At 60.9% G+C, this 115,343-nt stretch carries 97 protein-coding genes, 2 tRNA genes and 3 pseudogenes (1 of these 102 running past the window's edge); 47 read left to right on the top strand and 55 right to left on the bottom strand.

What is annotated here, in order from left to right; genetic code table 11:
- The 5 genes from cbiB to BW940_RS12230 all read right to left on the bottom strand — a co-directional run.
- Positions 1–726 carry the 5' portion of an adenosylcobinamide-phosphate synthase CbiB gene (gene cbiB, locus BW940_RS12250; protein ID WP_076609501.1) on the bottom strand. It extends 210 nt beyond the left edge of the window, so the window shows 726 of its 936 coding nt (coding positions 1–726); it begins with the start codon at positions 724–726; the stop codon falls past the left edge of the window.
- Between the two features lie 61 nt (positions 727–787).
- Positions 788–1,426 carry an HAD family hydrolase gene (locus BW940_RS12245; RefSeq protein WP_076609500.1) on the bottom strand — a complete coding sequence of 213 codons (639 nt, stop codon included), beginning with the start codon at positions 1,424–1,426 and terminating at the stop codon, positions 788–790.
- Between the two features lie 186 nt (positions 1,427–1,612).
- Positions 1,613–2,224, bottom strand: coding sequence for a translation initiation factor IF-2 subunit beta (locus BW940_RS12240; RefSeq protein WP_076609499.1), 612 nt, complete (start codon positions 2,222–2,224; stop codon positions 1,613–1,615).
- A gap of 89 nt (positions 2,225–2,313) precedes the next feature.
- Positions 2,314–2,700, bottom strand: a complete 387-nt coding sequence (locus BW940_RS12235; RefSeq protein ID WP_076609498.1) for a DUF5789 family protein — start codon at positions 2,698–2,700, stop codon at positions 2,314–2,316.
- Positions 2,701–2,763: 63 nt separating this feature from the next.
- A complete protein-coding gene (locus BW940_RS12230) occupies positions 2,764–3,219 on the bottom strand; it encodes a ferritin-like domain-containing protein (RefSeq protein WP_076609497.1) in 456 nt (151 codons plus the stop codon).
- A gap of 122 nt (positions 3,220–3,341) precedes the next feature.
- Here BW940_RS12230 and BW940_RS12225 point away from each other — a divergent pair, with 122 nt between their 5' ends.
- The 8 genes from BW940_RS12225 (at position 3,342) to leuD (ending at position 11,906) form a co-directional block, all read left to right on the top strand.
- Entirely contained in the window at positions 3,342–3,935 is a 594-nt protein-coding gene (locus tag BW940_RS12225) for a winged helix-turn-helix transcriptional regulator (RefSeq protein WP_076609496.1), read from the top strand.
- A 403-nt stretch (positions 3,936–4,338) separates the two neighbouring features.
- Complete coding sequence (locus BW940_RS12220) at positions 4,339–5,580, top strand: LeuA family protein (RefSeq protein ID WP_394329402.1); 1,242 nt, start codon at positions 4,339–4,341, stop codon at positions 5,578–5,580.
- 338 nt (positions 5,581–5,918) lie between these two features.
- Positions 5,919–7,736 carry a biosynthetic-type acetolactate synthase large subunit gene (gene ilvB, locus BW940_RS12215; RefSeq protein ID WP_076609495.1) on the top strand — a complete coding sequence of 606 codons (1,818 nt, stop codon included), beginning with the start codon at positions 5,919–5,921 and terminating at the stop codon, positions 7,734–7,736.
- Positions 7,737–7,836: 100 nt separating this feature from the next.
- A complete protein-coding gene (ilvN, locus tag BW940_RS12210) occupies positions 7,837–8,508 on the top strand; it encodes an acetolactate synthase small subunit (protein ID WP_076609494.1) in 672 nt (223 codons plus the stop codon).
- Positions 8,501–9,553, top strand: a complete 1,053-nt coding sequence (gene ilvC, locus BW940_RS12205; protein ID WP_076609493.1) for a ketol-acid reductoisomerase — start codon at positions 8,501–8,503, stop codon at positions 9,551–9,553. The genes ilvN and ilvC overlap by 8 nt, the downstream gene beginning before the upstream one ends.
- A gap of 12 nt (positions 9,554–9,565) precedes the next feature.
- Positions 9,566–9,850: a hypothetical protein gene (locus tag BW940_RS12200; RefSeq protein WP_076609492.1), complete on the top strand. Its 285-nt coding sequence runs from the start codon at positions 9,566–9,568 to the stop codon at positions 9,848–9,850.
- A complete protein-coding gene (leuC, locus tag BW940_RS12195) occupies positions 9,847–11,268 on the top strand; it encodes a 3-isopropylmalate dehydratase large subunit (RefSeq protein WP_076609491.1) in 1,422 nt (473 codons plus the stop codon). The genes BW940_RS12200 and leuC overlap by 4 nt, the downstream gene beginning before the upstream one ends.
- On the top strand, positions 11,265–11,906 hold the full coding sequence (leuD, locus tag BW940_RS12190; protein ID WP_076609490.1) for a 3-isopropylmalate dehydratase small subunit: 642 nt from the start codon (positions 11,265–11,267) through the stop codon (positions 11,904–11,906). Before leuC ends, leuD begins: the two co-directional genes overlap by 4 nt.
- Before the next feature lie 75 nt (positions 11,907–11,981).
- Here the strand turns inward: leuD and BW940_RS12185 are convergent, their stop codons facing one another.
- Complete coding sequence (locus BW940_RS12185; RefSeq protein WP_076609489.1) at positions 11,982–13,349, bottom strand: permease; 1,368 nt, start codon at positions 13,347–13,349, stop codon at positions 11,982–11,984.
- A gap of 17 nt (positions 13,350–13,366) precedes the next feature.
- A complete protein-coding gene (locus BW940_RS12180) occupies positions 13,367–13,705 on the bottom strand; it encodes an SHOCT domain-containing protein (RefSeq protein ID WP_076609488.1) in 339 nt (112 codons plus the stop codon).
- Positions 13,706–13,925: 220 nt separating this feature from the next.
- Here BW940_RS12180 and BW940_RS12175 point away from each other — a divergent pair, with 220 nt between their 5' ends.
- The 4 genes from BW940_RS12175 (at position 13,926) to BW940_RS12160 (ending at position 18,762) form a co-directional block, all read left to right on the top strand.
- Positions 13,926–14,840: a DMT family transporter gene (locus BW940_RS12175; RefSeq protein WP_076609487.1), complete on the top strand. Its 915-nt coding sequence runs from the start codon at positions 13,926–13,928 to the stop codon at positions 14,838–14,840.
- Between the two features lie 144 nt (positions 14,841–14,984).
- A complete protein-coding gene (locus BW940_RS12170; RefSeq protein WP_076609486.1) occupies positions 14,985–16,472 on the top strand; it encodes an HTTM domain-containing protein in 1,488 nt (495 codons plus the stop codon).
- 107 nt (positions 16,473–16,579) lie between these two features.
- Complete coding sequence (locus BW940_RS12165) at positions 16,580–17,560, top strand: isocitrate/isopropylmalate dehydrogenase family protein (protein ID WP_076609485.1); 981 nt, start codon at positions 16,580–16,582, stop codon at positions 17,558–17,560.
- Between the two features lie 116 nt (positions 17,561–17,676).
- Positions 17,677–18,762 carry an alpha/beta fold hydrolase gene (locus tag BW940_RS12160; protein ID WP_076609484.1) on the top strand — a complete coding sequence of 362 codons (1,086 nt, stop codon included), beginning with the start codon at positions 17,677–17,679 and terminating at the stop codon, positions 18,760–18,762.
- A gap of 10 nt (positions 18,763–18,772) precedes the next feature.
- Here BW940_RS12160 and BW940_RS12155 read toward each other — a convergent pair whose 3' ends face one another.
- The 3 genes from BW940_RS12155 to BW940_RS12145 form a co-directional block, all read right to left on the bottom strand.
- Positions 18,773–20,677, bottom strand: coding sequence for a polysaccharide deacetylase family protein (locus BW940_RS12155; protein ID WP_076609483.1), 1,905 nt, complete (start codon positions 20,675–20,677; stop codon positions 18,773–18,775).
- A 173-nt stretch (positions 20,678–20,850) separates the two neighbouring features.
- Positions 20,851–21,663: a diphthine synthase gene (dph5, locus tag BW940_RS12150; RefSeq protein WP_076609482.1), complete on the bottom strand. Its 813-nt coding sequence runs from the start codon at positions 21,661–21,663 to the stop codon at positions 20,851–20,853.
- A 55-nt stretch (positions 21,664–21,718) separates the two neighbouring features.
- Positions 21,719–22,168, bottom strand: coding sequence for a Rieske (2Fe-2S) protein (locus tag BW940_RS12145; RefSeq protein WP_076609481.1), 450 nt, complete (start codon positions 22,166–22,168; stop codon positions 21,719–21,721).
- A gap of 119 nt (positions 22,169–22,287) precedes the next feature.
- On the opposite strand from BW940_RS12145, the gene BW940_RS12140 reads away from it, so the two are divergent.
- Both BW940_RS12140 and BW940_RS12135 read left to right on the top strand, forming a co-directional pair.
- Positions 22,288–23,268 (top strand): class I SAM-dependent methyltransferase, encoded by a 981-nt coding sequence (locus tag BW940_RS12140; RefSeq protein ID WP_076609480.1) that lies wholly within the window; start codon positions 22,288–22,290, stop codon positions 23,266–23,268.
- 107 nt (positions 23,269–23,375) lie between these two features.
- Positions 23,376–23,449, top strand: a tRNA-Thr gene (locus tag BW940_RS12135).
- Between the two features lie 199 nt (positions 23,450–23,648).
- Here the strand turns inward: BW940_RS12135 and BW940_RS12130 are convergent.
- On the bottom strand, positions 23,649–24,956 hold the full coding sequence (locus BW940_RS12130; protein WP_076609479.1) for a cytochrome P450: 1,308 nt from the start codon (positions 24,954–24,956) through the stop codon (positions 23,649–23,651).
- A gap of 220 nt (positions 24,957–25,176) precedes the next feature.
- Here BW940_RS12130 and BW940_RS12125 point away from each other — a divergent pair.
- Positions 25,177–26,592 (top strand): annotated as a pseudogene (locus tag BW940_RS12125) (FAD-dependent oxidoreductase).
- Between the two features lie 16 nt (positions 26,593–26,608).
- On the opposite strand, the gene BW940_RS12120 reads toward BW940_RS12125, so the two are convergent.
- From BW940_RS12120 to BW940_RS12110, 3 genes are read right to left on the bottom strand one after another with little or no spacing between them, the layout of a single operon-like run.
- The gene (locus BW940_RS12120) at positions 26,609–27,313 is read right to left on the bottom strand and encodes an energy-coupling factor transporter transmembrane component T family protein (protein ID WP_076609478.1); all 705 of its coding nucleotides are present in this window, start codon (positions 27,311–27,313) and stop codon (positions 26,609–26,611) included.
- A 15-nt stretch (positions 27,314–27,328) separates the two neighbouring features.
- Entirely contained in the window at positions 27,329–28,033 is a 705-nt protein-coding gene (locus BW940_RS12115; protein ID WP_076609477.1) for an energy-coupling factor ABC transporter ATP-binding protein, read from the bottom strand.
- A gap of 28 nt (positions 28,034–28,061) precedes the next feature.
- The gene (locus BW940_RS12110) at positions 28,062–28,649 is read right to left on the bottom strand and encodes a biotin transporter BioY (RefSeq protein WP_076609476.1); all 588 of its coding nucleotides are present in this window, start codon (positions 28,647–28,649) and stop codon (positions 28,062–28,064) included.
- Positions 28,650–29,093: 444 nt separating this feature from the next.
- Here BW940_RS12110 and BW940_RS12105 point away from each other — a divergent pair, with 444 nt between their 5' ends.
- Positions 29,094–32,831 carry a DUF7282 domain-containing protein gene (locus BW940_RS12105; RefSeq protein WP_076609475.1) on the top strand — a complete coding sequence of 1,246 codons (3,738 nt, stop codon included), beginning with the start codon at positions 29,094–29,096 and terminating at the stop codon, positions 32,829–32,831.
- Positions 32,832–32,930: 99 nt separating this feature from the next.
- On the opposite strand, the gene BW940_RS12100 is transcribed toward BW940_RS12105, so the two are convergent.
- From BW940_RS12100 to BW940_RS12070, 7 genes are all read right to left on the bottom strand, one after another.
- Positions 32,931–33,221 (bottom strand): DUF7545 family protein, encoded by a 291-nt coding sequence (locus BW940_RS12100; protein WP_076609474.1) that lies wholly within the window; start codon positions 33,219–33,221, stop codon positions 32,931–32,933.
- A 535-nt stretch (positions 33,222–33,756) separates the two neighbouring features.
- The gene (locus BW940_RS12095) at positions 33,757–34,221 is read right to left on the bottom strand and encodes a DUF5799 family protein (RefSeq protein ID WP_076609473.1); all 465 of its coding nucleotides are present in this window, start codon (positions 34,219–34,221) and stop codon (positions 33,757–33,759) included.
- A gap of 90 nt (positions 34,222–34,311) precedes the next feature.
- On the bottom strand, positions 34,312–34,851 hold the full coding sequence (locus tag BW940_RS12090; protein ID WP_394329401.1) for a gamma carbonic anhydrase family protein: 540 nt from the start codon (positions 34,849–34,851) through the stop codon (positions 34,312–34,314).
- 197 nt (positions 34,852–35,048) lie between these two features.
- The gene (locus BW940_RS12085; RefSeq protein ID WP_076609472.1) at positions 35,049–35,321 is read right to left on the bottom strand and encodes a DUF3006 domain-containing protein; all 273 of its coding nucleotides are present in this window, start codon (positions 35,319–35,321) and stop codon (positions 35,049–35,051) included.
- Positions 35,318–36,397: a ComEC/Rec2 family competence protein gene (locus tag BW940_RS12080; RefSeq protein ID WP_076609568.1), complete on the bottom strand. Its 1,080-nt coding sequence runs from the start codon at positions 36,395–36,397 to the stop codon at positions 35,318–35,320. The genes BW940_RS12085 and BW940_RS12080 overlap by 4 nt, the downstream gene beginning before the upstream one ends.
- 71 nt (positions 36,398–36,468) lie before the next feature.
- Positions 36,469–36,864: an OsmC family protein gene (locus BW940_RS12075; protein ID WP_076609567.1), complete on the bottom strand. Its 396-nt coding sequence runs from the start codon at positions 36,862–36,864 to the stop codon at positions 36,469–36,471.
- Positions 36,865–36,981: 117 nt separating this feature from the next.
- Positions 36,982–37,704, bottom strand: a complete 723-nt coding sequence (locus BW940_RS12070) for a metal-dependent hydrolase (RefSeq protein WP_076609471.1) — start codon at positions 37,702–37,704, stop codon at positions 36,982–36,984.
- Between the two features lie 169 nt (positions 37,705–37,873).
- On the opposite strand from BW940_RS12070, the gene BW940_RS12065 reads away from it, so the two are divergent.
- The 8 genes from BW940_RS12065 to gcvPB all read left to right on the top strand — a co-directional run bounded on the left by BW940_RS12065 (position 37,874) and on the right by gcvPB (position 48,613).
- Positions 37,874–38,218, top strand: coding sequence for a glutaredoxin family protein (locus BW940_RS12065; protein ID WP_076609566.1), 345 nt, complete (start codon positions 37,874–37,876; stop codon positions 38,216–38,218).
- A gap of 116 nt (positions 38,219–38,334) precedes the next feature.
- Complete coding sequence (locus tag BW940_RS12060; RefSeq protein WP_076609470.1) at positions 38,335–38,916, top strand: DUF7110 family protein; 582 nt, start codon at positions 38,335–38,337, stop codon at positions 38,914–38,916.
- A gap of 454 nt (positions 38,917–39,370) precedes the next feature.
- Complete coding sequence (gene hmgB, locus BW940_RS12055; RefSeq protein ID WP_076609469.1) at positions 39,371–40,708, top strand: hydroxymethylglutaryl-CoA synthase; 1,338 nt, start codon at positions 39,371–39,373, stop codon at positions 40,706–40,708.
- Positions 40,709–40,889: 181 nt separating this feature from the next.
- Positions 40,890–41,675, top strand: a complete 786-nt coding sequence (locus BW940_RS12050; RefSeq protein ID WP_076609468.1) for a sulfite exporter TauE/SafE family protein — start codon at positions 40,890–40,892, stop codon at positions 41,673–41,675.
- 24 nt (positions 41,676–41,699) lie between these two features.
- A complete protein-coding gene (locus tag BW940_RS12045) occupies positions 41,700–44,213 on the top strand; it encodes a heavy metal translocating P-type ATPase (RefSeq protein WP_076609467.1) in 2,514 nt (837 codons plus the stop codon).
- 170 nt (positions 44,214–44,383) lie between these two features.
- On the top strand, positions 44,384–45,643 hold the full coding sequence (locus tag BW940_RS12040) for an AI-2E family transporter (protein WP_076609466.1): 1,260 nt from the start codon (positions 44,384–44,386) through the stop codon (positions 45,641–45,643).
- A gap of 154 nt (positions 45,644–45,797) precedes the next feature.
- Entirely contained in the window at positions 45,798–47,135 is a 1,338-nt protein-coding gene (gcvPA, locus tag BW940_RS12035; protein WP_076609465.1) for an aminomethyl-transferring glycine dehydrogenase subunit GcvPA, read from the top strand.
- Positions 47,132–48,613 (top strand): aminomethyl-transferring glycine dehydrogenase subunit GcvPB, encoded by a 1,482-nt coding sequence (gcvPB, locus tag BW940_RS12030; RefSeq protein ID WP_076609464.1) that lies wholly within the window; start codon positions 47,132–47,134, stop codon positions 48,611–48,613. Before gcvPA ends, gcvPB begins: the two co-directional genes overlap by 4 nt.
- Before the next feature lie 44 nt (positions 48,614–48,657).
- Here gcvPB and BW940_RS12025 read toward each other — a convergent pair whose 3' ends face one another.
- Positions 48,658–50,376 (bottom strand): NAD(+)/NADH kinase, encoded by a 1,719-nt coding sequence (locus BW940_RS12025; RefSeq protein ID WP_076609463.1) that lies wholly within the window; start codon positions 50,374–50,376, stop codon positions 48,658–48,660.
- Positions 50,377–50,516: 140 nt separating this feature from the next.
- Between BW940_RS12025 and BW940_RS12020 the strand changes: the two genes are divergently transcribed.
- Positions 50,517–50,957, top strand: a complete 441-nt coding sequence (locus tag BW940_RS12020) for a CBS domain-containing protein (RefSeq protein WP_076609462.1) — start codon at positions 50,517–50,519, stop codon at positions 50,955–50,957.
- A gap of 84 nt (positions 50,958–51,041) precedes the next feature.
- Here the strand turns inward: BW940_RS12020 and BW940_RS21820 are convergent, their stop codons facing one another.
- Positions 51,042–51,215 (bottom strand): DUF7838 family putative zinc beta-ribbon protein, encoded by a 174-nt coding sequence (locus BW940_RS21820; RefSeq protein ID WP_173834887.1) that lies wholly within the window; start codon positions 51,213–51,215, stop codon positions 51,042–51,044.
- A 147-nt stretch (positions 51,216–51,362) separates the two neighbouring features.
- Between BW940_RS21820 and BW940_RS12015 the strand changes: the two genes are divergently transcribed.
- From BW940_RS12015 to BW940_RS12000, 4 genes are all read left to right on the top strand, one after another.
- Positions 51,363–51,896 (top strand): cob(I)yrinic acid a,c-diamide adenosyltransferase, encoded by a 534-nt coding sequence (locus BW940_RS12015; RefSeq protein ID WP_076609461.1) that lies wholly within the window; start codon positions 51,363–51,365, stop codon positions 51,894–51,896.
- A 288-nt stretch (positions 51,897–52,184) separates the two neighbouring features.
- Positions 52,185–52,424: a DUF7553 family protein gene (locus tag BW940_RS12010; RefSeq protein WP_076609460.1), complete on the top strand. Its 240-nt coding sequence runs from the start codon at positions 52,185–52,187 to the stop codon at positions 52,422–52,424.
- Positions 52,425–52,494: 70 nt separating this feature from the next.
- Positions 52,495–52,569, top strand: a tRNA-Val gene (locus tag BW940_RS12005).
- A gap of 284 nt (positions 52,570–52,853) precedes the next feature.
- Positions 52,854–53,762: an AEC family transporter gene (locus BW940_RS12000; RefSeq protein ID WP_076609459.1), complete on the top strand. Its 909-nt coding sequence runs from the start codon at positions 52,854–52,856 to the stop codon at positions 53,760–53,762.
- Positions 53,763–53,811: 49 nt separating this feature from the next.
- On the opposite strand, the gene BW940_RS11995 is transcribed toward BW940_RS12000, so the two are convergent.
- The 5 genes from BW940_RS11995 to BW940_RS11975 form a co-directional block, all read right to left on the bottom strand.
- Positions 53,812–54,093 carry a hypothetical protein gene (locus tag BW940_RS11995; RefSeq protein ID WP_076609458.1) on the bottom strand — a complete coding sequence of 94 codons (282 nt, stop codon included), beginning with the start codon at positions 54,091–54,093 and terminating at the stop codon, positions 53,812–53,814.
- An 83-nt stretch (positions 54,094–54,176) separates the two neighbouring features.
- Positions 54,177–54,872, bottom strand: coding sequence for a hypothetical protein (locus tag BW940_RS11990; protein ID WP_076609457.1), 696 nt, complete (start codon positions 54,870–54,872; stop codon positions 54,177–54,179).
- Positions 54,873–55,063: 191 nt separating this feature from the next.
- A complete protein-coding gene (locus BW940_RS11985; RefSeq protein ID WP_076609456.1) occupies positions 55,064–55,855 on the bottom strand; it encodes a YihY/virulence factor BrkB family protein in 792 nt (263 codons plus the stop codon).
- Between the two features lie 103 nt (positions 55,856–55,958).
- Positions 55,959–56,738, bottom strand: coding sequence for a CAP domain-containing protein (locus BW940_RS11980; RefSeq protein ID WP_076609455.1), 780 nt, complete (start codon positions 56,736–56,738; stop codon positions 55,959–55,961).
- Between the two features lie 81 nt (positions 56,739–56,819).
- Positions 56,820–57,128: a lycopene cyclase domain-containing protein gene (locus tag BW940_RS11975; protein ID WP_076609454.1), complete on the bottom strand. Its 309-nt coding sequence runs from the start codon at positions 57,126–57,128 to the stop codon at positions 56,820–56,822.
- Between the two features lie 103 nt (positions 57,129–57,231).
- On the opposite strand from BW940_RS11975, the gene BW940_RS11970 reads away from it, so the two are divergent.
- Positions 57,232–58,389: a CBS domain-containing protein gene (locus tag BW940_RS11970; RefSeq protein WP_076609453.1), complete on the top strand. Its 1,158-nt coding sequence runs from the start codon at positions 57,232–57,234 to the stop codon at positions 58,387–58,389.
- Positions 58,390–58,422: 33 nt separating this feature from the next.
- Here the strand turns inward: BW940_RS11970 and BW940_RS11965 are convergent, their stop codons facing one another.
- Together BW940_RS11965 and radB are read right to left on the bottom strand one after the other, a co-directional pair.
- The gene (locus tag BW940_RS11965) at positions 58,423–60,636 is read right to left on the bottom strand and encodes a beta-glucosidase family protein (protein ID WP_076609452.1); all 2,214 of its coding nucleotides are present in this window, start codon (positions 60,634–60,636) and stop codon (positions 58,423–58,425) included.
- A 59-nt stretch (positions 60,637–60,695) separates the two neighbouring features.
- Complete coding sequence (radB, locus tag BW940_RS11960) at positions 60,696–61,403, bottom strand: DNA repair and recombination protein RadB (protein WP_076609451.1); 708 nt, start codon at positions 61,401–61,403, stop codon at positions 60,696–60,698.
- A 124-nt stretch (positions 61,404–61,527) separates the two neighbouring features.
- On the opposite strand from radB, the gene BW940_RS11955 reads away from it, so the two are divergent.
- Complete coding sequence (locus tag BW940_RS11955; RefSeq protein ID WP_076609450.1) at positions 61,528–62,295, top strand: hypothetical protein; 768 nt, start codon at positions 61,528–61,530, stop codon at positions 62,293–62,295.
- A 184-nt stretch (positions 62,296–62,479) separates the two neighbouring features.
- On the opposite strand, the gene BW940_RS11950 is transcribed toward BW940_RS11955, so the two are convergent.
- Positions 62,480–64,378: a PGF-CTERM sorting domain-containing protein gene (locus tag BW940_RS11950; RefSeq protein ID WP_076609449.1), complete on the bottom strand. Its 1,899-nt coding sequence runs from the start codon at positions 64,376–64,378 to the stop codon at positions 62,480–62,482.
- 639 nt (positions 64,379–65,017) lie between these two features.
- On the opposite strand from BW940_RS11950, the gene BW940_RS11945 reads away from it, so the two are divergent.
- Positions 65,018–65,452 carry a toxin transporter gene (locus tag BW940_RS11945; RefSeq protein ID WP_076609448.1) on the top strand — a complete coding sequence of 145 codons (435 nt, stop codon included), beginning with the start codon at positions 65,018–65,020 and terminating at the stop codon, positions 65,450–65,452.
- A gap of 579 nt (positions 65,453–66,031) precedes the next feature.
- On the opposite strand, the gene BW940_RS11940 is transcribed toward BW940_RS11945, so the two are convergent.
- The 3 genes from BW940_RS11940 to BW940_RS11925 all read right to left on the bottom strand — a co-directional run bounded on the left by BW940_RS11940 (position 66,032) and on the right by BW940_RS11925 (position 70,806).
- A complete protein-coding gene (locus BW940_RS11940; protein ID WP_084776762.1) occupies positions 66,032–67,210 on the bottom strand; it encodes a PGF-CTERM sorting domain-containing protein in 1,179 nt (392 codons plus the stop codon).
- A gap of 621 nt (positions 67,211–67,831) precedes the next feature.
- Positions 67,832–69,628, bottom strand: coding sequence for a glutamine--fructose-6-phosphate transaminase (isomerizing) (glmS, locus tag BW940_RS11930; RefSeq protein WP_076609445.1), 1,797 nt, complete (start codon positions 69,626–69,628; stop codon positions 67,832–67,834).
- The gene (locus BW940_RS11925; protein WP_076609444.1) at positions 69,628–70,806 is read right to left on the bottom strand and encodes a sugar phosphate nucleotidyltransferase; all 1,179 of its coding nucleotides are present in this window, start codon (positions 70,804–70,806) and stop codon (positions 69,628–69,630) included. The genes glmS and BW940_RS11925 overlap by 1 nt, the downstream gene beginning before the upstream one ends.
- Before the next feature lie 604 nt (positions 70,807–71,410).
- Here BW940_RS11925 and BW940_RS22455 point away from each other — a divergent pair.
- The gene (locus BW940_RS22455) at positions 71,411–71,581 is read left to right on the top strand and encodes a hypothetical protein (protein ID WP_328586624.1); all 171 of its coding nucleotides are present in this window, start codon (positions 71,411–71,413) and stop codon (positions 71,579–71,581) included.
- 170 nt (positions 71,582–71,751) lie between these two features.
- Here the strand turns inward: BW940_RS22455 and BW940_RS22450 are convergent, their stop codons facing one another.
- Positions 71,752–72,327 (bottom strand): sugar phosphate nucleotidyltransferase, encoded by a 576-nt coding sequence (locus tag BW940_RS22450; protein WP_328586625.1) that lies wholly within the window; start codon positions 72,325–72,327, stop codon positions 71,752–71,754.
- Positions 72,328–72,489: 162 nt separating this feature from the next.
- On the bottom strand, positions 72,490–73,569 hold the full coding sequence (locus BW940_RS11915) for a DUF1616 domain-containing protein (RefSeq protein ID WP_076609442.1): 1,080 nt from the start codon (positions 73,567–73,569) through the stop codon (positions 72,490–72,492).
- A 620-nt stretch (positions 73,570–74,189) separates the two neighbouring features.
- Here BW940_RS11915 and BW940_RS11910 point away from each other — a divergent pair.
- Together BW940_RS11910 and BW940_RS11900 are read left to right on the top strand one after the other, a co-directional pair.
- Positions 74,190–74,876, top strand: coding sequence for a hypothetical protein (locus tag BW940_RS11910; RefSeq protein WP_084776760.1), 687 nt, complete (start codon positions 74,190–74,192; stop codon positions 74,874–74,876).
- A gap of 625 nt (positions 74,877–75,501) precedes the next feature.
- Positions 75,502–76,755: a carboxylate--amine ligase gene (locus tag BW940_RS11900; protein WP_216819665.1), complete on the top strand. Its 1,254-nt coding sequence runs from the start codon at positions 75,502–75,504 to the stop codon at positions 76,753–76,755.
- A 168-nt stretch (positions 76,756–76,923) separates the two neighbouring features.
- Here BW940_RS11900 and BW940_RS11895 read toward each other — a convergent pair whose 3' ends face one another.
- Positions 76,924–78,447: a lipopolysaccharide biosynthesis protein gene (locus BW940_RS11895; RefSeq protein WP_076609438.1), complete on the bottom strand. Its 1,524-nt coding sequence runs from the start codon at positions 78,445–78,447 to the stop codon at positions 76,924–76,926.
- Positions 78,448–79,253: 806 nt separating this feature from the next.
- On the opposite strand from BW940_RS11895, the gene BW940_RS11885 reads away from it, so the two are divergent.
- From BW940_RS11885 to BW940_RS11860, 6 genes are all read left to right on the top strand, one after another.
- Positions 79,254–80,252: a lipid II:glycine glycyltransferase FemX gene (locus BW940_RS11885; protein WP_076609436.1), complete on the top strand. Its 999-nt coding sequence runs from the start codon at positions 79,254–79,256 to the stop codon at positions 80,250–80,252.
- Positions 80,253–80,472: 220 nt separating this feature from the next.
- Positions 80,473–82,089, top strand: a complete 1,617-nt coding sequence (locus BW940_RS11880; RefSeq protein ID WP_076609435.1) for an alkaline phosphatase family protein — start codon at positions 80,473–80,475, stop codon at positions 82,087–82,089.
- A 102-nt stretch (positions 82,090–82,191) separates the two neighbouring features.
- Positions 82,192–83,448: a carboxylate--amine ligase gene (locus BW940_RS11875; RefSeq protein ID WP_143823895.1), complete on the top strand. Its 1,257-nt coding sequence runs from the start codon at positions 82,192–82,194 to the stop codon at positions 83,446–83,448.
- Positions 83,449–83,521: 73 nt separating this feature from the next.
- Positions 83,522–83,731 (top strand): hypothetical protein, encoded by a 210-nt coding sequence (locus tag BW940_RS11870; RefSeq protein ID WP_076609433.1) that lies wholly within the window; start codon positions 83,522–83,524, stop codon positions 83,729–83,731.
- The gene (locus BW940_RS11865; protein ID WP_076609432.1) at positions 83,718–83,909 is read left to right on the top strand and encodes a hypothetical protein; all 192 of its coding nucleotides are present in this window, start codon (positions 83,718–83,720) and stop codon (positions 83,907–83,909) included. The genes BW940_RS11870 and BW940_RS11865 overlap by 14 nt, the downstream gene beginning before the upstream one ends.
- Positions 83,906–84,661: a hypothetical protein gene (locus BW940_RS11860; RefSeq protein ID WP_076609431.1), complete on the top strand. Its 756-nt coding sequence runs from the start codon at positions 83,906–83,908 to the stop codon at positions 84,659–84,661. Before BW940_RS11865 ends, BW940_RS11860 begins: the two co-directional genes overlap by 4 nt.
- A gap of 56 nt (positions 84,662–84,717) precedes the next feature.
- On the opposite strand, the gene BW940_RS11855 is transcribed toward BW940_RS11860, so the two are convergent.
- On the bottom strand, positions 84,718–86,529 hold the full coding sequence (locus BW940_RS11855) for a hypothetical protein (RefSeq protein WP_076609430.1): 1,812 nt from the start codon (positions 86,527–86,529) through the stop codon (positions 84,718–84,720).
- A 382-nt stretch (positions 86,530–86,911) separates the two neighbouring features.
- Positions 86,912–87,916, bottom strand: a complete 1,005-nt coding sequence (locus BW940_RS11850) for a GNAT family N-acetyltransferase (RefSeq protein ID WP_076609429.1) — start codon at positions 87,914–87,916, stop codon at positions 86,912–86,914.
- 867 nt (positions 87,917–88,783) lie between these two features.
- Between BW940_RS11850 and BW940_RS22515 the strand changes: the two genes are divergently transcribed.
- From BW940_RS22515 to BW940_RS21945, 3 genes are all read left to right on the top strand, one after another.
- Positions 88,784–90,073 (top strand): heparin lyase I family protein, encoded by a 1,290-nt coding sequence (locus BW940_RS22515; protein ID WP_076609428.1) that lies wholly within the window; start codon positions 88,784–88,786, stop codon positions 90,071–90,073.
- Positions 90,074–90,504: 431 nt separating this feature from the next.
- A complete protein-coding gene (locus BW940_RS11840; RefSeq protein WP_143823894.1) occupies positions 90,505–91,446 on the top strand; it encodes a hypothetical protein in 942 nt (313 codons plus the stop codon).
- Positions 91,447–91,688: 242 nt separating this feature from the next.
- Positions 91,689–93,503: a hypothetical protein gene (locus BW940_RS21945; protein WP_076609426.1), complete on the top strand. Its 1,815-nt coding sequence runs from the start codon at positions 91,689–91,691 to the stop codon at positions 93,501–93,503.
- Between the two features lie 122 nt (positions 93,504–93,625).
- Here the strand turns inward: BW940_RS21945 and BW940_RS11830 are convergent, their stop codons facing one another.
- From BW940_RS11830 to larC, 8 genes and pseudogenes are all read right to left on the bottom strand, one after another.
- Positions 93,626–94,519, bottom strand: a complete 894-nt coding sequence (locus tag BW940_RS11830; RefSeq protein ID WP_076609425.1) for a polysaccharide deacetylase family protein — start codon at positions 94,517–94,519, stop codon at positions 93,626–93,628.
- Entirely contained in the window at positions 94,516–95,556 is a 1,041-nt protein-coding gene (locus BW940_RS11825) for a DUF354 domain-containing protein (protein ID WP_076609424.1), read from the bottom strand. The genes BW940_RS11830 and BW940_RS11825 overlap by 4 nt, the downstream gene beginning before the upstream one ends.
- Entirely contained in the window at positions 95,549–96,577 is a 1,029-nt protein-coding gene (locus BW940_RS11820; RefSeq protein ID WP_076609423.1) for a glycosyltransferase family 2 protein, read from the bottom strand. Before BW940_RS11820 ends, BW940_RS11825 begins: the two co-directional genes overlap by 8 nt.
- The gene (locus BW940_RS11815) at positions 96,570–97,988 is read right to left on the bottom strand and encodes a nucleotide sugar dehydrogenase (protein WP_076609422.1); all 1,419 of its coding nucleotides are present in this window, start codon (positions 97,986–97,988) and stop codon (positions 96,570–96,572) included. The genes BW940_RS11820 and BW940_RS11815 overlap by 8 nt, the downstream gene beginning before the upstream one ends.
- Entirely contained in the window at positions 97,981–98,964 is a 984-nt protein-coding gene (locus tag BW940_RS11810; RefSeq protein WP_076609421.1) for a Gfo/Idh/MocA family protein, read from the bottom strand. Before BW940_RS11810 ends, BW940_RS11815 begins: the two co-directional genes overlap by 8 nt.
- Entirely contained in the window at positions 98,954–100,027 is a 1,074-nt protein-coding gene (locus BW940_RS11805; protein WP_076609420.1) for a DegT/DnrJ/EryC1/StrS family aminotransferase, read from the bottom strand. The genes BW940_RS11810 and BW940_RS11805 overlap by 11 nt, the downstream gene beginning before the upstream one ends.
- A complete protein-coding gene (locus BW940_RS11800; RefSeq protein WP_076609419.1) occupies positions 100,024–100,617 on the bottom strand; it encodes an acyltransferase in 594 nt (197 codons plus the stop codon). The genes BW940_RS11805 and BW940_RS11800 overlap by 4 nt, the downstream gene beginning before the upstream one ends.
- A 1,456-nt stretch (positions 100,618–102,073) precedes the next feature.
- Positions 102,074–102,278, bottom strand: a pseudogene (gene larC, locus BW940_RS11795) (nickel insertion protein); the annotation flags it as partial.
- Positions 102,279–102,852: 574 nt separating this feature from the next.
- Here larC and BW940_RS11785 point away from each other — a divergent pair.
- Complete coding sequence (locus BW940_RS11785) at positions 102,853–105,081, top strand: CDC48 family AAA ATPase (protein WP_076609417.1); 2,229 nt, start codon at positions 102,853–102,855, stop codon at positions 105,079–105,081.
- Between the two features lie 313 nt (positions 105,082–105,394).
- A complete protein-coding gene (locus tag BW940_RS11780; RefSeq protein WP_076609416.1) occupies positions 105,395–105,685 on the top strand; it encodes a hypothetical protein in 291 nt (96 codons plus the stop codon).
- A gap of 32 nt (positions 105,686–105,717) precedes the next feature.
- On the opposite strand, the gene BW940_RS11775 is transcribed toward BW940_RS11780, so the two are convergent.
- Together BW940_RS11775 and BW940_RS11770 are read right to left on the bottom strand one after the other, a co-directional pair.
- The gene (locus BW940_RS11775) at positions 105,718–106,644 is read right to left on the bottom strand and encodes a DMT family transporter (RefSeq protein ID WP_076609415.1); all 927 of its coding nucleotides are present in this window, start codon (positions 106,642–106,644) and stop codon (positions 105,718–105,720) included.
- Positions 106,645–106,768: 124 nt separating this feature from the next.
- Positions 106,769–107,134: a DUF7344 domain-containing protein gene (locus BW940_RS11770; RefSeq protein ID WP_076609414.1), complete on the bottom strand. Its 366-nt coding sequence runs from the start codon at positions 107,132–107,134 to the stop codon at positions 106,769–106,771.
- Between the two features lie 272 nt (positions 107,135–107,406).
- Here BW940_RS11770 and BW940_RS11765 point away from each other — a divergent pair, with 272 nt between their 5' ends.
- Positions 107,407–108,630: an RNA-guided endonuclease InsQ/TnpB family protein gene (locus tag BW940_RS11765; RefSeq protein WP_076609413.1), complete on the top strand. Its 1,224-nt coding sequence runs from the start codon at positions 107,407–107,409 to the stop codon at positions 108,628–108,630.
- Positions 108,631–108,759: 129 nt separating this feature from the next.
- Here the strand turns inward: BW940_RS11765 and BW940_RS11760 are convergent, their stop codons facing one another.
- The 6 genes and pseudogenes from BW940_RS11760 to BW940_RS11735 form a co-directional block, all read right to left on the bottom strand.
- Positions 108,760–110,085 carry an ABC transporter ATP-binding protein gene (locus BW940_RS11760; protein ID WP_076609412.1) on the bottom strand — a complete coding sequence of 442 codons (1,326 nt, stop codon included), beginning with the start codon at positions 110,083–110,085 and terminating at the stop codon, positions 108,760–108,762.
- A complete protein-coding gene (locus BW940_RS11755; protein ID WP_076609411.1) occupies positions 110,082–111,359 on the bottom strand; it encodes an ABC transporter ATP-binding protein in 1,278 nt (425 codons plus the stop codon). The genes BW940_RS11760 and BW940_RS11755 overlap by 4 nt, the downstream gene beginning before the upstream one ends.
- Positions 111,356–112,351, bottom strand: coding sequence for an ABC transporter permease (locus BW940_RS11750; RefSeq protein WP_076609410.1), 996 nt, complete (start codon positions 112,349–112,351; stop codon positions 111,356–111,358). The genes BW940_RS11755 and BW940_RS11750 overlap by 4 nt, the downstream gene beginning before the upstream one ends.
- The gene (locus tag BW940_RS11745; protein WP_076609409.1) at positions 112,348–113,337 is read right to left on the bottom strand and encodes an ABC transporter permease; all 990 of its coding nucleotides are present in this window, start codon (positions 113,335–113,337) and stop codon (positions 112,348–112,350) included. Before BW940_RS11745 ends, BW940_RS11750 begins: the two co-directional genes overlap by 4 nt.
- 81 nt (positions 113,338–113,418) lie before the next feature.
- Entirely contained in the window at positions 113,419–115,020 is a 1,602-nt protein-coding gene (locus BW940_RS11740) for an ABC transporter substrate-binding protein (RefSeq protein WP_076609408.1), read from the bottom strand.
- Positions 115,021–115,058: 38 nt separating this feature from the next.
- Positions 115,059–115,343, bottom strand: a pseudogene (locus BW940_RS11735) (IS4 family transposase); the annotation flags it as partial.

Raw genomic sequence — 115,343 nt, 5'->3', positions numbered from 1 at the left:
GGGTGGATAGCGTGCCCACTCGCGTGCACGAAGGATAGCACTGGAATCAGCGCCAGCGAGTGCGATTGCGACCGCCGTCACTCGAGCCGGGAGCCACATCACGAGATCGTCGAGGCGGGCACTCGCCGTACCGTGGGGTTTCGACGGGTAGCCGAGCATCGAGTCCAGCGTGTTGACGCCTTTGACCCACGCCGCGGCGGCCGCAGCGGCCGGCAGCGAGACCGGCGCGAGCAGGGCAAACGGGAGGAGCGTCGCGACCAGTCCGTCCGCGAGGTTCTCGCCAGCGCTCTCGACCGCCCCGCTGCGGATCTCTGCGGGCGACAGCGTCGACGTGTCGCGGCCGACGAGTCCCCGAATCTCCTCGCGGGCCGTCTCGAGGTCGTGGTCAGCGGTCGCCGACACGACCGTCTCGGTCAACTCGAGCAGCGAGCGAAGGCTGGTCGTCACGAACAGCACGAGCCCGGCGGCGAGGGCACCGACGAACGGCGAGACGATACTCGTCACAAAAACGAGTCCGCCTGCGGCGGTTGCCGGAACGAGCGGGACGATGAGGGCGATCGCGAAACCCGCCAGTCGCTGGCCGCGCTCGCTGTCGACCCACTTGCGGTCCAGTGGCGCGATAAGCCGGCCCAGCCACGCCACCGGGTGAGCGGCGTTCGGCGGCTCACCAACGAGCCGGTCGAGGGTCAGTGCCAGCCCGATGACGGCGATTGTCGTCAGAAACACCGATTCTCCTCCCCGCTCTTCCGGTCGCTTTCGTTACGCCGTTCGTCGCCCAGCCGCACGGTCATGGTTCGTCCGTCTGCTCGTGGCCCGCTAACCGGGCCGGAATCGACTCGAGTGGGTGGTCTGCGAGCAACAGCGCCGTCCCACCGACGGCTTCGATACCGCCGTCGGTCTGCGGATCGTCGCCGACGTGGACGAGGTCAGCGGTGGCGACGTCGAGTTCGGCCGCGGTGAGTTCGAAAATCTGGGGGGCGGGTTTGCGCCAGCCACAGCCGACGCTCGTGACGATGGCGTCGAAATCGTCGCGGTCGAAGGCGGATCGAACGAGTGTCCGGCCCACCAGTTCGGGCACGCTGCAGTTCGAACAGATCGCGACGGGTCCGTGCTCGCGGGCGGCCTCGACGGCCTCGACGGCACCGGATCTGGTCTCGACCTCGGGGTCGAACGCCGACACGACCGCTCGGCGGGCCGCGTTTCGCTCGTAACTGACGTCGCGACTCGATAGCGCACGCGAGACGTGTGCCGGGAGCGGGACCTCTGCGCCCTCGGGGGCGTCGATATGGAGCTCGGTGTAGGCGTCGCTCCAATCGTCGGGGACGTCGACGTCCCGTTTTTCGAGTTCCGTCGCGACGGCTGCGGCGGGATCGGTCGGTCTGTCGGCGGTCACGAGCGTGTCAAAGAGGTCGAACGAGACTCCCACGTTCGCGTAACTAGTGCAAGTTGACTTTAGCGTATCGAGGCTGGATCGGGATCAGACGGCCCGCAGGCTGGTGACGTCGGCCCGGGTGTCGCCAGCCCGTGGCTCGAGCGGCGCGGTTGGCCTCGAGCGAGGAAGCGAAAGACGAGAGAGACAAAAACGGAGAGAAACGGCGTTCCAAGCGCGTCTTCAGGCAATCCGAGCGAACGCGAGGTTGCCGGAGATGTTCTTGATGTAGATTTCGACGACGTCGCCTTCGTCGGCACCGGGGACAAAGATGGTGTAGTTGCCCTTCTCGGCGACACCGTCGCCCTTGCGGCCGGTGCCGGTGATCTCGACCGTGTAGGTCTTGCCCTCTTCGACGGCGTCGGCCTGCTGTTGTTGCTGGCTGCTCGCCGAGCGCTTGGTGACCGGGCGGAACGCACCACAGGCGTCACAGCGCAGCATCGGCGTGCGGTCCTCGCGCACGAGGCGGGTGTCCGGCAGTCCACACTCCGAACAGAGGACGTACTCGTCGACGTAGGCGTCGATGGCCGCGTTGAAGTCTTTCTCCGAGAACGTCCCGTTGTATCGGCCACGGCCGTCCTCGAGTTTGCCGCTGGTCCCCATCTCGCGCTGAATGAATCGGTGCAGGTGTTCGTCTTCGCGCGAGAGCACGTCGGCGATATCGTCGAGGTTCGTAAACCGCGTGAAGGCACCGTCTTTCTGAGTTTCCGCGTCGGGGATCTGCAGTCGCTGTTCGTCGCCACCGATGTCCGGAACGTCTTCCATCGCTCGGTCGAGACTCGAGTCGTAATCCATACGCGAGAACAGCGGCCGCTGACGTAAATCGGTTCTGCTATGACAGTCGGGGACGGCGCGGTGGCGGGCCGACTGTCGATGACGCGTGGCTACAACGAGTCGCTCCCGCGATCGCTGATCGAACCCTGGCTTTCCTCATCGAGACTGGCGAGGTCACGCTCCGGGTTCGCCTCGGCCGGCGACCCAGCCTGGCCCGTTATTTCGCCGTACACTGCCTCGCGGACTGCCTCGACGCTGTCGAACTGTTCGCCAGCCAACCGATCGAAGACGCTGCCGAGCGACTCCGTCTCGTTCGGCAGGTCGATCGCCTCGTTGCCGTACTCGGTAGCGAGTTCCTCGCTCGTAACCGGGTGCTCGAGGTCGCCCAAATGCCGTTCGACGTCCTCGAGGATCGACTCGGTTGTCTCGGCCCGCTGGGATTGCCGTTGTTCGGCACGATCCTGTACACGGTTGCGACTGGGGCTATCGTCGTTCATGGCCGGGATTACCGTCGGCCGACGGAAGAATGGCCGGCCGGCGAGTTCTGTGGGCCCTTGCGGTCAGTCCTGTGGGAACTGCTTTCTGAAACCGCGGAACTCGGTGTGGTGGGCCTCCTCGTCGGCCAGAATCGTCACGGCAACGTCTTCGGTGACCGGGTCGTTCGCCTCGGCGGCGGCCTCGTGGAGCGATCGATACAGTTCGATCGCGTCGTCTTCGGCCTCGAGCACGCCGTCGATGACCGACTGGACGTCCGTCGTGTCTTCGGGTGGCTGGAGACTCATCTGTGCGGCCTCGAACGCCGCCGATCCCGGCGGGGACTCGTCGAGTTGCTTCAGGCGTTCGCCGAGTATTCGGGCGTGGTCGAGTTCCTCCTGGACGTCTTCCTCGAGACTCGTTTTGACCTCCTCGGCGTGGACGCCGTCGAGGACGATCGCGTTCGTCTGATAGTTCATTATCGTCTCGTGTTCGCTAATGTAGGCCTCCGTCAGGAGGTCGGTAATTTCGTCAGTCGTCATGCGACACTGGGCTACCACGACGACTCCTAAAACGGTATCCTGTGAGTCGTGTGACAGTCACGCCGATCACCCTCGAGAGTCAATACCAGCCCTCTTGGGTATCGCAGCCTAACTATCATTATATGCGCGAACTCGACGACACCGATCTCGAGATCCTCGAGTTACTGCTCGAGAACGCCCGCCGGCCGTACAAGGAACTCGCCGACCACGTCGGGCTGACACCGCCTGCCGTTTCAGACCGGATCTCGCGACTCGAAGACCAGGGGATCATCCAGGGATTCACGATCGACGTCGATCGCGAGCGACTTCGGGGAGACGTGCCTGTACTGGTCGAACTCGAGGCGAGACCGGATGCCGTCGACGACGTGTATGCCGCTGCGGCCGACCTCCCGGGTGTCGACACCATCGCCGAGGGGATGGACGGGCGTGTGATCGTCCACGCCACCCTGCCCGACGCAACCGCTCGCTCGTGGCTCGAATCGGGGCTCGACCTCGAGATGCTGACCGGCTACGACGTCACGCTGCTGGCACGCTCGGATCGCACCGTCGGACTCTCGGCCGAGGAATTCTCGCTCGAGTGTGTGGTCTGTGACAAACAGATCACGGGCGACGGCGTCACCCGAACGGTCGGTGGCGAGGTGAAGACGTTCTGCTGTCCCTCCTGTGAGGCGCGATACGTCGACGAGTACGAAGCCCATCAGGAAGCTCTCGAGTAACGGGATGCCGTCGTGGTCGACGCTGCTGGCAATCCGGACTGCCATGTGAAACGGCAGGGCGAACGCAGCAAAAGTAGATGAATACCGAGTATTGGGCCAGATAAGCGGTCGTTTCGAGATCGCTTGCGGTCGGAAACCGATCGATCTGACCAAACGTCCAGCGACGAGCGCGCGCCAGCGCTCGAGTGGACTCAGAGCGGGGAATCGACCGGTATTTCGGGGTGGCTCGAGCGCCGACGGCGAGCATCCTCAGTTCAGGACTGGTATAATAATAGGAAATAAGGGTTTGTATTAGGTCGTTGGTGTCTTGCGGTTTCCCGTCTTCCACGAGGACTGGTGGCATCCCGTCATATCAACGAGCGCCCATCACAGCGTCAGGTTTATATATGTCGTCCCACCTGGGATTCAGATACAATGTCTTCACAAGACAACCCGTCCTCTGACACCAGTCAGGGGGGTCGAGTTCTTCCAGGGCACGTTAGATTCCACTGACGAAATAGAGTCAGCACGTGTCTTTGATACCACCCTCCGGGATGGTGAACAGTCTCCCGGAACTTCGTTCTCCTACGACGACAAACGGCAGATCGCCTCCGTTCTGGACGATATGGGAACCCACGTCATCGAGGCTGGTTTCCCCGTCAACTCCGACGCGGAGTTCGAAGCCGTTCGTGACATCGCGTCCTCGACACAGTCGACGACCTGCGGATTGGCCCGCGTCGTCGATGCGGACATCGAGGCGGCACTGGATTCCGGCGTCGAGATGGTGCACACGTTCGTCAGCACCAGCGACGTTCAGATCGAGGATTCGATGCACACCACACGGGACGAAGTCGTACAGCGCGCAGTCGACGCAGTCGAGCGTGTCACCGAGACGGGAACGACGTGTATGTTCTCGCCGATGGACGCGACACGGACCGACGAGCAGTTCCTGCTGGACGTGATCGAGGCGGTCACGGAGGCAGGCGTCGACTGGATCAACATTCCCGACACCACTGGCGTCGCAACGCCGACCCGGTTCAAGGCCATGATCGAGAAGATCTGTGCCCACACCGACGCGCGAATCGACGTCCACACACACGACGACTTCGGGCTGGCCACCGCAAACGCACTGGCTGGCATCGAAGCGGGAGCAGATCAGGCACAGGTCTCCGTCAACTCCATCGGCGAGCGAGCCGGTAACGCCGCCTACGAGGAGTTCGTGATGGCCGTCGAGTCGCTCTACCAGACCGATACGGGGATCGACACGACTCGCATCACCGAGCTCTCGGAGATCGTCGAAGAGAAAAGCGGTATGGGAACACCGGGCAACAAGCCGATCGTCGGCGATAATGCCTTCTCCCACGAGAGCGGTATCCACGCCGCTGGCGTCATCGAAAACTCCGATACCTTCGAACCCGGCGTCATGACGCCGGAGATGGTCGGTGCCAAACGACGACTGGTCATGGGCAAACACACCGGGACCCACTCGGTCCGTGAACGCCTGCACGAACGCGGGTTCGATCCGACCAAAGAACAAGTCAAAGCAGTCACTCGCCGCGTCAAAGACTACGGCGCGGAGAAACGACGGGTTACCGTCGACGACTTAGAGCGCTTCGCCAAAGAGGCTGGCGTCGAACGCCAGACAGAGGAGGAGGTGCGCGCCTAAGGGATGGCTGCCCCGTTTGCTACCGTCCGCGAGCCCCTGCTGTGGCGCTCGAGTACGTCCACCCACGAAACTCGCAAGGATTATGTCCCTCGAGAGTCCTACGTGTTCAGTAATGACGGTTCGCGCTCGACTGTCGGTCCGTGCTCGCACGGTCGCCAGCAGCGCGCTCGCTCCGATTCGTATTGTAGGGGCGTCCTCGCCCCACCTCTAGCCTACCGCAGCTCCGATTCCGAACTCGTCGCACCGTTTTCACAGCGACAGCAACTCCAGCAGATGACAGCACACTATACACCCAGCGCCGACCCAACGGATCGCCGTCCTGCGGCGGGAGGCAATCGATGAGCGAACGCGCAGCAAAAGTCACACCAACTGACGCAGACGAACAGGACGACCAGATTACGGACAGCGCAACGCCGGACGCGGCCACCGAGGATGACGCCGACACGGTTTCGGAGACGACACCGACAGCCGTCACCAACGGTGCCCAGTCGGTCGTGCGCGCCCTCGAGAACGCCGGCGTCGAGTACGCCTTCGGCGTGCAAGGCGGCGCGATCATGCCCGTCTACGACGCGCTGTATGACTCTGAGATCACCCACGTGACGATGGCCCACGAACAGGGCGCGGCTCACGCGGCCGACGCCTACGGCATCGTCGCGGGCGAGCCGGGCATCTGTCTAGCGACGTCCGGACCCGGCGCGACCAACCTCGTGACGGGGATCGCCGACGCCGACATGGACTCGGACCCGCTGGTCGCCCTGACGGGCCAGGTGCCGACGGAGTTCGTTGGCAACGACGCCTTCCAGGAGACCGACACAACCGGCGTCACGAAGCCGATCACGAAGGACAACACGTTCTCGAGCGACCCGGACCACGTCGGTACTGACGTCAGCGAGGCGTTCGCACTCGCCAGCGAGGGCCGACCCGGGCCGACGCTGGTCGACCTGCCCAAAGACGTCACCAACGGCGAAACCGACACCGAACCCGACGAGCCGAAAACGCCCGATACCTACCACGTGCAAGAACGGGCCGACTCGGAGATCGTCGCCGCCGCGTCCGACCGACTCGAGAACGCGTCTCGCCCCGTCATGCTCCTTGGCGGCGGCGTGATCAAAGGCGAGGCCAGCGAGGCCTGCCGCGAGTTCGCGATCGAACACGAGATCCCGGTCGTCACGACGATGCCCGGCATCGGGTCGTTCCCCGAGGATCACGAACTCTCGATGGAGATGGCCGGCATGCACGGCACCGGCTTTGCCAACATGGCGATCACCCACTGTGATACGATGTTGGCCATCGGGACGCGATTCGACGACCGCCTGACCGGCGGCATCGAGACGTTCGCGCCCGACGCGGAGATCATCCACGTCGACATCGACCCCGCCGAGATCAGCAAGAACATCTACGCCGACTATCCACTGATCGGTGACGCCGAGACGGTCGTCGGGCAACTCAGCGAGGCCGTCGACGCCTCGCCGGAAGCCAAGAAGTGGCGCGCCCAGTGCCAGCAGTGGAAATCCGACTACTCGATGGCCTACGACGCCCCCGAAGACGAGCCGGTCCGACCGGAGTTCGTCGTCGAGGCCCTCGATGAGGCGACCGCCGACGACACCATCGTCACGACCGGCGTCGGGCAACACCAGATGTGGGCCTGCCAGTACTGGACCTACACCGAGCCCCGAACGTGGGTCTCGAGTCACGGACTCGGGACGATGGGGTATGGCCTGCCCGCAGCGATCGGTGCCCGACTCGCCGCCGACGACGACCAGGACGTCGTCTGTATCGACGGCGACGGCTCGTTCTTGATGACGCTGCAGGGACTCTCGGTCGCCGTGCGCGAGAATCTTGACATCACCGTCGCAGTGCTCAACAACGAGTACATCGGCATGGTTCGACAGTGGCAGGACGCCTTCTTCGAAGGTCGCCACTCCGCGTCGGACTACCACTGGATGCCCGAGTTCGACAAGCTCGCCGAAGCCTTCGGCGCAGCCGGGTTCCGGATCGACGACTACGACGACGTCGCAGAGACGATCGAATCGGCAATCGCCTACGACGGCCCCTCGGTGATCGACGTCCACATCGACCCCGGGGCGAACGTCTACCCGATGGTGCCAAGCGGCGGCGACAACGGACAGTTCGCACTGACGGAGGACCAGCTATGACCGTCGGACGAACACCGTCCGACTGCAACCGAAACACCGAGACGGCAGAGCCGTCTCGAGCTTTGTTTCACTCCGTTCAACAAACTACGAGGTATTTCGCATGAAACGCGGATTAGAAGGCCCACCACCGGAAGAGCGACCGACACCCGCTGGTCGGCGCAACAAGCAAGGCATTCGTATCGATCCCGAAGTCGAGGCGACACACGACCCACGCCGGACGGTCATCTCGGCGCTGGTCAAACACGAACCCGGCGTGCTCTCTGACGTCTCGGGGCTGTTCTCGAGACGGCAGTTCAACATCGAGAGTCTGACCGTCGGGCCGACAAACGACGAGGAGCGTGCCCGAATCACGGTTGTCGTCGAGGAGCCAGATCCCGGCATTGACCAGATCAAAAAGCAGCTGCGAAAGCTGGTGCCGGTGATTTCGGTTCGCGAACTCGAGCCCGACGCGATGCGCCGGGAGCTGGCGCTCGTGAAGGTCTCCGCCGATCGACCGGATCAGGTCGCCGCCGTCGCGGAGATGTACGGCGGCAAGACTGTCGATTCGTGTCCGGAGACGGCGACGATCGAAGTGACGGGTGCCCGCCAGAAGATTGAAGCCGCAGTCGAGACGTTCAGCCAGTTCGGGATCCGGGAAATCTCCCGAACCGGGCTGACGGCACTCGCTCGCGGGACTGACGAGACGGCTGCACCCAGTTCGGCGGCCGTATCCGCCGACGAGGCGAACCGACAGGACGAACACCCTCACACCCAAACAGCAGACGATGACTGACGAATTCACCACCGACATCTACTACGACGATGATGCAGACGTATCGACGCTTGACGACGAGACCGTGGCCGTGCTGGGCTACGGCAGCCAGGGCCACGCCCACGCACAGAACCTCCACGAGAGTGGTGTCGACGTGGTCGTCGGCCTCCGCGAGAGTTCGTCGTCGCGATCGGCCGCCGAAGCCGACGGCCTGACCGTGACGACGCCTGCCGACGCCGTCTCGCAGGCCTCCTACGTCTCCGTGCTCGTTCCCGACACCGTTCAGGCCGATGTCTACGAGAACGCCATCGAACCCAACCTCGAGGCCGGCGACACGCTGCAGTTCGCCCATGGGCTGAACATCCACTACAACCAGATCCAGCCGCCGGAAGATGTCGACGTGACGATGGTCGCCCCGAAAAGCCCGGGCCACCTCGTCCGTCGGAACTACGAGAACGACGAGGGAACGCCCGGTCTGCTGGCAGTCTATCAGGATACCACCGGCGACGCGACGGAGCGAGCGCTCGCATACGCGAAAGCAATTGGCTGTGCCCGCGCCGGCGTCATCGAGACGACGTTCCAGGAGGAAGTCGAATCCGACCTCTTCGGCGAGCAGGCCGTCCTCTGTGGCGGCGTGACCGCACTGGTCAAACACGGCTACGAGGCGCTGGTCGATGCGGGCTACTCGCCCGAGATCGCCTACTTCGAGTGTCTCAACGAGCTCAAGCTGATCGTCGACCTGATGTACGAAGGCGGGAACATGGAGATGTGGAACTCCGTCTCCGACACCGCCGAGTACGGCGGGCTTACTCGCGGCGACCGCATCGTCGACGACCACGTCCGTGAGAACATGGACGAGGTCCTCGAGGAGATTCAAAACGGCGAGTTCACGCGCGAGTGGATCCTCGAGAACCAGGCCGGTCGACCGAGCTACAGCCAGCTTCGCCAGGCCGAACAGGAACACGAAATCGAAGACGTCGGCGCGCGACTGCGCGAGTTATTCGCCTGGGCTGACGACGAAACCGAAGCGGAAACCGAGTCCGCCGAAGTGGCGGCAGACGACTAAGCACACACGACAATGAGCGAAAACGACACACCCGAGACAATGGCCGACGTTGGCCACACCAACCCCTATACCGGGGAGACGGCTGGCCAACTGTTCAGCCGCGGGCCAACTGTCGCGACAGACGGCGGTGAGCCAAGTGAACCGACTGCGACGGATCGGAACGGACGCACCGAGAGCCGAACGATGAAAGACGTCGATCACACGCCGCCGAAACAGGCGGCCGACGCAAACCGTGTCTTCGAGCGCGGCAGCGAACACGAAGACGAAGACGAAGATGCCGTAGAGGACGCAGAATGAGTGAGGGAACACTGTACGACAAGGTCTGGGATCGACACAAAGTCACCACGTTGCCGACTGGACAGGATCAGCTGTTCATCGGGCTGCACCTCATCCACGAGGTCACGAGCCCGCAGGCGTTCGGAATGCTCCGCGAGCGCGACCTCGAGGTCGCCTTCCCGAAGCTGACCCACGCGACGGTCGACCACATCGTGCCGACGGCCGACCAGTCCCGGCCATACAAAGAAGACGCCGCCGAAGAGATGATGGCCGAACTCGAGGAGAACGTCCGCGAGGCGGGCATCGACTTTTCGGACCCAACGTCCGGCGATCAGGGGATCGTCCACGTCATCGGTCCGGAGCAGGGACTCACCCAGCCCGGCAAGACGATCGTCTGTGGCGACTCCCACACCTCGACCCACGGCGCGTTCGGCGCGCTCGCCTTTGGGATTGGAACCTCTCAGATCCGGGACGTGCTCGCGACGGGAACCGTCGCGATGGAGAAACAGAAGGTCCGCAAGATCGAGGTCAACGGCGAACTCGGCGAGGGTGTCGAAGCGAAAGACATCATCCTCGAGATTATCCGTCGACTCGGTACGGAAGGCGGCGTCGGCTACGTCTACGAGTACGCCGGCGAGGCCATCGAGAACCTCGGCATGGAGGGTCGGATGTCGATCTGTAACATGTCGATCGAAGGCGGCGCTCGCGCGGGCTACGTCAACCCCGACGAGACCACCTACGAGTGGCTCGAGGAGACCGACTACTTCCAGGACAATCCCGAGAAGTTCGACGAACTCAAACCGTACTGGGAGTCGATCCGATCGGACGAGGACGCCGAGTACGACGACGTCGTCACCATCGACGCAAACGAACTCGAGCCGGTCGTCACCTGGGGGACCACGCCCGGACAGGGCGTCGGCGTCACCGAGCCGATTCCATCGCCAGCGGAGCTGCCCGAGGCCAAACAGGACACGGCCCGACGCGCTCAGGAGCACATGCGCGTCGAGCCCGGCGAGACGATGGAAGGCTACAACATCGACGTCGCCTTCCTCGGCTCCTGTACGAACGCCCGTCTGCCCGACCTGCGCCGTGCCGCCGAGATTATCGAGGGCCGACAGGTCGACGACGACGTCCGTGCGTTGGTCGTCCCCGGCAGCCAGCGTGTCCAGCACACCGCCGAGGAGGAAGGCCTGAAAGACACCTTCGAGGAGGCCGGCTTCGAGTGGCGCAACGCCGGCTGTTCGATGTGTCTCGGCATGAACGAAGACCAACTCGAGGGCGACGAGGCCAGTGCCTCCTCCTCGAACCGGAACTTCGTCGGTCGACAGGGTAGCAAGGACGGACGAACCGTCCTAATGAACCCGCAGATGGTCGCCGCGGCGGCGGTCACCGGAGAAGTAACTGACGTGCGCGAACTGAAGGAGGTGACCACTGCATGACTGACACCGACGAAGTCGAGATTCCGGAAGTCGATTCCGTCTCCGGATCGGGGATTCCAATCCACGGGAACGACATCGACACCGACCAGATCATCCCCGCGCGATTCATGAAGGTCGTCACCTTCGACGGGTTGGGCGAGTTCGCCTTCTTCGACCTGCGATTCGATGACGACGACAACCAGAAAAACCATCCGATGAACGAGGATCGGTTCCAGGGTTCGTCGGTGATGGTCGTCAACAGCAACTTCGGCTGTGGCTCCTCGCGTGAACACGCTCCGCAGGCGCTGATGCGCTGGGGCATCGACGCGATCATCGGCGAGAGCTTCGCCGAGATTTTCGCGGGCAACTGTCTCGCCCTCGGCATCCCGACCGTGACGGCCGACAGCGAGACGATCCAGGAACTGCAGGCGTGGGTTGACGAGAACCCCGACAAAGAGATCGACATCGATATCGAAGCCGAGGAAGTGACCTACGGCGACGAGACGATCGACGTCACCGTCGACGAGGCCCAGCGGAAAGCCCTCGTCGAGGGTGTCTGGGACACGACGGCGCTGATGAAGTCCAACGCCGGCGAAGTCCGAAAGAAGGCTCAGGAACTGCCGTACGTCGACGACGCGGCGATTCCCGAAGCAGAGTAGGCGTCAATCGCAGTTTTGACCGTCGGTTGCCGTTTTGCCCGTCGCGCTCGAGACGGTCTGTTATCAACATCGCCACTAGAGATACGCTTCCGGAGAGTTCCTGAACTGTTTGCGTGAGTGCTCGCTCTCGAAGTAGTAGATCGACTCGTCGTAGACTGTACAGAAGTCCGTGTCCTTGACCGTGAGTTCGGCCCCGGTCACCGGGTCGTGAACAGTTTGGTCTCCAGGCGCGCCTTTTCTCCCTCGGACAAGGAGGACACCAAAGCCAACTGCGATGAGCAGGAACAGACCGTTCAGGATCGTCACTGGCTCAAAGCCGAAGATGGTGATACCGTCTCGTGCGTCTGTTACGGTTGGATCCGGAACGAGTCCGACCGCTGTGAACAGATAGTATACGATGAACCCGGTCATCGCCATCGAGACAAAGAGGATGATCGACAATCGGGTGCCGATTTTCTTTCCGAAGATTTTGCGATAGATCCGGATCAGTTGCGGCACGATCAGGTCCGCATAAAGGAACGCGATGACGCCTGCGAAGGCAAAGCCCGAACTCCACAGTACGGCAGCCAAGGGGACGTTCCCGATCGATCCGACGAACGTGGCCAGGGAAATGAGTGGACCGAGCACGCTGTTGTACGCAATCTGGGTGACGCCGACGCCGCCACCCTCGAACAAGAGCGTCCAGAACGTCTGTGGAACGGCAGCAGCGACAAGTCCCGCCAAGAGAAAGCCGATCGCGAGTTCCTTCCAGAGCATCTTGAGGTCCTTCAGTGTTTGATTTGCCGCCTCGACCCAGCCGTTCCAGGACGTGATCTTTTCTTTCCATGATGTCGTGTGAACGTCCGGATTCTGCTCGAACAGGTTCTTGCAGCCCTCCGAACAGAAGTAGACGGTTTCGTTCTTGTGAGTGACTGGAATGCCGTTTTCCCTGTTGAGACGCATCTTGCACACTGGATCAGTAACGACTGGCTCTTCGTTTTCGATGAGGCGTTCTCTGGCCTGTCGTGCCTCGTCGTACGGGATCATACTATGGACGAAGATGAGCGCGATCAGGATGAAAATCGGTGCGCCGACCGCTTGTGCGAGGGCGAACTCCCACCCGATGAGTGCCCAGATGACGAACGTGAGCCCGATGACGAAGTTCGTCGAGGCAATCAAAAATGCGACGGTGGGGAGCAGATGGGCTCCCTTTTTGAATAGCGTCTTCGTCGCTGCGATATCTCCGAACGAACAGGACGTCGACGCTGCGCCGAACCCCATCGCATAGAGAATGGACCTCGGACTCGCATCGCCCATGTAGTGGACCATGCCTTCTTTGGAGACGAACGCTTGAATGGCCCCGGAGAGCATAAAGCCCAGTAAGAGCGCCCAGAGGGCCTGCCACAGAAACTCTCCAGCAAGCAGCAGTCCATCACTGACAGTTCGGAGAAGCGATAAAAGCATTCGTCACCCGTGAGTGCTCATTCGTCGAAACGCGTTTCAAGTCGCTGCCGGCGCTTTTCGTACTCTTCGTGTGTCAAGTCTCCGCGAGCGTATGCTCGTCTGAGTTCCTCGACGGCGGTGTCGTCGTCGCTCCCCAGCAATCGGTAGCCACCATAGCCGATCAGGAACAGGAAGAGAAGTGGGAGCAGTGTCATCCACAGCCAGCTACCCGTGCCCATTCCCATCCCGTTTCCCCACGCTCCAGTGTACATTCCACCCATCATCGGCACTGCGGCAACCATCATCACGAGCGGCACCGCGACCAGAGCGAGGATGACGATGAGGACCGTTCGATCGATCGTATCTGAGTCGGTCATATGTGTCCATCTATGCGTGACTGCCTTTCCTGCGTTTCTGTTACGTTCCAAAAGCTCAGGAGCTTTGTAACCTTCAATTCCAAACTGAAATTGGATATCTCGGTGATGACTTCAGTTATGCCTAGCACTATACCGCTCATAGCAGCAGCTATCGACGGGAAGCCGACAGCACCGATATCGAAACCGCCAGCGCTTTCGGAGATTCACCCCAATAGACTGTATGTCTCGTGCCCTCGATGTATCGCTCTTTCTGGTCCTCGCCGTGCTGTGGGGGCTTTCCTTTCCGGCGATTTCGGTCGGCCTCGAGTATCTCCCACCGTTGCTGTTCGCGGCCTTCCGATACGATATCGCAGCCGTCTTGCTGTTAGCGGCGGCTGTCGCGCTGACTGACGACTGGTGGCCCACCGGCGGGAACAATCTAGCTGCAATCGCGGGTGGCGGGCTCTTTCTTGTCGCCGGTAATGGGCTGTTGTTCATCGGCCAGCAGACCGTTCCCAGCGGCGTCGCCGCCATCTTACAGGGGCTGGTCCCAATCATCACGGCCCTATGGGCGATCCTGTTGCTCGGTGAGCGGCTCTCTGCGGTCGGGGCCGTCGGCGCAGCGATCGGCTTTCTCGGTATCGGCCTCGTCGTCCAGCCCGACCCCGGCAATCTGCTGGCAGGTGACACCGTCGCCCGACTGCTCGTCATCGGCCAGGTCGTCAGCGTCGCCCTCGGCGGCGTGGTCGTTCAACGGGCCGGGCCGACGATCGAACGCGTCCCGCTGGTCGGCTGGTCGATGCTCGTCGGTGGACTCGTGTTACATGCCGGCAGCCTGCTGGCCGGTGAGTTCCCGACCGCCGACGCGGTCGCCCCGATGGCGGTTGTCATGCTGGTCTACCTCGGCGTCTTCTCGACGGCGATTGCCTTTTTCATCTACTTCCGAATCCTCGAGCAACACGGCGCGTTCGAGGCAGCACTCGTCGCCTACGTGGTCCCGATCGTCGCGACGGTCGCGGGCGTGTTCCTGCTCGACGAGTCGATCGGTGCGCTGACCATCGCCGGCTTCGGCCTCGTTGCCGTCGGGTTCGTCTTGCTCAAGCGCCACGCGATCGCCGACGCGGTGGGGCTTTCCTCCGGCGTTACCAGCCCCTGAAACTGCTGTCGTCGACAGTCGAGGGCGGGGCAACCGTGCTTGAGTCGCCCAACAGATCTCGTATCCGAATGTGTCGGCATCGAAAGGGAGAAAACACTTATAGGTCCGTTGACAAGCCTGGCTCACTTCGATTTCTGCCCTACTATGACATGCCCTCCCACTGATCGAACATCGGCCCAGCAGCGACGCTCGAGGGGTGTTGCGTCGTTCCGAGCGGCCCTCGAGTCGCGTCTCGGCATCGATCAGCGAGCTCTCGGTGCGTTCCGGATTGCACTCGGTTTGCTCTTGCTCGCCGATCTCGCGATGCTCCGGCTTCCGGGACTGGTCACGTTCTATACCGACGCGGGTGTCTTTCCACGGTCGACGCTTCTGGAGGCGTATCCGACAGTCGGGCAGGTATCGATTCACGCGCTGTCCGGGGCGGCGTGGTTCCAGGCGGTGTTGTTCGCGATCGCCGGCGGATTCGCACTCCTCCTGCTCGTCGGCTATCGAACTCGCCTCGCGACGCTTGGCTCACTCGTCCTCTTCGCGTCGCTGCACGCCCGAAATCCGCATCTGGCCAACGGCGGTGACACGATCCTGCTCAGCTTCCTGCTCTTTGGCCTGTTCCTCCCGCTTGAGGCCCGGTGGTCGCTCGAGGCCCGTCGTCACCCCGACCGTCGCGGTCGCCGCGTGTGCTCGATCGCAACGGCGGCGATCCTGGTGCACTTCGTGGCCATCTACGTGACGAACGCGGTGCTCAAGTTCCAGAGCGAGCCGTGGATGGACGGCACGGCGGTCCAGCAGATCTTTCAGTTGAAACAGTATCTCACGCTGCTCGGACCGGCGCTTTCGGCGTACCCGACGGTGCTCGCCGCGACCAACTGGCTCTGGATCGCCGTGTTGACCGCCAGTGCGCTGTTGCTCGTCGTCACCGGGCAGCGTCGCATCGCGCTCGTGGCGGCGTTCGTCGCGACACACCTCGGGATGGCGGCGACGATGCGGCTGGGCGTGTTCCCGTTCGTCATGATCGCCGGCCTGCTGTTGTTCCTCCCGTCGGGGATCTGGGATCGCCTCGAGCGACTCGGCTCCGCGTTCGGCCTCGAGAAACGATTCGGCGCGCGTTCGGCGATCGGCGGTGACGACGCGCCCGCGAACACGGTGGCGGGAGACGACGCTCCGTCTCGCCTTCGGCGCGGTGGTCGACTCGTTGCCTCCGGACTCGTCGCTTGCCTGTTGGTCTCGAGTCTGCTCTGGCAGGCGGCCGGGATCGGCGTCGTCGACACGCCGGCGATAGACGGCGAACTCGACGACGCGGGCTGGACGTTTTTCGCACCGAACCCGCCGTCGGCACACAGTTGGTACGCCGTCGACGGAATGCTCGAGTCCGGCGAGACGGTCGACGTGGCCAACGCACGCCTCGATCGGCCGCCGACCGCCGCGGAGACGTATCCGAGCACGCTCTGGAAACGCTACGGGATGGACCTGCGCTACGCCGGCGAAACGCAGTATGAATCGGCGGCCGCGTCCCTCTGTGAACGGACTGATCGCGAGGTCGACTCGCTGACCATCTCGCTCGTCGAACAGCCCGTCGGTCCCGACGGCCCGGTCGGCGAGCCGACAGTCCACGAGCGCCTCGAGTACGACTGTTGAGCGCCAGCGACGCCGAGCCGAGCAGTCGCGGATGGCGAGTCGCTTCCGGTTCGGTCAGCGTCGCCCGTATCGATACCCTCTTTTCTCACCCCCAGAGAGATGCAGACATGACTCACGAAATCGCCGTCATCCCTGGCGACGGAATCGGACAGGAAGTCACACCAGCCGCGACCGACGTCCTCGAGGCACTCGATATCGACTTCGAGTTCGTCGAAGCCGACGCGGGCGACGCGGTCAAAGAGGCAACGGGTGAGGCACTGCCCGAGGAAACCTACGAACTAGCGGCGTCGGCCGACGCGACGCTGTTCGGTGCGGCCGGCGAAACGGCAGCCGACGTCATCTTGCCGCTTCGGGACGCGGTCGGGTCGTTCGTCAACATCCGGCCCGCGAAGGCGTATCCCGGTATCGACGCCGTCCGCCCCGAGACGGATCTGGTCTTCCTACGAGAGAACACGGAGGGCGTCTACGCGGGCCACGAGGATCGCCTGACCGAGGACGTCTCGACGCTGACCCGCGTCGTCACCGAATCCGCCTCGAGAGAGCTCGCGGAGTTCGCCTGTGACTACGTCGACACCGACGAACACGACGGCTTCACGATCGTCCACAAGGCAAATGTCATGCGCGAGACTGACGGTCTGTTCCGCGATACCGTCGCCGAGGTTGCCGACGAATACGGCGTCGAGACTGACGAAGTGCTGATGGACGCCTTCGCGACGCACGTCTGTCTCGACCCCGAGCAGTTCGATGTCGTCGTCTGTCCGAACCTCGCGGGCGACGTCCTCTCGGATCTCGCAGCCGGTCTCGTCGGTGGGCTCGGACTCTTACCCAGCGCCAACGTCGGCACTGAGCGCGCGCTGTTCGAACCCGTCCACGGCACCGCACCCGACATCGCCGGCGAGGGTGTCGCGAACCCGGCCGCGGCGATCATCTCCGCCGCGATGCTGGTCGAGTATCTCGGTTACGACGAGGAGGCAGCGGCCATCAACGAGGCCGTCGAGGCGACGCTCGAGGAGGGCCCACGAACGGCGGATCTGGGCGGCGATGCGTCGACCGAAGACGTGACTGCCGCGGTCATCGACCGCCTGTAAGGCACACGTTGTCACGTTCCGAGCAGACCGTCGCCACAATCGTTTTTTGAGCAACTCTGCTCATTCGATCATCAGTTGGCTTACAGTTATAACGGGCCACGTGGTAGCGCCCGCTGATGACTCGAGACGACACCCTCGCTGGCATCCGCTCACGTATTGTCGATACCGACCGACTCGAGACGCACGTCCTCGAGTCGGGTGGCCACAGCGATGGGGCCGACACCGACGGCTCAGTCGTATTCATCCACGGCAACGTCTCCTCCTCGCGGTTTTTCGAGGACGTCATGGCGGACCTGCCAGCCCGGTATCGGGCGATCGCCCCCGACCTGCGAGGGTACGGTAACTCGGAGACGAAAGCCGTCGATGCGACGAACGGACTCGGCGATTTCGAGGGCGACCTCCGGGCACTGCTCGGTGAGCTCGAGCCCGACCCGCCGCTCACGCTCGTCGGCTGGTCGAACGGCGGCGGGGTCGCGATGCGATATACGATCGACAACCCCGAGGCGGTCGACTCGCTCGTCCTCATCAACCCGCTCTCGCCCTATGGCTTCGGCGGGACGAAAGACCTCGAGGGAACGCCCTGTTTCGACGACTACGCCGGCTCCGGCGGCGGCCTCGGCAACGACGAGTTCGTCGCCGGCCTCGCAGACCGCGACCGCAGCGAGGGTGGGGAGTCGTCTCCGCGGAAGATACTGCGGACGTTCTACGTCAATCCGACCCACAATTTCGATCCAGAACGAGAGGAGTCGTATCTGACCGGCATGCTCGATACGGCCACTGGCGACGAGCACTACCCGGGCGACGCGACGCCGAGCGAGAACTGGCCCGGGGTTGCGCCGGGCAACACCGGCGTCAACAACGCCATCTCGCCGAAGTACTGCTCGCTCGAGGCGATCACCGAAATCGATCCCGACCAGAAACCACTGATTACCTGGATCCGCGGCGCGTCGGATCAGATCGTCTCCAACGAGTCGCTGTTCGACGCCGGCACGCTCGGAAAGATGGGTGCGATGCCGGACTGGCCCGGCGAGGACGTCTTCCCACCCCAGCCGATGGTCGATCAGACCCGCACGGTTCTCGAGTCCTACGCCGACGCCGGCGGTGAGTTCGAAGAAGTCGTCTTCGCCAACACCGGCCATACGCCACACCTCGAGGTCCCCGGCGAGTTTCTGGACCGACTCGAGACGGTCCTCGAGGGATGAGCAGGGCCGCTTAGCTGTCGGTGACCTCGAGCGTCCAGTCGCCGGTGGCCTCGATATTAATCCAGACGGCTCCACCCGCGCGGTACGACCGCGAGTTGTCGAACGCGCCGGTCTTGTTGACGATCGACTCTCTGCTGCCGTCCGCACCGTAGCCGTCGACGACAAAGTCGCCATCACCGTCGTGTGTCAGTTCGAGTCTGACGTCGGTGTCGGTCCAGATCGGGCCGACGAAGCCCGATCCCGAGCCGCTTGCCTCGACCGGAAGCGAGTCGAGATCGTCGGCGTGCACTTCCGGCTGGAAGAGGTCGATCGACCACGGGCCGTCCGCGTCGACCTCGAGTCGGTACGTCCCGCTTTCGACCGCGGCGATCGACTCGCCGGCGGTGATCCCGGACGTGGTTACCAGCGAATCGTCGCGACCGTCGCCCATTGGGATCAGGTCGACGGTAAAGTCGCCGTCGCCGTTGTGGGAGAAACTCGCACTGAGAACGCCGTCGTCGAGGCCGATGGTCAGCGATTCGGACGCTCGTGTCCCTTCGAACGCGTGGGACTGACCGGCCTCGAGGATGGTCCCCTCCGGCCGGCCGTCGCTGAATGTCTCGTCACCGTCGTCGTCGCTCTCGAACGTGCCGTCGACGAGGTCCGAGGGCGTGATGACGTCGAGCCCGCGGTGTTCGATGTGATTGAGCAGGTGCTCGAAGTCATTGAGTGACATCCGGTTCGCGTCGGGGTGGACGTCATCGTCCTCGACGATCCGCGGGATTCGAAGCACGGTGAGGACCTGGTACTGGTCGGCGAGGTTGATGTGGCGACGCACGCCGTTGTGGAGCGCGGGCCCCCAGATCAGTGGGATCGTGTGCATCCCCGTCGGTGGCACGCCGGACGTACAGGAGCCAAACAGGAACGCCGACTCGTGGACGTCCCTGATGACCGCGTTGGTCGTTGCGTCCATTCGGTCCTCGGGAATGAACAGGTGGCGTGCGCCGTCTTCGAAGCCCTCGGCCTCGAGTGCGTTGCGGTTGGTCTCGAGGACCTGCCGCTGTCGGCTTTCGGGCATCTCCGGCAGGGCCATCGAATCCTGCGGGTACGAGCAGACGTCCCAGCCGCGGTCCTCGAGGTCACTGAGTTCCGCGAGTCCCATCCGGCCCTGGTCGCCGATCCGATTGGAACTGACCGGAACTGCCCCTTCCCAGCCACGTTCTGCGAGGAGGTCCGCGGCGATATCGTAGTGGGAGTCGTGACCGCCGTAGAACGCCAGGATCGCTTTACCGTTGTCGGCCGCCTCGGTCCGGCGGAAGTCGTCGACGAGCATTTTGGTCGGCTCGTCTTCCGGCCCGACCGCGACGACGTTGATTCGGGTGACGTTCGACAGATCCGGCTCTCCCCGCGGCTTATGTTCGTAGCCGCAGTCGAGCCGGAACCAGCCGTCGAACTCGTCGGGCACCGTTCGAACGGAGCTCAGCGTCGCATCTCGGTCCGGCGCGAGGAACTCGACGACGATCTTGTTTGCGGACTCCGGCTTGACGGCAAGCGATGTATCCCACCCGCGGAGATCGATCCCGTCGGCAAAACGGATCCCCATTCGGGCCTGTCGCCCGTCGCTCTCGATGACTGCCGCCTGCGAGCCGATTCGTGCCTCGTCGGGCGCGGCCGAGAGGTCGCTGTCGCTGGGAAACCACTCGGTGAGGTCTTCGAAATCCGAGAGCAGTTCCCCGTCCGCGATCGCGGGCCACCGTCTCGAGCCGTCGGGAGCGCCGTCCCCACCGTCGCCGTTCTGGGGGCCGTTCCCGTCCGATTCAGCGTCCGCATCCGAGAGGAGATCCGTACAGCCTGCCAGGGCAGCCGATGCCGCCCCGACCGAGGACAACATCCATCGTCGGGACAGGCCATTGCCGGGGTTGCGTTCGTCGTTCATTTGTCGATAGCATGGCCGTGCCACGCCGAGTACTTGTTAATGGAGTCGATAAACACTCTTGCGCTGAAAACCGCTAGTGACGCAGTCGTTCGAAATCGCTTACCCAACCCATAAGAACCGTTTCACGCCCGCTGTGGCGGGTTCGAACTGGACGCGAATAGACGGCCAGCGTCTCACACGACGTCGAGATCGTCCCGATTAGCACCGGCGAGTTCGACCAGCGCGTCGGCCTCGAGCAGGTGACAGTCGCCCGGGATCACGAGCAGATGCAACGGATCGCCGAACTCGCGATCCGCGAGGGCTGCCATCGTGTCGGCTTCAACGAGCGGGTCCGGACTGCCGGCGCGGGCGACGACGACGCCGACCAGGTCTGGGTACTCCTCGGCGAGCAGTTCCGCACCGACGTTGGCGGTCATGTACTCCTCGAGCGTCTCGTCGTCCTCGAGGCGGTTCGTCGCGGCTTCGTTGTCCACTTTGATGTCGAGATAGACGACCGTGTGGAGGCCGTCCTCGCGGTTGTCGTCGATCGTGCGCGTCACACTTTCTGGGAGCCCGTCAGCGCCGTGGGCGTACGGAAACGGCAACGTCGTCGCCTTCCCGAAGCGATAGTTCTGGAGGCCGGTCAGCGCGCTCGTGGCCGTCTGGGCCGTGACGCCGTGGATCACCCGCGTCTCGATGCCCCGATCGTGGGCGCGCAAGCGCAGGTCGACGTGGGTCGTCGAGATCATCGTATCGCCCGCGGTGAGGAAGGCGACGTCCTCGGTTTCGGCGGCTGCGAGGATGTCGTCGGGATGTTGTTCGACGCCCGCGCGGTCTCTGACCTCGATGTCGACGTCGTGGTGGGACTCGAGGTCGTCGACGGTCGTCCCGATCAGTTTGCTGGTGTAGAACTCGGCGTAGGCACGGTCAGCGTTGCGAAGCGCCTCCTGGCCCTCGACGGTGATCGAACGTTCGTCGTAGAGGCCGAGGCCGATGAAGGTGAGCATAGCCACCGCTAGTCAGCAAACCGGTTATAACCTTTCGAGTCGGGCGACGCGGCGATCACAACGAGATGTGTGACGTCGAGTCGGGACCGTCGTCCTCGTCGATCCCGCCCTCGTGGACGAAGGTCAGCTCGTAGTCGGTGAGAAACACGGTGTCGTCGCTGCTGACGGTAATGTTGACCGAGGGAAGCGTCGTCCCGGCAGCATCGCCGTTGTCACAGTGGCCGGAACACACGTCGAACATCGAGCCGTGTCGCGGGCAGATGAGCTGGCCGTCCCGCATCGGCACTCCCTGACCTGTATCGAGCCGCTGGGATTCGTGCGTACAGCGGTTGACCCACGCCTCGACGCCGTCGTCGGCCGCAGGCTGGCTGCTTGTCGAGCCCTGCTCGGTATCGTCGTCGCAGGGGACGAGGATGACCTCCTCCTGCTCGCCGTACTGATTTTGCACCGTGAACAGCCACGAACGCTCCTCGTGGACCGTCTCCACGGTCGTGAGTTCCTGCATAGGATCGCTAGCAGCGCCAGTCTGAAAACAGTTCATCGCAGTCCACGCTCCTCGAGGACGTCGACATACCTGTCACCGCGAAACGTCACCGTTACGGCGGGCGACCGGTTTTTCAGGGTATGGAAGTGCCGTGTGTCCGCGTCGCGCTCGAGGATGGCGAAGCGACGCGTCGCGAACTGGCGGACGCGGACCTGATCGACGACGAGTACGAGCTAACCGTCGAGGACGGGAGTCTCTACGTTCCGGTCACCGACCCCGACGCGGTCGCCGACTCGCTCGAGGTCGCCTCGTTGGCCGTCCCCGAGCGCGAGACGCAGACGACGCCCGCCGACGTGCTGGGATTCGAGCCATCCTACGAGCGACTCGGCAGAGCGGTCTTGCTCGACGAGGACGACGACGAGCGCGCCCGCGAGATCGCCGACGCCGTCCTCGAGTCGGATCTGCCCGTCGATACGGTGTTGAACAAGCAATCGAAAGTCAAAGGCGAGACGCGAGTGCGCGACTGGGACCTGCTCGCCGGCGAGGATACCGAGGTGGTCCACCGCGAATACGGCTGTGAGTTCGCGCTGGATCTCGCCGAAGTCTACTTCTCGCCGCGGCTGGCGACCGAGCGCCACCGGGTCGCTGAGCAAGTGAGCGAGGGTGAACAGGCGATCGACATGTTCGCCGGCGTCGGCCCGTTCGTCATCCCCTTCGCGAAACGCGGCGCGGCGTGTGTCGGCGTCGACGTCAACGAAGACGCGATCGAGTACCTCCGCGAGAACGCCCGGCGAAACGGCGTCGAGGATCGGGTGACGGCGATCTGTGCGGACGTCCGGGAGGTCGCCGCCGAGTACGAGGGCTGGGCCGACCGCCTTGTAATGAACCTCCCCCACAGCGCCGACGAGTTCCTCGAGACCGCCGTTACCCTCGCGAGCGACGACTGCGTGATTCATTACTACGACATTCAACACGAAGACGACCCCTTCGGCCCCGGCGAGCGCGCGATCCGCGCGGCTGCCGAGCCCGAGTACGAGGTCAGCGTCGAAACCCGGCACACGGTCCGTTCGTATGCGCCACACGAGCTGAACGTCTGTCTGGACGTCCGACTCGAGCGATAAGGCCGGAGTGAGTACCGTGGGTGCTCGAGTCACGGAGACTGTTCGCACAACCGAGCCGATTCGCAATCCTTATGACTGGTATCGGTCCTATCAATGAATGCAATCGCGCCGGTGTAGCTCAGACTGGCAGAGCGAATCCTTCGTAAGGATTAGGTCGAGGGTTCAAATCCCTCCACCGGCTTATTTTGCCGCGAACAAATCCGTGAGCGACAAATACGCTTTGGAAGATTTGAACTAGACCACGAGTGAGCATTGCGAGCGAAGTGGGCGTCGTTTACAATCCCCTCCACCGGCTTCTTCTGGCGAACAAACTCGTGAGCCGAAACGCTGTTCTGAAGTGATTCGACGTCAATCGCATCGAGCGTTGCGTGGAATTCAATCTACGCTCGAGTCTCGATCCGTATCGAGATCGGATCGGCAGGCTGGGACGTCATCTGTGGATCCACCTCGAGGTCACCGCTGGCGTCGAGGTGATACTGCTGGCCGATCGCTGCGAGGACGGCTTTCATCTCGAGCCGGGCGAAGTGCCGTCCGATACAGATGCGCGGGCCCGCGCCGAACGGAACGAACGCAGCGCCCTGTTCCCGGGGTGTGACCTGTTCCCAGCGATTCGGATCGAACGCGAGCGGCGTCTCGTAGAACCGTGGGTCGCGGTGCATATTCCACACCGAGAGCAGTACCTGTGCGTCGGCCGGAATCGTGTGTCCACCGATCTCGACCCGGTCGGTTGTGACTCGAGGAATCGCATGCACGGGCGGATAGAGACGGAGCGTCTCGTTGATGATCTGCTCGAGGTATTCGAGGTCCTGTAAGTCGGAGATGGTCGGCTGGCCGTCGATTACGTCGTCGAGTTCGGCATAGAATCGCTCAGCAACGGTGGGATGGGAGCCGATCTGGTGGAGCGCATACGTCATGGCGAGGGCGGTGGTTTCGTGGCCGGCGAACACCATCCCGACGACCTGATCGAGGACCTCTTTCCGGTCGAACGCTGAGTCAGGATCGGCGCGTAACGCGGCCAATGTGGCGAGAAGACTGTCGTCCGTTGGATCGTCACCGTGCTCGGCCAGGAGTGTACGTGCCTGCTCGCGCAGTTCGTCAGCGCCGCGCTGAAACCTGTACCGTGCGGGCGTCGGAACCCAGTCTGGAAGCACCCACGACGTCGGCTTGAACCAGAGGTTGAGCGCGTGGGCGGCCGCGGCCAACTCGTCGACCGCATCGTCGGTCAGCGACTGCCCGAGTACCACCTCGAACAGGTTGTGCAAGGCGATCGCGCGCATTTCGTCGTCGATACGAATCGTGTCACCGGCCTCCCAGCCGTCGATCCGGGCACTGGTGACGCCAGTCATCGTCTCGGCGTACTCGTGGATGCGTGTCGGACTGAAGAAGTCCTCCATCGCGTGGCGCTGGCGTTGCCATTGCTCGCCGTCGACCGAGAGCAGTGCCTCGCCGAAGGCGACCCTGAAGTCATCGAGTTTGGCGAACGTCTCGCGGTCCAGTAACGCTGTCTCGACGTAGTCGGGATGGGCGAGAAAATAGACGTCCGTGCCGAGCAATCGCATTCGAAACACGTCACCGACGGATTCGACGGATTGCTTGACGAAGCCGAACGGATCACTGGCGAAGGCGGTTGTATGGCCGAGAACTGGCATCCCCGGCGGCGTGGGCGGGATCGAGTTCGTCCCTGTCATCTACTGCATCGGTGTATAGCTGTTATCAAATATGTTCGTTTTTGCACACCGGCTGAGACGGTCCGCTGTACCGATGTATAATTCAAATGATAAGATCGTTCACGGTCGCGCCGGCACTGACTGACAGCAGACCGGACGACCGTTTGCGACCGACTGCTCACTGTCCGGCAGCATCACTGGTGGCCAACAGTATACAACCCTGCCGGACACAGGAGTTGGTATGACGGACACCTTCGTCGTCGTCGGTGGCGATGCAGCCGGTATGTCTGCGGCGAGCAAAGCAAAGCGGGACGATCCCGACCTCGAGGTCGTTGTCTTCGAGAAAGGAGAGTGGGTCTCGTATGGAGCCTGCGGGCTGCCCTACTACATCAAAGGCGAGATTCAGTCGCTCGAGGCGCTGGTCTCGGTCACACCCGAGGAGTTTCGGGAGGAACGCGACATCGACCTCCGAACGGGTCACGAAGTGGTCGCGATCGATCCAGACGACCGGACGGTCACCGCCGAATCGGGGTCGGAGACGGTCGTCCAGTCGTACGACCACCTGCTGATCGCAACCGGCGCGGCGGCGGTCGTGCCGGAGATCGACGGCACCGACCGGGAGGGTGTCTACACCCTCGGCTCGATGAGCGACGGGAAGGAACTTCGGGAGTACGTCGCTCGAGCGCGCAGCGAGGAGTCGTTCCAGCAGCCGGATCGCGGGCCAGCCTGTCGGTTCCTCGAGGACTGTACCGGCCCGGTCGGCGTCGTCGGGGGTGGGTACATCGGACTCGAGATGGCCGAAGCGCTGGCGGCGAACGGGTTCGAGGTCAATCTGTTCCAGCGCGGCGACCGCCTGCTGAAAGGCTTTAGCGAGGAGACGAGCGAGCACGTCGCCGACCACCTCCGCGACGAAGATGTCGCGGACCATCTCAATGCGTCGGTCGAGGAACTCGCCGGTGGGGAGGCGGTCGAGGCTGTCGTCACGGCCGACGACCGGGTCGCGGTCGAGATGGTGTTGCTCGGGACGGGGGTTCGACCGCGAACGGGCCTCGCCGAAAATGCCGGCATCGAGATCGGTGAGACGGGCGCGATCGCGACCGATGCCTATCGCGAGACGAGCGCGCCGGACGTCTACGCCGCGGGCGACTGAGCTGAAGCGACACACGTCGTGACGGGCGAGTCGGTGCACGTGCCGCTGGCGCTGACCGCCAACCGCCACGGCCGCGCGGTCGGCCAGACCGTCAGCGGCCGGCCGACCGAAGGCGGCGGCGTCGCGGGGACGGCGGCGGTCAAGGCGTTCGACGTCGAGGCGGCCCGAACCGGGGTTCTCGACCACGACGACGCGCGTGCGGCCGGGTTCGACCCGGTCAGGAAGACGGTGACGGCGAAATCACGCGCAGGCTACTACCCCGACGGGAGCGATATCACGATCACGCTGACCGCCGACCGTGACTCCGGGCGTGTCCTCGGCGGGAGTCTCGTCAGCGAGTACGGCGAAGGGGCCGTCCACCGTAGCCACGCTCTCGTCGGCGCGCTCATGGAGGAAACAACAGTCTTGGAACTCGAGAACTACGACCTCGCGTACGCGCCGCCGTTTAACACGACGTGGGATCCGGTGCTCGTCGCCGCGAAGGTGCTCGGGGGACAGTTGCGGTGAGCCGGTGGCCGGATGGTCAGAGGAACGCCGTGAGCGCGAGCACGACGGCCCCCGCGAGCACGGGGTAATCGGCCCGCGAAAACGCCAGCGCGGGCAGCGTCGGGTTCCAGGCGAAACAGCGTGCCTGCAAAGCGAGTGCGAGTCGATCGGCCCGGTCGAACGCCCGCGAGAGCGCGAGCAGCGAGAGCGTGCTGGCGCGCTCGATGACGCCTCGCTCGTCGCCCAGCCTAGCAGCCATCGCGTCGCGGATCGTCCGGAAATCGGCCTGCAAGACCGGCAGGAACCGGAAGACGAGCGCGACGCCGATGCCGAGGACTTGGCCTGGTTTGCCGGGAACCGTCCGCTGGATCGCGGCTCGAGACGCACGCACTGGCGTCGAACGGACGTACGCCGCACTGACGAGTAAGATGAGCAAGACCCGGTAGCTCGCCCGCCCGGAGTCCCCGGCGTCGGTGAGATCGAACCACGGTGCGCCGAGTGTCAACCCCGCAATCAGCGGCGCGATAGCGAGGATAACGAGTGCGAATCGGTAGGCGTACAGTGCCTCGAGCAGCGCCACGCGAGCGGCGAGCAGGATCAGCCCGGCCACGACGGAGAGGGCGAGTAACGCTTGTGGGCTGGTGTGGGCCAGCGCCGTCGTCGCGAAGCCGATCTGGACGACCAGCTTCGTGCGGGGATCGAGCCGGTGGGCGAGCGTGTCGTCGGGGGCGTAGGTGAGCATCGTCGGTGGTCTCCGTCAGGTGTCGGGGATGCGAACCTCGAGTCCCGAAAGCGCCTCGAGTGCACGTTCGGGCGGGTCGTCGATCACGACCTGGCCGTGTTTCATGGCGACGATGCGGTCGGCGAGGCCGACGACATCCCGGAGATCGTGGGTCGTCAGCAAGATGCCGGTGCCGTCGGCGGCGAGCGACTCGAGGCGCTCGAGAACGGACCGGCGGGCAGGATCGTCGAGCCCAGTAAAGGGTTCGTCGAGCACGAGATGGCTCGGATCCATCGCAAGCGCGCCCGCGATGGCCACGCGGGACTGTTCGCCCCCCGAGAGCGCGTCGATGCGCTCATCGTCGCGACCGGTCATGTTGACGGCCTCGAGGGCGGCCTCGACCCGTCGATCGATCTCCTCACGTGTGAGGCCGAGGTTCTCGGGCCCGAAGGCGACGTCGGCACCGACCGTTGCAGCGACGAACTGGTCGCGTGGGTGTTGAAAGACCATGCCGACGGCCGACCGGGCGGCGATCAGGTCGTCCGCGACGGGCGTGCCGTTGACGAGGACCTCGCCGGAATCGGGCTCGAGGAGGCCATTGCAGTGGCGCAACAGCGTCGTCTTCCCGCTGCCGTTGGCCCCCGCAAAGAGAACGAACTCGCCGTCGTCGATCGAGAGCGAGACGTCCTCGAGGACAAGAACGTCGTCGAACGCGTACGAGACGGAGCGAAACGCAATCATATCGTCGCGGTCATGAAATGTCGGCGGCTCACGACTGGATCGGTGCGATACGGCCGCTTTTGACGATCGCGATCGCCGCGGCGATCTTGAGCAGTTCGCCGGGGATAAACAACAGTGCGCCGATTGAAATCGCTTCCCACATCCCGAGCTCGAGGGCCCAGGCCATGTAGCCGGTGCCCATGCCGTAGATGAGAATCGTTCCGGCGACGAGCGCGACGATGACGACCGGGAGCGAAACGTCGGCGGGATCCCGAAGGTCGGTGTCCCCATGGACCATGAGCCCGATCAGGCCCGCAGCGAGCGGGTACGCCCAGAGGTAGCCGGCCGTGTTACCGACCAGCACGCCGAGTCCCGCACTCATCCCCGAGAAGACGGGTAGCCCGATGGCTCCCGCGGCGAGATAGAGGAGAATCGAGGTCGGTCCCCACACCGGCCCCAGGACGAGGCCGGCGAGGAAGACGAACAGTACCTGTAAGGTGATCGGTACCGGCGAGAGCGGGATCGGGATCGAGACGGGCGCTGCCGCGCCGAGCAGTGCGGCAAGCAGGGCTGCCCGAGCGAACTGACGAACGATCTCGCCATCGACGAGATCCACCGAATTTTGTTCTGTTGCCATACCACTGCCACTCTCGTAAACCTAGTTCAACACTTCGGTTTCCGAGATGGGCGACAGCCGCTCGTCAGTTCACCTCGAGGGAGGGCAAAGCGGCTGTGTCTGGTTCGAAACAGGCTGCTACCTCTCACTCGGCTGGCCACTCGAGTCGGTTGCCCGGTCGAGTCATCGGTGACCGCGGTCTCGACACCGGTCGGCGATCGATCCAGTCGAACTGTCGCGTTCGATGATGATAATATCGTATTATGTCTCGGAGCTAACTGAAACGACCGACGGGGCTTATTGACTCGTTTCACCCGGTGGCGGGAAACCGATGCTACTCGTAAATACCGTAGGCAGTTGGCGCTATCGCGGGGTGTCCCAAAGACGGAAGTTGGCCCCTGATGGGGCCAGAACCGGACGAGAGCGAAGCGAGCGGATCACGACCGCCCGCAGGAGACTCGAGCCATGACCAGACGAGGAGCGGTGGCCGTGGCGCTCGTCGCCGCGTTGCTGGTGACGAGCGTGCTGGCGTTGCCGATACTCGGCGGGGGAAGCGGCGTGCTCGACGGTGAAACTGCAGACGGTGCAACCGGCGAGGCGACAGCCGCCGGCGGCACGCAGACTGCGATCGGTACTGCAAGCGACGCTGACGCTGTCAGCGACCTCGAGTTGGTATCGATGGAGTCGACGGCGGAGTTGGATGCGACCAACAGCGACGCACAGCCATCGTTGTCGGTCCAGCAGAATGATGCTGTCGAGGACGGCGTCGACGAGGGGATCGAACTCGCACAATCACAGGGTGTCGAGGTGAGCCAGGAGCAGCGTGAGGCGGCGCTCGAGGGCGCACGCGAGTCAGTCGCCCAACACCAGCAAGCCGACGTCGAGCAGGTCCAGGAGGCGACGAAGGGGGCTACTCACGGCTCGCTCATGCAAGCCCAGCAGGTCGACGTCGAGCAGGTCCAGTTCGCCGTCAGCGGGGCAACCGACGGCGCACTCGCGCAGTTCCAGACGGTTTCGGCGAGTCAGATGCAGAGTGCGACGTGGGGGGCCGCACACGGCGCAATTGCCCAAGAACAGCGCGTGACCGTCGAGCAGATTCAGGTCGCCGCTCGCGGGGCCGCTGCCGGGGCGGCGAGTGAGGCCGGTGACAAAGACATCACGCACGCGCCGAAGATTCAGGAGGCCGCACAGGGCGCGGCCTACGGCGTGCTCGAGCAGTATCAGCAGATTACGGTTGAACAGCGCCAGCAAGTCACGTTAGAGCACGTCCAAAACGCGGCCGCAGGTTCATCCGCGGGCGCGCTCGAGGGAAGCAGCGAACTCGTCCTCGAGCAAGAACAGCGCGTCGAGGTCGAACAGTACCAGCGGGCGACGATCAAACAGATTCAGAAGGCCGCAACTGGGGCTGCAAAGGGCGCGCTCGTCCAGCAACAGACGGTGACAGTCGAGCAGACACAGGCCGCCGCACGCGGGGCGAGCAAGGGAGCGTTGATACAGGTCCAATCGATCAGTATCGAACAGGTCCAGCGGATCTCGATCACACAGATTCAGGCGGCATCCTTCGGTGCGGCCAAGGGGTCGATAACGCAGAGTCAGGACGCGACTATCGAGCAGATTCAGGCCGCGGCTGACGGGGCGGCCGGTGGCGTACTCGTCCAACAACAGGAGATATCGATCACACAGATCCAGTACGCTGCCGTCGGTGCGTCACAGGGAGCAATTGAGTCGGCGATCCAGCAACAGGTCGTCAACGTCGAACAGATTCAGGCCGCTTCGTTCGGTGCCGGCGAGGGGGCTGTGATCCAGAAACAGGTCATCGACGTCACGCAGGTGCAGGTGCTCGCAGCCGGCAGCGCAAGCGGTGTGCTGGAACAATCTCAGGAGGCGACCGCCGAACAACTTCAGCTTGCCGCCCGCGGGGCTTGTCAGGAGACGGCTCGAGCAGTGCAGTTCCAACAGATCTCGATCACGCAACTACAAACCCTCACGTCGGAGACCGCAGCCGATGCCACGGCCTTCGCGGTCGAGGACGGTGTCGACGGCGACGTCGAGCTCAGTCAGTTCCTCGAGGGCGAACTCACCCAGCGCGTCGAAGCGATCGACGACCTCGAGGGTGAGGCGACGATCACGTTCGCCGAGCAGGAGCGTGACGGCGACAGCGTCGTCGTCGACAGCGTCGAGCTCTCGGAAGGCGGCTTCGTGGCAATCTACGACGGTGAACGCGTCGCCGATCCGGCTGGCGTGCTCGGGTCGTCGGCCTATCTCGAGCCCGGCGCGCACAGTGAGGTCGAGATCGACCTCGAGGAGTCACTCGAGGGCGAGCAGCCCCTCGTGGCGGTGGTTCACCACGATACGAACGACGACGAGACGTTCCAGTACGCGGAGACGGACGGCGCGGAAGATGAACCGTACGTCACCCCCGGCGGTGCGCCGATTCTCGATACGGCGCTCGTGACCGTCGGCGAGATCGACGAGCCCGACGAACCTGAGCCGGAAGCGACACTCTCAGTGAGCGACCAGGAGGGTGACGGCGAGACGCTCGTGGTGGACGAAGCGAGGGCCGATGTCGAGTACACTGTCACGGCTGCAGCCGACGAGACCGGGGCCGAGAGCGATACGTTCGGAGCCGAGGAGACCGTCACCGAACTAGAACTCGCTCTCGAGCCATCGCTCGAGACGTCCACGACTGTCGACGTCGCTATCGTGGGACCAGATGGCGAGGAACTCGCGACCGAGACGATCGAGTATACCCTTGAGGACGAACCCGAGCCGGAAGCGATCCTCGAGGTGAGCGATCAGACGGGCGACGGTGAGACACTGACCGTCGCGGAAGCGAACGCATCGGTCGAGTACGCACTCACCGTCACCGACGAGGACGGCGAGCAGCTCGCCGAAAGTGAGCCGTTCCCAGCCGGCGAAACTACCGAATCCGAGACACTCACTCTCGATCCCCCACTCGAGGACGATGCAACGCTTGAAGTGGCCGTTGTCGACGAGGACGGTGAGCAGCTCGCGATCGACTCGCTCGAGTACACGGTCGACCTCGAACCAGAGCCGTTCGCCGTCGAGTTCGTCACCTGCCAACAGGCCGAGGTGACGGGCTCGTTCGAGGACGGCGAGACGATCATCGCCGCCACCGGGTTCTACGAATCGGGCGGCTTCGGCAACACGATGGGCGAGTACGCGATCACGGTTGGCGAGGACGTCGCCGCGCCGTTCGAGGGGACGATCACCTACGAGCCCGGCGACGAGTTCACCGTCACCGAAACCGACGCCGGCGCGACCGTCACCGTTCCCGAGGGCGACTTCGGCGCTGCGATCACCGGCTTTGCCTCGCCCGATGCGACGCCGGGCGAGATGGATTATCCGAACCCCGACGCCAGCGAGTGTATCGCTGAGGTCCGTCCCGAACTTCCCGAACTCGGCGTCGAGGAGACGACACCGACCGAGGACGGTATCGCGGTCACATTCGGCTACGAGAACCCGAACGACGCGGCGCTGGTTGTCGACAGCGAGTTCGTCGAGGGGACAACTGCGGACGAGCCAGTCGACGAACTCGAGGCCGGGACGAACACGTTCACCGTCGAATGGACGCCCGAAACCGACGACGAACGGCTCGTCTGGGCGGTCGATCTGAGCAGATACGACTACGACGCAGACGCGGTCGAACCCGCCGCGACGGCGACGGCTGGTGAACTCACGCCAAGCGAGCCAGCCGAGTTCGCCGTCTCGATCACGGGCACGAACGCTCCCCTCGAACAGGGAACGCCGCTCGAGGTGGACGTCGATGTCGAAAACGTCGGTGGCGAGGCAGGAACCCAGGACATCGAACTGGCCGTTGGTGACGCCGTCGTCGATACCGTACCGGTTTCGCTCGAGCCCGGCGCGTCGGAAGTGCTGACGCTGACTGCGGATACCGACGCGCTCGAGCCCGGCGACTACCCAGTCAGCGTCTCGAGCGCGGACGAACTCGCCGAGACGGCGGTGACGGTCGAGGGCCCATCCGAAGCGGAACCGGCGGATGAGCCGGTCGACGAGGATCCGTTCGACGAGCCGCCGGAAGACGAACCGGCTGATGATCCGTTCGACGAGGCTCCGTTCGATGATGATCCGTTCGACGAACCAGCGGGTCCCGAGTCACCGTCTCCCGACGGTTCGGGGACGGGCACTGACCCGATGGGGCTGATTGCGGGATCGTCATAGCGCATCGCCGTCGGCGAACAGGCGTCGCTGTGGCTCTCTTATTGCGTTGGTGGGTGTATTCTCGCTGAAAAATCGCTCGAGTCGCGTTCTCTCGCCGTCTCAGTGCTGGTGGCCGGTCGCTTCGCCGTAGGTGACGCCGAAGCGTTCCTCGAACAGGTCCATGACACGGGCTTCCTGGGCCTCGAGGTCCTCGTCTGCGCCCTGTCCGTGGTGGACGAGGTGGTGGGCGCGGCTGGCGAACGACAGCAGCGCGACGTCGGCGATCGTTTCGGCGTCGGTCTGGTCGCCCTCCGCGACGAGGTCGATGAGACCGGACGGAATCGTCACTTCGTCGGTCGTGTCATCGTCGGTGCTGATCGAGACGGTTGTGGTTTCGACGTCATCGCTCATACTCCTACGGTCGGGCAGCGTACCTATAGGTGCTGTGGCTTGCGACTGGTGAATCTACATTTGCATGGAGCGTCCCTTGCGAGCGATACGTGGGTTATCTGTCGTTATCTTAACGTATAGCAATACTTTTTTCGAGCGAGATACTACTCCTAATTGTAGGCCCACACAATAACAGCTGACTGCCTACATCGCCGAACAAAAAAGGCAGCACGCTGGCCGCTGTGACGGCCAGACTTATCGGTCGTTCGGCGAATCGTCAGACGAGGCGGCGATCACGATGGCAATGAGCAGTGAACCGCCCTGTCCCCACAGGCCTGCTCCTGCCATCACGAGTGCCGCACGTACTTTTGGAGGCACATTGTCACCTGCTGCTGACTCTCTTATTTAGACACGCAATTCAGCTGTGCGTGAGTGGTCAATGACCACACGTATTCATATGACCGAATCTATTACAATCTGTCAAGAAAAACCTTATATAATCAGGTACAGTGACTAAATATCACTACAGATCACCGTACTATTTCGAGCTGTACTGTTATTTTTTGGCTGCGGCTTCTCGAACCGACTCCCAGCGCCCGTCCGACTCGAGGTGGGACTGTAACTCCTCGGCGTACTCCTGCGTAAGTCGTTCGGCGGCCCGAAGTTTGTCGGCGTCACCGTCGCCATCGTCGTCGCCGCCCAGTCCAAGTGCGCCTTTGATCGAACCGAAAAGGCCGCCGCTCGAGGAGCCACTCTGTTGGCCGTTGCCCTGTCCGCCCATCGCGCCCATGCCGGTCGGCATGTTGTCGAGTTCGGGGATGATCTGCTCGACGTTATCGGTGTTGGCTACGATCCGTGCGCGGTCGGGATCGTCGGCATGTTCGATCTCGAACTCGGTGGCAGTCATGATCAGGCTCCACTGCTGGTTGGAGAACTCCGAGTCTGCAATCCGCGTCGAAAACGCCTGATCGACGGTCATCCGCGCCCCGACGATCCGATCCGTCCACGGGTTGTCGCTCATGGCACCCGATTAGAGCGGTGGCTGTATCAGCGTTTTCATCGGGTGTCTCGCACGGTTCGGTGGCCGGTCTGGCGGCCGACACGACCCGTGTCACTCGAGTCGGGTGGACGTTTCTGCGTGTTTCCTCGATAGCTCCACGTATCGGTCGGCTGTCGCGCCGAGGTGGGGGTCATCGATCTCGGTTTTCACCTCGGCGGGTGCGCCGGCGACGAGCGTGGACGGCGGGATCTCGGTGTCCTCAGTGACGACGCTACCGGCCGCGACGACTGCGCCCTCGCCGACGTGGGCACCGTCGAGGACCACCGCGTTCATCCCGACCAGCGCGCGCTCGGCGACGGTCGCGTCGTGGACGATGGCGCTGTGACCGACCGTCGTGTACGGCTCGAGGACGGCGTCCTCGTGGAGCACGGCGTTGTCTTGGATGTTTGCGCCTTCGCCGACGACGATCTGGCCGTGATCGCCGCGGAGAGTCGTGTTTGGCCAGACGCTCGCGTCAGCTTCGATGACGACGTCGCCGATCACGACCGCCGCTTCGTCGACGTATGCCGACTCGGCAACCTGTGGCTCCGTTCCGTCGAACGAACGTAACATGCCAGCATCTGTCTCGGGGATCGTCTTGAAGATGCCCATTATCGAATCGGTGTTCCAACACACGTTGGCATCACGGCTATGATCCCATCGAAACAACCACCAGTTGCGGCGGACCCTGACCGAACTAGCAGAGGGCATCCGTCGTTGTGTCATCCCACACATCCGAACCACTGGGTCGATCCCCAACCTCCACCCCTCCTGTTTCGGTCTTCCGCTGTCGACTCCGCAAAGCGTACTTACTCATCGTCGAACCGCTCCGAGAGCCGTTCGAACCGCTCTTGCATCGCTTGCCGCCGATCCTGCGTCTCCGACGATCGGTACGTAAGCTCACGAAGTGTCTCGCCCTCGAGGTCGACGTCGAAGACGGCACCCTCGTGGCGACCCTCCTCGGGCAACCGCTCGACGGCGAGTGTGCGTTCGTCGACCACTGTCCCGTCGGCCTCGAGCAAGAGGACGGCCGTCTCGCCGTCGACGATCCGGTCGAGGACTGCGGTGTCGGGTTCGGTCATGGGTTGATACGAGACGCGGCCACAGCATCAATCACCGGCTCTGGCCCAAGCGCTGTGCCCTCTACATGCACGGACTCGAGCGCCACTCCTGGAGCTAGAGACGGTGTCGTCAGCGAGTCGGTAGACGAGCGGGCCTCGTGTTTTCGCTCGAGTAGTTCCTCGGGGTCGGTCGTCGCCTCGTGGTCGGTCGTCACTGTCACGTCCGCTCCGTCGGTCGTGAGGACGACGGTACCGTGGACGCCGGTCCAGTACGTTTCGATGCCGCGCTCGGCGAACGACTCGAGGACCTCGTCGTGAGGATGGCCGTACTGGGACTCGAGTGCGCTCGAGATGACGGCGACCTCGGGGTCGACACGATCGAGAAACGGTGGTGTCGACGACGTCGAGGAGCCGTGATGGCCGGCCTGATAGGCGTCGGCCGCAAGGTCATCGTGTGCCTCGAGCAGTCGCTGTTCGGTCGTTTCGTCGCCGTCACCTGTCGTCAGGTAGGAGAACGATCCGAACTCGACGGCGAGGGCGATGCTGTTGGTGTCGAGGCCGACCCCCGACCCGTTTTCGGGCGGATTCAACACGGTCGCCTCGACGCGCTCGTCCTCGAGATCCAGTGTGTATCCTTCGGAAACCTGAATCAACGTGACCTCGTGGTCCTCGATGGCATCGAGGTAGCCTTCGTAGGTCTGGCTCGTGTGGACCACACCCGAATCGTAGACTGCACCGACGCCGTCGCCGTGTTCTTCGAAATGCTCGATGACAGCCGCGTGGCCGCCGATGTGGTCAGCGTGGGCGTGGGTCGCCACGAGGTGGTCAATCCGGTCGATGTCCTGCGTCTCGAGGTAGTCGATGACTGCTCGACCGTCCGCTCGCCAGTCGCCCGTATCGATCAGGATCGTTTCGCCGGCGGGCGTCACGAGCAGCGTCGAATCGGCCTGCCCGACGTCGATGTGGTGGATCTCGAGGGTCCCGTCGACGCTGTCGGCCGCTGCGGTGTCTGCACCTGCGTCGACGCCACCGAGACACCCCGCCAGAACAATAATTCCGACCACGCTGATGACCAGCAGGTCATGTCGACGATGCATATCCATCTCGAGGAAGTCATCGAATATGTGGGTTGTGCCCACCTGTCAGTACAGAAACTCGAGGATGCCGTTCAGAAGGCGTTGCCCTCGATGGTTGTCTCCGCGTGGAGACTGTCTTTCAGCGCGTCGTGGACCTTACAGAGTTCGAACGCGCGCTCGATGATCTTCTCGCCAGTGTCGTCGTCGACGGTCGCTTCGACGCGGATATCGAACGTCACCGACTCGAGTTTGTCGTCGTCGTTGAGTTCGCCGGTCGTGTTGATCTCGATTTTTCCGAGATCGTCGACACCACGTTGCTGGCCGCCGACTCGCAGCGCCGGGACATAACAGGAGCCGTAGGCCGAAAGCAGGGCCTCGAGCGTGTCGGGAGCGTCCTCCCCGTTCGCGTCGATCGTCGTCTCGAACTCACGAACCTCGTTCGTCGCACTGAACCCCTCTTCTGAAACGGTGGTGACTGCTTTTGTCATCGCACTCGAGACGTCCACACCCGACGGTGTAAACGTTACTGGTGGTCGTATCGGCTAATCGATAGGATAGCGATCAGTGTGGGAAAAACGGTGGCTATTGCGGGCGACGATCCAGATTTAGAGTTCGAACGGTTCGTCAGCCTCGGCGATCACAACGTCGGCGTCGCTGCCTGTCGCTTTGACCTCGCGTTCGAACTCCGCGGGGTCCTGTTCGATCGGCGGGAACGTGTCGTAGTGCTGTGGGAGCGCGTAGTCGACGTCGAGCCAGTCGATGGCGACGCCAGCCTGCCACGGTCCCATCGTGAAATGATCGCCGATTGGCACGGCGGCGACGTCGGGCTCGAGATACGGGCCGACGACCTCGCGCATCTCGGTCATCAGCGACGTGTCGCCGGCGTTGTAGAACGTCGTCGACTCCTCGTCTGCGGCCTGTGTCGGTTTCGTATCGGAGATGACGAAGCCGGCAGGCATGCCGCCGCTCGCGTCGCTTTCGGTCATGATCCCGTTCGTATGGTCGGCTCGGACCATGGTGACGAACGCGTCGCCACACTCGACAGTGCCACCGAGGTTCATCCCCATCCCGCCGACGGCGTCCTCGAAGCCGAACTCGTCCTGACAGTAGGAAACGAGTTCCGGCGTCGCGACCAGCGTCGCATCAGAAAACTCGCCCGCGTCGGCGATGTGGTCGGCGTGGCCGTGTGTCAACAGCACGTACTCCGGCGTGTCGATGTCGGCCGGCTCGAGGTCCGTCTTCGGGTTGTCGAAAAACGGGTCGATCAACAGCGCTGTCTCTCCGACGGTGACATGCCACGTCGAGTGGCCGTGCCAGGTGATCTCCATAGCGTGCGACAGTTCGGCCGAACGCAACTTAAAAGTAGGCGAGCGGCCGACACGACGGCCCGGCTTCGCGATGTGACTTCGAGACGGTTCACCCGGCTTCGTACCGGTGCCGGGGCTATCCGGTGTGAGTGACGCAAGGCCTATCCCCCTTCACCGACATATGACGGATATGGACTTCCCGCCGAATCAAGGGCTCGATCAGGACGAAGTCAACGAACAGGTCGAAGAACTCATCGACGACAACGAGGTCGTCCTCTTCATGAAGGGGACCGAGCTCATGCCCCAGTGTGGGTACTCCCGCAAGGCGCTCGGACTAATCAGCCAGTACCGCGACGAGTACGAGTGCGTCGACGTCCTCGACTCCCTCGGCGAGTACCGCGCCGCACTCGAGGCCCACAGCGGCTGGGAGACGATCCCACAGACGTTCGTCGACGGTGAGTTCGTCGGTGGCTCGGACGTGCTCGAGGAACTCGACGAACGTGGCGAGCTAGCCGAGACGCTCGACGTAGAGTAAGTCATTCACGGTCGACACATTCATCCGACCCAATTGACCACGTATTCAATAGCAGGTCATATAAGTCACGCGCTCGTACTAGGAACCCAGCGACTGTCGCCGCACACCTTCCCACTATGTCAACAGAGGAATCCAGACACGTATATCGACTGCACTCGACCCTTGAACTGCCCCTCGAAGACCTTCGCACGCATATCGACGAGGCGACGTTTCCGGATGGCGTCACCGACGTAGAGATTACGCGGCGGAACAACACACTCATCCTCAAAGCCGTTGCTGAAGACGAGTCGGTAAGCAAGTACACCCCGACCGCCCAGCTCAAAGCCAGCATCACGGAAAATCGGGTCTACGAGGAAGACCCTGACGAACGGCGGAACTCGTTCCGCTGGGACGAAGAGGAAGAAGACGAGATTGAATCCGAACTCGTCGAGTTCGCGGCGTTCAAAGGCGACCGCGAAACCGTCCTCCAGAACTCGTTGCTCCAGTACCAGATGTTCCTCGTCCTCTGTGGCATCGCCGAAACCGCCGAAAAAGGGACGCTGACCGCAATCTCCGAACGCGACGGCGATCTCGAGGCAACCCGCATCGTCGAGGGCGAGGCTCGCCCGGCCGACATCGAAGTCGTCGAAGGGCCTCGAGACCACAACTCCGGTCAGGGCGGCGTTAATTGGCGCGATAACAAATTTATTAGCGACTGAAACGACTGCGATCGCTCTTCGTGCAGACGTACTGTCAACTGAACATACCGTTCCTCGAGAGCAACAGCGACACGGCAAGTCGCTTCGCCACCGTTCAAAACGGGTGTCCCAGCGAGGCCGGGCGGCGACAGGTACGAGTGTTACCATTGACCACCGCCTCGACGGGAGCAGGTCGAACCGGTGGTCGTGGCAGCCGGATTCGCGGGGAACGCTGGCCGAGGTGTTGTGGGCTATCGACACCTCGACCAGTTATTGGCATCACCACGATATTAATAAAATAATTGATTTAATTAGCAACAAGGTGTGTTTCCTGTCGAGTAGAGAGCCGATGATCACGTCCCGATAGAAGCCGACAGCAGCTAGAACGCGTTTTGCACAGCTCTCTCACAGTATTACGACGATCGTCGAACGGTCGAACGACAATATCATATACCGTCGTCAATATTCAGTAGCTATGACAGCAGTCGGTATCGACGCCATCGAGATCTGGACCGGGAATCTCAAACTTGACTTGCCGGGGACGTTCGCGCCTCAGAAGGGCGAAGACCCCGAAAAGTACACGAAAGGGCTCGGCCTCAACGCGAGTTCGTTCCCCGACAGCTACGAGGACATCGTCACGATGGGCGCAAACGCCGCCCACCGGCTGATGGAGCGCAAGGGGCTCGAGCCAGACGATATCGGCCGTATCGACGTCGCAACCGAGAGCGCCTTCGACAACTCGAAGCCGGTTTCGACGTACGTCGCTGGCTGCCTGGAACAGGTCTACGACGGCGACTTCCACCACGCGAACAAAGGCGAGCGGAAGTTCGCCTGTATCGCGGGGACCCAGAGCCTTGATGACGCCTACAACTGGATCCGTGCGGGCCGCAATCGTGGCCGCGGCGCGCTCGTGATCGCGACCGACACGGCACTGTACGCCCGCGGTGACGCCGGCGAGGCAACTCAGGGTGCCGGTGCCGTCGCGATGTATATTTCCGAAGATCCCGACCTCGTCGAACTCTCGACCGAGCAGGGCTATGGCTCGGCCGACGAAACCGACTTCCTCAAACCAAACCAGCAGTTCCCTTCCGTCGACGGCAAACGCTCCGTTCAGGTGTATCTCGCCCGCATGCGCGAGGCCCTCGAGGACTACGAGAGCGTCGCCGGCGACACCCACCCGGATCAGTTCGCCTACATTCCGTTCCACACGCCGTTCCCGGGAATGGTCCGCAAGGCGGGCCTGCTGGTCTACCGGCACATGATCCGTGACACGCCGATCGAGAAAGAGCTCGCGGACGAGATCGGTCGCCAGCCGCGCGCCGAAGCGTTCGACGACGAGGAGGCGTTCCACGACGCACTCCGAGAATACACGGACGCACTCAAGGAAACCGAGACGTACCAGGAGTGGTACGGCGAGACGATCGATCCGACGCTGACGCTCTCGCGCGAAGTCGGTAACTGGTACACCGGTTCCGTCCACGTCGCCCGCGTGAGCGCGTTGAAACACGCCCTCGAGAACGATCTCGATCTCGCTGGCAGCCAGTTGCTCGTCGGCTCCTACGGCTCCGGCGCGCAGGCGGAGGGCCACGCGGAGACGATTCAGGACGGCTGGAAAGAGGAGATCGAGGCGCTGAACCTCGAGGAACAGCTCGAGGCCCGATACGACCTCAGCTGGGACGATTACGAGGAGATCCACGACGTCCACAACCACGACATGGATGTCGATGTCGAGGAGTTCACGACGCCCGACTCGGAGTTTGTCTTCGACGGCTGGGGCCGCATGGGCGAGCGGAAGTACCGGTACGTCGAATAGCGGTTCTCTCAGCGTCGATTTTTGCGAGCGCGTAACCAGGACGTCGGGGACGGCCACCAGCACGCATACGATTCGAGAGATGAACCACACGCAGACATGGATACTGGCTCGAATCGAGGCGAAACCGATTACCCCCTCGAGTGGCTAACTCGAGCAACACGTATTCGAAACACGATCACGTATGGATCCACTCACCTTCCTCGGCGTCGACGTCCTGTTGTTTCTCGTGATTGGCCTGCTGGCCGGTGCACACTGTATCGGGATGTGTGGGCCGCTCGTGACCGTCTATGCGGGGCAGATGGACAGCGGTAACGATAGCCGGGGCCACCTCACGACCTACGAAGTCCGCCAGCACGCGCTGTTCAACATCGGCCGAACGGCAAGTTACACGCTGCTGGGGGCGGCTTTCGGGGCGCTCGGAAGTTTGCTGTTTATTACCACAGCCCAACTCTCGCCGATCGTCGACCTCGCTCGCGGCGGCGTCGGGCTCGTTATCGGCGGCTTCGTCATCGCGACCGGTGTCTACTACCTGCTGGGACGGGCGACCGGCGGGATCAACGTTCCCGGCCTCGAGCGAGTCGTCGGCTGGCTGACGGCACGGGTCCACCGGCTGGCGAACGGGCCCGGCATCGTCGGATTGGGGGCATTGCACGGGCTGTTGCCCTGTCCGATTCTGTACCCCGCGTTCCTCTACGCGTTTGCGACCGGCTCACCGACGGGCGGTGCGCTCGCGCTCGCGGCACTCGGTATCGGGACGATCCCCGCCGTCTTCGCCTACGGGACGTTCATCGACAGCGTCGACGTCGTTCACCGACAGCGCGTTCACCGCCTGCTCGGCGTCGCGTTCGTCGTCCTTGGCTACGTCCTGTTCGCCCATGGACTGATGAGCCTCGGCATCCACGTCCCACATCCACAGCTCCCGTTCTACGACGGGCTCGAAACTGCAGGCGCACACAGCTCCCACTGACCACGTTCGTTCCACCCACTCACGATGACAGACGATCACCTCGAGACCGGTTGTACGCTCTGTGACCTCCCCGTCGAAGGGAGCGGCGTCACCCACGACGGCGACGCCTTCTGCTGTGTCGGCTGTCGAGACGTCTACGAGACGCTCGGCGACCTCGAGGACCTTGAGATCGACGCCGACGACGTCCGTCGCACGCGAGCGACCGACGACGACACGAACCGCAGGCGAGAGGTCCCCGACGATCACGAGGCGACGTTCCTCGAGGTCGACGGGATGCACTGTGCGACCTGCGAGGCGTTCATCGAGTCGGTCTCGCGTGACACGGATGGCGTCAGCGACGCGAGCGCGAGTTACGTCACGGACACGGTGCGGATCGATCACGACCCAAAAACCGTCTCCCAGTCGGCCCTTCAGGAGGCGATCAGCGGCCTCGGATACAGCGCCTACGACCGCGAGGACGCCTTTAGCCGCCGACAGGCGAACAACTGGGCGATGGGACGCGTCGTCGTCGGTGTCCTCATGGGGATGATGGTGATGTTGCAGTACATCGTGCTCATCTACCCCATCTACTTCGGCGGGCTCTTTTATGACGAGCGGACGACGGAGTTCCTCGAGGCGACGCTTGCGAGTCCGCTCGCGACGCCGTTCTATCTCGTTGTTGCCGCCCTCACGACGATCGTGTTGGCCGTCACGGGCAAGCCGATCCTGCAGGGAGCGTACGTCAGCGCACGGACCAGATCGCCGAACATGGATCTGCTCGTCGCGATTGCGGCCGTCAGCGCATACCTCTACAGTACGCTCTCGGTCATCGTCGGTGGCGACCACATCTACTACGACGTCACCGTCGCCATCATCGTTATCGTCTCCGTCGGGAACTACTACGAGACGACGATCAAACAGCAGGCGACCGAGCGCCTCTCGGATCTCACCTCGATTCAGGTCGACGAAGCCCGCCGGGTTCGCGACGACGGGGGCCACGACGACGTCGCCGTCGCCGATCTCGAGGCGGACGATCACGTGCTGGTTCGGGCCGGCGAGCGGATTCCCGTCGATGGCGATGTCGTCGACGGCGAGGCTGCGGTCGACGAGGCGGTCATCACCGGCGAGTCGTTGCCGGTCGGCAAAACCTCCGGCGACGCGGTCGTCGGCGGCTCGATGGTCGCCGACGGTGCGGTCACCGTCCGTGTCGGGGAAAACGCGACCAGCAGCCTCGACCGAATCACCGAACTCGTCTGGGATCTCCAGAGCGGGACCCACGGCATTCAGAAACTCGCGGACAAACTGGCGACGATCTTCGTCCCGCTCGTGCTCGTGCTCTCGATCGTCGTCACGACGCTCTACATCGTCTTGGGCTACGGGGTGTCCGCTGCGTTGCTCGTCGGGCTGACGGTGTTGATCGTCTCCTGTCCGTGCGCGCTCGGGCTGGCAACGCCGCTTGCGGTCGCGGCCGGCATTCGAGACGCCTTAGAGCGATCGATCGTCGTCTTCGACGACAGCGTCTTCGAGCGCATCCGTACCGCGGACACCGTCGTCTTCGACAAGACCGGGACGCTGACGACCGGCGAGATGACTGTCGTCGACGCCGGCTGCGACGACGGCCTCGTGGAACAGGCAGCGCTGCTCGAGGCCCAGTCCGCTCACCCGATCGGGCAGGCGATCGCCGCCCTGCGTCCGGCGACAGACGGTGGCTCGGACGTCCTCGAGGAGACGACGGAAGCTGATGCGGAGAGAGCGACAGTAGCCGACGAGGAAACGGAGGTCGAGTCCGAATCAATGTCGGAGCCGACCGCCGAAAGCGACCGCGTGACGGCGTTCGACACGCACCGAACCGGTGTCAGCGGCGTTGTCGATGGCGAGGAGGTCGTCGTTGGCCACCCAGACCTCTTTGCTGACCGTGGCTGGACGGTCCCCGAGTCAATCGCTGCCCGAATCGACGACGGTCGACAGACCGGGCAGGTTCCGGTCGCGGTCGGCCGTAATGGACGAGCTGAGGGCGTCATCGTCGTCGGTGATGAACTCCGCGGGGAGTGGGCGGAGACGCTGACGGCGATTTCGAAGACCGACACCGACGTCATCGTTCTCACCGGCGACGACGCGAAAGCCGCGAGTCGCTTCCGCGAGCATCCGGCCGTCGAGCAGGTGTTCGCGGGTGTCCCGCCCGAAGGCAAAGCCGAGACTGTCGAACGACTCAAAGAGCGCGGCCAGACGGTCATGATCGGCGATGGGACCAACGATGCGCCAGCGCTTGCGGCTGCCGACCTCGGAATCGCCCTCGGCGGTGGCACGGCGATGGCCGCCGACGCGGCGGACGTCGCCCTCGTCGACGACAACCTGAATTCGGTCGAGACCGTTTTCGACCTCGCTCGAGCGACCGACCGGCGCGTGAAAGGCAACATCGGCTGGGCGTTTTGTTACAACGCGATCGCGATCCCACTCGCCGTGACGGGACTGCTCAACCCGTTGTTCGCGGCGCTTGCAATGGGTGCGAGCAGCCTGCTGGTCGTTACCAACTCGTCGCGGCCGTTGCTTGAGGACTGAGACGGTCTGCCGTCCTCGTGTTCCAGCACAGTCACACGATGGTCACGGGTGTGCCGGCTCTGACGAGCGGCCGGCGATACCTGCGTTCGTCGTCGGAAAACGATGACAGGAGGAACGCGAACTGCAACCGGTCAGTGGACTAATGCGTTAGCACAGCCATAGTGTCGGATATGTCCGACCGGGCCGATCCGCCGGGGTGGTTCGCCGAAGGACGGGCGCTGACAGCCCTCGCAGTGGTCAGCGTCGCGCTTGCCGCGTTCATTATTTTGCCGTATCTACAGTATGTCCTCCTCGGCGTCGTCCTCGCGTACGTTCTGGCACCGGCACAGCGACGTCTCGAGCGGGTCATCAGTCCGATGCTTGCAGCGCTCGCACTTGTCGTCGTCGCCATTCTCACGATCCTGTTGCCGGTCGCGTACGTGCTCGCGATCGCACTCAGACAGGCCCTCGAACTCGTCAGCGCGATCCAGGACGGGACGTTGAACGCCACCGACATCGAACAGCGACTCGAGGATGCGGGTGTCGCCGTCGACCTGGCAGAAATGTACGGTGCCTATCAGGAGCCGATCGCGACCGGGTTACAGGGGCTTGCAACGAGTGGGATCGAGTTCGTCAGCGGCCTCCCAGGAATTCTCATCGGCATAACGGTGACGCTGTTCGTGCTCTTTGCGCTGTTGCGAGACGGCGAGCGACTCGTCGCGTGGAGTCAATCTGTCATCCCGATCGACGACGAGATTCAGCAGGAACTCCTCGCGGAACTGGATCAGCTCATGTGGGCCTCTGTCGTCGGGAACGTCGGTGTCGCAGCCATTCAGGCGATGTTGCTCGGTGTCGGGCTGGCCGTCCTCAACGTCCCAGCCGTCATCTTGCTCACCGTTGGGACGTTCGTCTTCACACTTCTCCCGCTGATCGGCGCGTTCGGCATCTGGCTGCCGGTCGTCATCTATCTGCTCGCCGTCGGCGAGGTCATCCCCGCAGCGGCGCTCGTCGTCTACGGCTCGCTGATCAGCGCCTCGGACACCTACCTGCGACCCGCACTGATCGGCCGAACGAGTGCGTTCAACTCCGCGATCATTGTCGTCGGGATCTTCGGCGGCCTCGTCGTCTTCGGTGCAGTCGGGCTGTTCATCGGTCCCGTCGTCCTCGGCGGCGCGAAGGTCACACTCGACGTGTTCGCTCGAGAGCGGTCACGAGAGCTACAATGGGAGACCGAAGCGGCCGGTGAGGACGTGACTGGGGACGCTGCCGTCGACACCGAGTCCGAAACGGGGATCTCGGACACAGGCGAGGAGCGCGACGGAACCGATGACGATCGAGAGACAGCCGCCGAATCGCCCGCGGCGGGCGAAACGGAAGAAACGGCGACCGGGCCGCAAACGGAGCCGGACACCGAGACTGCAGCCGATTCCGACACCGATCCGCCTCCCTAACCCGGTGACAGTCGTCGAGCCGATACGATAACAGCCGAAGGGGTGCGTTCATTACCCCGTGACCGCTATGCACACGTATCATGCCTCGGATCGACTCGAGCAGGCGACACAGCCGGGATCCGTCTGTTTCGGTCGACCGGGGCCAGTACTAGCTATGCACGGATCAGACGCCACAGGGAGCCCATATGCTCCTCACACTAACGAGGAACGCTCGCGGATGCTCGAGGCCGTCGGCACGGAGACAGTCGATGACCTGTTCGACATTCCAGCGGCCGTCGAGTTCGACGATGCGTTCGGTATCGATTCCCGATCAGAACGGGAGACAAGACGACTGGTACGCTCGATCCTGGGGCGCAACGACACGCTAACGGAGCTGTTGGGTCGGGGTCACTACGGCTACTACATTCCATCACTGGTCGACCACCTCGCGGATCGCTCGGAGTTTCTGACCTCCTACACGCAGTACCAGCCGGAAGTCTCGCAGGGCTTTCTCCAGGTGCTGTTCGAGTACCAGTCGCTGCTGGTCGAACTGACCGGCCTCGAGATCGCCAACTGCTCGATGTACGACGCGGCGACGGCGCTCGGGGAAGCAGCCACGCTCGCCGAGCGCGTTCGGGAGACGAGCGGCCATCGCGTGCTCGTTCCTGACCTGCTACTCGAGGGGCGGCGCTCGACGCTCGAGAACTACGTCGCCGGCACGGATCTCGTCGTCGAAGAATACCCCACCGACGCCGGTACCGTCGACCTCGAGGGCCTCGAGGAGACGGCCGATGACGACGTCGTCATGCTCTACGTGGAGAATCCGACGGTTCGCGGGACGATCGAGGAGGGCCTCGAGACGATCGGCGACCTCGCAACGGAACACGAAGCGCTGTACGTGCTTGGCTCTGATCCGGTCGCCCTCTCCTTACTGCAGCGACCCGCCGACGTCGGTGCCGATGTTGTCGTCGGCGACGCGAGCGTGCTCGGCTTGCCGACCAGCTACGGGATGGGACTTGGCCTGTTTGCGACACGCGAGGACTACCTTCGACAGGTTCCCGGCCGACTGGTCGGGGCAAGCGAGGACGCGACCGACCGACGGGTGTACACGCTCACCCTCCAGACCCGCGAACAGCATATCCGTCGGGAGCGAGCGACGAGTAACATCTGTACGAACCAGGCGTGGGTCGCGCTTCGAACTGCGATTCATGCGGCTTCGCTTGGCCCACACGGCATGGTCGACCTCGCGAAACGCGGCGTCGTCCGGGCCGAAGATCTCGCACAGCGCCTCGACGACCTCGTCGGCGTCACCGCGCCGGTCGACGACGGCCGACACGTTCGCGAGTTCGTCGTCTACGTCGACCAGCCCGCAGCCGCGATTGCCAGCGACCTCGAGAAACGCGGCTTCGCGGTTCACGTCGTCGGCGACCACCAGCTACAGGTCTGTGTCGCCGGCGTCTCGGACGCGAAGATCGATCAGTTCGTCGCCGCGTTCAGGGAGGTGGCACGATGACGGACGACGGACTCGACGAGTCCGCGGACGCCGGGCAAGTTCGATACGATCAGGCCCGCTACGTCGAGAACGGCCAGTACGAGCCGTTGCTCGCCGAGAAGGATCTGACACGCGTCGAGATCGGCGACGACGACTCGCCGCTACCCGACGACCTCACCCGCGACAGCCTCGAGTTACCCGACCTCTCCGAACCCGAACTGGCCCGCCACTACACGCGCCTCTCGCAGATGATCTACGGGATCGACAGCGGCCCCTACCCGCTTGGATCCTGTACGATGAAGTACAACCCCAAGTTCACCGAGGACGTGGCGGCGCTCCCGAGTGCGGCCGTCCACCCGGATCGCTCGGAACGCTCGACGCAGGGGACCCTCGAGTTGTTGTACCGCCTGCAGGACTACCTCGGCCGGATCGGTGGGATGGACGCCGTCACGCTCCAGCCACCAGCCGGCGCGGCCGGCGAGTTCGTCGGCATCCGCGTCGCCGCGGCCTACCACGAACATAACGGCGAGAGCCACCGCGACGAAGTCATCGTCCCCGAGAGCGCCCACGGGACGAACTTCGCGACCGCCGCGCTGGGTGGCTACGACGTCGTCTCCCTGCCCAGCGACGATGAGGGCCGCGTTGATCTCGAGGCGCTCGAGGCTGCCCTCTCAGAGAACACGGCCGCGTTGATGCTCACGAATCCGAACACGCTCGGGCTGTTCGAGCGCGACATTTCTGAGATCGCCGAGATGGTCCACGACGTCGGCGGGTTGCTCTACTACGACGGGGCGAATCTGAACGCCCTGCTCGGCCGCGCTCGCCCGGGCGATATGGGCTTCGACGTGATGCACTACAACGTCCACAAGACGTTCGCGACGCCCCACGGCGGCGGCGGCCCGGGTGCCGGGCCGGTCGGCGTCGTCTCCGAACTTGCGCCGTTCTTACCATCACCCCGCGTCCGTGAGGCCGAGGGTGGCGCGAGTGAGCCGGCCTACGAACTGTTCGACCCCGACCACACCATCGGCAAGGTGCATGGCTTCCAGGGCAACTGGCTCGTCCTCGTCAAGACCTTCGCCTACATCGCGCGACTCGGTGACGCAGGACTGGCCGACGCCAGCGCGAAAGCCGTCCTGAACGCGAACTATCTTGCGAGTCAGATCGAGTACGACGTCCCCTACGAGCCGTTCCACCACGAGTTCGTTGCCAGCGCCGGCGAGCAAGACGCCGCGGACGTCGCCAAACGCATGCTCGATTTCGGCGTCCACCCGCCGACAACCAAGTGGCCCGAAATCGTCCCCGAGGCGCTGATGACCGAGCCGACGGAAGTCGAGAGCAAGGCCACGCTAGATCGCCTCGCCGCCGCGTTCAACGCCGTCGCCGACGAGGACGACGCAACCCTCGAGGCGGCCCCCGACCGAACGACGGCCCGCCGGATCGACCAGACCAGCGCCGCCCGCTCGCCGCGGCTGTCCTGGCACGCCCTCGAGGACGACTGATCGCGTCGCCGGCTTCGATGCCGAACCGATTCGTTTTGCAGCCGCTACTCGGCTGGCGTCGTGAGCCCGTCCGCGACGTGCTCGAGCAACGCGGGATGGAGCGAGCCGTTCGAGCCGAGTAGCGCCCGCCGTTCGTCGGTGTCTAAGACGAACTCGAACGGGGCACCCGATTCGTCCGTAATCGTCGCCCCGGCGGCGCGGGCGATCACGAGGCCAGCGGCGATATCCCAGGAGTAGGTGTCGTGTTCCCAGATCGCATCGGCGCTGCCGCTGGCGAGATAACAGAGATTCAGCGCCGCCGAGCCGAGCCGTCGGACGCCGCGTGACTCCTGGTAGAAATGCGAGAGAAAGCTTCCGTCAGGATCGTATCCAGAGATGAGCATACTCTCGTCGAGTCGATCCCGATCGGTTGTCCGAATCGGGTCGCCGTCACGCCAGGCGCCCTCACCCGCAATCGCGGTGAACAGCTCGTCGGTTTCGGGGACGTAGACGACGCCCATCACTGGCTCGCCGTCCTCGATCAGGGCAACCGAAATCGAGTAGTTGGGGTTGCCGTGTGCGAAGTTTCCGGTTCCGTCGAGCGGATCGATCACCCAGAGATAGTCCGCGTTCTCGCCGGTCTGGCGGGTGCTCTCTTCGGAGAAGATCGCATGGTCGGGAAATTCGTTGCCGACGGCAGTCGTGATGATCCGGTCGGCCTGATGGTCGGCCTCGGTAACGATATCGGATTTATTGCTTTTAACGGCGATCGATTCGACCTGTCCGTGGAGTTCTCGCAGCGGTTCGCCGGCGGCTTTGGCGGCTTCCGTCGCGACCGTGAGCGCGCGTTGGACGGTATCCGTCCCCTCGCAGTCCGTCGTGGCCGTCCCCGGGGGAGAAGGGCTCTCGAGTCGCTTCTCGGGTGGGACCGTTGCGTCTCGAAGGCTCCAGCCGAGTTTCTTCGTGATCGCCGTAAAGAAATGGTCGTCGTAGCTGGTTCGGACGACGTGGGCACGTTTGTCGGCCCCCGTGACCGTGATCTCGTCGTCCTCGCTCAGAATCGTGTGGGCGCGGCCGCCGTCGACCAGCAAGCTTGCCTGTCCTCTCGTGATGATCCGCAACTCCGTCTCAGGGGAGACGACGATCGGTCTGACGCCGAGGTTGTGCGTATGCAGGGGGACGATCTGGAGCGTGTGGTTGTTTACGGGGTAATGGACCGGGCCGTTGGCCGACAGCGAAATGCCCGTCGAGCCGGTCGGCGTCGAGACGGCAAGCCCCGTCCCCTCGAACTCGCCGATGTACTCGTCGTCCGCGTAAACGTCGAGTCGCGCCACCTTCCGGTCGATGGGGTTCTCCGGGGGCACCTGCTGGACCATGACGTCGTTGATCCCGGTGGCGTCCACGCCGGGCGCGGTGACGTGGACCTGCTGGCGGCTGTCGACTGCGGCCCGCCCGTGAAGCACCTCCTCGAGGGCGTCCTCGAGATCTTCGGGCTCGACGCGGGCGAGAAAGGCGAGCGTGCCCGTGTTGACGCCCAACTGTGGAATCTCTCGCGGTGCGAACGTCTTGACTCCCTCGAGGAAGGTTCCATCACCGCCGAGTGTCACCCCGAGCGTGGCCCGACTCTCGTCGTAGACGCCACCAATATCGTCGCCGACGTCGACGGTCGAAAGCCCCAGACCGCGCTCGTCGGCCCACTCAGTGAGCGTCTCGAGGGGCCCCTCGCTGTCGGGACTGACGATCGCGATAAGTTCGTCCGTCGTTGCCAGTCTACGCCCTTGCATACGTGTTCTACTACCGGCTGTACGTGTTTATGGGTTCTCCGTGGCAGATCGGCAAGGCGGGACTGGGTCGAGCGACGAGCGTGTGACTGGGATCGTCGAATCAGGGGAACACTTGTATCGCGCAGCGATGACGTGCGTGTATGGCTGTCATCGATATCGCTCGTGGGACTGTGGTTACCGTCAAGCCAGACGCAACGCTCTCCGACGTGGTCCAGACGATGCGAACGAAACGAGTCGGCAGCGTGATTGTTGCCTCGGCGGACGAACCGCTCGGCCTCGTCTCTGACCGAGACCTCGCGTTCGAGGTCCTCGCCGAGAACAGTGTCACGAGAGAGACGCCGGTCGCCGAGATCGTCTCCGACGACCTGCTGACGGTGCCCGCCGACGCGGGCGTCTACGATCTCGTCGATCTCATGTCCACGAACGGGGTTCGTCGACTCCCCGTGGTCGACGACGGCGACCTCGTCGGGATCGTCTCGCTGTCCGACGTCGTCGTTTTGCTGGGCATGGAACTCCAACACGTCGCGAACACGATTCGGGCGGTCTCACCGGCCTACGAACGGGGCCCAACGGATCAATAACGAGTGCAAACTCCCTCCAACGACCGGGCTGTCGCTGGCACGACCGATTCTGTGTGGGCTGGAGAAGCGAACCGAAAAAAGAGCTTATGCGCTCGAGTCGACGGCCGTCCCGTTGTCGCTGATTCGAACGAAGCCGTAATCGCACTCGGGGCAGTGCCATTTAACCTTCTCGCCGAGGTGCAGCGTCGTGCTCGCGGCGCGGTAGAACGTCCGCTCGGTTTCGCAGTCGGGACAGTAGTGCTCGAGTTCCATAGCCATGCGCGGAAATTGGGTATGGGGGCTGTTGAAGATACTGATTGCGGCATCCGTTGTCAGCCCAGCGACGAGGCGACAGCCGGTACGCAAGCGGCTCGTCACACAACTGGCCTGACAGAAGTTAAGTACTCACCGTCCGTCGACTCGAGTATGTCGATCTACACAGGTCGCGGCGACGAGGGGAAAACCGATCTCCGAGATATGACCCGGGTCTCGAAATCGAGCGCCCGCATCGAAGCCTACGGCACTGTCGACGAACTCAACGCCCTCATCGGCACGGTTCGACCGACCGACCACGACGATATCAACGAGCGCCTACGGACGATTCAGAACCAACTCCACGTCGTCCTGGCGGATTTCGCCAACCCCGACCCCGACGATGATGATCCCGTTGTCCGTGCCGACCACGTCGACACCATCGAGGAATGGATCGACGAGTACGACGAAGAACTCGAGCCACTGACCTCGTTTATCCTGCCGACGGGCAGCGAACACGGCTCGCGGCTCCACCACGCACGGACGGTCTGTCGACGCGCCGAACGGCGGGCGGTGTCGTTGGCCAACGAAGAGCCGATCAACGAACAAGCCGTCCAGTACCTGAATCGGCTCTCGGACGGCCTGTTTACCCTCGCTCGCGTCGTGAACAAACGCGACGGCGAACGCGAAGAACAGCCACAGTACTGAGCCCAGCCGCTGTCCGTCAGTCCCGGGACACCTGCGACCGCCCTGCTGGTGTCCCGGTCGGTCGGGGCGGCAAACCGTCTGATTGCAGTGTGGGCGTCGGCCGACACCCGATGTGTCGGTGCCGGGACCGGGCCGGCCGCTCGAGTATCCACGTCTTTTGTGTGCGGTCCTCGAGGTCGACCGATGACGGTCCAGCAACCGGTCTACGTGTCAAAGCCGTCTCGAATCGTGTTCTGTCGTCTGCGAAAGGGCTATATTCGCTGATCGCCTCCAGACTGTCTGAGAGTTATGAACAAACACTTCCATGACAGCCTCTACTACGCCACGCGAGCCGGCAAACACGCAACACTCGGTGTCCGTGAATCCCTCGCGCCCCACCTGACCGCGCTTCGAGTTCGGCTGGGCCGGGAGCCAGCCCCCGAGCCGGCTCGCCTCGAGCGGGTGCGAACGGAGTTCGAGCGCCTCGAGCAGACCGCCGAGCGACGCGTTCGGCACGTTGGAAGCACACTCGAGCGTCGCGTTCGGTGACGGTCGGTCAGGACTGCCGACGACCGATGAAAGGAAGTCTTAAGTCGAACGCCCGGGAATCGTTTCGTGCGGGTTGGTGATCTAGTCCGGTTATGATACCTCCTTCACACGGAGGAAGTCGGCAGTTCAAATCTGCCCCAACCCACTATTTTTGCGCCGAACAAATCCGTGAGGCGCAAACTCGTTACGTTGAGCAGGTTGAACTAGACCGAAGTTCTGCGCCACAGGCGCAGGTTCTCGGGCGTGGTTCAAAGCTGCCCAACCCATTTCTGACGACGCAATACCGACGAGCGATGCGTGGCGTTAGCTGAGAGACAGCCGTGAGCACCGCTTTTTGCACACCTCCCTCACTGACTCGAGTCCTGGCAGACAACCCCATCATCAGAACTAACCGAACGGTAGAAACGTGCGAGTCGACTCGAGGCCAGTATGGAGGTCGTCGGCCGGCTGGTGGGGTTGCTCGTCGTCTTGCTGCTTGGGACCGGACTGCGAGCCTCCGGTGTGCTCGACACCGACCGGACGGCACGGCTGAACGCCGTTGCCTACTACGTCGCGCTGCCGGCACTGATCTTCGTCTCGACATACGAGCAGGCGATCGGCCAACTCCTTTCGCTGGCGCTGTTCGTGGGACTGGTGTTCGTCCTGTTCACGACGGCGGGACTCGCGTGGCTCGTCCACCGCAATCGAGACTCGAGCGGCCGCCAGAGCGTGGCTGTGATCCAGTCGTATCACTCGAACATCGGCTATCTCGGCGTGCCGCTCATCGCCGCGACGTTCGAGCCGGCGGTGGCGGCGATCGCGAGCGTGATCCTCGGGGTCGTGACGCTGGCCCAGCTACCGATGTCCGTGCTGATTCTGTCGACGCTCAACGGTGCTGATGCGGCGCTTGGACCCAAGCTACGAGGGCTGGCGAAAAACCCCGTGTTGCTCTCGTTGCTCGTCGGACTCACGGTTGGGTCGGTCGGCCTCTCGGTTCCCGGCCCTGCTGCAACCGGCCTCGACGCAGTCGGCTCGCTGGCGCTGCCGCTGGCACTGCTCTGTGTTGGAGCCTCACTCGAGGTCGACCTGCCGGCGATCGACTACGGCGCGACCGGTGCCGTCGTCGCGCTGAAGATCGTCTGTATGCCCGCCCTCGCGTGGATCGTCTTCTCTGTGCTGGCCGTCGATACGGCGACGTTTACTGCCGCAGTCGTGATGTTCGCGACGCCGACCGCAGTTTCGACGTTTGTTTTCGCGGCCGAACTCGGCGGTGACACGGAATTTGCGTCGCTGAACGTCTTCGTGACGACGCTGCTCTCGATGGGATCGCTGTTCGTACTGATTTCGCTGGTTGGCTAATACGGACTGGGGTGTCGAGTGACCGGCGCGGTCGCGATCCGTCTTTGGCTTACCAAACCAGGATGTATACCAACCAGCCAGCCATCCCCACCAGAAAGAGGGACGCGACGTACGTCCAGACGCCGTACTCCTCCGGCCACGTCTCTTCAGTCGGGTTGCTGATCCGGTGAACGCCGATAAAGAGCGTCGCAATACCCGGTGTGAGTGCGCCAAACGTCGCTGCGGAGAGCCCGACTTGCAACTCACCCGACGCGACGCCAAAAAGAAACGAGAGGAGGAGCAATGTCCCGACGCAGAGAAACCAGACGGAAACGAAGCGACCGGGGTTCATGCCGCTGTTTTCCCTATCTTCGATTGTAAATCCACTGCCACATTCACTGTAGATGCAGACAGACGCCGCCGAGTTCGCTTCGTTCACCCACTGAAGAACTGCTTGATCCGAGCGAACAAACCGGCCGCCTCTTCCGAATCCTCCTCGTCGTCGTTCTCGCTCGAGTCGCCGGCATCGCGGCTGATCGAGCCGGCGAGGGGGCCGGCGTCATCGCCGAGATCGGCTGTTGCCGACCCGCCTCCGCTGTTCGAGGACGTCGACTGTGCCTGCGTCGCCTCGAGATCGTCCATCGAGAGCTCGATCTCGTCGACGTCGGGCGTCGACTCTCGTCCAGACCCTGCCTCGGCGGCCCGGACGTCTGCGCCGGTGACGGTGCCGTCTTCGATGCGAGCCGCGAGCTCCTCGAGCGAGGCGTCCTCGTCCAGGTCCGTGTCGTCGGGAATCGCCGTCGCCGCCGCATCGATCCCTGTCGCTGCGTCACTCGCTGGATCGTCTCCGGCGTCGGCAGTGCCGTCGTCGGCTGCCGGAACGTCGGCTTCGTCGAACGAGGTCGTCACGGACGGCTCCGTTTCGGTCGCCGTCTCCTCGGTCGAGTCACTCGAGTCGTCGGCCGCTGCTTTGGTCTCGTTGAGTGAGTTGAGAATGTCATCGACGCTCTGGTCGGAGACGACGCGTTGTGGGCCACCGCTGGGCTCGAGACTATCGTTCGAGTCGCCGTCGTCGGTCGACGCACTCGAGTCGGGTTCCGGCTTGTCCGGGGAGGGATGCTCGTCGCTCATTGTGCACGTCTGTCCCTGCGGAGACCATAACTGTTGCCCAGTGTGATCGTCACGACGAGTGACCGAAACTCGAAACTGAACCGTCGAAACATGCTTTCGGTGGCCGGTTCAGACGGTCTGCTGTACCGAGTTCTCGCTGATCACCAGAGACGAGATCGGTGATCGGTGGTCAGTGACGACAGCAGGCCGTATCAGGCCGGCGCTTCGGCCAGCGTTGGTTTCGAAAGCACGACGTTGAGCACCGCGCCAAAGAGAATCAACATGCCGGCAAAGTAGAGCCAGGTGACAAAGAGCAAGACGGCCCCGACCGCGCCGTACGCCTGATATTGGCCCGCGTTGGCGGCATAGAGCTGGAAACCGACCTGGAGAATCGTCCACCCGACGGCGGCGAAGACGGCACCGGGGAGGATATCGGTGACCGCGACCGGAATCGGTGGGAGGACGTAGTAGATCGGCACGAACACGAGAACGAGCCCGATCAGCAGCGTGACCCAGCCTATCACGCCGGCAAACGGCACGCGGTCGGCGGCGAGCCCGAGGACCGTCCCGATCACGATCATCAACACCATCGCACCTGCGCCCGCGATGATCACGGTGAGGCCGTCTTTGACCTGATCGACCAACGTGTCCTCGGCGACCTCGTCGTAGACCTTGTCGAACGCGAGGCTGAGTCCGCGAAAGACCTTGAGCGCACCCCAGGTGGCGACGGCAAGCGCAATGACGGTCGCCTCCGTGCGTCCGGATTCGGTCGTCAATGCGTCGGTGACGAGGTCCTCGCCCGCTTCGGGGAGGAAGTCGCCAGCGACGAGAATCAGTCGTTCGGCTGCATCCTCGCCGCCGAGAAGCGAGCCGACGACGAGTGCGAGCAAGACCAACGGGATCAACGAGACGAACGCGTAGTAGGCAAACCCGGCCGCGAGAAAGGAGATATCGCGGTCGCTTGCCGTCCGGTAGATCGACATAACGGTCTCGGAGACGTCCATACGGGGAGCGACGACGGCCAGCACTAAAGGCCTGTCAGTCGGTCACAGTTTCTGTCTCGCGTTGTAGTCTAGGGCGTTCGAAGCCGCTGTCGAACTGGTCTGCTCACCACTCGACACAGAAGTTGTGTGTCGCATAAACGGTCCCATCATCGGTGAGATAGACGCCGACACCGCCACGATCCCAGGCGGGCACGGTGCCTTCCTCGAGGATGGCCTGCCGATGCGGTGTGGAGTTCATCCACTGGTCGACGAGCCCGGTTGCCAGCGCCTCTGCGGTCTGATAGCGGACGGTATCGTCGGTTCCGGGCTCTCCAACAGGACGGTCGATCCACGTCTGAGCGATGTTCTCTCCGTAGGCCCGACAGTAGTCGTCGACGGCGGTAAAACGATCCATGGGCTCCTCACCGTCGGGAGTGACGTGATCGAAGTACTCCCGGTCGGCCATATCGGAACTGTGGGCGCGAGCAACGGAGGCGACTGTTCCGTCCCACTCGAGGGGAGCGAGGTCGTGGTCGGCCCGTCGGTCGTTGACCTCGGCATGGACGAAGTCCTCGACGGTTGCCGAGTCGACGGTCTCGACGTCGGTTTGGACGGTCGACTCGCCGGGGTCTGCTGGGTCAGTGACGGCGGGGTTTCGCTCGCCAGCCGGCGGCGGCTCCGAGCTCGGAGGGGGGAACGGACCCGTATCGACGTCGTTTGGGATCTCGAACTCGTCGCTGTCGATACCGAGGTCCTCGAGGACGGTCGGTGCGAACATCGCGGTTCCGAGAGCGAGTGTCCCGATCAGGACGACGGCGAGGACGAATCGCAGTAGTGCCCCGACGACGGCACGATCGGTGCGGTCATCGCCGGACGAGTCGTCTGCGGGACGGCGCTCTCCCATCGACTATTGAAAAGGGCGGCGAGAATAAGACGCTCGTGGTCAGTTGCAGTCACTGACAGCCGCCTCGATCGCCGTCGATGATCACGATGGATCGTCGCCGAACAGCGTCTCGTGGAAGCCGATGACGAGTCCGGGAACGACCGCCATAAAGAGGTGTTCCTCGAGCGGAATCCCTGCGATATCGATCCCGGTTCGCAGTTTGATGTCGAAGACGCCGACGGCGAGGGTGTAGCGATCCCAGACGTAGGCGATGGGATACAGCGCGAGGATCGTGACGGCGGCGTTTCGGAGGGCATCTGCACGCCGAAGCAACAGGACGGCGATGGCCCCCCAGAACAGTTCCGTCGCGAGGTAGGTGTACCGACCGAGGACACTGATATCGGGGTTCATACTCCGAGTACGATAGCCAATTCAAAAACATCCGGCTTGAACCCACCCAGCTAGAACGTGCGGTATGTTCAAAACCCCAGCGAGAGTATACCCGAACAGAACGATGAATATCGCTGATATCGCCACCACGGAATATATTGAAGTAGACGTTGGCACACGCATGGGGAAGGTCCGTTCGACCTTCGAGAACGGCAACCCCAAGGGAATTATCGTTACCAATGATGGGGAGTACGAAGGTGTCATCAGCGAGCGAGAGGTCCTCCAGTCGCACGTCGAAGACGACGCCAAAGTCGCTGCACTCATCAAACCCAGCCGTAACTCACCGGCACCGAAAATCGACCGAAACGAGGACGTTCGGGAGACCGCACGAATGCTCATCGAGAGCAACGCGAAGGTCGCGCCGGTGTTCGAACACGGCGATCTCTGGGGCGTCATCACTGGCGACGCGATCCTCGAGGCCGTCATCGACAATCTCGATACGCTCACCGTCGGCGATGTCTACTCGGACGATCCGGTCATCCTCGCAGAAGACGACGGGATCGGGAAGGCGATCAACTACCTGCGAGAACACGGTATCTCACGGCTGCCCGTCGTCAACGAGAACGGCTATCTCACCGGCGTCGTGACGACCCACGATATCGCCGACTTCGTCATCCGAGAAAACCACACGACGACGACCGGCGACCGTGTCGGTGACTCCGACCGGCTGCTCGATGTCCCCGTCTACGACATCATGACCAGTCCCGTCGAGACGACCACGCTTGATACTTCTGCCAAAGAAGCAGTCACTGAGATGCTCTCGGAGGATTACGCCGGGCTGATGGTCACACCCGAAGACGACGACCGAGTCGTTATCGGTGTCGTCACCAAGACGGACGTCTTGCGGGCGCTGACGTTTACCGAAGAAGAGCACATGGACGTCCAGATCACCAACATCTCGATGCTCGATACGATCACTCGAGAGTCCATCGTCCAGAGCATCGAGGACGTCGCGGACAAGTACGCCGATATGCAGGTGATGCACGCTCACGTCCGTTTCCACGAACACAACGAGAAGCTCCGTGGCACCTCGCTCATCCAGTGTCAGATCCGGCTGCGAACGAACAAAGGACAGGTTGCCGGTACCGGCGAGGGCTACGGCGCAGAAAACGCCTTCCGCGTCGCCATCGACAAACTCGAGCGCAACGTTCTCGAAATCAAAGGCGTCACGAGCGACGAGGAGTACCGCGGCCAGCTGCTGCGCAAACTGAACGAGCTGTAACCGGCCATCGCGCCGCCGGCTGCGGATTCCCGCTCAGTCTTCCCGTGTAACCTCGAGACTGACCGTTTTTCGCACGTCTCGAGCCGAGCGAGCCACTTCGACGGTGTACGTGCCCGGATCGACCACCCACCCCTGCTCGAGGTCGTAGCGGCCGAGTGCTCGCGACTCGAGGTCGAGGTCGACGGTTTGCGTCTCGCCGGCCTCGAGTGCAACCGATTCGAACCCCGCGAGTTCACGCGTCGGACGCTCGACCGGCGACGATTCCGGCGGTCGAACGTACGCCTGGACGACTTCGCGGCCGGACCGATCGGCGACGTTTTCGACGGTCACACGAATCGTCCGCTCGTCGACGACCGTCGCGTCTCGATACGAGAACGCCGCGTAGGAGCGGCCGTGTCCGAACGGATACGTCGGCTCCGCATCGACGCCGTCGGCGTCGAAGTGACGATAGCCGATGAACACGCCCTCCTCGTACTGTGCTTTTCGGTCGATGCCGGGGTACTGCCGTTCGTCGCTTGCAGGGTACGTTCTCTCGGGGGCGAACGTCACCGGCAGCCGACCTGACGGATCCCGGTCGCCGTACAGCACCGAGGCGATCGCCGCGCCGTCGGCCTGTCCCGGATACCACGCCTCGAGGATCGCGGCGACGTCCGTACGCCACGGAAATTCGACAGGGCCACTCGAGTTGACGACAACGACCGTTTCGTCCGCTGCGGCGGCGACTGCCTCGACCAGTTCGTCCTGCTCGCCGGGTAGTCGCAGCGAGTCGCGGTCTTTCGCTTCCGTCGTCCTGTCGCGGACGAAGACGACGGCGACGGCGGCGTCTCGAGCCGCCTCGACGGCGGCGTCGATGCTCGGTTCGGCGACGTCGATTCCGACCGGTTCCGTGGCGGCTATTTCGTCCGCCGAAGCCGACTCGTCCTCGCCGTCACCGACGAACGGCAACACGTCGAACAGCGAGAGGTCCGGAACCGTGTCGACGCCGCGGGCGACCGTGACTGCCCCATCGGCTCGCGCGCGAGTCCCCGCGGCCGGATTCGTCGATTGGAACGGCGTCGTCTCCGACGAGCCGCCCCCACCGAGTGTCGCCTTGTGGACGTTCGGCCCGATGACCGCGACGTCCGTCTCGTCCGCTAGCGGGAGCACGCCGTCGTTCTCGAGCAAGACGGTGCTGCGTGCGGCGAGGCGCTCGGCGAGGCGACGGTGGGCTGGTGTGTCGAGCGCGCCGGCGCGCTCGAGTGAGGAAGCGCCGGAATCAGTGTTTTCGTCGGTGGTAGTCGCCTCGAGGTAGCCAACTCGCTCGCGTTGTCCGAGGAGTCGCCGAACCATGTCCTCGAGTCGGTCAGGCTGGACCTCGCCGGCGTCGACGGCGGCCGCGAGCGGCTCGCCGAACAGTCCCGCGCGGGTTCCGTCGGGGAGCCCACCCATGATCTCGGCGGCCTCGCCTTCGAACTCGTCCGGCGAGGGCCACTGGTCGTCCGACTCGTCGCCGGCTGCGACGCCCGGCATCTCGAGGTCCAGTCCGGCGGTCGCCGCGCCGACAGTACTTTCGGTGCCGTACCAGTCCGAGACGACGTAGCCGTCGAACCCCCACTCGGCTTTGAGCACGTCGCCGACGAGGCGGGAGTGATCGCTCATGTGCGTGCCGTTGACCCGGTTGTAGGCCGTCATTACGGAGCCGACGCCGGCCTCGACGGCAGCCCGAAACGGTCGCAGGTACAGCTCTCGGAGCGTTCGCTCGTCGACCTCGCTACTCACACGCACGCGATCAGTTTCCTGATTGTTCGCGACGTAGTGTTTGACCGTCGCGATCACGTCCTCGTTGTGAATGCCAGTGACGGCACCAGCGGTCATTCGAGCGGCCACCACCGGATCCTCCGCGTAGTACTCGAAGTTGCGGCCACAGTGTGGCACCCGAATCAGGTTCGCCCCGGGTGCGAGCAGCGCATGCTGGCCGAGCGCGGTCGCTTCTCGAGCCATCGCGGCTCCCTTCTCGCGGGCGAGGTCGGGATCGAACGTCGCCGCGACAGCAATCGGGGCCGGAAACGCGGTCGCTCGCTTCCCTTCAGCCCGAACGCCGAGTGGCCCGTCGACCAGCCTGAACTCTGGAATCTCGAGCCGATCGACCCCCGGGAGATACCCCGTCGCCGTCCCTTCGGGGTCGTCCCGTCCACGAACCAGCCGCAGTTTGTCCTCGCGAGTCAACTCCGTGAGTAACTGCTCGACGCGGGCCGACGAATCGTTCATACTACCGTGTCCAGACGGACACCGGGTAACTGTTCGGGAGGCGGTTATCGAGCGACGGGTCAGCGCCGCGTCGCCGCGTCGCCGCCTTCGAGGCCTCGATCCGTAATGCGGAACTGGACCGACTCGCCCGCTGGTTTCGACCGGTGTTTCTCGAGGGTCGCCCGCCGCTTCCCACCACGGAATCGCTCGAGTCGGAGAACGACGCCAGTCCAGTGCTCGAGTGTATTGCCACCGAGCGCGCGCGTGCGGTCGGCGTCGGGATCCGAAAAGACCTGATTCGTGAGCACGACCGCCAGATCGTGTTTCCGGGCCAGCGAGAGAAGATGGGTCACCTGTCGGGCGACACTGCGCAGTGCCTCGCCCTCGTCGCCGTCTGCAGTTCGCTCGAGGCGATAGAACCCGGTTGCACTGTCGAGGACGATCAGATCCGCCCGTTCGGCGAACCCCTCGGTGTCGCGAACGGCTTCGGCCTGTTCCTCGAAATCGAGGGCGTCCTCGATGACGATTCTCGAGGCGACGGCCTCGAGGGCGTCGTCGTCGACACGTGCCGAAAGCAGTTGTTGGAAGCGATCGACAGAGACGCCTTCGGTGTCGATGTAGACCGCAGTGCCACCATCGGCAGCCGTCTCGACGGCTGCGGAGAGTGCCAGATTTGTCTTGCCCGCGGCTGGCGGGCCGTATAGCTGCGTGACGGTCCCGCGCTCGAACCCACCACCGAGTAACTCGTCGACCGAACCACAGCCGGTCGGGATCGCCTCGTCGTTCACAGGGTGAGTTGGCAGGTTGCGCGCAAAAAGGCCCCGGAACCGGTCTGTCACCGTTCTCTCGAGAACGTCCCGTCACACATCGCGTTCGCGTACGTTTATTCACACCCGCAGCGAAGGCTGACATGTGATTGTCGTCGCTACAGCAGATTTCGAGGTCTATCACGGCGTCGTCACCGAACTCCGCGAGCGCGGGACCGAGTTCACGACCGTCGAACCCGACGCGGCGCTCCCGGATCAAACGACGGTCGTCGTCACCGGAGCCGAGCACGCCGACGCGTTCGAGGACGTGACGACGATCGTCGCGGAGCCGGACGCCCCCAGACGCGCCGTCGATCAGGCGCTCGCTGCGGCTCGAGGAAACGGTGGCCGCACAGTCATTGGTGTCGACCCAGGTCGTAACCCCGGGATCGCCGTCCTTGCAGGGGAGATGGTCGTCGCCGCCTTTCAGGTGCCACTGGCCAACGCAGTCGACGTGATTCAACGCGAGGCCGCCGAGGCCACCTCGCCAGTCGTTCGAATCGGTGACGGCTCGCGTCTCCAGGGATCGACACTCGTCAACGACCTCGAGGACATCCAGGTCGAACTCGTCGACGAGACCGGCACGACACCGTATCTCGGGACGGGTGCGCGAGGGATGGGTGACGTGCTCGCGGCCGTCAACATCGCGCGACTCGAGGGAGAGGTGGTCGACCGACGCGAGATCGAGCCGACGGCGGGCGAACTCCAGGCGATCAAGGACCGCTCGCGCGAACAGAGCGACGAAAACCGGGCGATCGACGAACTGCTGGCTCGGCGGGTCGCGTCGGGTGAGTTGACGATCGACGAAGCGCTCGCAACACACCGCGGCGAGGAGACCGACCTCGAGTCGGACGACGATCGCGCGAGCGACTGACCGAGGTGCTGTTCGATGTCTAACCCCCGGGCGGACGTTGCCCTCGGTTTTCGTGTCGTGGCCCCATCGGCGAGCGTGCACGTCGGCGTCCCTCGAGCGGGTTCGATCCGCTGTTGGCCGGTACGATACACGAGATTGCAAAAGCCCACAGCCACAGATGTCGACGGCGCTGGCTCAGCGGTGCTCAGTGTCCGTCGCGTGCTGCAAACAGGGAAGCGACGAGGAGCGCGAGAAGGGCAACACCGACACCGAGACCCGGCATCGAGTCGTCTTCGTCTTCGTCATCGGAGTCGGCTGGCGTCGTGTCTCCGGTGGTGTCGGTGTCGCCGTCGGAGTCGGACGGCGTCGTGTCATCGGTCCCGCCGTCCGTCTTCTCTTTGGCGTCCTTATCGCCGTCCGTCGGTTTGTCGCCAGCGCCGTTTTTGGCTTTCTCGCCGGTTCCTTCCGTGGGTTTGTCACCGTCGTCGTTGTCAGCACCCGTCGAACCGTCTTCCGTCCCGTCCGTGCCGTCGCCGTCGGTTCCGTCCGTACCGTTCGAATCAGTGCCGTCAGCCGGCGGTGAACCGACGGCCGTCGACTCGACATCGCTGAACTGCACGTTTCTGTTCTCCTGGATCGTGATCTGTGATGCGTCAGCGCTCCCGTTGTCCTGGGCGATGGCGAGGGCAGCCTGCTGCTGATTGACGTTGAGCTGATTGACGAACTGTATCTGGTCAAGCGCGGCAGCCGAGTACTGTTCGCCGTCGGTCTGCTGGCCGCTCTCGCCGTCGTACTCGAGTGCCAGCAGCGGCTCGCCGTCGATCTCGTTGCCCCCGATCGTCACCGTCGTTTCGTTGGTGATGACGGCTCCGGCCGCGGCCTCGAGGAGCGGATCAATAAGTGGTTCGGTAGTTTCGGCATCCATAACGCCGACCTGCTCGTTGTAGTTTCGCTGCTCGGCCAACTGGATCGCCGTCGCGTTGCTTTCGTTGACCGCGATCGCCACTGCAGCACTCTGTAAATTCACGTTGACCTGCTCTGCGCTCTGGTACTGTGTCACGCTGACCGCCGCCTCGGTGGCATCGGCGTCGTCAGTGTCGCCGCCGTCGCCGCCGGTCGTCGACAGCACGCTACTGTTGTCAACGTCGGCAGTCGCGACGTTCATCCCCGACATCACATCGAGGACGGAGACGATTTCGGTCGATGCAACCTGCTCGTTGAGGTTGGTCTGGTCTGTGATCTGGATCGCCGTCGCGACAGAATCAGGACCGACCGCGATCGCGACTGCCAGGCCCTGCTGGTTGTGATTCGCCTGTGAGACGTTCTGTGACTGATCGATGCTTGCGAGCGACGACTGGGTGGTCGCTGGGTCGCTGACGGCAGTTTCGAACAACTCCGTCGATCCGTGCTGGAGGTTCTGATTCGCCTGTGTCGATCGCTGGTATGCCACCGCCTCGCTTGCGTTTTCAGCGATCGCAAAAGCCGCACTCTGGTCGTTGAAATTGACCTGGTCGACGTCTTGCTCTTGGTCGGTCGATGCCTCGGTTGGCTGCGTGACGTCCTGGGTGGGTTCGTCGCCCGTCCCGTCGGCGACACTCCAGCCGTCGAACGTCTGATTGTCGCCGGTGCCGAATACGATGTGGACGTTTCCGACGTTTTCGAAGGCGACGTCTTCGGGCATGGCCAGGGTGTTTTCGGCGGTCGCCTCACCGACCTGGCTGTTCGCATTCTGTTGGTTCGCCTCCTGGATAGCGGTCGCCTCACCGCCGTCGATCGCGATGGAGATCGCGCCCCCTTGTCGGTTGAAATCGACCTGCTCGACGTCCTGATACTGGACAACATCGGCGATCTCCTCCTGATCGGTAATCGACTCGGGACGATCCGCCAACTGGGACTCGATGAACTCATCAGCTGATCGATTCTCGAGTTCCGCCCCGAAGACGAAGTAGAGGTCCTCACCGTGCTCGAGCGTCTGGACTGTCCCGTCTGTCGTATCCGTTTCAGAGGCCACCTCGGTTGTGTCTATAGGGGCCGCTGCCCCGGTCATTGAGAGGATGACCATCGCGGCGACGAGTAGTACTGAAAGCTGTGGTAGTCTTGACATGGTTTGTTTCACGCAACTTTGAGAATCGTCGAAGAGGGTCCGTTTTGATTGACTATCTTCGACACGAACTGATCTAGCTTGATTACTGTCTTTGTTATCTGGCTGTTACGGGCAAGAAGAGGTCGGCTACCACGAGTGCAGACTCACTCGAGAGTGGGGATCGCAGACTGGGGTCTGCCGGTCTCAGTGTGTGAACTCGGAGCCATACGATCGAAACCGTGTGACGCGGCCGTGATGAAACAATTCGTATTCGGATACTGTTCTCCCCAGTAACCGGTTTTATCTATCCGTCGATATGATGTATATTCTCAATCGAATACCGATGTGAAACTAATGTGAATATGTCCATGACTGCAGCGGGCCAATATTCCTGTCTACAAGAAGTTCTTTAATTCTTGAACGTTTCGTATTGACCTCGTACAGACGAGTGTCTCAATCACAGTAACGTTGTTTTGACCGGTTTAAATCGGCTAACCAGGGGTTTTACTCGAAACCGTTGCCGGGGTTCATATTCATCACCGGGTTGGCTACCAACCGGGCAACGTGCCATAGAGGAGAAGGTTGGCAGCACCGATGAGGAGTTGGCCGATGCGATAAGCAGCTTTGACACGTGTGCCCGACACGCGGTAGATTACACACATGAAACGCGCACTCTCACTCGCACTGACGGTCGCACTAATCGGCAGCCTCGCATTTATGGGGTTCGCTGGAACAGCAGCTGCAGACGCCACGATCGAAAACAACGCTGACGTCGGACAGGACACGGACGCTGCGACTGACCAGGCACAGGACAACAAGCAGGGCGCCTCACAGGACGCCGCAAACAACCAGAAGCAGGCTGCTGACCAGTCCAACAATGCTTGGTTAGGTGACAACATCGCACTGTCGGTCCACGGTGATGCGGAGGCGGAGAACGAGGTCGACCAGGAGAACGACCTCGACCAGGACCAGGACGCTGACATCGACCAAGACATCGATCAGGACTCCGACCAGGATCAAGACGCTGACACCGAAGCCGAGAGCGACTTCGAGCAAGAGTTCGAACTCCAGGACTTCATCAACTTCGGCTTCTAACACCGCCTCCGCAGCACACCCGATTTACGTTCGCATATTTTTGGCGCTACTGATCTCGCGTTCGAAGCGACACGATTCATTCCTCGTCAGTGACGACGTTCGTGCTGACCACGGTTCCGTCACACTGGCTTCGATTCGGTGACGACCGCGACCCGTGCTGAAGAATCGCGTCCGTCCGCGTTCGTCAGCCTCGAGTCATCGATCCCTGGCACGACCGCGAACCAGCGTGCGGCCGCGCCGGGACACAGGAATAGCAAATCGTCTCAATCGCACTCGAGCGACGACCATCGGTGGCGACGGCGATAGTCGCAACTGAGAAAATTGCACCACCGCCGTGCGACCGAGTGTGCAGCGACCGCAGTGACGACTATCGTCACAACTGAAACGAATTGCCACTACTCACGTCGCCGTCGTGCGATGAGATGTACGTCGACTGTCAGTGGCGACGATCGCTGTGACACGCTCGAGTAGGGGACTGACTGTTGTCCAGCAGTATACCGGTGGTATCGCTACTCAATCGAAGCGCCGAGAAAAATGAGCACGTAACGACCGAAGCGGTTCGGTGGTTAGTTGGCCTGCTCAGTTCTGGCGTCGGAGTGCCAGCATGGCGGCTGCGAGCAGTGCGACCAAGGCGACACCGACACCGAAGCCGGGCAGTTCATCTTCGTCACTGGAGGTCTCGTTTTCCTGCTCTGTGTCTTGTTCCTGCTCGTTCTCAGCGTCCTGTGAGGCGTCCTGCTCGGAGTCCTGGCTCTGATCGGTTTCCGAGGAGGTGTCCTGGTCGCCGTCCGCATCGTTCGAGACGCCGTCGTCGTCTTCAGCGCCGTTGTCTCCGTTCGCGTCGTCGTGGTCTTTCTCGTCGTCTTCCTTGTCGTCGTAGTCTTTGTCAGCCTTCTTTTCGTAGTCTTTGTCGCCTTTCTTCTCGTAGTCCTTATCGCCCTTTTTCTCGTAGTCCTTGTCGTCGTGGTCTTTCTCGTCGCCTTCCTTGTCGTCGTCTTTGTCGTCCGCGTCATCGCCGTTATCATCGCCGTTGTCATCGCCATCGTCCATACCGGGCGTCACGGTGGCCGAATCGGCGATCGTGACGAAGCTTTCGGCCTCATCAGAGTAGGCTTGAATCGGTTCGCCATCGAGGTAGACCGTTGCTGTAACGACGGTCTCCGTCTCGATCGTCGACGTCTCGATGACGAGATCCTCGTTCACACCGGTCAGTCCGGTTGCCTCGCCGAGCTCGTTCCCGTCCTCGTCGGTGAGGACGACGCCGAACTCGGTGTCGTCATCGTGTCCATCGAGTAGCGCCGCGACGTCAACGCTCACTTGGTCGATCGAGCTATCTGCCGACTGGTCGCTCATCTGGATGCCAGCACCGTACACCATTGCGGTGTCGGACGCTTTCGCGTCCTCTCGAGTGTCATCCGCGTAGACAGTTGCCGTGTACTGTCCCGCTTTTTCACTGGGCACGTAGATAGCAGCATTGGTGAGATCTTCGCTAATCTCTGTTTCGTACACTACGTCACCGGTGTTTTCGTTTTTGATCTCGAGGTACTGTCCTTCGTGGGCGTCGACTGACTCGACGACAAAGGCAGTGTCACCGTCATATATGCCGAGGGCTTGGTCAGTAAACGTTACATCTTCGTCAGCGTGGTTTGCCGCCGCCGCGCCCGCAAACGCTGCGGACATGGCAACGACGGACAGCACCATCAGTCCGGCTAACAGTACTGCACGTCCTTTCTGGAGAGTGGTTGTTTTGCTTGTCATGTGTTGTGTTGTATTATGTGTCTATTTCGATCGATTTTGTCTCTAGCCGAGTGTCACTGTTGTGAGCTTGCTGGTCCCAGTCCCGGCGGAAGCCGTCGCTGACTGGCGTTTCGTCGTTGGAGGGCGCGAACGCACCCGTGTCTGTCCCCGTGACGCTCACGAGGGCAGCACGTTCTGTACGTCGCAACCGTTCGTTTTCTCGTACCATCTGTCTCACTCACCCTTTCGGGGTGAAACAGGCTATTTCGAGATGTAACTTTACTATACACTGCGATGAATCGAGAATAGAGAGACTATCGTTTGGAACGAGTCACCTAACTGGCGTCTCCGTACTGAACCCCTCTCCCATCTCGTCGGTATCGTCTCCTCCAAAATTCCACCAGTGTGATCGGAGCTGCGCCAGGGCTGTCGAGACGGAGTACGCACACCCACCAGTGAAAATTCTGTCTCCTGTGGCCCGAACGGTGTCGTTCGAACTGGGCGGTAGCGCAGATCCTCTCTTGTCACGCTCGGCTGTTGTGGATCGAGTAACGCCGCGAAAAAAAGAACGGCCTCACTAACAGCGGTTTGATCACCTTCGATGACGATCACTCGAGGGTGACTGACACCGAATCGGTGACGTTACTCGACGGTGACGCTCTTTGCGAGGTTCCGGGGCTTGTCGATCGATCGACCGAGCCGGTTTGCGACCCAGTAGGAAACGAGTTGTAACTGGATATTCGCCAGAATCGGGGCGAACAGCCCGTGTGTTTCCGGGATCTCGAGCACGTGGTCGGCGTGGTTCTCGATCCGTCCTGGGACGTCCGTGACCGCGACTACCGGTGCACCACGCGATTCGACCTCGCGCACGTTCCCCACCATTCGTTCGATATTCGAGTTCCCGGAAATCATCGCAAAGACCGGTGTCCGTTCGGTTACCAGTGCCAGTGGTCCGTGTTTCAACTCTCCGGCGGGGAACCCCTCCGCGTGTTTGTACGTGATCTCTTTCATTTTGAGTGCCCCCTCGAGTGCGACCGGTGCGTCGAAGCCACGGCCGATGAAAAAGTAGGCGTCCGCGTCCACGTACTCGTCGGCGACCGCTGCTGCGTGCGATGTATCGAGGATCGATTGGACCTGATCCGGGAGCGCTCGCAACGCCTCGATGAACGCACTCGAGCACCTCCCTGAGAGGTCCCGCGAGAGCATCGCCAGTGCGACCTGCTGTGAGGCGAACGTCTTCGTCGCGGCGACACCGATCTCGGGACCGGCGCGGATGTACATCACGTAATCTGTTTCGCGCGCGGCCGAACACCCGACGACGTTGGTCACCGCCAGTGTCTCCGCACCGACGCTGTTGGCGGCCCGAAGCGCACGTAAGGTGTCAGCCGTCTCCCCGCTCTGTGTGACACCGACGACCAGTGTCTCCTCGTCGATCGGGATCGAGTCGACGTCGTACTCACTCGCCAGAAAGGTGGTCGTCTGTATTCCCTGCTCACGAAACAGTTTGGCCCCATAACGCGATGCGTGATACGAAGTCCCACAGGATACGAAGTGGACTCGTTCCGGCTGCTTGAGTCCCTCGAGTTCGTCGATCGCGATCGACGCCTCCAGTTCACGGGGCCGCCCGCGAAGACACTCGCGGAGGGCGTGTGGCTGTTCGTTGATCTCTTTGAGCATGTAGTGGTCGTACCCGCTTTTCCCCGCGTCTGCTGCATCCCACTCGACAGTCTCGACTGGCATGTCGACGAGGGTGCCCTGTTCGTCAGTAATCTCGACGCCCGAGCGGGTGATCGACACGTACTGCCCGTCTTCGAGATACACGACGTCGTCGGTGTACTCGAGAAACGCCGGGACGTCGCTCGCCAGAAAGTAGCCGTCGTCGCCGATTCCGAGGACGAGCGGCGACTGGTTTCGTGTCGCGAAGACGGCGTCGTGACCGGAAACGACTGCCGAGACTGCATAGCTCCCCTCCAGACGGTGGACCGCTTGCCGGAATGCGGTTTCGGGGGTTGACCCCTGAGTGATTGCCTCCTCGATGAGATGAGGGACGACTTCGGTATCGGTCTCACTCTCGAACTCGTGGTCGTTTGCCTCGAGTTCTTTACGGAGTTCTTCATAGTTTTCGATAATTCCGTTGTGAACAACGGCAACACGCCTGTCACAGCCCGTGTGGGGATGCGCGTTCGTATCGGAGGGCGGGCCGTGCGTGCTCCATCGCGTGTGACCGATCCCTGCGAATCCCTCAAGCGTGTTTGGAGGGAGTTTACGCTCGAGTTCGGACAGTTCACCCTCGCTTTTGTACACCGACACAGTCGAGTTAGCGATCGCGACGCCGGCCGAGTCGTATCCCCTGTACTCGAGACTCGAGAGGCCGTTCAACAGGATCTCCGACAGCTCCTCGTCCCTCCCGGCTCCAGTGTAGCCGATAATTCCACACATCAGGATCGAACCTCCGTTTCCGCCTCGAGTGTTCCACGAACCGTTGTCCCAGCTTGGATCTCCGTGCGTGGCCCGACCAGTGTGCCGGGAACGTACGTGACGCCACCGCAATCGTGGACGCGGTCGGCTAACAACGCACCCAGCGTTTCGTTTTCGAAGACACGATCCGCAACGCGAACGTCGCCAGGACCGCCGGGAATCGTTGATCCTCGTCCGATTCTCACTCCTGTTCCGGTGACACACTCGATCACCGTTGCGCTGGCTCCGATACGCGTGTCGGTATCGACGACGCTTCGTTCGACGACCGCGTTCGATCCGACAGTGGTGTTCTCACCGAGACAAACGTTGGGCCCAACGACGGCACCCGGTTCGATGACGCAGTCCCGATCAATAATGATGGGCTCACGAATCACAGCAGATTCGTGAACCGTTGCCGTCTCGTGAACGTTCCTCATCGACTGCCCACCGATGAAACCGGTGTCGAACAGTTCGAACGAGACGTCGAGCAGGTCCCATGGATACGTCGCGTCAACCCAGAGGCCCTCGGAAACCGTACCACGAACGATATCTCCCCACTCGACGAGTTTCGAGAGCCCATCGACCAGCAAGCGTTCGCCAGCCCGCGGTTCTGCCGCGCGGATAGCGTCGAACGCCACCGGCTCGAGGACGTAGATGCCCGCGTTGAGGAGATACTCCCGGTCATCGGGCGGGTCTTCTACGATCGTCGTGACCCGCTCTTCGTCTACTAAGACGCCACCGTAACCATCGACGCTCGATCGCTGTAGCAACGCGACTGTTGCGTCGGCGTCGTGTGCCTCGAGTGTGTCGCGGATGATCTGACTTGCTGCGATCTGGTCGCCGTTGACCACGAGACACGTTCCGTCGACGGCTGCTTCGGCAGCGAGGACGGCGTGGCCGGTGCCAAGTTGCTTGTCCTGGGTGACGTACGTAAGTGGCACGTCTCGGTATGTGGGGCCGAAATGCGATTGGATTCGCTCGCGTTTGTATCCGACCACTACGACAATCTCGGTGATCCCGGCGTCGACGAGTTGATCGAACACGTGCTCGAGGATCGGTTTTGCGGCCGCTGGAAGCATCGGTTTCGGCCTGTTCTTCGTCAGCGGGTGCAATCGATTCCCCTCTCCAGCAGCCAAGACGATCGCAGCGGTGCCGTTCATATGGGTTTCCTTCGACATCGAAGCGTCTTTTAAACCGTCGACCGTATCATCAGGTAAATAATAAATGGAATAGTTGTATTCTCGATGTCACTACCGTGATTGGAGAAATAGTTTTTTACATACCGAGGAATTTCGGCTTTCACCGAGACGGCAGTAGCACAGCGGTAAAACGCATACAGTCAAGTCTATCTCCCACCCGTCGCCGATTGTTTCAATTGGGTTATACTCCCGTTATCGTATATTGTTTCTGAAACGTCCGACTGCCGTTCGCTTTTAAACGGATCCGCCGTCGACCTCGAGACGTCAGGTTGCCGCGAGTGCCGTGGGCGGGATAGGGAAGAGTCTTCCCACGGAAAACGTGTTTTAGCGGTGTGTCGATGCCGAATTATTGCGTCAACAACGGACGTAATCGATCGTCACTCGAGTTCAATCAACCACTCCGCTTGTTTGCTGTCGACTGCGACGTTGATGTAGCCGATCCCGTCGACGGCATTCATTCTAGCTTAGCTTAGGTAGCACTCAAGCCAGGTGCTGGTCTCTGAGTTCACCGACGGCGTTGTGATGAACACGTGGTAGGGTCCGTTCGATGGTGGCTATCGACTTGATGACACAGTTCAACTGTAAAGCCGGCGTCGACGAGCTGCTGTCGCCAATACGATTCCGGATCGGCGTCGACGACACTCTGTTCTACGACCGCATTCGGCCCGACGGTCACGTTCTCTCCGAGACACCCGTACGGTCCCACGACTCGCCCGGTTCGATCACGCGGTCCTGATCGATCACGACCGGCTCTCGGATCGCTGCGAACTCGTGGACGGCCGACTTCTCATGACTGTCTGACGATCGTGTCCCGTCAATGATTCCTTCGTCGAGCAGTTCAAACGAAACGTCGAGCAGGTTCCACGGATAGGTCGCGTCAACCCAGCTGCCGTCGAAGACGACTCCTCAAACCCGACGTCCTGAATCGACAAGTTCGGAGAGTCCATCCACTAGAAGGTGTTCCCCATTCCTCGATTCGGCCGCTCGCACGGCGTCGAACGCCGTGGGCTCAAGTACGTAGACACCAGCGTTGATGTAGTAATCCCGCCAGTCGCTCGGGTTCTCGACGATGCTCATAATCTCCCCGTCGTCGACGGTGACGCTACCGTATTCGCCGATATCGGTGCGCTGGAGCAATGCGAGGGTCGCAGCAGCGTCGTGCTCGTGTCCGTCGATCGTTTCTCGAATGAGACGGCTGCCGACGATCTGGTCGCCGTTGATCGCGAGATAGGTACCGTCGACGGCCGATTCAACGGTCAGGAGGGCGTCGCCGGTCCCAAACTGGTGCTCCTGAGTGACGTATGTAAATTGAACGTTCCGATACGTCGGCCCGAAGTGCGACTGGACGCGGTCGCGTCTGTATCCGACGACGACAATTTCCGCGATACCAGCGTCGATGAGCTGATCGAAGACGTGCTCGAGGATCGGTCTTGTCGCTGCGGGCAGCATCGGTTTCGGTCGGTTCCGAGTGGGCGGGCGCAGTCGGTTTCCTTCGCCGGCTGCGAGGGCGATAGCAGAGTAGCCAGACAGACCTCTCTCTCCTGGGGTGGACTTGTTTTTAAATAGAAGACGGTATCAGAGTTCAATATCAGATATAAATTGGAACGTTGTCGCCGTCGTAACTGCGATGTGATAAATAGTTTCTTATCCGGCAACGGATTCCGTTGTGTTTTCGGCGGTCGCCTCCCCGTCCATCGTGAGTGAGACGTACCGGTTTGCGTTCGATATCGACGGGTCGTCCGGCGGTTCGTCAAGATAAAGTAACCAGATGATTCGAGCGTCCTCGCCCGTCATCGTCGGCTCGAGTTCGTATCCGAACTCGGCGCTCTCGCCGGCAGCAACGCGTACGTCGAATCGATCGAGTTCCAGCTGCTCGGCGACTATTGTGTCGTTTCCGTTCGACTCAATGTCTTGTTCCACGACGACCACGGTGTAGTTTACCGTTCGGTCCTCGCGGTTGTCGATACCGACGGTAACTTCAGCGTTTTCACCGGCTTCGAGGTCGGTCGGGTAGCCGTCGGCCTCGAATTCGCCGTCTTCCGAGAGGAGGTAAATCGCCGAGAACTCATCGTCCTGCGGGAGAACCGTGGCGGCGTAGCCAACGCTTCCAATCGCGAGGACGACGGACCCGATCAGCAGGAGGTTCAGTGCCGCGTCCGCGCGCGTATCGAACAGTGTAGCGCGCCCCGTCGCCAGCCACGATCGGTACGGAACCCGAAACCGTTCCGCTGCCGGAACGGTCCATCGACGAGCGGTGGCAACGGCTGTCGTGATCAGCGTGAACATAGAGACCGCGGTTATAAACGGGATCAGCCGAATCCCCCACGGTGTGAGATCGAGTGAGACGGCAATGAGGGGAACGACTACGAGGCTCGTCCCGACCGCGTAGGCGACACGCTCGATCCCGTCGATTCTCGTGGGCCACGGCGCATTCCAGAACCGGGGGTCGAGACGGTTACTCTCGGATCTGGCGTCCGTCTCGAATGCAGTCGTCTCAGCATCCCTCTCGCCACGTTCGGGAAAGAGCGCGGCGACGAGGGCGTATCCTGGAGCGAAGAGTACGAACACAATGCCGATCGGAACCCGAAGCGGCGTCTCTCGAATTACGGGGGCGAATACGATGAAATTAGCAAGGGCCACTATCGCGACCACTGCTGTGAGGTCCGCTGGGGGGACTTGTATGTCTCGTAGCCGGGAGACCGTCGACGGACGAGCGTCGGCCATCACCAATAATTCAACGTCCGACACTTAAGTTTGGTCAGTCAGCCACTGTGAATGAATGGTGCAGTGGTTCCTGCCACAAAAAGAATCTGACGGGATTGGTCGGAACCCACCTTTACGGCCTAGAGTGCGCTCGACCCGGCTGATCATTGGTCGACAGATGACAGAATCTACGCGAGGTCCGTGATACCAGCTGAATATCTCGAGGTACGAGCCAGTCACAGGCTACGCTCGGCCGAATTAATACTGATTTAATCGTTTTGATCATCAGTGGGTTTCAAATCGAATCAAGTATATTACGCGGATATGCAGTATACATCGATTGCTGAGCGCGCCCGAGCTGTGTGGCCACCATCGGGAAGCGCTCGAGTCTCCTCGTCTCTTCCCCATGTCACGACAGAGCGGTCGGTGTGTCCTCACGTCGTTCTTTTCGCTTGCCCTCTCGGTCAGTTCCGAGATATTATCTACAGATGAGCGGCAAAAACTCCAACAACGCCGTTTCGACGGAAGCCACAACAGATCCTCAGGAAGGAGAGGTAAGAGACGACCAATTCGGGGTCCCGTCTCGAGACGAACGAGACTGGATCGAATACGAATCATCTTCCTGGTCTCGCTACCGACGGATGACGCTCGGACTAGCCGTCGTTGGGTTCATCGCCGCCGGCGCCGGCGTCGTCTTCCCCGATGCACGTCGAGTTCTGTTCGCGCTGGCTGGAACGGGGCTGTTCGGAGGGCTGCTTGCATACACCCTCTCACTTGATCGTGTCGTCGATGCAACGGTCGCTGATCACATCTCTACGGCAGCCGCCGCCAACCAAGTCACGATTGCAGACGAGCTCGGACTGCGAACTGAACCGACGTATGTACCGAGTGACGGCGCCGTGTCGGCACGCCTGCAGCTGTCGAAATCTACCAATTTAAACCTCGATGGTCCGAACACCAGCGGGCATGGTCGCGAATTGACGTTCGAACCAACTGCCGGACGCCTCTTTCGGCACTTCGAGCGTGTGCTCGAAGACGAACTGGCAACCGACCCGCAGCCACTCACAGCCCAGCTCGCCGGCGGTCTCGTGGAGGTCTTCGAACTCGCAGACGCCATCGAGCCGTATGACATCGGGGAAGAATCTGTTACTGTTACCGTCTCCGGAAGTGTCCTCGGCGACCTCGACCGATTCGATCACCCCACTGCGTCGTTCCTCGCCGTCGGCTTCGCAGTCGGACTAGATCAGCCCGTCAATCTCGAGGTCGCTCCAGGAGCCGAAGAAGGCGATTGGCAGCTGATCTGTTACTGGGGTTCGCGTCGAGAATGATGGCCACTCGGGCGGCCGTTGCTACGGAAGCGTTACAGCCGAAAGGAGGTCGGAGAGCCGAAGGGTCGCGATGACCGCGTAGACGAAAAGACCGAGTGCTCCGAGCCGCCGGAGTCGTGATCGCCATGGTACGGTTACGACCTGCGAGCTTGACAGCTCCGTTACGATCAAGAACCCGAGCAGTGAAACGCCAAAAAATAGCCCGTACGACAGCGCCTCTAGGGCGGTCAGCGTGAGTATTACTGCACCCATCAACCCGATTTGTCTCCGCACGACCTGAACCCGGTGAGGCGTCGTCATATACGGTGATAACGACGGCAATGACCGTAAATCTCTTGTCGAGCTGTTAGAAATAACTTATGGTCACATAGATATTCATTTATAAACAGAACTGTAATTACGCCGACGGCGTCGATCCGACGACGTTCATCGATGCGTAAAGAATTACATCGACCTAGCACTCCTTTTTGTCTGACAATGTCTGATTTATCTGAAGCACATTCCTATACCCTTTTCGCGGTGTTGACTGGACAATGGAATCATTCAGAACTCTATGGCGGAAAAAACAGCTGATCGGGTATCAGTTCTTATTCCGACAGGGTTCACTCCCTGGAGTTACCCGTGCGTGCGTTCGCTGGGCCGTCACGGTGTTCGTACGATCGTCGCATCGGAGCACAGGAGCGTCCCGGCCGGTGCCTCCCGATTCTGTGACGAACGGGTCCGAATTCCGGCACCTAGCGATGACCTGTTTGCCTACAAAGATTCGCTGAAAGGAATTGCCGCTCGTCCGAACGTTCGAACGATTATCCCGACGCGACCGGAGGATCCCTACGTATTCGCGAAGTATCGGGACGAATTCGAACAGTACGTGTCGCTCGTTGTACCGCCACTCGACGTACTCAAAACCGTTCACGATCGAATGCGTCTCCACGAGGCTGCATCGGCGGCAGGGATTCCTGTTCCGGAAACCCGGTCCCTCGATGAGGTCGACGAGTGGGACTCTGATTACGTCATCAAATCCCGATACAATCTCCTCGCAGAGGAGTACCTGCCATCGTACTCGCCAACTGAATCCGACTTCGCAGACGGGATACGGTACGTTAAATCCGGTAGCGATATCGATGTTGCTGCGATCGCTGCGGAGATGGATCACGTCCCGATCGCGCAAGAGTACGTCCAATGCGAATCACAGTACGTATTCGGAGCCCTCTACGACCACGGCGAGCCGGTGACCACGTTTCAGCACAGACAAATTCGCGGAAACACCTATGCCAACGGCGGCGGTGTCTATCGGGAGTCTATCAAGAACCCCGAACTGAAATCGGTCGGCGAACAACTCTTGGATAGCCTTAATTGGCACGGCCTCGCTTGCGTGGAGTACGCGAAGGACACGGAGACGGGCGAGTACAAGTTACTCGAGATCAATCCCCGGATGTGGCAGTCGCTCCCGTGTGCTGTTCGGGCCGGCGCTGATTTCCCGTTTGATTATTGGTGCCAGGCGACGGGACGGCAGGATTTGATCGATCCTCACTACGAGGTGGGTGTGAGGAGTCATTTCCTCCACGGCGAGTTGAAGCACCTTTTTAGCGTCCTCAACGATGAACCGACGTTAGCCGACCGACCGTCGTTCGCAGGGAGGGCGTGGGAGATACTCGAATCGTGCTACACGACACCACATTTTGACGTCTTCCGGATTGACGACCCCCGCCCCTTTTTATCGGGCTTCGAGCGAGTCCTCAGAGCTAACTGGCGCAGGTCTCGGTCCAGTGATCGGTCCTCTATGAATGCACTACGCTCGTTTCGCGCCCCGAATCCGAACACAGATTCTATATCCTATACTAAGTCGTTAGTCCGTCTGTGGCGGAGGATCGTCCGGTAGGAACCCACTGCGTTCTATGCTACCGACGAAAAGTCTCGCCGATACGGTACCACCGGGTCACATCAAAGCCAACTATTTACCAGAACGAGTCAGGCACGACGTCAGTGAAATCGAGCCGATGAAATGCTGAAGACAATAGATGAGACGTGCACGTGGAGACGGTTCCGTCTAAATCTTCGGAATCCGATCGAGAACCAAGACGATTCGTCGTTCGACTCGATTCGGGATGAGCTCGATGCTGCTGATAATGTTCTCGATGTCGGTAACAGTCACAGTGCCGGTTGCGACCGCAGCCGTTACATAAATTATGGCCCCGACCGGTGGAACGACGATTAGTGCGATCAGTGACGAAGAGAGTCCACTGGCGAGCGGGAATATCACCGCAGCAGTCGCACCTAGTGTGAGAAGCGTCGGTCGCACCTGCAGTCCACCGAGCGGGTCGTATCCCATGTGACGCGCAGCCAGCGATTGAAAGACCACGAGACTACCGTAACCAATGGACGTGGCGATAGCAGCACCGATCATTCCGTACGTGGGTATCAGGAGGAGATTCAGGATGAGATTGACGAGCGAGCAGGCGCCGGTCGCAACGAGTAACGGTCGGAGGGAGCGACGAGCCTGATTTATAGCGAGCGTTGGACGTGCCATGGCGAAGCCGAGTACCCCCGGAAGGAGGAGTTGCAGCGGTGTGACCGCTGAATCGAACGACTCGCCGAGATAGAGGGGGACAAAATCAGCGGCCAGCACGGCCATTCCGAGCGTAAGGAGTGCGGTGAACAAAAAGACGTACCGCGTAACCAATTGGGCCTTTCGCTGGATCGCATCGATCTCGTCCCGATTCCACAGCATCGAGACGCGCTGTAATATCGAGAGCTGGACGGCTTTCGGCGCTAACCAGAGAACCTCGGCGATCGCCAGCGCGCCTTTGTAGTAGCCGACGACCTCGTCACTGGTCCAGTACTGAAGCAGGAGGACATCGACGTGATACAGCGAGGTAAGAAATAAAAAAAAGAAGACCGAACTGATGGCGTAGTTGAATATCTGTCTTTTCGGTAGCCCGACGTCCGCCGGTGAAATGGCTGACCGTAGCGAGATTTCCCGCGAGACGAATCCCAATCCGATAACGGCGACAACTGTATTGGTCATGATATCGGCGATCAGCACTCCTTCCACGCCGTGGCCGAGATAGACGACCGTGAGAGAAAGCGTCACGAACATCACTTTCCGGATGATATAAAGCAACTCAGAGCGGGACTCAAGTTGCAGTCCCATGAGTGTATAGAGTATGTGAGTTCGGAACTGTCGACAGATCGCGTAGAGACCCAGAAGATAAAACAGAGAAGTGAACGCGTCGCCGAACACGCGTGCGGCCAGCCCAGACCAGGCGGCGAACACGAATCCACTGCCGACGACGAGACCGAGTACGACTACCGGTCGAAGAACGTAGCCGAAAACGGCGCTTTGCCACTCCAAATCGGTCCGTTCGGAGATGTACTTACGAATCGACTCCTGCGTTCCTTGCCGCATGACGATACTGATCAGTCCATAAACGGACAGGATCACCGCGTATTGCCCGTACTGCGTGGGCCCGAGCAGGCGGACGAGAATCGGCGTGAAAATTATGCTGATGGTGAGGATGAAAATCCTCGAGGCGAAGATCGAGAGCGCCGTTGCAGAGAGTGATCTTGCCATCGATTAGGGTCGACTTGCATCCCTCCCTTTGTGAACGGAGAGCGACGGCGGATGAGTCCCTCTCATTTGCTCTCGGAGTCCCGTCCCATGATTTTGCCCAGGTCGGTCGGAGGCTTCTCGATCGCGCAAGAACGCAACGGGTTCATTGCAGGCGTGTTCGCCGAGTGTAGTACTGATAGCAGCATCTTGTGAACTGAGGCCGAGACTATGCGGGTACAGAAGCGGCTTCTTGAGACGCAAAATGAGGGAACCTGACCCTCGTTTCTGTAGCCCTCATCGTTCCGATTCAGCGGTCGTATTCCCCATGCCGTAATAAATGATCGACTTTGTAATCGACCTGGACGAGACAGGTCGGCGCTTCATCAAGATATTACTGATTTCGAGAAGAGGTAATATGTATTTGGGATCAATGAGAAGAGCTTCGCACGACGTTTTGTCGACGCTGGACGAGAGATTCTGGAAGTACTTCGATATTGGATCTTCCTTCCGGCCGACCTCGCACACGTCTCACCGGTCGAGCCTGTCGAATCTGTTTCGCTAAGGTTCACGGGGCAGAATCCGATCATACTTGTTGTGTACTGGTGCCTCGCCCAATTTTATAACTATATTCTAAAACACAGTAGAGACCAATACAAATGTTCTGTAGAACATACAATGTGTTTGTATGATGGGATTAATTTGGCATAATATAGTCGGCATCACATAGTCTTTTGTCGATTGATTGTATACAACATAGCCTAGCCGACATCGACGACGTCACTGTGTAAGCCCCGCTCGAGGAGGCCTCCGGAATTCGAGGTAGAACGATGAGTATCGATGTTTCGCTCGCAGATGATGCCGATGAATGGAACGAATTAGTCGATCGCTCTCAGCAACGAACGCCGTTTCATTGGTTCGAAGCCCTAGATGTATTTACAGACTATTCGAACACGACCTTGTACCCGTTCGTTGGATACAAAGGACAGGAAGCCGTCGGCCTCTTTCCGGTGTTTTCTCTGTCGCGAGGACCGATCCAAGCCGCGTTCTCGCCACCACCTGACCTGAAGATATCGTATCTCGGTCCGACGCTGCTCAATCAAGGGAAAGCGAAACAGAGAAAAGCCGAAAAACGCCACTGCCGATTCAACGAGGCGGTCTTCGAGGAGATAGAGCACGAAATCGACCCTCAGTACGTCCACGTCAGAACTGGAACGGAGTACACTGACCCCCGCCCGTTCATCTGGAGTAATTTCGATATCACTCCGCGCTATACCTACGAGATTGACATTTCACGCTCCCCCGATGAGCTGTTTATGACCTTTAGCAGCGATGTTCGGCGGAACGTTCGCCGAACGAACGAGGATAGTTATGAGCTATTGGAAGGGAAAGCGGACGATATCGAGGAAATAATAACCAACGTACATGATCGCCACGCTGAGCAGGGCGTCACATACGACGTTCCACCGTCGTTCGCCTCCGATCTGTACCGAAAACTGCCGGAGGGGACCGTGCGTGGCTACGTCTGCCGCTCCGATGGAGTATTTGTCGGCGGTTTGATCACGTTGGAGGACGACGAGACGATATACCGTTGGCAGTCTATCAATGATCGCGATCACGACGTGCCAGCGACTGACATCCTTGATTGGCACGTAATCCAAGACGCGCGTAACCGTGGCATCGAACGGTACGATCTCGTCGGCGCGAATAACCGCCGGATCTGTAAATACAAATCGAAGTTCAACCCCGACGTTCGATCGTATTTCTCGCTCGAACGGTCATCCAAGACAACGAACGTCCTCAAATCACTGTACGACCGTTTTCGCTAGCCAAAAGGCGTGCTCATTGGATCAATGCCTCTATAGTTTGACCATTCTGCCAGGAATTGAGGGACTAAGACTGCTCAATCGTCGAAATAGATGAGCTCGCCGTAGGAGCGGCGGAAGTCGTCGAGCTAAAATACTATTACTGCAGCGGATCACGCCAGGTACGTAGCGGAGTATCTGTATCAAGCGTATAACGAAACCTTCCACCAGCCGAAAACGACCGATGGATCACAGCACTTCGTTGGAGACACTGCTGATCGGCATCGATGCGGCCTGTGATCGAGTGTTACAGCCCTTGTTCGAGGATGGGGAGCTACCGACACTGGCATCGATCTTCGAAAACGGAGCGAGCGGCCCGCTCGATTCACAGATTCCACCGTGGACGGCGTCGGCGTGGCCGTCGCTTTACACGGGGATGAATCCCGGAAAGCACGGCGTCTTCAGCTTCCTCTCCTTCGACAACTACGAGTGGGATGTGGTCAACGCGACGGATGTCCGAGAGCGAACCCTCTGGGAGCTGCTCGGACAACATGAAACAACGAGCGTCATCGTAAATGTCCCTGTGACTCATCCCCCGCGTGCGTTCGACGGCGCACTCATCCCTGGCTACACTGCGCCGGAAGACCCCGAGTGTCACCCCGAAGGGTTACTCGATGAGGTTCGGAACGCGATCGGTACCTATCGTGTCTATCCACCCGAGAACGACGTTGTAGGGCTCACCGAATCGTGTCAGTCGTGCGTCCGTATGCGTGGAGAAGCGTTCCAGTATCTCGCGGATCGTTTCGATCCGACGTTCGGGTTCGTGCAGTTCCAAGCGACGGACTCGATTTTTCACGCGCGTCCGGACGATGACGACGCGATCCGGACGATCTATCGCGAGGTGGACCGTCAGGTGGACGACCTACTCGAGATCTGCGACCCGGACAACGTGATCGTCGCCAGCGATCACGGGATCGGCCCGTACAACGGATACGAATTCCGAGTGAATGATTACCTCTTCGAGGAGGGGTACGTCGAAATCGAAAGCGGCGGACGCGGAATGCCGACGTGGGCGACAGTTCGGGACGCGAACCTCAAGGAAGGGGAGTCGGCCACGCGTCACGAACAGGGTGCCATCGAGCGGATTATCGCGGCCGCCGCCAAAGCCGGAGTCACGAGCCAGCGGGTCGGTACATTGCTCGATCGGCTCGGAATTACAGAACCGGTCGCGAAACGCGTACCTTCGACGCTCGTCAAAGCCGGCGAAACCCGGGTCTCTTTTCCCGACTCAGTGGCGTACATGCGTGCCCGGATCGAACTCGGCGTTCGCATTAATCTTGAAGGGCGCGACCCGGACGGGGTGGTTCCACCATCAGAATACGAAGCGGTGCGTACCGATCTGATAGAGGTGCTCCGATCCGTCACGACTCCCGACGGTAAGCCAGTCTTCGAAGCTGTTCTGCCGCGCGAGGAACACTTCCACGGGCCGGAGAGCGACCGCAGTGTAGATATCGTGACTGTTCCGGCGGACTTCGATCATTTCCTGTCCACCAAACTCCGAGGTGAGCAGTTCGGGCCCCCGACGGAACCGTGGAATCACAAATTTGAGGGGACCTTTGCGGCAATCGGCGCGGATATAATGCCTGACGCTGACCTCGAGGGTGCGCAACTCTTTGACGTGGCACCGACCGTCCTATCGACGCTAAATATTCCGTATGACGAGCGAATGGATGGAGCGCCCCTCTCATGCGTCGAGCCCATCGGGACGCAAAACTACCCGCGTTTTACTGGAGTTGAGTCAGTCGCGACCGAGGACCACCGAGTCGAAGACCGCCTTTCCGATCTCGGCTATCTAGAGTGAGTTTGGGATGGCAGACTACCGGATTTCATTCCAAAATGTTTTCCAGTATTAATACACAAAATATCATATTAGATATAAAATTAATATAATTCGAGCCAGTATATGTATGCCAGCCTCTTATGCGTGCCGCGGGTGATTGAGGAGGTAGAAGCGGTATCGACTATTATGGACCGCGTATTTGTTCTGGACGCTCACGCGAAACACGGTCTCGTTGCCATCCGGAGCTTGGGGAATCGAGGGTTTGCCGTAACCGCAGGGAGCTCCATTCGGTGGAACGCTGGCAAAACATCCAAATACGTCTCTCGGTGCGTAACGTATCCGAAACCGGCAGAAAAACCAGGCGAGTTCGTTCGATCGATAGAGCAGGAACTACAGGACCACGACTACGGCATGATCTTGCCCGTCGATCAAAAGACAGTAGAAGTCGTAGTCAGGCACAAATCTCAGTTAGAAGAGCACACGAACGTCCCCTTCCTCCCGTACGACCAGCTGAAAGTTGGATTGGACAAGGAAGCGACGATCAAGGCCGCGAGGAGATACGACATTCCCCATCCGAAATCTCGTTTGTCCGACGAGATCGACCTCGATTCGATCGAATCGACGCTCGGTGGCTATCCGGTAGTCGTAAAACCGCGGCGAGGAAGCGGCGGAAAGGGGGTTTCCGTTTGTGATTCACACGAGGAACTCGTCCGTGTCTACCGGCGGACACTCCGTCAACACGGCCCGGTGATTCTTCAGGAATTCATACCGAACGGAGGCGAACGTGGTGTCTATACGATGTATGATCGCTCGTCAACGCTGTCAGGCATCACGGTCCAACACCGTCTCCGGTCGCGTCCACCCGGTGGCGGCGCGAGCACGTTCCGCGAGACGATTTCGGATCCGGAGCTGGTGGCAATCTCGGATCGACTGCTCTCATCGCTCGGGTGGCAAGGCGTCGCTATGGCAGAATATCGATACGATCGGCGGGACGGCGAGCCGAAGCTAATGGAAATTAACCCGCGCCTGTGGGGGAGTCTGGCGTTGTCCGTATTTGCGGGGGTCGATTTCCCCTATCTGCTCTATCGATTCGCTACCGATGAGCCCCTCGAACAGGACCTCACATACGATGTCGGCGTACAGGCACGGTCCCTCTTTCACGACTGGTTACAGGCGATGGAGCGCGAGAACCGACTCGTTGCAATGCGCGAGTTCTTTACCCCATCGTCGAAGCCCTGTTGTTACGACATCGTCTCGAAAGACGACCCTCTCCCGATTCTCGGTCAGATAGGATACTGGTTCAGTCTTTATAAAGACTCGAAGACCGACGGAGACGGTATCGAACCGGTCGTGGTCTCGGAGGCTACGGACGAGGACTAGGCGTAATGATAGCCGCCTCAGTTTCTGGGGAGAGCTTTATTTTCTCAAGGGACGTAGCTATCCAGACATCAGTATGAACGTATTCATTCAGATGTTGGCTTCCGATTCCGTCGACCCAACACCGGACATCGTACCCACCAAGTTCGTCGTCGAAGATAACATCGGCGAGGGAATCCACGTCCACTTGCGAAACACGCGGATCGAAATGAGCATTGATGACTTCGAGACCTTTGCCGAAAACGTGACCGCAGCTCAAAAGCAACTCGACCATGGGAATCGTTGAACAAGAACTCGCCGCGTTCGAACTCTCCGAGATCGATACGTGCCGCATCGAGTACAACACCGTTGGCGTGATCCACATCCATCTCGATAGCTGCCGAATCGAGCTGTCTCCGGACGAGTTCGATCACTTTGCGACCGTCATTCGAGAAGCGAACGAGACACTTCACGAAATAAAATGAGTATCAGCCCCGGTCAGCAGGAGGCGATTTTTAGTGTCTTCGACTCTTTCGAAGACCAAAACATCCGATACGTCGTTCTCCGTGGATATGACGACCTCCCGGACGCGATTACAGGTAGCGACATCGACGTATTCGTCGAGGCGTCTTCGTTCGATGTTGGGGTCCGGATCTGTGCGAACGACTTCGAACTGGACGAACCGACGGCCCGAAACGTCCTCAAACTCGCATCCGCCGGGATGAGCCAACCGCAGCAAACCATAGAGACGATCACGACCTCGCCGTCACACGTCATCGAAATCGTAAAAGAGACCGTCACTACGGCGGATTTCTCCAACAGGAATTACGTCGAACGGACGTTCCGTAACGGCGCCATCGTCATGGATCTGGAGAACCACTTGGCCTACAAGTCGACGCTCGATGGGTCGCAGATCCGGGTCGACCCGGACGTGGAAGCCGCGATGCTCGATCGCCGGATCAACCGCGACGGGTTCTACATCCCTGCGCCACCCGACGCGCTCGCCCATCTCGTCTGTCGTGGCGTCTTCGATTACGATGGCGACTTCCCCGATCGCTACGTTTCGAAGTGTAACGACCTTCGTCAGCGAGTTACCTCGGATCCCACCCTCGACGAGCAGTTCAGGACGGTCCTCTCGAAGCTATTTTACGATGGGGATTCGGTAGTCTACGAATCGGTTCTCGCCGGCAACTATCAGACCATCCGTTCTGATCTTCGACAGTACTCCGAGTACTAACTGGGCTTCCAGCGGCACCTCGTCCAACCTCGGAGAACGGCGATGGTGGGCATCCGTTATGCGTAGAACGATACCGATCCCGAATCGTATACTCTGTTTCGATCGTCCAGCTCCTCCCACGGGAGCTCATCGGCATAGACGTACTCAGTGAACTGTAACGGCCGTCGTGTCAGTTCTCCCTCCCGGATGATAACACCGTCGTACCCGTCGAACAGGTTATCGTCTGCCACATCGATTCTCGCACACTCCGACGAGTGCATCTCCCGCAGATAGCGACAGGTAACTCGGTCGGCACCGATCTCACCGGTCTGGTGGTCGTCGATCGTTTCGAACGACTGCCGTTCTTGATCGGTGAGATAATACGTGTAGAACGGCCGTTCAACCATTGGATTGTCCGTGGCGACGAAGTCGTTTGACACGGCCGTGACGGAAAGACAGGATATCACGACGAGAAGGACGACGAAGGTTCTGAACCCACCCAGTTTCAGCAGGTAGTGTAGCCCCACGGCTCCGGTGATTGACACAAGCATGAAACTGTAGTGTCCGAACCGGCCGACGTTCACTCCGACCAGCGAGTCGAGCAGGAGTGTCGGTCCTGGAAAGATGAGTGGGACCATCAAGACGGTCAGGAGCCCGACCGCGACGAACGTCGAGTCGTGCGTTCGAGTGGATCGAAGCCAGAACAGGACGCCGAGGAGAACGAATCCCAGAAGAAGCGCGTACTGGGCGTAATTGGCGAGTTCGACCCATGGCTCGGTGAGCACGCTCGAGGGTGCAGTTTCCTCGGCGGTACCAAAGAAACTGGTGACAATCGCGCCGGCGATTCTCGTAATAATAAACTCTGCGCGATACAGCCAGTAGATGCTCGTGATAAGGACGGCCGAGGTAAGCACAAAGCTGTCGACGATCCTGGCCCGACGACCAAGGAGCCGTTCCGTGACGAACAGGAGCAGGAGTATCACCAGAACGAACGGGATCGAGACCGTGTGGTAGACGGTGATTCCGATGAGAAACAGTAAACTCAATGCCTTCGTTCGGGGCGACGGCGGCGTCACGATCGCAAGTAGCAATCCGAGGAAGAGCACGGACGTGATGCTCCGAGGAATCGAGTACATACCATAGAAAATATACAGAGGAAACGAAATCAGGAGAAGACACGAGAGGAGGCCGACCCGTTTGTTTGGGTATACCCGGCGAGAAAATGAGTACATCGTCGGGACACCAGCACCGAAAACCAGCCCAGAGACGAGATACATTGTGGCATGTGGGGTGAGCCAGCCACCGAATACCTGATAGGTGGCTGCCGTGAGGGTGTGCCACAGGGTGAACGGTTCGTACTCTGGTACCTGTGTTGGCGACGATCCCGTCTTGATGACTTCGTTTGTCAGCGCAATATGCGTCGACAGATCGGTCCGACCGACAAAAAAGCCGTATTTGAGGGTTACGCTAAAAATAACGAGTAACAGAGCGATTACAATATGATAGAGGACGACCGACTGACTTGCGTTCCCGTCGACCGACACGGCGAGCAGGAAACACAGTGTGTAGAGGACGCCGATTCCCAGAAAGAACGTCGTGGGTCGGACATCGGAGACGGCCACGACGAGAACGAGCACGCTCAGGACCACGTGAAACAGTATCGATAGCGCCCGCCAGTCGACAAACGTGATGAAAGAGTGGCTCCTCGTTCGGTCAGTCCACACCCGTCGGACGATAACCGGCGAAACGAGCATCGGAATTGCAAAGTACAGGCCTAGAATGGCGAGGTTAGTAAGTCCCAGCCAAAGTGGCGCGGCAATACCGATGATCGCTGCGATCGGCAAGGCGACTATCGCACTGGCGTAGAGGACAGCGGTGCGTCGGCTCATTCCCTGGTGACCGGCGGTGAGGCGGCCGCAGAGTGGTAACTCGATGGGACGACGTGCCTCTCGGTTCGGACGGCGGGACCTGGAACGATTGTATGAATAGTCACGGTTGTTCAGGGTAACGTGAACCACGTCAGAAAAGCTATCCCCCGTCTTTCATGCATACGTGAACGTTGCCTGCGGTCTGTACCAGCGAACATCGAGAGCTAAGCTGATTTACCCGACCAGAACCACGTACTTTCGTTGAGTCGGAACAGTAGACGGCACGGACCGTCCGTTGCTCGCCGACCGCTCAGACTGTATCAGTAATTCATTACGGGAGCATATCGCCCGAATTTCAATCCAGTACGACCAGTGGTATGATTCTGCCAACCGATTTCGGACGCTATCCGTATTTTTTGTACAACTTTGCGGCAGTACTCATGACTAGCGATCCCTTCTCAGCCTCGTAGTAGGTTGCTAAGTCCGAGTTGAACTTCGATTTGTACTCGCAGATTCGGGGCGTATTCGCACCATAGAGATCGTACGTTTCGATCCCACGCTCGCGCGCGTCTCGTATGATCCGCCAGTGGAGGATATCGTTAATCGGAAAGTCGATGTCAGGTTTGCCGCCACCTTCCGAGAAGTAGATGGTCGACTTGTCTTCGAGCACGATGATACCGCTCACACGCTCGCCATCGACGTGAGCGATATACGGTCTAACGTGCCCGTCGGCGGATTGCTCGTAGAGGTCCAACAAGAACTCGAGCGGAACAGAATACGTCTTATCTTGGGCTTCGTAGCGTGCTGTTACCTGCTCGTGTATGAATCGGATCGCATCCTGATCACCCTCTTCAATCACGAACCGGTTGTCCTCGTCGGGATCGAGGTACCGCCGGAGCGACTTCGAAAACGATCGCTTGATTTCCTCGGTATCGCGTTCGAGATCGAGCCGATAGGTGTGTAGTGGTGACGTCTCGTACTCGTTCCACGTGAACGGTCGTGGATCCTCGTACCCGACCGGGGTACAAAACCGGTAGTACCGTGGATTCACTCTCTCTTCGATAATGTCGAGACAGCCCTCAATGAAGCGTCTTCGCCGGCGCTCCTGTTTCCGCCGCTTGAGACCGTCGTGCATCAATGTCGCGGGGCCTAGAAACAGAAGTCCTAGCTCGGGCGGTGGTGAGAACGCCATCGTGATAGCCTTGTTCCGCAGTTCGAAGACTGGAAAGAGCCCGACTGGCTCTTGCCCCTTGTGACCGACCAGCGGATACAGGCGTGCGGACGCGTGTTCTTCGATTACCTCGAGAACATCGTAGTGGTGAAAGAACGTCCCCGCTGCCGACCGACTCACTAGTTCGTTCCACTCGTCGCGATCGGCCACGTCGAACTCGGTGATCTCGATGCTCATGGGCTCACCCGTTCACGGGACAGCTCGTCGAACTGCCGGTAGGAACCGTCGTCGCGACTCATGGACGGCAGGTATGATCGGTTGCGTTCTTTCGGCGTCTGAAACGTCTTGTACGGTCGATCAACATCGTGCGTCGGATACAATACGAAACCACGGTCTTTCATTTGCAGTATTCACTACCTCGAGCGTAAAAATACGATTCCCTGAAATCCAGTTTTACCCGGCTCAAAGATGGAATCGATCCCGAACCGGAGACTGCTCGCCGGTTGTCTCATACAGGCCGCTGGCGGTTATTACCAGCGCAACTGCGGGCTGCTGGGTGAGCGCCTTTCGTCTCGATCACGGTACACAGTGACAGCGGCCCGTATCAGAAACCGACCTGAGTACTGGTCGTGTTCGATCTCCTGTTGTACACTGCTTTCCTATCGGCGAAAAAGAAAGTACTTTTATCGACCATCACGATGAAATATACTAGTAATCAGATTTCGAAACGTAATGCTATACTCACTGATTAATCAATGGCTTGCCGCTTGCTGGATCGTCGACCGACCCGAGTGACGCCGCTCCGTGTCACTGAAGTGGTGTGTTTCGAGGGGCACCCGACGACCGTCTCGTCCGCGGTCACGAAATCCTTCGAGACGGCTGCGAATGCGAACAGGGAGCGAGTCAGATTCAGTGGCCATAATGAGCGAACACGGCGTGCGCGCTTTGCTTACAGGCAGCAGTTTCAGTGACCGTAACGAGTTCGTGCGTTCGAATCCGACGTGTGTAAGTAAAGAACTAGTATGCTGACCTGAATGTAATACCGTGATTCCGTGATAGAACGATACACCCACTATACAACGTCGTAGAGGCGAAGAAGTGGTGATGGTTAGTCGACGCTCACTTCTAAAAATATCTGGTGTGACAACTGTCGTGGGTGGAACAGTAGTCGGTGCAGCCTCTCTTCAATCGAACGACGGCTCTGACGAAAACGAACGTAACGAATCGGACGACTCGCTTGCTGACACCGTTGACGTACAAAGAGAGAACGCCGAACTGATCGAAATCGACTATAGCGAACACAGCAGACCGGAAGACGCGTACCGCGTCTGGACCGGCCAACCGAACAGGATGTCGTTTGATGACAGCGTCGCGTTCGACGGCGAAAAATCACTACGGTGTGACATCCTAAAAGAGACGAGTAACGGCACCAACGCCGCTTATTGGTTTCCTGCCAACGGCTACGGCCAACCCAATAAGGTCCGTCAGCGATCGATGATCCGGCTCAGTGAGGACTGGACGATGGAAGAGAACGATGTCTGCCGATTCTGGACTGCCGGTTTAAATACGGAGGCTGGGCCGCACGGTTCCGGTGGTCGCGGACGACCGTCGGGTAACGACGGTTGGTCGATTATGTTGGCGGTCACCGACAGACGAAACGGTGAGAACAGTGGGTACAACCTCGCTACGTATACGTATCACATGGATCAGTCCGGATCCACTGGAGAGTTCGAAGTCGTCGATTCGCCAGTGCATTCCGGCGAGTGGTTTGAACTCGAGACTGAAGTCGTCATGAACACGGTGAGCGACGGTGAGGCTGATCCAAACGGGAAGGGGCGCTACTGGCTCAACGGTGAGCTCGTCTACGAACGGACTGACTTTCGGTGGACGACGGTCGACGAACAGGCGATTGAATACGCCGGACCACTGGTCCGGTACGGCGGCAGCGAAGTCGCGCCGATCGACCTGACCGTCTTCTACGACGAACACGAGTTGTTCGCCGCAGGCATTCCCGAAATACCTCCGTACGAAAACAATCCGTACTTCGAAGATCCGGCGAATTTAGACGACTACGATGGGCGGGTTACGTATGTGAACGGTGACGAGGAGTCGACGTATCGACTGTACATCGACGGATTCGTCGCTCACTCGAACTGGAGCAACGTCGACGGACATCAGTCGAAGTACAACGAAACGGTCCAGATTACGCCAGCCGACGAGAGCGAGAGCGGGTATGCGATCGCCGAGGCGACGGCGAAGCCACATACCGCCGACGGCTACCTGTTCAACGGCGAGTTCGTCGCCCTAGATGCGGATCCCGATCCAGCCGAGTTATGGATCTCCGGCGACCAAGTCGATCCTGCCACTGTTCCGTCGTCTCCAGAGGACGCCTGATCGAATCTAGTACGATTGTCGAGGAAGACCGCTGTGTCCGAACCGCTCCAAGAACGGTATAGAACCACCGTTCGACACGTTCGACGTGCTTGGCGCGTCCCTGTTGGTACGTGTTTACTGGGTCTCGCTTCTTGTAAATCTGGGTGCGTATTTGGATAGCGATGCGCAGTAGACGGTGCTAGCGCCGAGCTAATTCGAGTGTCTGACAGCCGGCACCCGGAAGCAGTCATCGAGATGGGGCTTCGTTCGCGTCTGAACGGCGGTTGACCACCTCCTGATCGCGGGTCCCGTTTAAATCTCCGGTCGACATATAATGAAGCAGCACACTCTTATTTTCGTTATTATTATATTGATATATAGGTAATATATGATACTTTTATATCTTCTAACTTGAAAAGTTTATAACGATATGGCGTCGTTTCCTGTTCGAGATGAACGGTAAAAGATTACTGTATGACAGGAACGACACATCACAACGGCATGGCCGAGACGGTAGTAAAGGCGTCCAGCGACGGTCGTTCCTCCAGAAGATGGGAGTTGCGGCTGCAGCCTTCACGACTGCAACGAACGCTGTAAGCGCTACACCGAGCACCCGCCCCGTCGATTCACTCGAGAGTGATTCAGAAGCGATAACAATTGATTACGATCAGTACACCCAGCCGTCGGAGATCTACGATGTCTGGACCGGTGACGAAACGACCGCGTCATTCATTGATACGCCGACGACTGCGAGTTCACAGGCACTCGAGATGGCGGTAAAAGAGGGTGATAGCTGGGGGACGAACGCAATGTACTCACTGCCGGAGAACGGGTACGGGCAACCGACACAGGCCTATCAGCGGATCATGGTTCGTCTCAGCGACGACTGGACGATGCAGCCGAACGACGTCTGCCGAATCATGGCGATGGGCTTCAACACGGAGGCAGGAACGGCGGGGTCGGGCGTTCGAGGGCCGCCCGCTGGCGATAACGGCTGGTCGTCAGTGATCTGCGTCACGAACAGGGAGGATCCGCCGGCCGGAACCTATCGCCTCGCGACGTACACGTATCACATGGACTACGACAGCGGTGCCGGTGAATTCGAGGTGACCAACGCGGCGATTCCGGTCGGCGAGTGGGTTTCGCTCGAGAGCTACGTTCGAATGAACACCCACGAGGGTGGGACGGCGAACCACGATGGCGTCGTTCGGTACTGGCTCGACGGCGAACTCGCCTTCGAGCGTGAGAACTACCGCTGGACGACGACCGACGGACAAGCGATCGAATACGTCGGTCCGATCGTCCGATACGGCGGCGGTGAAGTTGCACCGCAGGACCAGTCGTTCCGTTACGACGAGCACGAGATCAGCGTCAGTACGAACGCCGCCCGATAACTGTTCGGAGCTTCCCTTCGTTTTTCGGTCCAGTAATACTGTTTTTCTCGGCCGTTCCTAAGTCTCCCAAGCGCTCCCGTTCCGACGATAGAACGACCATATATATATATATATATATATAAAATACTGTACGAAGTACAAAATTGTTAGACAAAAACTCATGTTCTGAATAAATATACGAATGTATTAACAATCAACAGCCAGAAAAGTTTATGGCGGTATAATCTTATTACTCGGCTTGCATGGCACGCGACCGATCGGAACTGGATGAGTTTCAGTCCGAAACAGATGATTACTGCGGCGAGAAGAACAGCATCAACCGGCGATCGTATCTGAAACTGGCTGGCGCGACCGCGACCGTCCTCGGCGCTTCTGCCGGGGTTTCCAGTGTCTCGGCCGCTGAGAGCACAACCCAGTTAATACTTGATTACGACGACTACAGTAGTCCGTCCGACCTCTACAACGTCAATGACAACCGGAGCGGCATCGCCCCGGAGTTCGTCTCATCACCGACGAAGGTCAACGATCAGGCGTTACGAACGGAGTTCTCGAGCGCACAGAAGACAGCGAACCTTGAGTATCGGTTCGAAGAGCATGGGCATGGGATGCCTCGTGAGGTGTACACGCGGTTCTACCTATACCCCGAGAACATCGAACTCGATCAGTACGACACGGTTCGTATCTTCTGGTTGCCACTGACAAACGGATCCGGCTCTTCCGGCGGTGGGGGGACGGACGGGACGAACGGCTGGTCGAACGCGATCGGATTCGCCCACCGGAACGACTCGCCCGCACCTGACGGCTACAATCTCTTCAGTTACTCGTACCACATGGACCGGAGCGGGTCTGGCGATTTCGAGATGACGAGCACGCCCGTCTGGATGGACGAGTGGAACCTCATTGAGGGGTACGTCCGCTGTAACACGTTCTCGGGAGGGTCGGCCAACGCCGACGGCGTGATGCGCTACTGGGTAAACGGCGAGTTGGCTTACGAGCGCACGGATTTCCGGTTCACGACTTCGGAGGACAACCTCATCGAGGGCGTCGGCCCCCTCGGCTACGTCGTCGGCTCCGACCTCTCCGGTAGCGCACTGATCTACGACGGTCACAAGATCACTATCGGTGGCATGCCCGACGAGACGAGTTCGACCGACGAACCGACTGACCCGATATCACCCTACGAGGACGATCCTTACTTCGAAGATCCTGCCAACAGCGACCAGTACGAACATCAATTCACGTACCGAGATCCGTCTCAGACCTCGACGTACCGGATCTACGTCGACGGCGAGATCGTTCAGTCTGACTGGAGCCAGGCGACCTACAACGACACGGTCTCGGTCACTCCCGCGGACGAGAGCGAGAGCGGATACACGATGCTCGAAGCCGTCGGCGAACCGAACTCGGTCGACGGCTACTTCCTCAACGGAAACATCGTCGCGCTGTACTCGGAACACGAGCCTGGGAGCATGTGGCTTTCCGGTGAGCAGGTCTACCTGTCGGATTATCCCTCTGAACCGCCGACGAACGACGATACTCCGCTCGAGAACATGCTCTTGATCGACGGGATTGGTTCCTCTGGAAGTAGCCGCTACGAGTTCCGAGTCAGCGGCCGCGTGGAGAAGTCGAACTACCGGGCTGCCTCGATCAACGACGACGACGTCATCGATGACGGTCACGTCACCGGTACCGTCGGCGGCTGGCGCGACGCCTACAAGTTCAGCGGCGAACTCCAGGATATCACCGTCGACGGTGACGCAGACGTCTCCCTCAACGGCGAGGAGATCGACACGTCCGACGATGATGACGAACTGTCGACGCTCACTATCGTCGGCAACGGAAACGAGGTGAGTTACGAAGCGACCGTCGACGGCTCTATCGAGATCGTCTCGGGTGACGGGGCGGAATCGCTCTCGGACAGCAGCGTCAGGGGCACGATCGAACGCGATGTCCACCGGTTTCGTTTCTCGGGCAACCTTGTCGAGTTCACGTTTATGGAGGGCAAGACACAGGTCTACGTCGGTCGGGACCGCATCCACCCCGCCGATTATAGCTAGAGCCTGACACGGAGACTGCTCGCTGACCGCATTGAGACGTTCTTTTCGCCGGATCGCCGATTCGCCGGTCCGTAGCGTTCCGAGTCGAGTCGGCCCGTACTGGGCAGGATTATCATCCGGTCTTACTCGAACGACGACGGTGTTGTCGCCTCGAGTCGCCAGTAGCACTCGCGGCACGGGCCGACCCAGGCGTCCATGGCCTTCGCTTCCCGGATCAGCCGCTCGTATATTGTCCGGTAGCCGGGGAACTCCGCCTCGTTCATGTACCGAGGGTGCCAGAGAACGGTCATTATCGCGTCGTGTTCGTGCGCTTCCTCGAGCAGTCGGCGACACTCCCGCCATGCCGCCTCGACCGAGGACGCGTTTGAGAGCAGCGGCGTCTCCATGACCGTCAGCGGGAACACGAGAAAATCGTCGTCGAACGGGCGGATGACATCGTACCGACCGTCGAACCCGTAGGTTGTACTCGAGCCGTAGCTGGCATCGTACCGCAGCCCGATCGATCGGTGATGGTCCCACGTCTGAGGCAGCATCGTATTGAGGTAGTGCTGTCGGCCGCCGAGGACCGATTTTTCGAGAACGTCCTCGAGGACCGATTTTTCGTATCGGAGTCGATCGGCATCGTCGTACGAGTTGTACGAACCATGAAGTCCGATCTCCCAGCCACCGCGATCGAGGGTGCGTATGACGTCGACGATCTCCGGATCGGTGATCTCGTATCGGCCGGTATACAGCATCCAATTTTTCCACCGGAACCACTCTCGTGGCGGCTGTTCGAAGAGCCGCTTCTCATTGAGGAAGTAAAACGACGACCGAACATCGAGTTCCTCCTCGAGCGCCATGAGTTCCTCGAACTGCCAGTACGGTCGCTCGTCGGTTATCAACGATCGCAAGTGAGAGGGGTCGCGCTCGGTCACTGCGTAGTAAGGGGCCTGAAACGTCTTGAAAACACGATCGACGTCGTGAGTCAGACAGAGTGCGAATTCGTGATCGTCGAAGGAGTCGTTTAATGTCATCCTCGGGCAACCTCCTCGACGGTATCGACGATGAACTGCGTTGTGTCGATCGTCTCTTCAAGGACGGTCCGCCGCCGTTCGGACCACGTCGAATCGTCGACTGACAGTAGTCCACAGGCGTGATCCGCGATCTCTGTCGGACCGGCGCGACGCGAGAGCCATCGAAGCAGCCGATATTTGGTCTCGAGCTCACCGAGGACGCCTGCTTGGAGGTCGGATACGTACAGTGCCGGCGTTCCGAGAAGTCCGCTTTCGATCGCCATCGTCGCGCTCTCGCCGAGAAACAGGTCCGCAGCGGCGAGTAAATCGTGCATCCGGTGTGGAGGTACATCGACCTCTCGGTCCGCGAACGACGGCGGGAGCTGTCCTTCGGCGGTGACGAGGACTGTCGCGCCGCCGCGCTCGAGTTCGTTGATTAGCGTTTCGATTCCATCGATGCCACTCCGGCCGAAGTCGTGTGCGGCGTTCCACGAAACCAGTCGTAACACGACGAGTTGTTCGTTATCGCTTTCGCCGAGGTCTTCAAGGATCATCGGATCGGGCGTAAACCGGTCCGGATGGAGATAGGCGAGTTCGTGGAACCCGCTGTAGACGCGGTGTCGTTCCCCGAGATCGTCCCAGAACGCGTCCGGCGTACAGAGGAGGTCTGCGAAGGGGAACGTAATCCCGTTCGACACCGCCGCGTGTTCCGTATCAGTAAATATGATGCTTTGACCCCCGACGAGCGACGATGCGTGAGCGACCGCTGGTTCACCGATTGCGAGCAGTACGTCTGGTTTCAGCGCACGAACTCGACTTAGGATTCGATACTCATAGATCGCCTGCGTCTTCGCGAGACCGATCGGTGAACTGGCGGTCCCGGCGAGTGTCTCGTACTCGATCCCGTAGGTGTCGAGAAGCGTACACGCGATGTCCTTCTCCCGGGCGAACACGCAGACGTCATATCCAAGGGCCTCCAAGTCAGTTATCGCGTTCCGAAAGAAGTGAACGTGCGCCGGGTGCTGGACCGTGACGATGATACGGGGTGCGTCACTCATACTGATGTACCTCTAACTCCTCGTTCTTTCGCATGTCGAACAACACTGCGAGCGAGAGGAATACTGTGCCACTGAGTAGGAGGCGACCGCTGGTTGCGATGCGATCGAATGCGGTGTCCTCTCGTTGCAGCCCCGAGAGCAGCGCCCGCGCACCGCTCACTGCACCGGCCAGCGATACAAACACACCGAAAATGTATCCTAGCACGAGCGGGTTGAAACCCGAGGCGAGGTACCGCGTTCTCAGCCGCCAACAGAAGTTCCGGAAGAGCATCCCCGAAACCTTCGGGATATACGTCGAATATTGAATCCCCGACTCTTCGTCGCCGTATACCGCGGGCATGGGTACGTCTGCGACGCGCATCTCCTCGACGTTGAGTTTCACCAGAAGATCGTTACAGTAGCCGTAATCTTCGTACATTCCGTCGAGATCGATAGTCTGCAGAGCATCCAACGAGATAGCCGTATACCCGTTCTGTGGATCCATCATCTTCCAGTAGCCGCTGGCCATCTTCGTTAGATAGGATAGTATCGAGTTGCCGAATAATCGCCAGGCGGACATATCGCGGCGATACTCCGGGTAGAGGAGTCGGTTCCCCTTCGTGTAATCGACCTCCCTCTCCACGATCGGATCGAGGAACCGCGAAAGCAGATCGGGATCCATCTGTCCGTCACCGCCCATCACCGCTGTAATGTCGATTACATCGTCGCAAGCCTTGACATATCCAGTCTTGATCGCGCCGCCGACACCCCGGTTCGTCTCATGCTGAATTGGGACGACGCGGTTCGTCGTTCCCGGTCCCCTGTTGGTTGTTGTGACGGTCGGCAAGCGATCGCTACCGCCTTCTATTTCGTTCAGTACGGCAGCCGCGCAACGAATCTCCGCCCATGTGCCGTCAGACGAATCGTCATCTATCGCGTAAATCCGATCTACATAGTCCGGGACCGTTTCAAGCACCTCGCCGACGAATCCCTCCTCGTTGTATGCCGGGACGACGACAGCGACCGTATGGCCCCTATACATCGTTCGTGAACCCTGTTCCGAGCGTATACACGCGATGGCTCGTCTGCGAAAGCACCTTCTGGTCGAGTGCATCGCGGCTGTCGATAACGATCAGTCGTCCGTCAGTGCGATCGAGTTTGTCCCAACGGATCAATTCGAACTCTTCGTGTGGCGTAATGAGAATCACACTATCGACAGGTAGATCGTATATATCGTCCAGTGAGAGGGAGGTTAGACCCCGTTCCTCGAACTCCTCGAACGACTCGAGCAACGGATCGACGCCGTACACGTCTGCCCCAGCGGCAGATAGCTCCTCGGCGATGGAAAGCGACGGCGACGCCCGGGTTTCCTCGACGCCGGGACGGTACGTCAGTCCGAGCAGCAGGACTGACGTGTCGGTCAACCCGGCCCGTTCTGCGTCGAACTCCTCGCGGAGTTTGTCGACCGTGTACGACGGCATCGAGTCGTTGACCTCTCGAGCGGTCCGCAACAGTGGCGCACCCGTCTCGAAGGGTTCGATGACGAAGTACGGATAGAAGGGAATACAGTGGCCGCCGACGCCGGGACCGGGGTCGTGAATGTCACAGTACGGCTGCGTGTTGGCGACATCGATCGCTTCCCTGACGTCGATTCCGAATTCGTCGGTAAACGTCGCCAGTTCGTTGGCGAGCGCGATGTTGACGTCCCTGTACAATCCCTCGAAGACCTTCACGGCCTCCGCCGTCGTCGCGTCGGTCACCTGAATCACGCCGTCATCGTTGATCGTTTCGTAGACTAGGTTCGCTGCGCGGGTGCTCTCCTCATCAACGCCACCGACGATTTTCGGGTACGAGCCGCGGATGTCCTCGAGTGCCTGGCCGCTCGAGGTCCGCTCCGGACAGAACGCCAGTCCGAACTCATCGCGCGAGATGCCCGACGTGCCCTCGAGCGCGGGCAGGACTCGGTCGGCTGTCGTCCGCGGCGGGACGGTACACTCGATGAGCACGAGATCGCCCCGTTCGAGCCCGATCCCGATCTCCTCGACAACGGCGTCGAGGATCGAGAGGTCGGGCTCGTTGTCCTCGGTGATCGGCGTCGGCACGATAACGACGTGAACCGACGCGCGCTTGGCAGCATCGAGCGGACTCGTCGTTGCGGTAAACGCGCCTTCGGCGACCGTTTCAGCGACGAGCGACGGCAGCCCCGGCTCCCGTTTCACGTGGCAGTCGCCGTCGGTGACCGCCTCGACGACAGCGGGATCGATATCGGCGCCAATGACGTTTCCCGTCGTTTCGGCGAACACTGCCGCCAGGGGCAGCCCCATTTTCCCGAGGCCGTAGACGGCGACCGGGATCGAACCGCTCAGGAACGCGTCTCGCTGTCGGTTCGACGGTTTCTCGACACCGTACAGGCTATCGATGTCGTGGTCGGACTGCCGGCGTTGCTCAGTCATCCGCGACCTCCGCGGCCAGTCGATCACCGGTTCCCAGCGTCTCGATCTGCTGTGCGATCTCGAGCGCGGTGATCCCGTCGTCGATCGTCACCTTCGGCGGTTCGTTCGACGTGATCGCCTCGAGGAACGAGGCGAGTTCGGCGCGAAGCGGTTCTTCATTCGGAATACGCGGCTGTTCGACGAGACTCTCATGTTTGAATCGGATATCGCCGTTGTCCGCGACGTACTCGGGGACTGACTGGCGGTGGATTTCGATCGACTGATCGATGTAATCGAGTTCGACGACACACTCCTCGGCGGTCACCGTGAGCGTCCGTACTTTCCGCTGCGTTAATCGACTCGCTGTCAACGATGCCATCGTGCCCGACTCGAACTCGAGCAGCGCGGTCGCGTGGCGATTGCCATTTACGCCGCTGCTCTGTATCCTGGTGGGTTTCTCCCCGAGGAGCGAGAGGACGATATCAATGTCGTGGATCATCAGGTCGAGCACTGCACTGTCTTCGATCACGCGGCCCGGCGGTGGTCCGAGCCGTTCGGCCGAGATGCTGATGATCGACAGATCGCCGATCAGTTCCTCGAGCATCTGGATGGCCGGATTAAATCGTTCGATGTGGCCGACCTGTACCGGAACGTTAGCCGCCCGCGCCTCCGATTGGAGTTTCCGTCCGACCTCGGGGTCCTCGACGACGGGTTTCTCGATGAGCATCGCAACCCCGGCGTCGATGCACTTCGTCGCCACGTCTTCGTGGGTGGGGGTGGGGACGACGACCGAGACGGCGTCGACGGACGCGAGAAGGTCCTCAAGTGCCACCGGCGAGACGCCGTATTCGTCCGCGACGGCCGTTGCTCGACTCTCGTCGATGTCGAAGACGCCGACGAGGTTCGCGGTCGGGAGTCCGTTGTACACTCGAGTGTGGTTTTCCCCCATCGATCCGACGCCGATGACGCCGACATCTAGTTGGAATTCAGGCTGCATAGTCAGTGATTACCTCGGTAATATGGTCGATATCGTCGGCAGAGATGTTCGGATGGACCGGTAGCGACAGTCCCTCGGCGGCTGCCTGCTCCGCTTCGGGCGCGTCGTGAGTAACATCGTTGTACGCCGGTTCGTCGTGGATACAGTCCGAATAGTAGACGCCTGACCCAATATCGTGTGCCGCAAGGTGATCCCGCAACGCTCGACGATCGGGAACGCGGACGGTATACTGGTGGTAGGTATGACGGGTATACCCGGGTTCGGTCGGAAGCGATAGCGACGTGCCGGAGAGACCATCGGTCAGCCGAGCGGCGTTCTCTCGTCGCCGCTCGAGAAACACGGGAAGGCGCTCGAGTTGTGCGCGACCGATCGCGGCCGCAAGGTTCGTCATCCGAAAGTTGTGGCCCACGGTAGCGTGGGTTCCATCGTCTGTTCGGCCGTGATCGACGTACCGCTCGGCGCGGTCGGCGACCTCGGGACGGTCGGTCAAGATCATGCCGCCTTCGCCGGTGGTCATGTTCTTCGTCGGATAGAACGAGAAGCAAGCGGCGTCGCCGAACGACCCAACATGGTCGCCCCGATAGGTCGCTCCGTGGGCCTGCGCACAGTCCTCGACCAGCGGAACCCCGAGATCGTCCGCGAGGTCTGTAAGCCCACCCATCTCGGCTGGGAGGCCGTAGAGGTGAACGACGAGTATCGCATCGACGTCCGCTTTCGTCGCTGCCTCGCGAGCGACCGTCGGATCCAGATTGTACGTGGCCGGATCGATATCGGCGAACACCGGTTTCGCCCCGGCATGTCTGATCGCGTTCGCCGTCGCAACGAACGAAAACGGCGTCGTGAGGACTCGGTCGCCGTCCCCGATCTCGAGGGCCTCGAGCGCCGCGTGGAGTGCCGTTGTCCCGTTCGAGGTCGCCACTCCGTGTTCGACGCCACAATAATCGGCGAACTCCTGCTCGAACGCTCTGACCTCGCCGCCGTCGGCGAGCATGCCACTCTCGATGACGGCCGAGACGCGTTCGATCTCCCGCTCACCGAGTACGGGGTTCGCAATCGGGATCATTCGGCGTTCCCCCCACAAAGAGAGGCCGGAAGGGGTTCGTGACTCGCCGGTGCGCCGATCGCGAGCGTCTGCTGGGGGACGTCCCGCGTTACGACGGCCCCGGCGGCGACGAACGATCCGCTACCGACGGTTACGCCGGGAAGGATCGTCGCGTTCGCACCGATCGACACGTGATCCTCAAGCGACGGGCCCTCGAGATCGGCGTCACGCCGGAGCGGATACGGATCGTTCGTTAGGACAGCATTCGGTCCGAGAAAAACGTGGTCTCCGATTGTGGTCTCCGCAGGAACGTACGCGCCGGTCTGGAAACTCGCGTTCGAGCCTATCGTCGACGTTCCATCGATGGTCACGTTTGTTCCAACGAGGGCATCGTCGCCGATTTCAGTTCGTTCGCGAATCACCGCAAAGTGGCCAGTATTGAGTCGGTCGCCGATGACGACGTCGTCGTAAATGATCGTCCCCGGTCTGATCGTTGGATTCGTACCGATGACCGGCTTTCGACTCTCCGCTTCATATGGATGGCCTACGGTTGCCCGGTCTGAAATCGCCGTGTCCGCTTTTCTCTCACGGTCTACTTTCCTTTCACTCATATCTCGGTCGCGAGGTGGTCAGTATTTCTGAAAAAGGGGTTGGACCGTTTCAGCGGTAAACAAACCAGAGAGCCAACGATATCACTGGAGGTATCGGACTCGTATTGCAATCTGTGATATTCCTATTAGCTATTTTTGTCCCTAATAAAAGCGGAAAGCTTGGACCCAACCATGTGTTTCACACGTGAAACACAGCCCGTAGCAGCCTTCGGTTCACTGGTCAGGTGTAGTATTTCCTCGGTTCGATCGAGTTCGCTGATTACGCGGTGAAACACAGACTTGGAGGATATCTAAAGCGGTATTACGTCGGTCTCAGAGAGTAGAGTGATCCCTCTGCCGTAAACAGCGTGGAACCCCGAGCGATGCGATCCGAGTGTCTGCACCCGTACTCTCTCGACAGGGTCGTAAACACGAGGGGTGTCGCCTGCGGTGACGAACAACGAGCCGTCAGCGACGATGGGTAAGAGCCGGGTCGTTCGGGTTCGGCCACCCACTGACGAGATCCGCTACCTGCCGAGAACCCGCGTATTACCTCCATAGTCCAGTCTTGCTTGCATCCAGTGACGGGGACCGTCAGTGATCGCCGCAGACCGAATGCCAAGCGTCGACTCCTGCTACAGCTGCTCACCCGCCTCTAGGTCAACCGCCTGAAGGCCGGTATCGGCGACGGAGACGGTGAGGGGTGGTGGGCCGGACTCCGTTGTCAGCTATCCGTCAACAGGTGGTGGTACCGATATTGAACGTTACGGTCCCCGTCGATAACACGGCCCGAGTGTCACAATCTGCACTCTCAATTGCCTTTCACTCGTACGAACTTATCAGGTCGGGACGGAGCGGATTCCGAACGATCTTCGAAGGCGGTTTACAGAAGCGCAAGGCAGAGTGTCTCGGGGCTTGACCCCGAGGTAATTCACCCGCACTCGCCACTAATGACATCGTTGACCCAGTCGCGAGCGGTGCGAACACATGTGAGACCTGGCGATCCGTCGACGACCCAGAGGATGACGACGGCTGCACCAATCGTGAGTTCGGCCGAATGCACGCAGACCGAGGGGCCACAGAGCGGCCGAGAGCCGGAAACAGTGACTACAGCAAAAACGACATCCACTCGGGGCGCCCCACAGTTCCGGGATCACGTCCGTGAGGAAGTGAGTGATACATTCAAAATCCTTCGCCCGATCGATCGCGGCGGCATAGCCTTCGATCGACGAGGAACAGCAGAAGGGGCGCAAACGGCAACAAATGACTGAGAAATTGGCCCCAGGGAAGAATGCTGATCCATCATGCCAGGGTTTGTCAATCAGGTTCGGGAGTTAGGTGTCTAAGAGTAACCACGGAATCGACGAATCCGACGAAACCTTGTCGCGGTACGCTCGTCGCAGCAGCGAGAACGTCAGATACCCCACTGCAACGTGTTCGGGCGGAAGCATCGTCCGCCGAGTATCAATCGCAAGTAAACGTCACGCGCGCCCGAGTCAGCCAGCGTCTCCCGGAGCCAGCCGAGAATCTCCGGCATCGTATCGTCGAGGTGCGTCTCGAGGACGGCGATATCGTCTTTCACTAGTTCGTCCCGACCGCTCCTGTCGCTGACCAGCACCCGCAGGACCTTGGGGGTGTGGATCGAGATCGTAGCCGCCGGCGCTGTAGCCCGAAGCCTTGAGATACTCAGTCCGGACACCGCCGCCCCCAACTGCTCGTGGTCACGCAGCGGGCCTCGGTCGGTAGTGGATCACCGGCGTTGGTTGCCTCACTGTCTGCACGTTGTGTAGTTGCCACTGAACCGGGATATCCTCAATCGACTCGCCGTGGAGCCCGCCTTGACTCCGCCGAGCGATCCGGAGACCGCGAGCACGTCGTCCCTCGAACACCGACTCGAGGTCCACCCCCGACGCGCTCGCAGATCTCGAGACAGCTGCGGTGGGGCCATGGCCTTCGGCGTAGTCGTCGGAGACAACTCTGACATCGGTCACTTCGCTGAGGGTCAGATTACTGCTTGTGCCCACGCGGCCATCGAACGCGAGGTGCAGTATCGGTCACAACAAAACGCATCTGCTCGCCATGACCCTCTGACTGGAGACAGTGTCGATACCACCAAAACCAACCGATGCCGGTACATCTATGTACGCGCCAGTCATACTCAGATGTGATAGCACCTAGCACGGAGACGATCTGGGCTAGCAAAAAAACTATCCGCTCAGGAAGCGGAGTCATTGATATCGCCGTCCATCCCGAATCATGAATGAAGTTCAACTGGAGGTTGCGAAGGCATACCCGAACGACTCGGGTCGTGGTATCGCCCGGCTCGATCCGGACACGCTGTTGCATCTAAAGCTGAGTCCGGGCGACATCATCGAAATCGAAGGCGCGAACACCACTGCTGCGAAGGTGTGGCGCGCCGACCGGCAGGACTGGAACACGGATACGGTCCGTATCGACGGTTTCACCCGGCAAAACGCCGACGTGGGGATCGGTGAGCGGGTAACGATCCGCAAAGCCGAAGCCACGAAGGCGGACAAACTCACGCTCGCGCCGCCGGAAGAGGCGTCGGTTCAGTTCGGTTCCGACGCGGCTGGCATGGTCAAACGCCAGATCCTCAAACGACCGGTCGTCGGCCGCGACATCGTTCCCGTGATGAGTTCGACGAACCATCCGTTCATGCGCTCTCCCGGGCAGGCGATTCCGCTCATCGCCGTCGAAACCGAACCCGAAGGCGTCGTCCTCATCACCGAGGACACCGACGTCGAACTCCGCGAGGAGCCAATCAGCGGCTTCGAGAAGACCGGTGGCGGGATCACCTACGAGGACATCGGCGGCCTCCAGGGTGAGATCCAACGCGTGCGGGAGATGGTCGAACTCCCAATGAAACACCCGCAGATCTTCAAGAAGTTGGGGATCGAGCCGCCACAGGGTGTCTTGCTCCACGGCCCACCGGGCACCGGGAAGACGCTACTCGCCAAAGCCGTCGCCAACGAGACGTCCGCGAGTTTCTTCTCCATTGCAGGCCCGGAGATCATCTCGAAGTACTACGGCGAGTCTGAACAACAGCTCCGGGAGATCTTCGAGGACGCGAGCGAGGAGTCGCCGTCGATCATCTTCATTGACGAACTCGACTCAATCGCGCCCAAACGCGAAGACGTCACCGGCGAGGTCGAACGCCGTGTCGTCGCCCAGCTGCTGACGATGATGGACGGCCTCGAGTCCCGCGGCCAGGTCATCGTCATCGCGGCGACCAACCGCGTCGATTCGGTCGACCCGGCACTGCGCCGACCCGGTCGCTTCGATCGCGAAATCGAGATTGGCGTGCCAGACGAGGTGGGTCGCGAGGAAATCCTCCAGATCCACACCCGCGGGATGCCGCTCTCGGACGATGTCAACCTCAGCCACCTGGCTGATGAGACCCACGGCTTCGTCGGGGCGGACATCGAGTCGCTGACGAAAGAGGCCGCGATGAAGGCGCTGCGCCGATACCTACCGGAGATCGATCTCGACGAGGAGGATATCCCGCCGAGCCTGATCGACCGGATGATCGTCAAGCGCCAGGACTTCCGTGGCGCACTCAACGAGGTCGAACCCTCGGCGATGCGGGAGGTGCTCGTCGAACTGCCGAAGATCTCCTGGGACGACGTCGGCGGTCTCCACGACGCCAAAGAGCAGGTTCAAGAATCCGTCGAGTGGCCACTGAACAATCCCGAGCGGTTTAGCCGGCTGGGCGTCGATCCACCGTCCGGCGTCTTGCTGTACGGCCCGCCGGGCACCGGGAAGACGCTCATGGCGAAAGCCGTCGCCAACGAGACTAACGCGAACTTCATCTCGGTGCGTGGCCCACAGCTGCTCAGCAAGTGGGTCGGCGAATCGGAGAAAGCCATCCGACAGACCTTCCGCAAGGCGCGACAGGTCTCGCCGACGGTGATTTTCTTCGACGAACTCGATGCGCTCGCGCCGGGCCGGGGCAGCGAAACCGGATCGAACGTCTCCGAGCGGGTCGTCAACCAGCTTCTGACCGAACTCGACGGGTTAGAGGAGATGGAGAACGTGATGGTCATCGGCGCGACGAACCGGCCGGACATGATCGACCCCGCACTGCTGCGCTCGGGCCGATTCGACCGGCTCGTCATGATCGGCCAGCCCGACATCGACGGTCGTGAACGCATCCTCAACATTCACACGGAAGGAACGCCGCTAGCCGCCGACGTCACGCTCCGTGAGATCGCCGAGATTACGGACGGCTACGTCGGCAGCGACCTCGAGTCGATCGCCCGCGAGGCGGCAATCGAGGCGCTGCGAGAGAACCACGAGGCCGACATTGTCGAGATGCGTCACTTCCGACAGGCGATGGAGAACGTCCGGCCGACGATTACCGACGACATCCTCGAGTACTACGAGCAGATCGAAGAGGAGTTCAAAGGTGGTACGAGCGGGCCGGACCCGACGGGCCGTCGTGGCAGCCGAATCGGCTTCCAGTGAGCGTGGCGTCGCCGTAAACGGCGCAGCGCTCGAGTCCGAACGGAAACGGACAATCTCGATCGCGGTTTTGTGCCGTCGGTAGTGTGCGATCACACAGCGCACAACAGTGTACTTCGTGCTTAGCGGCAGTAACACCGTCTTACTGAACTAGCTGCTCGGGTGATACTCACTCTCAAAACGGCCGAGTCAGAGCGAGAAACGGCTACAGCGAGGACAAGCTGGTCTTACGTGGAGTGAATCTCGCATAATCCAGTGGAACGTTCGCGCCGATATATCCGCCAGAGCTGAGAACTAGGCGTACCCGATCAGTTCGATGTCGAATTCCCCGTCAGATCAGGACCGAAAGACGACAGCGCCTCGAGAGTCGGCAACTGGACAGGACAGTGCCGACGGAACGCTCGAGAAGGTCGTGCCATCGCTTGCCGGACCGATCCGTACCACCGGCTTCTGGGGTGCAATCGTCTTGCCGATCCTCTATCTCCCGGTGTTTATTACTGGCCTGTCGACGTCCTTCGGAGCCAGCCTCTTTCTTGGGTTGGTCGTTTTGCATCTCCTCGCACTGTACGTTGGGCATGCACACCGTCGCCGGGAGTCGGACCAGTAGCGAGTGCGGTTTGCGACTGATCCGGACGCTTCTCACTCACGTGGACTGTGTCGGCTGATCTGTCCAACGGCGTTGCGTAACGCCTGTCGCTTGACAAGGACGAAGCCAACGGCGATGAGTCCGAAGCCGACGACGGTCGTCGCGTCGATGACCTCGCCCAGATAGAGCCAGCCGACCAGCGCGGCGAAGATCGGTGCGACGTAGGAGACCATGTTGATCTCGACGGCACCAAGACGCTCGAGCAAGTCGAAATACAGCAGGAAGCCGAGCGCGCTCGCGATAATGGCGAGGTAGCCGAGTGCGCCAACTGCTTCGGGGTGGGTCCACGTCGATGGCTCGAGTGGCTCGCCAAGTGTGAGACTGACGCCGTGCATCAGGAGTGCACCGCCGAGCATCGACCACGCTTCCATCGTCTCGATCGGCAACGCGGTGTCGAAACGACGAGTGAGGACGCTGCCGAGGGCGAACGCGGCGGCCGCACAGAACACCAGCAGCGTTGCGACGACATCTGTTGTCAGTAGATTCGAGGGATCCGGCTGGGCGATCACGCCAACACCGACCAGCCCGACGAGTAAGCCGGCGGTGCCAAGCGGCGACAGCGCGTCGGTTGGGACGAGGAGCCGAGCGAACCCGGTCGTCAGGACCGGCGAGAGACTCACAACGATCGCGGCTGCAGCTGCAGTCGTGTTTTGCTGGCCGACAAACAAGAAGACGTGATAGGCCGCGATCAACAGGGTCGCCCCGACGACGACCAGCCCCCACTCGTCTCGACCTCGTGGGTACCAGTCATCGACGGCGTAGGCTGCGTAGGCAAGCATGAGTACGCCCGCAATGTCGTATCGCAAGGCCGCGAACAACACGGGTGGGAAGTACTCGAGGCCCGCACTGATCGCGACGAACGCCGTTCCCCAGATTCCTGCGAGGACCAGAAAGAGCCCGAGGTTTCGATATCGACTCACATCGAACGTCTCGCCAGTTGATGCCTACATTTTTCGGTTCGAAATTACACACGGCGGGCGGCGGTACAGCGACGTTCGGACACCCTGTTGGAGACACCGATAGGATGAGCGGTTCCCAGACCGTTCACAGCGATGAGTGCTGGCGGATCTGTGGATCGTCCTCGGTCTGTTTGAACTGTTTTAACAGTGGCCTGATGTCGTCAAACCCGTCGGCAAGCACGATATCCCCGCTTCGCAGATCGTACTCGATAATCCCGTAATCCGCGAGCCGAGGCAGATGGTTGTGGACCAGCGAGACGTAGATCCGCTGTCTGGTTTCCGTATCGATCAGTGCGGGACGGCTGTCGAGTTTCAACGCGGCAATCTGGCTGACGACGTCCTCGAGGTTCGCATCTCGGTGTTCCGCCAGTTCGTAGAGCAGGTATCGGCGTTCTGACTCCGCGAGGAGGGAACACGCTGCTTCCATCCGGGTGGCGGTTGCGTCGTTCATACCCGCCCAACGAACCCAGTGATATTACACCTACTGCCAACACAGATTGGGTCTTCGATCTGAACGGCCGATCAATTGCGGTCGAAATTCCGCACACAACGTCCGACACGGGGGAGTTACCACCGATTCATCGAAAAGTCGAGGCGGATACCCCGAGGCTTGACCTCGGGGAGGAAGCCGACACTACCCTTCTCAAACCACGCTCGATAGCAAGGCCGACTCCCCACACTCATATATGTAGTTTTAAGTATTTCTACCCATACTAATGATGTATGGAGGTTGTTCGGAACATCCAAGTCAAACTCGACGTTTCCGACGAGGGCGGAGAAGTCCTCGATGAGACGTTCGAGCAGTTCCGACAAGCGGCGCAACATGTCGCAGACCACGGATGGGACGACAACCCCTACAACATTACGGACACCAAGAACACGCTCCACGACGAGACGTATTCCGATGTCCGTGACAAACTCGACCTGCAATCCAGCCTTGTTCAAAGTGCCCGGAACCTCGCGGCAGACGCGCTCTCAAACTGCAAAGACCGCAAGTTCGACGGTGAGAAAGCCAGCAAGCCCGAGTTCCGAGGAAGCGTCGTCGTCTACAACGGTCGAACCATCACGTACAACGACGACCATGTTTCCCTCGCAACCACAGACAAGCGCGTGACCGCTGAATACGTCACGCCTGTCAACGAGGAGGGAACACCGTTCGAGGACTATTGGACTGACGAGTGGAAGAAAGCCGAAGCAACGCTCCACAAACGCGATGGCGCGTACTACCTCCACGTCGCCGTGAAGAAAGAGGTTGAACCTGATTCTAGCGATGAAGAATCCGAGAACGGAGTGGTTCTCGGTGTTGACCTTAACGTGGATGGATATGTGGCCGTCACCAGTACAGGAGCGTTCCTTGGTAACGCAGATTATCTCAATCACCGCCGCGACGAATACGAACGTCGGCGCGGCAACCTGCAACAGACAGGCACTCGCTCCGCTCATCTTACTATCAAGAGCATCGGGTCACGGTTCGCTCGGTGGAGTGTCGACTACCTCCACCGAATCTCGAAAGCAATCGTTCGTGAGGCCGTAGAGAACGGGTGTACGGCTATCGCGTTCGAGAATTTGGAACGCATCCGTAAGCGTATCTCGAACGCCAGCAAGTTCCAGCAATGGGCGTTCCGCGAACTGCAACGCCACGTCGATTACAAAGCCGAAGAACACGGTATCGGCGTGGATGACGTGAATCCTGCATACACGAGTCAACGGTGTAGCCACAGCGAGTGTGGGTTCACACACGAGGACAATCGCGACGGTGATGAGTTCGAGTGTCTGAAGTGCGGAAAGGAGTTGCATAGCGATTATAACGCCGCTCGAAATACCGGGTGGCGTCTAGTCCAGCACTGGCTCAAGTCCGGTGCTGGACGAGCCACGAGTCAACTGGCTCTGAAGTCAGGGACGCTGAACGCGAACGGTCGATTCCGACCTACTGCTCTACGCAGTTAGAACGGGAGTCCACTGACAAGCCTCGGGGCTTGACCCCGAGGCAGTTGACGACTGCAAGATCTGGAAGTGTTCTCACCGGTTTATCATCGACGAGTTTAGGGTGGGTGTAGCCCGGTTGGATTGACCGATTCAGGTCCAAGAGTCCGGCTCACTGGGTCGCTCGCTGGCGACACCATGGAGGTGGCAGGCGACTGAATGGGCACCGTCACCGAGGGACGGGTTGTCCCGTTCGCAGACGCTCTCGTAGGCCGTCCGCAATCGCTCAGCAGCCGCCTCCCAGTTTTCGTCGGCTAGCTCCGCGAGTGCCTCTTCGACGATCGCGTCGTGACGGGGTGGGAGCTCGGTCTCGAGCAACCGGGCTTTGAGCGCCGCGACGAAGGCGGGAACGTCTGCGTCCGGAACGCCACCGTTGTCGGTCTCGAACTGGCCCTCATCGCCGACGGAGGCGAGGGAGAGATCACGGTTTTCGACCCGTTCACGCAGGTGCATCAGTTCACGGTAGGTCTCTTGCTCGATGTCCATGTCCTCAGGTGGGATCACCATCGGACACCGGGTTCGGAACCGACAGCCACTGGGTGGGTCTCGCGGCGACGGCACGTCACCGGTAAGCGTCTCCCGGTCGCGTTTGCGTTCATCGGTCGACGCGCGCGGAACGCTCTCGAGCAAGGCCTTCGTGTAGGGATGTTTCGGCTCGGTAAACAGCTCGTCGACTGGCCTGACCTCGACGATTTCGCCGAGATACATCACGGCGACGCGATCACAGACGTGACGCACCACCGAGAGGTCGTGACTGATCAACAAGTAGGTGAGGTCGAACTCGTCTTGGAGATCGTCGAGTAGGTTCAGAACCTGGGCTTGCACCGAGACGTCCAGTGCCGAGGTCGGCTCGTCTAAGACCATAAACTCCGGCTCGAGCGCCAGTGCTCGTGCGATGCCGATCCGCTGGCGCTGCCCGCCGGAGAACTCGTGGGGGTAGCGATCGAGTTGATCGGCGGAGAGTCCGACGCGTTCCAGAAGGTCCGCTACTCGTTCGTCCCGTTCGGTTTCGGAACCGATGTCGTGCACGTCGAGCGGTTGTCTGACGGTTTCACCGATCGTCATTCGAGGGTCAAGACTCGAGAACGGGTCCTGAAATACGACCTGTGCATCGTGTCGAAACGCGGTGAGTTCGTCGCCGCTCAGTTCGTAGACGTTCTGCCCGTCAAACTCGACACGGCCATCGGTCGGCTCCTGCAGGCGGAGCAGCGTTTCGCCCATCGTTGATTTGCCACAGCCGGATTCGCCCACGAGTCCGAGGGTTTCCCCCTGATGTATATCCAGACTCACGCCGTCGACGGCACGGACCGGAACCGGGTCGTTCCCGAATAGGCGATCGAGGATCGAGTCGTTCTCCCAGAAGTATTTCTGGAGGCCGTCGATGCGAACGAGTGGCTGGGTTGTGCTCTCGAGACTCATTGGCGATCACCTCCAGCGCTGTCGATCGGCGATTCCGCTCGCTGTGGCGGGCCATCGGGTTCGTCACCGTCGCGGTCGGCGCGTTTGTCCGTGGTGTCCTGAGCCGGATCCGCGAAGTAATCGTCAGGAACCGCCCGTGACTCGTCGTACTCCGTCTCGGCGAGGACACATTGGACCTTGTGAACCTCGCTTCCCGATGCGTCGAACTCCTGTGGATGCTCGAGACAGTCTTCCATCGCTTTCGGACACCGGTCGGCGAAGTAACATCGGTCTTCCATCTCGTGGTCGAGGAGACTCGGGACGTTGCCGTGGATCGGCTGGAGTCGCTCGGCGACGCCGTCGAGGTTGGGAACCGAGCCGAGCAGTCCGTCCGTATAGGGGTGGACGTGGTTGTCGAAAACATCCTCGAGGGTGCCGTGCTCGACGATCTCGCCGGCATACATCACACCGACGCGGTCACACATTCGTGCGATAACACCGAGGTTGTGCGTAATCAACAGCACGGTCATCTCGGTCTCCGCTTGCAGCTCGTCGAGCAAGTCGAGGATCTGTGCCTGAATCGTGACGTCGAGTGCCGTCGTCGGCTCGTCGGCGACTAACACGTCGGGTTCGCCCGCAAGTGCCTGTGCGATCATCGCCCGCTGGAGCATCCCGCCCGAATACTCGTGTGGGTACTGGTCGGCACGTTCGACCGGGTCGGGAATGCCGACCAGCTCGAGCAGTTCGATGGCTCGTTCGCGACTCTCATCCGAGACGTACCGCTGTGAGGAGAGAACTGTCGAGAGCAGATAGTTCTTGAACGAGTACTCGTTCGTCCGAGCGCTGGTCGACCGTGGCTGTGCACTGGCTCGCCGTTGGACCTCGACGGCTTCGGCAAGTTGCTCCCCGACCGTCAGCGTCGGGTTGAAGCTGCTTTCCGGGTCCTGGAAGATCATACTGAACGACGTCCCTCGAAGCGACTGTCTGACTCGCTCGGGAACCGCGAGCAGGTCGACGAACTCGCCGTCGACGGCGTCCGGATAGTCGTCAGCGACTGCCGCGGCGAAGTCGGCGTTCCGGTACTCGATCGTGCCGCTGGTGATCTCACCGGGCGACTCGATCAGATCCATGATCGACCGTGCAGTGACGCTTTTGCCGCTGCCACTCTCGCCGACAATCCCGAAGATCTCGCCGCGTTCGATCCGAAGATCGAGACTCGAGACCGCATTCACCTGTCCTTCCTGCGTGAAAAACCGTGTCGAGAGGTTCGTTACTCGAAGTATGTCTTCTGTCATCGTCCTTCTCCCTCAATGTTCGGATCCAGTGCATCGCGGAGCCAGTCACCGAGCAGGTTGACGCTGATCACTGTCAGCACGATCCCGATCCCTGGAACCATCGAGACCCACGATCTGGAACGGAGAATTCCCTGGCCGCGTTCGATCTCGTACCCCCACGAGAGCGTCGTTCCGGAGAAGCCGAGATACGCAAGCGAGGCCTCGAGCAGGATGATCGCTGCGACCTGAATCGTCGCGAGGACGATTATCGGTGTGAGGCTGTTCGGAAGCACGTGTTTGCGAAGGATCGTCCGGTCTTTCGTCCCGAAGCTCTTTGCTGCTTTGACGTACTCTTCGTTGCGGATCGCCAACGCCTCGCCGCGGGCGACACGCGCAAACCAGACCCAGGTAACGAGTGCAACGACGATGATGACGGTTCCTGGGACCGGCACCGATTCGGGCATTCCATCGGCGAGACCAGCGATTACGAGCGGATCAGGGACGTGGATTGATGACTGTCCAAACACCCCCAAGAGGGCCAGTGCGAGGACGAGCGCTGGGAACGCAAGCATCGTATCTGCGATGCGCATCAGTCCGTCGTCGACTCGGCCACCGTAGTAGCCGGCGATGAGTCCGATCGGCACGCCGATTAGCAGTGCGATCCCCGTCCCGAGGAACCCAACGAGAAGCGATATCCGCGCGCCGTAGAGGAACCGCGAATAGACGTCCTGGCCGACGTTGTTCGTCCCGAGGATGTGTTCGCTGGTCGGTTCGACCGGTACCTCGACGATCTCGCCGTCCTGTACGATTTCCGCCGTGTACTCGTGTCCGAGCGGCGGATACGGTGCACCCTGCTCGTCGTAGTGTCCCGTCCGTGTCGGATCGTGAGTGGCTAACACCGGCGCAAACAGCGCCATGAAAACGATCGAGACCAGCAGTACCAACCCGAGTTTCGGGAGCAGACTTTCGGCGAACGTCTGTTTGAGATTCGATTTAACTCTCTCTGAGATCATCCTTCTCGCACCTGTGGATTGAGGTAGTTGTAGAGCGCGTCGACGACGATGTTGATCGTCACGAACGCGATGGCGATGAACACGATGATTCCCTGCATCAGCGGCCAGTCTCGTGCGCCGAGTGCGTCGACGAGGCGGAGGCCGAGTCCCGGCCAGTTGAACACCGTTTCTGTAATGACTGCGCCACCCAGCAGGGTCCCCAACTGCAATCCAAGCACCGTGATAATTGGGATCATCGTATTCCGCAGCACGTGTTTATACCGCACGAGCACCGCGGGTAATCCCTTCGCCCGACTCGCCATCACGTACTCTTTGCCGAGTTCGTCAACCATGCCACTCCGGGTAAGACGAGTGATAAGGGCCGTAAAGTACGTCCCCAGTGTCAGTGCTGGCAGCGTAATGTACTGCAACCAGACCAGCAGATCGTAGACCGACCCGTACTGCACGAGCGTCATCATCGCCTGTCCAAATCCGACCGGTCGCCGTCCGGTCGGAAAGAGACCAGCCCAGACGCCAAGCACCAAGATCAGCATGAGTCCAAGCCAGAAGTTGGGCGTCGAAATGCCGAGCAACGAGAACAGCGTTGCTCCGTAGTCTGCGGGCTCGTTCCGGCGTGTCGCCGAGATGACGCCCAGTGGAATCGCGATGACGATCGCGACAATCGTCGCGGCCACGGCGAGTTCTATCGTGGCCGGAACGCGTTCGATCACCATCGCTTCTACTTCTCTGTTAGAGCGCCAGGAGTACCCGAAATCCCCGACGACCATTCCCTGGAGGTACTCGAAGTACTGGATGTAGATCGGCTCGTTTAGTCCCTCCTGTTCGCGGACGCGTTCGATGAGTTCCTGTGTCGCTCCTTCTCCAAGCATCAACGTCGCTGGATCGCCAGGCGAAACGGCCCGGAGACCGAACATAACCGTGATGACACCCCAGATAACGAATATGCCCTGGAGTATCCGCCGTACGAGGAATTTCCCCATCGTCATATGAACGTTTTATGTGTAGTCATTGAATCGTATCGAATAAATCGAGAACGCTATACTATTGCGGTTGCTGGCAGCGTGTGTCTACTCCATGTCCCAGATGAAGACGCTCTCGTCCTCACGTGGCTCCCACTCGATCTGCTCTCGGACACCGTAGATACTCTCCTGAGTGTGCAAGAACAGGAACGGGGCCTTCTCGTGGGCCAGCCGGTTGACTTCCTCGAGTTGCTGGCGTCGCTCGTCCGGATCTTCGATCTGTTGGCTCTCCAGAATCGCGTCGCTGAGCTCTTCGTCGTCGAACGTTCGCGCCTCGTTGTCGGGGATGGTAAAGAAGCCCTGCACACCGTAATCAGTGTCACCGGTGATGGTTCCCCAGCCGATCAGGTAGAACGGAATCTCGATCACGTCAGGGTCGACGCCGGCTGAATTCGCGTCGGAGACAGTACCGAACTCGACGATGTTCGCCTCACAGCTGACGTTCTCGAGTTGGTCGATCTGATCAGCGACCGTCTCACCGACTTCGGCATCGTTGAGATAGCGGCCCTGTGGTACGGTGAGTTCGATCTCGACGCCGCCGTACCCACTCTCTTCGACGAGGCTCTCGGCCATGCTGACGTCCTGTTCGTAGGGTTCGATCTCGTCGTTGAAGCCGTTGATTCCGGGCGCGATAGGCTGACCTCTCGCTTCACCGTACCCGCTAAGCACTGAGCTGGCGATTCCTTCGTTGTCGACAGCGTAGTTCATCGCCTGCCGGAACTCCTGGCTGTCGAACGGTTCGACGGTGTTTTTCATCGGACAGAAGATATTCCGGAAACTCGTTACCCGTCTGATCTCGATGTCGTCGGCGTTCCGGACGGTCGAGACGTCCTCCGGCAGGATGTTGATCGTGAGATCCGTCGCGTCCGTTCGAAGCGAGTTTACCCGACCGTTGGATTCGCCGTCGGCGTTGAAGATTACCGTCTCGAACGGTGGCTCGTCGCCCCAGTAGTCGTCAAATCGCTCGAGGACGATTTCCTCGCCCGACGTGAAGTCGACGACCTCGTACGGTCCTGTCCCGTTGAAATCTTCTGGATCAGCACCGGAAATGGCCTCGTTTTCGGCGTCGTGGTTATCGATCGCCCACTGCATATCGAGTGCGCGAGCGTAGTTCCCGAACTCGAACTCGGCGAGTCCTGGTGCTGCACCGTACTCGACGGAAACGGTCGTCTCATCGAGTGCTTCTGCACCTTCGATCGAGCCGAGACCGAACGAGCCGATGTCGCTGATGACGCCCATCTCTGGATCGACCGTCCGATTGATCGTCCAGGCGACGTCTTCTGCGGTCAGGTCGTCGCCGTTGTGGAACACCACGTCGTCCCGCAGATAGAGTTCGGTCGCGCCCTCGCCTTCCTGAATCTCCCAATCATCGACGACACGTGGGAAGATTCCTTCTCCGGGTTCGAAATCGAACAGCGGTTCGTAGATGTGGTCGTAGACGTCGAAGAAATCCCCGGTGATGTGGTCGAGCGGATCGATCGTGTCCGGGAACTGCGACAGCGTAATCGTCAGTTCGTCGATCTCTCCGTCGTCGTCAGCGGATGGGTCGTCGAGACATCCCGCCATACTTGCTAAACCCGCCGTCCCTGCGGCCCCCGTAAGCTTCAGCAGGGCACGTCGATCGAGTTTTTGATTGTCAGCAATCTTCATACTCTACCGAATAAACGAACGCCCTCATTGGTCTTTAGTTAGGCCTCAGCTGCCGGTTTGATGGCGGTAGCGAGTTGTTCCTGGAGAACCGGCCGTTGTTTGTGGATCTTCTTCGCGTCGGCGATCAGCCGATCAAGCAGTGGCGGTGGAGAATACCCAAGATAGCCACTCAACCGGTAGAGAATGAGCTGGGCGTGCGACCGGAAGGTCGCCGCCCAGCGTTCCGATGGAAACACGAGGTCATCATCTGCGTGTTCGATGACCAGACTGAGCAACTCACGGCTCACGACCAAGGACAACAGCGCCGCGTACAGCAGAATCTC

This window comes from Natronorubrum thiooxidans (assembly GCF_900156475.1).
Classification (GTDB): Archaea; Halobacteriota; Halobacteria; order Halobacteriales; family Natrialbaceae; genus Natronorubrum; species Natronorubrum thiooxidans.
This window is presented reverse-complemented; position numbering and strand designations above follow the sequence as displayed.

Bases quoted from the DNA above. Each gene is read 5' to 3' on its own strand.
- BW940_RS11765 (WP_076609413.1), top strand. From the start codon at position 107,407: ATGGAGGTTGTTCGGAACATCCAAGTCAAACTCGACGTTTCCGACGAG.
- BW940_RS11740 (WP_076609408.1), bottom strand. From the start codon at position 115,020: ATGAAGATTGCTGACAATCAAAAACTCGATCGACGTGCCCTGCTGAAG.
- gcvPB (WP_076609464.1), top strand. From the start codon at position 47,132: ATGACGGACGACGGACTCGACGAGTCCGCGGACGCCGGGCAAGTTCGA.
- BW940_RS12085 (WP_076609472.1), bottom strand. From the start codon at position 35,321: ATGACCGAACCCGACACCGCAGTCCTCGACCGGATCGTCGACGGCGAG.
- BW940_RS11945 (WP_076609448.1), top strand. From the start codon at position 65,018: ATGAAACGCGCACTCTCACTCGCACTGACGGTCGCACTAATCGGCAGC.
- BW940_RS12165 (WP_076609485.1), top strand. From the start codon at position 16,580: ATGACTCACGAAATCGCCGTCATCCCTGGCGACGGAATCGGACAGGAA.
- BW940_RS12060 (WP_076609470.1), top strand. From the start codon at position 38,335: ATGTCAACAGAGGAATCCAGACACGTATATCGACTGCACTCGACCCTT.
- BW940_RS11995 (WP_076609458.1), bottom strand. From the start codon at position 54,093: ATGAACCCCGGTCGCTTCGTTTCCGTCTGGTTTCTCTGCGTCGGGACA.
- BW940_RS12185 (WP_076609489.1), bottom strand. From the start codon at position 13,349: ATGCTTTTATCGCTTCTCCGAACTGTCAGTGATGGACTGCTGCTTGCT.
- BW940_RS11820 (WP_076609423.1), bottom strand. From the start codon at position 96,577: ATGTATAGGGGCCATACGGTCGCTGTCGTCGTCCCGGCATACAACGAG.
- BW940_RS12010 (WP_076609460.1), top strand. From the start codon at position 52,185: ATGAACAAACACTTCCATGACAGCCTCTACTACGCCACGCGAGCCGGC.
- BW940_RS12120 (WP_076609478.1), bottom strand. From the start codon at position 27,313: ATGCTCACCTACGCCCCCGACGACACGCTCGCCCACCGGCTCGATCCC.
- BW940_RS11990 (WP_076609457.1), bottom strand. From the start codon at position 54,872: ATGAGCGACGAGCATCCCTCCCCGGACAAGCCGGAACCCGACTCGAGT.
- BW940_RS11800 (WP_076609419.1), bottom strand. From the start codon at position 100,617: ATGAGTGAAAGGAAAGTAGACCGTGAGAGAAAAGCGGACACGGCGATT.
- BW940_RS12075 (WP_076609567.1), bottom strand. From the start codon at position 36,864: ATGACAAAAGCAGTCACCACCGTTTCAGAAGAGGGGTTCAGTGCGACG.
- BW940_RS11825 (WP_076609424.1), bottom strand. From the start codon at position 95,556: ATGAGTGACGCACCCCGTATCATCGTCACGGTCCAGCACCCGGCGCAC.
- ilvC (WP_076609493.1), top strand. From the start codon at position 8,501: ATGACTGACGAATTCACCACCGACATCTACTACGACGATGATGCAGAC.
- BW940_RS12155 (WP_076609483.1), bottom strand. From the start codon at position 20,677: ATGAACGACGAACGCAACCCCGGCAATGGCCTGTCCCGACGATGGATG.
- BW940_RS12160 (WP_076609484.1), top strand. From the start codon at position 17,677: ATGACTCGAGACGACACCCTCGCTGGCATCCGCTCACGTATTGTCGAT.
- BW940_RS12115 (WP_076609477.1), bottom strand. From the start codon at position 28,033: ATGATTGCGTTTCGCTCCGTCTCGTACGCGTTCGACGACGTTCTTGTC.
- BW940_RS12090 (WP_394329401.1), bottom strand. From the start codon at position 34,851: ATGGGCATCTTCAAGACGATCCCCGAGACAGATGCTGGCATGTTACGT.
- BW940_RS11875 (WP_143823895.1), top strand. From the start codon at position 82,192: ATGTATGCCAGCCTCTTATGCGTGCCGCGGGTGATTGAGGAGGTAGAA.
- BW940_RS12175 (WP_076609487.1), top strand. From the start codon at position 13,926: ATGTCTCGTGCCCTCGATGTATCGCTCTTTCTGGTCCTCGCCGTGCTG.
- BW940_RS11950 (WP_076609449.1), bottom strand. From the start codon at position 64,378: ATGTCAAGACTACCACAGCTTTCAGTACTACTCGTCGCCGCGATGGTC.
- BW940_RS11910 (WP_084776760.1), top strand. From the start codon at position 74,190: ATGACGCTCGGACTAGCCGTCGTTGGGTTCATCGCCGCCGGCGCCGGC.
- BW940_RS12045 (WP_076609467.1), top strand. From the start codon at position 41,700: ATGACAGACGATCACCTCGAGACCGGTTGTACGCTCTGTGACCTCCCC.
- BW940_RS11860 (WP_076609431.1), top strand. From the start codon at position 83,906: ATGAGTATCAGCCCCGGTCAGCAGGAGGCGATTTTTAGTGTCTTCGAC.
- BW940_RS12105 (WP_076609475.1), top strand. From the start codon at position 29,094: ATGACCAGACGAGGAGCGGTGGCCGTGGCGCTCGTCGCCGCGTTGCTG.
- BW940_RS11745 (WP_076609409.1), bottom strand. From the start codon at position 113,337: ATGACGATGGGGAAATTCCTCGTACGGCGGATACTCCAGGGCATATTC.
- BW940_RS11815 (WP_076609422.1), bottom strand. From the start codon at position 97,988: ATGACTGAGCAACGCCGGCAGTCCGACCACGACATCGATAGCCTGTAC.
- BW940_RS12145 (WP_076609481.1), bottom strand. From the start codon at position 22,168: ATGCAGGAACTCACGACCGTGGAGACGGTCCACGAGGAGCGTTCGTGG.
- BW940_RS12200 (WP_076609492.1), top strand. From the start codon at position 9,566: ATGAGCGAAAACGACACACCCGAGACAATGGCCGACGTTGGCCACACC.
- BW940_RS11760 (WP_076609412.1), bottom strand. From the start codon at position 110,085: ATGAGTCTCGAGAGCACAACCCAGCCACTCGTTCGCATCGACGGCCTC.
- BW940_RS12140 (WP_076609480.1), top strand. From the start codon at position 22,288: ATGGAAGTGCCGTGTGTCCGCGTCGCGCTCGAGGATGGCGAAGCGACG.
- BW940_RS11770 (WP_076609414.1), bottom strand. From the start codon at position 107,134: ATGAACGACGCAACCGCCACCCGGATGGAAGCAGCGTGTTCCCTCCTC.
- BW940_RS12020 (WP_076609462.1), top strand. From the start codon at position 50,517: ATGGCTGTCATCGATATCGCTCGTGGGACTGTGGTTACCGTCAAGCCA.
- BW940_RS22515 (WP_076609428.1), top strand. From the start codon at position 88,784: ATGGTTAGTCGACGCTCACTTCTAAAAATATCTGGTGTGACAACTGTC.
- BW940_RS12100 (WP_076609474.1), bottom strand. From the start codon at position 33,221: ATGAGCGATGACGTCGAAACCACAACCGTCTCGATCAGCACCGACGAT.
- BW940_RS12225 (WP_076609496.1), top strand. From the start codon at position 3,342: ATGCGCGAACTCGACGACACCGATCTCGAGATCCTCGAGTTACTGCTC.
- ilvB (WP_076609495.1), top strand. From the start codon at position 5,919: ATGAGCGAACGCGCAGCAAAAGTCACACCAACTGACGCAGACGAACAG.
- BW940_RS12080 (WP_076609568.1), bottom strand. From the start codon at position 36,397: ATGCATCGTCGACATGACCTGCTGGTCATCAGCGTGGTCGGAATTATT.
- BW940_RS11975 (WP_076609454.1), bottom strand. From the start codon at position 57,128: ATGAACCCCGATATCAGTGTCCTCGGTCGGTACACCTACCTCGCGACG.
- BW940_RS11810 (WP_076609421.1), bottom strand. From the start codon at position 98,964: ATGCAGCCTGAATTCCAACTAGATGTCGGCGTCATCGGCGTCGGATCG.
- BW940_RS12230 (WP_076609497.1), bottom strand. From the start codon at position 3,219: ATGACGACTGACGAAATTACCGACCTCCTGACGGAGGCCTACATTAGC.
- BW940_RS11780 (WP_076609416.1), top strand. From the start codon at position 105,395: ATGTCGAATTCCCCGTCAGATCAGGACCGAAAGACGACAGCGCCTCGA.
- dph5 (WP_076609482.1), bottom strand. From the start codon at position 21,663: ATGCTCACCTTCATCGGCCTCGGCCTCTACGACGAACGTTCGATCACC.
- ilvN (WP_076609494.1), top strand. From the start codon at position 7,837: ATGAAACGCGGATTAGAAGGCCCACCACCGGAAGAGCGACCGACACCC.
- BW940_RS11915 (WP_076609442.1), bottom strand. From the start codon at position 73,569: ATGGCCGACGCTCGTCCGTCGACGGTCTCCCGGCTACGAGACATACAA.
- BW940_RS11970 (WP_076609453.1), top strand. From the start codon at position 57,232: ATGAATATCGCTGATATCGCCACCACGGAATATATTGAAGTAGACGTT.
- BW940_RS11850 (WP_076609429.1), bottom strand. From the start codon at position 87,916: ATGAGCATCGAGATCACCGAGTTCGACGTGGCCGATCGCGACGAGTGG.
- BW940_RS11965 (WP_076609452.1), bottom strand. From the start codon at position 60,636: ATGAACGATTCGTCGGCCCGCGTCGAGCAGTTACTCACGGAGTTGACT.
- BW940_RS12095 (WP_076609473.1), bottom strand. From the start codon at position 34,221: ATGAGCGACAACCCGTGGACGGATCGGATCGTCGGGGCGCGGATGACC.
- BW940_RS11865 (WP_076609432.1), top strand. From the start codon at position 83,718: ATGGGAATCGTTGAACAAGAACTCGCCGCGTTCGAACTCTCCGAGATC.
- BW940_RS11880 (WP_076609435.1), top strand. From the start codon at position 80,473: ATGGATCACAGCACTTCGTTGGAGACACTGCTGATCGGCATCGATGCG.
- BW940_RS12235 (WP_076609498.1), bottom strand. From the start codon at position 2,700: ATGAACGACGATAGCCCCAGTCGCAACCGTGTACAGGATCGTGCCGAA.
- BW940_RS12040 (WP_076609466.1), top strand. From the start codon at position 44,384: ATGTCCGACCGGGCCGATCCGCCGGGGTGGTTCGCCGAAGGACGGGCG.
- BW940_RS12240 (WP_076609499.1), bottom strand. From the start codon at position 2,224: ATGGATTACGACTCGAGTCTCGACCGAGCGATGGAAGACGTTCCGGAC.
- BW940_RS11870 (WP_076609433.1), top strand. From the start codon at position 83,522: ATGAACGTATTCATTCAGATGTTGGCTTCCGATTCCGTCGACCCAACA.
- BW940_RS11980 (WP_076609455.1), bottom strand. From the start codon at position 56,738: ATGGGAGAGCGCCGTCCCGCAGACGACTCGTCCGGCGATGACCGCACC.
- gcvPA (WP_076609465.1), top strand. From the start codon at position 45,798: ATGCACGGATCAGACGCCACAGGGAGCCCATATGCTCCTCACACTAAC.
- BW940_RS22455 (WP_328586624.1), top strand. From the start codon at position 71,411: ATGACACAGTTCAACTGTAAAGCCGGCGTCGACGAGCTGCTGTCGCCA.
- BW940_RS12015 (WP_076609461.1), top strand. From the start codon at position 51,363: ATGTCGATCTACACAGGTCGCGGCGACGAGGGGAAAACCGATCTCCGA.
- BW940_RS12170 (WP_076609486.1), top strand. From the start codon at position 14,985: ATGACATGCCCTCCCACTGATCGAACATCGGCCCAGCAGCGACGCTCG.
- BW940_RS11925 (WP_076609444.1), bottom strand. From the start codon at position 70,806: ATGAACGGCACCGCTGCGATCGTCTTGGCTGCTGGAGAGGGGAATCGA.
- BW940_RS12110 (WP_076609476.1), bottom strand. From the start codon at position 28,649: ATGGCAACAGAACAAAATTCGGTGGATCTCGTCGATGGCGAGATCGTT.
- BW940_RS11940 (WP_084776762.1), bottom strand. From the start codon at position 67,210: ATGACAAGCAAAACAACCACTCTCCAGAAAGGACGTGCAGTACTGTTA.
- BW940_RS11985 (WP_076609456.1), bottom strand. From the start codon at position 55,855: ATGGACGTCTCCGAGACCGTTATGTCGATCTACCGGACGGCAAGCGAC.
- BW940_RS11750 (WP_076609410.1), bottom strand. From the start codon at position 112,351: ATGATCTCAGAGAGAGTTAAATCGAATCTCAAACAGACGTTCGCCGAA.
- glmS (WP_076609445.1), bottom strand. From the start codon at position 69,628: ATGTGTGGAATTATCGGCTACACTGGAGCCGGGAGGGACGAGGAGCTG.
- leuD (WP_076609490.1), top strand. From the start codon at position 11,265: ATGACTGACACCGACGAAGTCGAGATTCCGGAAGTCGATTCCGTCTCC.
- BW940_RS12180 (WP_076609488.1), bottom strand. From the start codon at position 13,705: ATGACCGACTCAGATACGATCGATCGAACGGTCCTCATCGTCATCCTC.
- BW940_RS12000 (WP_076609459.1), top strand. From the start codon at position 52,854: ATGGAGGTCGTCGGCCGGCTGGTGGGGTTGCTCGTCGTCTTGCTGCTT.
- BW940_RS11830 (WP_076609425.1), bottom strand. From the start codon at position 94,519: ATGACATTAAACGACTCCTTCGACGATCACGAATTCGCACTCTGTCTG.
- BW940_RS11895 (WP_076609438.1), bottom strand. From the start codon at position 78,447: ATGGCAAGATCACTCTCTGCAACGGCGCTCTCGATCTTCGCCTCGAGG.
- BW940_RS11885 (WP_076609436.1), top strand. From the start codon at position 79,254: ATGAGTATCGATGTTTCGCTCGCAGATGATGCCGATGAATGGAACGAA.
- BW940_RS12025 (WP_076609463.1), bottom strand. From the start codon at position 50,376: ATGCAAGGGCGTAGACTGGCAACGACGGACGAACTTATCGCGATCGTC.
- BW940_RS12050 (WP_076609468.1), top strand. From the start codon at position 40,890: ATGGATCCACTCACCTTCCTCGGCGTCGACGTCCTGTTGTTTCTCGTG.
- BW940_RS12070 (WP_076609471.1), bottom strand. From the start codon at position 37,704: ATGGAGATCACCTGGCACGGCCACTCGACGTGGCATGTCACCGTCGGA.
- BW940_RS21820 (WP_173834887.1), bottom strand. From the start codon at position 51,215: ATGGCTATGGAACTCGAGCACTACTGTCCCGACTGCGAAACCGAGCGG.
- BW940_RS11855 (WP_076609430.1), bottom strand. From the start codon at position 86,529: ATGAGCCGACGCACCGCTGTCCTCTACGCCAGTGCGATAGTCGCCTTG.
- BW940_RS11785 (WP_076609417.1), top strand. From the start codon at position 102,853: ATGAATGAAGTTCAACTGGAGGTTGCGAAGGCATACCCGAACGACTCG.
- hmgB (WP_076609469.1), top strand. From the start codon at position 39,371: ATGACAGCAGTCGGTATCGACGCCATCGAGATCTGGACCGGGAATCTC.
- BW940_RS21945 (WP_076609426.1), top strand. From the start codon at position 91,689: ATGGCACGCGACCGATCGGAACTGGATGAGTTTCAGTCCGAAACAGAT.
- BW940_RS11840 (WP_143823894.1), top strand. From the start codon at position 90,505: ATGAACGGTAAAAGATTACTGTATGACAGGAACGACACATCACAACGG.
- BW940_RS12065 (WP_076609566.1), top strand. From the start codon at position 37,874: ATGGACTTCCCGCCGAATCAAGGGCTCGATCAGGACGAAGTCAACGAA.
- BW940_RS11755 (WP_076609411.1), bottom strand. From the start codon at position 111,359: ATGACAGAAGACATACTTCGAGTAACGAACCTCTCGACACGGTTTTTC.
- BW940_RS11805 (WP_076609420.1), bottom strand. From the start codon at position 100,027: ATGATCCCGATTGCGAACCCCGTACTCGGTGAGCGGGAGATCGAACGC.
- leuC (WP_076609491.1), top strand. From the start codon at position 9,847: ATGAGTGAGGGAACACTGTACGACAAGGTCTGGGATCGACACAAAGTC.
- BW940_RS12130 (WP_076609479.1), bottom strand. From the start codon at position 24,956: ATGACAGGGACGAACTCGATCCCGCCCACGCCGCCGGGGATGCCAGTT.